Origin of the sequence: Pseudomonas sp. JAI111, assembly GCF_024809425.1 — a bacterium.
In the GTDB taxonomy this organism is placed as follows: domain Bacteria; phylum Pseudomonadota; class Gammaproteobacteria; order Pseudomonadales; family Pseudomonadaceae; genus Aquipseudomonas.
In genome coordinates, this window is sequence record NZ_JANUCB010000006.1 from 114,763 (window position 1) to 228,309 (window position 113,547).

The window sequence follows — 113,547 nt, forward strand, 5'->3', positions numbered from 1 at the left end:
TCTGATGGTTTCACGCAGGCCCGGACTTTAACCCCTGCGCATCGCCCAAGGAGTTTTCATGCACAGTTTCCGCCGCAGCGCCGCCCTTCTTGCCCTCAGTGCCGGCACCGTTGCCAGCCTCCCGGCCCTGGCCGCCGACGAACTTCATTACAACCAGATTTCCCTGCGCGCCGAAGTCAGTCAGGAAGTGCCCCGCGACCTGATGATCGTGACGCTCTACACCGAAGATCAAAACAGCGACCCGGCCAAACTCGCCGCCGACGTCAGCACCACCATGAACAAGGCGCTGGCCCAGGCCAAAGAGGTCAAGGAAATCACCCTGCGCCAGGGCAGCCGCAACAGCTACCCGATCTACGACACCAAGGGCCAGAAAATCACCGGCTGGCGTGAACGCGCCGAACTGCGCCTGGAAAGCTCGGACTTTGCCGCTCTGTCGAAGCTGACTGGCGAACTGCTGACCGACCTGAAAATGGGCGGCATGGACTTCGCCATCGCCACACCAACACGCAAAGCCAGCGAAGACGCGCTGCTCAAAGACGCCGTCACCGCCTTCAAGGCCCGCGCCCAACTAGCCACTGACGCGCTGGGTGGCAAGAGCTACAAAATCGTCAACCTGAACCTCAACAGCAACGGCTATCCACAGCCCTTCATGCGCGGCCCGATGATGATGAAAGCGGCGAGCATGGACAGCGCCCCGGTGACGCCAGAAGTTGAGGCGGGCACAAGCCAGGTCAGCATGACCGCGGATGGCGCGATTGAAGTGTTGATGCCTTGATTGGCTGATCCGTCTAGAAAAACGGCGATCATTGACGTGATCGCCGTTTTTTATTGCCCACCCAAAACTGCGCCCCTGTAGGAGCGGCCGAAGACTGCGATCCTGGCTTTCTAACTGGCACCGTAGTCATTGCGCGAAGGAAGATCAAAAGATCGCGGCCTTCGGCAGTTCCTACAGCTACCACGGCGGATCAACATTATCCAATGCATGGAATCTCAGGTCCGATCACTGAGTTATAGGAGAATAACTCTATCTGTACATCAACATTTCTGAAGGAAACAACTTACACTTTTTTAGGAAGCATCTCTCACCAAATTAAAGCATGTCGCTCAGGCACTGTAAGAAGGATCTGTTTTTACCACACACCATTTCCCAGCAACTTTAACCGAGCTAATATTCAGTTATAGATAGCTCTTGTCACACACCAACAGCTTAATCGACCCACTATATGCAACTGAATCCCTCCCATTAAAATCGAGCTCATGCCTCACCTAAAAGCACGAGATAACAGCCTTGACAATTGGCCCCACTCGCCAACAATGGAACTTTATGAAAAACATTGTACTGATCGGCGGACATGACGAAACCTTTATGCACTTTGAAGGTTTAGACTTTAACTTCATCGTGCTGCAACTTCCTGAGTCACAGGGTAAAAACCTCGCAGCACTTACCAACAAAATTCATCTCGTCAATGATTTCTCCGAAATCACCATCATCGAAGAAATAAATAAAATACTAAAAACGCAGTCTATCGATTACATTTTTTCATTCACGGAGGATGGGCTGCTTTCCGCCGCACGTGCCAGTCAACATTACGCCATCCCAGGCATCGATTACGAAACCTGCGAAATATGCATCTGCAAACCTTTGATGCGATCCAGGCTGGAACATACTGAATTCGCCGTTGCCAGCAAGATCTGTAAAACAAGAAGAGACGTCGAAGCGTTTTTCAACTGTTATCCAAATGGAATGGTATTAAAAGACCCAACGGGCTCCGGTAGCGAAAACGTCTTCATCATCAAAGACTCCGCATCCCTGCTCGATACGCTGGAGAGACTCGATCATGAAAATGTCGTCATGCTGGCGGAAGAGTTTTTAAACGGACGTGAAGTCAGTGTCGAAACACTGACTATTGACTCACAACACCGAGTCCTCGCCATAACCAATAAACAACTATACAAAACATCGCTCGCAGAAGAGCAGCACATCATCTCGCCGGACAATCTCGACAGCGACACATTCAGCGAATTGAGTCGTTATTGCGAGCGCCTGCTGACCGCAATCAATCACACACATGGGCCTTGCCATATTGAAGTAACAATAGCAGATGGAAAATTTCATCTGATAGAAGTCAACAACCGCGTCGGCGGTGATTACATCGGCTTATTGGTTGAGCTCACAACAGGCGTTGATCTTTTTAGAGAAACACTGCGCTTTCATAGTCACGAAGCCGAATCGGACACTACCAACACTCAACTGACACACTACAAATTTGCTGGCTCTCATCTTTTTTATGAACCACTGACCCCGGACCTGATCAGGGATTACATGCAGGAAGTGGACATCATCAGACTAGTAATGGGCGAAGCCAATCCCCCGCTGGGAAGACCGCACATAAACGATGACAAAATCGGCCTAGTGGTCATTGCCAGCAATGATCGCAAGAAGTTTTATACAGCTATTGACCACCTGAACAGACTAAGTTCCGCAAGTTAATTGCCAACAATAGGAATAGACGATATGGAAGTTATCTCTAGAAGTGACATCGCCCCCCTCAACAGCGTGGTGGTGAATGGCGCCTTACACGACTTGGGTGTTGTAAAAATATTTTCCCAACATCCCGCGCTGGCCCAGTTCATTCCGTCCAAAAGCGAGGTGGCCCTTAGCTGGGTCAGACTCGAAAAGGACCAGGAATTGTCGGTTCATCAACACCCCGAGGCGAGCCTGATCCTGATTTGTGACGGCTCGGGGAAAACCCTTGGCGATACAGAACGAAACATCGAGGCGGGCGATATGGTGCTGGTCCCGCCCCACTCGCGGCATGGTTTCAAAGGCACCAACGATGGTTTCTGGGCACTATCTATTCAGTTCAACGGCAAGGCCCTGTACGAGAACACCCTTCAACCGAATGTCGACTTCAAGGCTCAAGAAACAGTCAATGCCAAGCCCGCCGACGGGCTGTTAAAAGATAACGAGGGTTATCTGGAGAGCTTCAGGAACAGTCGGCTGCTTTCGCTGATCAATTCACCGTCGATCGATCAGCCCGAAGTACGTGAAAGGCTTCTCGATTGCCTGCAGACCTGGTCAGACATGTTTCAGAACCTGCTGCATATACGTGTGGCGATGACGCTTGATCCTGCACACAAGAAAATCGCGCTTGAACACCTAGTGGAAGAACTGGGACACAACAACAATCTGCGCAATCAGCGCCATGCCACTCACTCGCCCATAGGGGACGCGGCATTCCTGTCAACCATGGAATGGTTCAGGCATCAAATGCTCTACAAGAACGACATGGTCAAGACATTGCTGATGCACATCGTGCTGGAAGGCAGCGGCGAGATTTTCCATAGCGAGGCGGCCCGCGTGTTTACCAGCATGCCGCACTTCCAAGAGCACGGTGAAGATGATGGCAGCCACGTCAGTATGGGCATAGAACTGCTGAATCAGGCATCACCCAAGGAAATCGAAGAGCTGCGTGAAACCCTGAGCGAAGGCTGGAACATGATCACTCTGCTTTGCGACCGGTTTGCCGACATTGCCTGCGCTGACTACTCGCATCGTGCAATGGATACAACACCTCCAACCAAGCCGGCATACAACTGACCCCATGAAGATTGCAAAAATCCTGAACACAATTTTATGGTTTCAGATCCCTGAACCTGGACGCCATCGAGGCGCACGTTCCGTTCACGCGTCCCGCTGGCAGCGCTGGCGTGGCGCTGCGATACAGGATGCAGGGAAAGAAAACGGGAAGGACAGGCTTCACCTCAGGATTTTTGCAGCCCTCAGACAAGATATCGTGTTGGCGTTTGTGGCCATCGGTGTACATACCGCGGCGGCATTTGGCGCCGCCATTACCCTCAAATCGTTACTGGCGCAGCTCATACAAGACGACTCGGTGGTCATGTCGAACATCGCGCTCGGGGCCACCTGCATGGCGCTGACCTACTGCGCCTGGCTGGCGCTCAACCACTCGTTTTTTTTGGCTGAACTGGTGGGTGTCGGCGGTCGCTCTTATGTGGAACAACGCCTTCTGCTCAAAAAGAACAGTTCGCTGGGTGGCTCGTCTCCACTCAGCCTCACCACGCTGTTTGACCGCGAAGCGGCACGTGTCGAATCTTCATGGTCGGGACTTATAACAATCTCGCTGGCACTCGCCACGGTCATCTTTACCTCAATATTCTTCTTCTTTGCCCTAGGCGTCAGTGCCTTGGCCGCGTTGGCGGTCATTATCGTCAGTTCACTGGTCGTGTTCTGGGTGGCTCAACGACTGAGCATGACCTATGCACAACTATCACTGAACGCCACGCAACGCATTGAGATAGGCGTGTTCGCTACAAAAAACCGACGCCAGGCCTGGCTTAAGAACTGGAATGCCAAACTGATAAGCGACTACGCCGACAAACGAAACCCCGAAGCAGCGTCGCTGAAAAAAGCGGCCCGCCTGGTGGCGGCGATCAGTTTGATCTCGACGATGACGCCCATTGCGGCGCTGCTCAGTGCGGCACTGTTGCAGCTAGTCTATCTGGGTCACGTCGATGCACCTGGAGTGTTGGCGGCCATGGCATTGATTGGCGGCTTGAGATCCGTCGCCAATAACATTCCGGATATTGTGCAAAGCATCTCTCAAGGATTTGTCGGGCACAAAAACATCGAGTATTTCCTTCGTGCCAATCACGCTGATTCGTCCCACCTTGAACCGGTACAGCTACCGACCACCCAGGCTAAACATATTGCGATTATCGGGACCGCGAGCAGCGGCAAGACCTCGGTGCTACGAAACCGAGCGCAATGTCTTGACGACACTGACGGCCGAGCAATCTTCATTCCAGACGAGCCGTGGATGTTTGCAGGCGGGCTTCGCGAGAACCTGAGTCTTTACCGCAGAGACTTTTCAGACGACGAGGCCTGCCGCGCCTTCGCTCTGTCTCGCTTACCCGAGCACTTTTACGTTGATTACCTGAATGACCTCACCCATGGCGCAGAGGGCAACTGGGACGTTTCTAGAGGCCAGGGAAAGCGTCTTGAGTTGGCCAGAGCCTTGGTCGCACAGCCGCAGTGGATCTTCATTGACCAACCCACTTCGGGTCTGGACGAAAGCCTCGCGGCGGGCCTGCTTGTTTCACTTCTGCAAGGTCCATGGCGCGATACCAACGTCATTTTTGTCACGGACAAACAGGAAGAGAAAGCGGCCGCGCAAGAAGTCTGGACAGTGGCGGGCGGCAACATTGCGCACGTGCAAACCAATCAACTTGCAGCGCATTCACACCCTGTTGGCACCCGCTCCGAGAACCTCGCCCCGGTTGTTCCGGCAGACGAAGCAGAGCCTCTCTCTGTACCCGAGCGGTCAAAAACTGCAACGACACGCTCAAGGTCAATCACAAGAAGCCTGCTGGATTTCGGCCTGTGGAAAATCTCGTTGATAGCCTTCGCGCTATTCGCCCTTAAAGAAGTGTTTACCATTGCGGGCGATTACATTATTGCCAGCGGTTATCTCACGACACACTTGCAGCTGTCCTTGATCGGGCTGGTCAGTGTTTTAGTGGTGAGTGCGGTCCTGTCGATTTTCGGGGCGCTGATTACCGTCAGGAAAAGTATTGATGCAGCCTCAACCCAATGCATTCATTACTTCGCTAATTTGATGAATCCAGGCCTGGACCACACCCTGGCTCAAGAGGTTAATCGTGACAGTCAGAACAAGCTGACCTGGGATCAGCGTCGCGTCGATGAGGTTCTGCCGGTGTTGTTGCTGGAAACGGTTGGCGCCGTAACCTTGCTGTTGATAACAATCGGCTACGTCATGCTGAACAACCTCTATGTATTGCTGCCGTTCGTTGTTATCGGGCTTTGCTACTGGTATGGCGCAAGAAACTCCGGCGAGTTACTCCGGCGATTCAATACCGGGGAAATCGACGCCACGTCCACCTTGTTTGCACGTGTTCAGGCACTGAATTGGTCAGGTGGTCGATTTGATAATGCACACGACAATTCGATGATTCTGGATTGGTTGTCACCCAGCGTGACTACTCGGGCATTCGCCTCGCTGGACAATGCAGCAACGCGTCGCTGGTACAGCTACAAGCTGGATTTGATGGGCGTTTTTTTCCTGTCATGCATCGTTGCGTCAATGATTTACTTCCATGCAACGGGCACGGTCAGCATGGCGAACGTTTTGGCGATCAGTCTCTCCTACAGCCTGATTGCGATTTTTGCACGACTCGGCAGATGTCTCGTTGAACTCCGGCAAGTCCTGGACAGTGCTGATCGCCTGGTGGTTGCCAGCTTTCAGCCTCGACCTTCGCCGGTGCAGACAAAGGTCGGTTCGAATGCCCCGTTGGTGTCCTTTTCCGATGTCACGTTCATTAACCCGAACAGCGGCTCAACGGTGCTCGAACACTTCGACCAATCGTTCCATGAGAATGAAGTCGTTGTGATCATGGGTGCCAGTGGCGTCGGAAAATCAACGTTTGCCAACCTGGTAGTGGGCAGTTTGTTCCCAAGCCAAGGGCAGATATCCACGCTAGGCGGCACCGATGGGTACCTAGCACGCCAGCATGCGGAAGAAGTCCAGCTACTGACCTCCAACCCCGTGTTTAAACCGGGTTCGCTGGCGCAGCACTTTAACAACCCGTCACTGGAAGAACTCAATCAACGCGCGGCCTATCTCGGGCTCTCGGATGTTGTCGAGCAATTGCAGGATGGCTTTAACCAACACGTCCCCTGGAATGGTGAAATAAACCTGAGCAAGTCAGAACTACAACGACTGGCATTGCTTGATCTGACCCTCAATACCCCGGCGATCGTCATCCTCGATGAAGCGACTTCAGAGTTGAACAGAGCGGATGAGGTTCAGTTGATTCAAAAGCTCATTTCTGCGCTGCCCAATACGTTGTTTTTCATCATTACTCACAATCCCGGGCTTTCCGCACTCGGCAACAGAAACTTCAATTTCAATCACGAAAAACGGCTGGTTGAAAAAACGGCATAAAAAGCCCCGAATAAATCCTTACGAGTGGCTATACAAGGATCGTAAACATGGAATTGCACGCGCAACGAGATGCGTTTTGTATCAGCTATGGTGTCTCCCGCCCACAACTACCCCTGTGTGGAATAGCCCATTGGGAAGCAACACTCAAAGGAACGGTGGTTCAGCATAGCGCCCTGCATGAGGAACAGGCTTATGTAGCCCCGGGCTTTTTTTATCTACCCGTTTCCGAACGCCCCGATCCGCACTACCTGAACACGCTTGCACAAGAGGCACAGACAGCCGACTGGCTGTTAGTGCCCTCCATGGAGAAGTCGACAGATTCGATACGGCAGCAATATGAACTAGAAATCATCCCTGTGCCCTTCATGCAAGTCGCCTACCTACAGGTTGAGGGAACCCTGGATGAGTGCTTGCTCACTTCGATGGGTAGGAAACACTACAAAGAAATGATGCGCCTGACGCGCCGGGCTGAGGACCTCTGTCATACGCAGGTATACCGTCTTGGTGAATTGTCCGAGAACAGCGAGGTGTTGGTGGCGTTCTCACTTCTTCAATCCTTCAATGTGGATAAATACCAGCACGTCAAAAACCTCTATTCGCTCGAGGCAATGCAGGCACTAGCACGGTCGACGGAAGGTTCAAAGTACTACATCAAAATTAACTACGACAAAACGACCCATGCACCGGTCTATGGCTCGCTCAGTTACGCCGATGAACAACGCGGGGTTTTCTCGCAACTGGTTCAGGGTCAAGACCGAAGCCAGGTTCCGGCGGGGCTGAACCTGTACGTCAGCGATTATTACCAACTGTACAAAGTGGCAGAATCATTAGGCTTCAAGAACAACTGCCTAGGGCGGGGAGCAATCGATATAAAGATACGGATGGGCGCCAACCGGGTGGTGGACCTGGAGAGCTGGCTGATTCCGATCCGAACGAACAACCCGCATCAAATGCATGAGTTTTCAAGTACGAGAGACAGCTAACAAGGAGTTTAAAATGTCTTTTTTCGATATCAACAAACAGCTTTACAGTGTTCATAGGATAGAGAACGGCATCTCTATCATGGATTACCCAACGTCGGACTTTGACTTGGCAGGGACACTTCAAAAGACCTTAGCCAGTCGCTACAACCTGAAAACCGACTTTGCACTGAACAAAATACATGAATGCCTGAGCCAGGAAGAAATCAGCAATCATCTGGAAGACTCCGGCCATTGGCATGACCCTCTGCAAACACTCGGGGCGCCGATGATCGAGGCGTATTACAAGTTTGTTCATTGGCTTAGCGATCATCTGGATTTTGATTTCGTATTCGAACACAACCCATTGGTCCGCTATCACATCCCCGCCAAACTGGATGATCGATACAGGTTGCCGGATGGCGAACTTTTCACCCATCACTCGGACACGCTGCTGGGCGATTATTTTCAACAGATCAACATGTGGCTGCCATTTTGTGACGTGAAAAATACCGGCGCGCTCAGCGTTTGCTCCAGAACTGCCAGCATCAACACTCTTAAAGCCTTTGCGCAAGAGCAGGGTTATAACAATGACGAATACAAAGAAAGTCGGGGCGCCTTTTTTGACTATGCAAAGCAACGTCCCCAACTGATGGCCGATCTGCGCACCGACGCCATGCCGACCAACCTTCGTTACGGTCAATGCTTGATGTTTGACCCCCGGATTCTGCACGGGACCGCAGAGAACATGGAAAACATGACGCGAGTCAGTATGGACTTCAGGATCGTCCCCGTGGACGACTACGAATCCATCATCAAGGAACTCGAACGTCAAGGTGGACGCCCCAATAGCTATGAAGGTGAAGGGTTGATCAAGGGCGAGTTCTACAACGCACTGACCGCGCGAGAAATCATAAAGAATTAACGTCTCACTTCGCTGTAAACATCATAAGAACATCAATCAGGAAATAGATGATGACCACGGCTCTCGCCTGGCTGGACGGCGTATACCTCCAGCTTGATCAGATTAACTTGTCACCCGTCACACACTCGCTGTCCTATGCCTCCTCAGTCTACGAAGGCATACGCAGTTATGGCGGCAAGGTTTTCAAGTGCGAGGAGCACTTAGAACGGTTACAACAGTCAGCCCGCTTGTTCAAACATGCCCTGCATTACACCAACGCAACGCTGACTGAGGCGTGCAATGAACTACTCAAGCGCAACGAGCTGCAAGACGCGTACATTAAAATCATTGTGTTTTATGACGAAGCCGACGTCAGTTTCATGGGGCGAGGTTGCCGCAGCAAAGTGGCGATATTCGTACTGCCATTTGCTCCGAAGGCAGCGACCACACCTTACAGGCTCACGACCGCCAGTTGGAGACGCGCGCCCGCCGATTGCCATCCGTATCAAGCCAAAACCTCGTCCACCTATGCGATCAGTTTTTTGAGCTTCCATGATAAAGATGAGGCATTTGACGACGTGCTGTTTCTCTCGACCAACGATACGGTCTGCGAGTCCAGTGGTTCCAATATCTTTTTTGTGAAGGGCAGCCAACTCATTACACCGACGACCAAAATGGCACTGGCGGGCATCACTCGCCGCGTCATCATCGATGAGCTGTGCCCGGTGATGGATCTGCAAGTGATACAGAGGGACATTTCGAGTTCGGAATTGGGCCATTTTGATGGTGCCTTCTTATGTGGCACAGCAATGGAAATCACTGAAGTCAGCTGCATTGACGGTGTGCATTATGAAAGGAACCGGTGGGTCGACTTGTTGGCAACGCAATACCGAAAGAGCGTGATGCGCACATTCTCTTAACCGTCGGGGGAGTAAGTTCCCCCGACGGTTTACCGGGTGTTAGCGCCACAGAACCGGGGAACGAACGGTATCTGCCTACGCTTGCGGATCGACGTTATCCAGCGCCCGATTCACTGCCAACTCCGCCAGCATGATGATCTGCTGAATCGCCAACACCGTATTGCGCTGCGGGCCGATCAGGTTGGTGGCGAAATCACTGGCCATAACACTCGCGGAAGCCAGGGACTCGCAGGCTTGCGCCAACAGGCTTTCGGTATCCATATTCGGAGCGACCAAGAACATGGTGCTCGGACGCCGGGAGGTGGCCGTGTATTGATTCGGGGGATCGAGGTAGTAGTCGAGGGCGCGTTTTATGGCTTCGCGGTCTTTGAGTAAAGTCTCGGAGGGTAAATCTTGAGCTTCGGATGTGGTGGGTGGATCGGGGATTAACTTATCCATGGAAAAACTCCTACTTGAAATGGGAGCCATCCAATGTCGTTTCCACACGACAAATAGGTGGCGGCTGCACGCAGGGTGGAAATACCGGTTAGTAGGACCCGGCCAGACCGAAGCCTGCCCACGCACAGCCGCCAGGACGCAGTTTGCAGACGAACGAAGACGTCGGCAACGAATACGATGGTTCAGCTATGCGGCTACTAAGAGATCCAGGTTTCCACGCCTGGTCGCTGAAACTGCAGCGACAGCCAAAGGTTAGAAGGACTGCTTCCTACCCGGCAACCTGAAAAATGCGTGGGAAAGCTCTGTGTTTCTTACACATCGTTCAACACAAAAATGGAACGCAGAGCGTCCCTGGCTGCATTCCCACGCGGAGCGTAGGGAACGATCAAGGGTCGGCAGGAAGAGACTGGTCGCTGGCAGGCCGCCATCGCGGGCAAGCTCTCCCCCACAGAAAAAAACGGGATGCAGTCAAAGATCACACCCTTTGTCAGTTCCTACCCACCGCCAAAAACCCAAAAACCGGCCCACTATGCCCAGATAGAGGGGTTCCCCTCAAAAAAGGATATTTCCGCCCTCCCCGCCAACAACGCTACCCTCAGGAAAATATCGTTACTCAAATCCCGGGGACTCCATGGAAAGAACCACCGTCAAACCACTCCTGCTCGCTCTCGCCCTCGCAACAACCGCCCCATTGGCCCAAGCCGCCACCACTCTGGTCTACTGCTCCGAAGCCAGCCCTGCCGGTTTCGACCCCAGCCAATACACCAGCGGTACCGATTTCGATGCCTCGGCCGAAACCGTTTTCAACCGCCTCACCCAATTCAAACGTGGCGGCACCGAAGTCGAACCCGGTCTGGCAACAAAATGGGAGGTATCCACGGACGGCCTCACCTACACCTTTTTCCTGCGCGATGGAGTGAAGTTCCACACCACCGACTACTTCACCCCGACCCGGGACTTCAACGCTGACGACGTGCTTTTCACCTTCCAGCGCCTGCTCGATCCGGAAAACGTTTTCCGAAAAGCCTACCCCGCCGAGTCGCCATACTTCACCGACATGGACCTGAACAAAACGATCAAGAGCGTCGACAAAATCGACGACCACACCGTGCGTTTCACCCTGAACAACATCGACGCTGCTTTCATCCAAAACCTCGCCATGAGCTTCGCCTCAGTGCAATCCGCCGAGTACGGCGCGCAGCTGTTAAAAGAAGGCAAAGCGGCGGACATTAACCAGAAACCCGTCGGCACCGGCCCGTTCGTGTTCAAGCGCTATCAAAAGGACTCGCAGATCCGCTACGCCGCCAACAAGTCGTACTGGAAACCCGAGGACGTAAAAATAGACAATTTGGTGTTCTCGATAACCCCCGACGCCGCCGTACGCTTGCAGAAACTCAAGGCCGGCGAATGCCAGGTCAGCGGTTACCCACGTCCAGCAGACATCGAAGTCATGGAGAAAGACCCGAATCTCACCGTGCTCAAACAAGCCGGGTTCAACCTTGGTTTCCTGGCCTACAACGTGACCCACCCACCGCTGGACCAGCTCAAGGTCCGTCAGGCGCTGGACATGGCTATCGATAAACCCGCGATCATCAAGGCCGTCTACCAAAGTGCCGGCCAACTGGCGCAGAACGCCCTGCCTCCGGCCCAATGGTCGTATGACCCGAGCATCAAGGACGCGCCTTACGACCCGACGAAAGCGAAGGCGCTACTAAAAGAAGCAGGGGTTGCACCCGGTACGACTATTAATTTGTGGGCCATGACCGTGCAGCGCGCATCGAACCCGAACGCCCGGATGTCGGCGCAGATGATCCAGCAGGATTGGGAGAAAATCGGGATCAAAGCCAACATCGTCAGCTATGAATGGGGCGAGTACATCAAGCGCGCCAAGAGCGGCGAACACGACGCGATGATTTACGGTTGGACCGGCGACAACGGCGACCCCGACAACTGGCTCGGCGTGCTCTATAGCTGCGCCGCTGTGAAAGGTAGCAACTACGCCAAGTGGTGCGACCCGGCATACGACAAATTGATTCAGCAAGCCAAAGTGTCCACTGACAAACAGCAACGGGTCAATTTGTACCAACAGGCACAACAAATCCTTAAACAACAAGTACCTATCACACCCATTGCGAACTCAACGGTGTTCCAGCCGATACGCAAGGAAGTCACCGACTTCAAAATCAGTCCGTTCGGTCTCACACCCTTCTATGGTGTGGGTATAAATAAGTAACACCGAGCTCTAATCGGGTGCACCAGGCGCGCAGACTGCCCTTTGTCGGTGCGCCTGACGCACCGAAAAAACCCCGCGCAAACGGTCAAATGAACATGAATTTATACATATGCGACATTAAGGTACGTTCGTGCCACTGTTTAACACCTGTGGTCGCCCGAGATCTTGCAATGGGTATGGCCCCTGCATAAGTATCCGCAGGCACGACTCACGAGGTCGTCCTCTAATTCCAAAAATGACAACAAATCATGAGGCCAACATGCTTAAACACGCGGTCATTCCGTTTTTAGTCGGCGCAAGCTTGTTAGCTAGCGCACCATTCGCCCAAGCAGCGACTAACCTGGTGTTCTGCTCCGAAGGGAGCCCGGCCGGTTTCGATCCAGGTCAGTACACCACCGGAACCGACTTCGACGCCTCTGCAGAAACCATGTTCAACCGTTTGACCCAGTTCGAACGTGGCGGCACCGCTGTCATTCCAGGTCTGGCGACCAGCTGGGACATTTCCCCGGACGGCCTGACATACACCTTCCACCTGCGTGAAGGCGTCAAGTTCCACACCACCCCGTACTTCAAGCCCACTCGTGAGTTCAACGCCGACGACGTGCTGTTCACCTTTAATCGCATGATTAACAAGGATGACCCGTTCCGTAAGGCGTACCCGACCGAATTCCCGTACTTCACCGACATGGGGATGGATACCAACATCACCAAGATCGATAAAGTCGACGACAAAACCGTCAAGTTCACCCTGAAGGAAGTTGATGCTGCGTTCATCCAGAACATGGCCATGAGCTTCGCTTCCGTGCAATCCGCCGAGTACGCCGCCCAGCTGCTCAAGGAAGGCAAAGCCGCCGACATCAACCAGAAGCCGGTCGGCACTGGTCCGTTCGTGTTCAAGAGCTACCAGAAAGACTCCAACATCCGTTACTCCGGGAACAAGGACTACTGGAAGCCTGACGACGTCAAGATCGACAACCTGATCTTCGCCATCACCACCGACCCGTCGGTGCGCATCCAGAAGCTGAAGAAGAACGAGTGCCAGATCACTCTGTTCCCTCGTCCGGCCGACCTGAAGGCGCTGCAAGAAGACAAGACCCTGAAAGTACCTAACCAGGCTGGTTTCAACCTGGGTTACATCGCCTACAACGTGATGGACAAGGTCAAGGGCAGCAACGAGCCAAACCCGCTGGCCCAATTGAAAGTGCGTCAGGCACTGGACATGGCCGTCAACAAACAGCAAATCATCGACTCGGTTTACCAGGGCGCGGGCCAGTTGGCCGTCAACGCCATGCCGCCAACCCAATGGTCTTATGACACCACCATCAAGGACGCCAAGTACGATCCTGAGAAAGCCAAAGAGCTGCTCAAGGAAGCCGGCGTCAAGGAAGGTACCGAAATCGTTCTGTGGGCAATGCCGGTACAGCGTCCGTACAACCCGAACGCCAAGCTGATGGCTGAAATGCTGCAGTCCGACTGGGCCAAGATCGGTCTCAAGGTCAAGATCGTCAGCTACGAATGGGGCGAGTACATCAAGCGCTCCAAAGGCGGCGAGAACCAGGCAATGCTGATTGGCTGGAGCGGTGACAATGGGGACCCGGACAACTGGCTGAACGTGCTGTTCGGCTGTGATTCGCTGCAAGGCAACAACTTCTCCAAATGGTGCGACAAGAAGTTCGACGGCATCGTTAAAGAAGCCAAGCGTACAACCGACCAGGCCAAGCGCACCGAACTGTACAAACAGGCGCAACACGTCCTCAAAGATGCAGTTCCAATGACACCTATCGCTCACTCGACGGTGTTCCAACCCATGCGCGACAACGTGCAGGACTTCAAGATCAGCCCGTTTGGCTTGAACTCCTTCTACGGCGTCAGCGTCAGCAAGTAAGGTTTGGCCGCGGCGACGTCTTTGACGTCGCCGCTGCTTTATCTGCCGAGAAAGTAGGAAAAAACCTACATCCACTTCCGCTGTGTAGTACAGTAGTGGTGTCGGATGCGTCGCCTTTTCCCACGAGTCTTTAGGACTCTACGCATTTACTGCCGGACCCACGGTACATACCGTCGGGATCCGACCAGTTCATGTGTGGACTCTCGGTTCTTGCTGCACATGATGGTTTGAGATCAATGATGCCTCCACGTCCCAGGACGGGACGGCGGCTCATTGTCAAAACACTAAACAAGAGGGAGCGTCATGCGCCATACCTTGGTTTTATCCGCATTGCTGGGCACCGGCCTGTTGGCCGCCACTTCCATCAGCCAGGCCGCCAACAACAGCCTGGTGTTCTGCTCCGAAGGCAGCCCTGCTGGCTTCGATACCGCGCAGTACACGACCGCGACGGATAACGATGCCGCCGAGCCGCTGTACAACCGATTGGCAGAGTTTGAAAAAGGCGCCACTAACGTCGTACCAGGCCTGGCAACGAGCTGGGATATTTCCGAGGACGGCCTCAAGTACACTTTTCACCTGCGCGAAGGGGTGAAGTTCCACACCACCCAATACTTCACGCCAACCCGTGATTTCAACGCCGATGACGTGCTGTTCACGTTTAATCGCATGCTGGATCCACAGCAACCTTTCCGTAAGGCTTATCCGACCGAGTTCCCGTACTTCAACGGGATGAGCCTGAACAAAAACATCGCCAAGGTCGAAAAGACCGGGCCGCTGACCGTGGTCATGACGCTCAACAGCGTCGACGCCGCGTTCATCCAGAACATCGCCATGAGCTTCGCCGCCATTCTGTCCGCCGAATACGCCGACAAGCTGCTGGCCGAAGGCAAGCCCAGCGACATCAACCAGAAGCCGATCGGTACCGGACCGTTCGCCTTCAAGAGCTACCAGAAAGATTCCAACATTCGTTACACCGCCAACAAGCAGTACTGGGACCCGAGCCGGGTCAAGCTCGACAACCTGATTTTCGCGATCAACACCGACGCCTCGGTACGCGTGCAGAAGCTCAAGGCCAACGAGTGCCAGATCACCCTGAGCCCGCGCCCAGCCGACGTGGCCGCGCTGAAGAACGACCCGAAACTCAAACTCATCGAGAAGCCCGGCTTCAACCTCGGCTACATCGCCTATAACGTCCGCCACAAGCCTTTCGACCAGCTCGAAGTGCGCCAGGCGCTGGACATGGCCGTGAACAAACAAAGCATTCTCAACGCCGTGTATCAGGGCGCCGGCCAACTGGCGGTCAACGCCATGCCGCCAACCCAATGGTCTTACGACGACACGATCAAAGACGCTGCCTACAACCCGGAGAAAGCCAAGGAACTGCTCAGGGCTGCCGGCGTGAAGGAAGGCACCGAAATCACCCTGTGGGCGATGCCGGTTCAGCGTCCTTACAACCCCAACGCCAAGTTGATGGCCGAGATGCTCCAGGCTGACTGGGCAAAAATCGGCCTCAAGGTGAAGATCGTCAGCTACGAATGGGGCGAGTACATCAAGCGCACCAAGAATGGCGAACACGACATCAGCCTGATCGGCTGGACCGGCGACAATGGGGACCCGGACAACTGGTTGGGCACGCTTTACAGCTGCGACGCCATTGGCGGCAACAACTACTCGATGTGGTGTGACCCCACTTACGACAAGTTCATCAAGCAGGCCAAGGTCGTCACCGACCGTGACCAGCGCACCGAGCTCTACAAACAGGCGCAGCACTATCTCAAGCAACAAGTGCCGATCACGCCTATCGCCCATTCGACGGTCAACCAGCCGTTGAGCGCCAAAATCGAGGGATTCAAGGTGAGTCCTTTCGGTCGCAACGTGTTCTCGGGTGTCAGTATCGACCAATAACCGATTAGCCAGAAACGCTGGGGGCGCTGTGCGCCCTCAAGCAAGCGTATTGCCGTAATTCGCCAATCCGGCCTGCAGCAAACGTTTGCGATGCCTTGAATGAGTTCTAAAACCAAATAGCCGGATCACCCAAAAAGACCGGCATTAAAAAAAAGAAAGTAAGGAGCTTCACCCATGAAACTGAGCAGCACCGCGTTATTGGCCCTGGCCATCAGCAGCGTAACCGCCACGGCTTACGCAGAAACCCAAAGCCAGGAATTCACCCCGGTTACGGTCAACACCAAAAGTGCTCAAGCCGATGCAACCGGTTTTGTCGCAGGCAGCACGGTTACTGGCAGCACGCGTAACTGGTACGCCAACGAACAACTGAAACGTGGTGGCAAGTTCACGTATCGCAAAGACGGTGTAGCGACCCCGACTGATCGTCGGATCAACTGGGTCCAGGGGACCATCGTCAAATACAACTCCGGCTTCACCGAAGGCACCGTGGGTTTCAGCACTGAAGTGGCGGCCTACAACGCTGTCGCGCTGGAACGTGACCGCGAGAGCCTGGCGTCTAACAACGGCGGCGCACCGGGCTCTCGTCCAGGCGCGGGCAACAACCGCACCCTGACCAAAGAAGGCGGCGACGCCCAAGGTCAATGGAGCAAAATCGGCCTGGCCAACATCAAGGCCCGTGTCTCCAACACCACCCTGACCGCCGGCCGCATGAACTTCAGCAGCCCGCAGGTCGACGTCATCGGCAACCGTCCGCTGCCTTCGAGCTTCGAAGGTGTGGCGATCCACAGCGAAGAGCTGAACAACCTGGCTTTCGACATCGGGACCTTTGACCGCGTTTCGCCGCGTACCGAAGAAAGCCTGAGCAAGTTCCGCTCCGAATACCAAAACATTACTGCTGAAACCGATCACGTTAATACGGCAGGCCTCACCTATACCCCTTTCGCCAGCCTGACCACCAGCCTGTGGGCGACCCAGGCCGAAGACTACTGGAACCAGTACTACTTCGGCGCCAGCCACGTGTTGGGTGACAGTTCGGTACTGAGCCTGACCACCGGCCTGAACTACTACAAAACCGTCGACCAAGGTAAAAAGCTGCTGGGCGAAATCGACAACCAAGCCGGCTCCCTGTCGTTCGGCCTGACTCACCAGGCTCACAGCCTGACTTTCTCGTACCAGGAAATTAACGGTAACGAGTACTTCGACTACCTGCACGAAACCAACGGCATCTACCTGGCCAACTCCCTGCTGTCGGACTTCAACGGCCCGAACGAGAAATCCTTCCAGATCGCCTACGGCCTGAACATGGCTGAATACGGCGTTCCAGGCCTGAAGTTCAACATTTACCAGGCTCGCGGCTGGGGCATCGACGGTACTCACTACACCGGTACTGCGTACGACGTTAAGAACATGGACGGTGAAACCCACTACGAATATGGCATCGGTTCTACGTACGCCATTCAGAGCGGCCCACTCAAAGCCACCACTGTTCGCGCGACCTATACCGCACACCGTGCCAGCCAAAACCAGGGTGATGGCAGCATCAACGAGTTCCGTCTCGTGACCACCATCCCGTTCAACATTCTGTAATGCACCTGCCGAACGGCTGATTCAGTGATGAGTTGGCCGTTCGGCTTTTGTCCTTTAACCGATTGCAGAGGGTTCTTGATGAAAATGCTTCCCCTACGTGCGGCCATCGCCGCCGCGTTGCTGAGTGTCGCTGTTGGCGTCTCGGCCAAACCCCTGGTGGTCTGCACCGAAGCCAGCCCTGAAGGCTTCGATATGGTCCAGTACACGACTGCAGTCACCGCCGATGCGGTGGCCGAGACCATCTTCAATCGTCTGGCGGACTTCAAGCCCGGCACCACTGAAGTGATTCCGGCACTGGCCGACTCCTGGGACATCAGCGAGGACGGTCTGAGCTATACGTTCCACCTGCGCAAAGGCGTCAAGTTCCACACCACCGATTACTTCAAGCCGACCCGCGACATGAATGCCGACGATGTGGTCTGGAGCTTCCAGCGTCAGCTGGACCCGAATCACCCGTGGCACAAACTGTCGAGCGTGGGCTTCCCGTACTTTGAAAGCATGGGCTTCAAGGAACTGCTCAAAAGCGTCGAGAAAGTGGACGACAACACCGTCAAGTTCACGCTGACCCGTCGTGAAGCGCCATTCCTGGCCGACATCGCCATGGCCTTCTCCTCGATCTACTCCGCCGAGTACGCCGACCAGTTGCTCAAGGCCAACAAGACCGGCGACCTGAACAACAAGCCAGTCGGCACCGGCCCGTTCGTGTTCCAGCGCTACAACAAGGATGCCCAGGTTCGCTTCAAGGCCAACCCGGACTACTTCCGTGGCAAGCCGCCAGCCGAAGCGTTGATCCTGGCGATCGCCACCGACAACAACGTGCGCCTGCAAAAGCTCAAGGCCAACGAGTGCCAGGTCGCGCTGTATCCGAAACCGGATGACATCCCGAGCATCAAGAAAGACGAAAAACTGAAAGTCGATGAAATGAACGCGATGACCGTTTCCTACATCGCCATGAACACCTCGCACAAATACATGAGTGATGTGCGCGTGCGTAAAGCCATCGACATCGCCTTCGACAAGGCCGCTTATGTCAATGCGCTGTTCGGCAAAGGCAACGCCACGGTCGCGGTCAACCCGTACCCGGACACGTTGCTGGGCTACAACCACGACCTGAAGAACCCGCCTCGTGACCTGGACAAGGCTCGCGCCTTGCTCAAGGAAGCCGGCGTACCGGAAGGCACCACGTTCACCCTGTTCACCCGTAACGGTGGCGGCCCGACCAACCCTAACCCGATGCTCGGCGCGCAGATGATGCAGGCCGACCTGGCCAAGGTCGGGATCAAGATCGATATTCGCGTCATGGAATGGGGCGAAATGCTCAAGCGCGCCAAAAACGGCGAGCACGACATGGTTTCTGCAGGATGGGCGGGCGACAACGGCGACCCGGATAACTTCCTGACGCCTATGCTCAGTTGCGAAGCGGCCAAGAACGGCGAAAACTACGCACGCTGGTGCAATGACAAATTCCAGACGCTGATTGATCAGGCAAGGGCTAAAGTGAACCCGACGGAACGTGCAGCGCTCTACGAACAGGCCCAGGTGGTTTTCAACCAGGACCAGCCATGGATCAGCATGGCGCACACCCGCATGTTCACCGCAATGCGCAACAACGTAGAGGGCTATCACATTAGCCCCCTCACCACTAATAACTTCGCCACCACCCAGGTGAAGTAGATAAGAAACTACCGGCATTCCTGACCCAGGAATGCCGGGCACGCCTAACCGGCTGATGAGGTAGCACACAAGATGTTTAGTTTTATTGCCCGCCGATTGGGGTTATTGATCCCCACGTTCTTCGGCATCACCTTGCTGACTTTCGCGTTGATTCGCATGATTCCTGGCGACCCCGTGGAAGTAATGATGGGCGAACGTCGAGTCGACCCCGAAATGCATGCTCAGGCAATGGAACGCCTAGGTCTTAACAAACCGCTGTATGCCCAGTACATGGATTACATCGGCAAACTGGCCCACGGCGATCTCGGCGAGTCCCTGCGGACCCGTGAAAGCGTCTGGACCGAGTTCACCTCTCTCTTCCCCGCGACCCTGGAACTGTCCATGGCCGCCCTGTTGTTCGCCGGCGTCCTGGGCCTGTTGGCCGGGGTGATCGCGGCACTCAAGCGAGGATCCCTGTTCGACCATGGGGTGATGGGCATCTCCCTGGCGGGATATTCGATGCCGATCTTCTGGTGGGGCCTGATCCTGATCATGTTCTTCTCGGTGTCCCTGGGCTGGACCCCGGTGTCCGGGCGAATCGACCTGCTCTACGACATCGAGCCGCGTACCGGCTTCATGCTCATCGACACGTTGCTGGCCGATGACGTCGGTGCCTTCTTCGATGCCCTGCACCACCTGATCCTGCCGGCCATCGTGCTCGGCACCATCCCGCTGGCCGTTATCGCGCGGATGACCCGTTCTTCGATGCTCGAAGTGCTGCGCGAAGACTACATCCGTACTGCCCGCGCCAAAGGCCTGTCGCCGGCGCGCGTGGTGTTCGTGCATGGCCTGCGCAACGCGCTGATCCCGGTACTCACCGTGGTCGGCCTGCAAGTCGGCACATTGCTGGCCGGTGCGGTCCTGACCGAAACCATTTTCTCGTGGCCCGGCATCGGCAAATGGCTGATCGAAGCCATTGGCGCACGGGACTACCCAGTCGTGCAGAACGGCATCCTGTTAATCGCCTGCCTGGTGATTCTGGTCAACTTCGTGGTGGACATCCTCTACGGCTTTGCCAACCCACGCATTCGTCACCAGCGCTGAGATCATTATGACCATGACCACTTCAATTCCAGCGGTAGCAGTCGATCAAAGCCTGCTGTATCCGTCCCCGTACAAAGAATTCTGGCAAGCGTTTTCCAAGAACAAAGGCGCCGTCGCCGGCCTGCTGTTCATGCTGCTGGTGATTTTCTGCGCAATCTTCGCGCCTTGGGTTTCCCCGCATAACCCGAGCGAGCAGTACCGCGACTTCCTGCTGACCCCGCCGGCCTGGCTGGAAGGTGGGCAGATCCAGTTCCTGCTCGGCACCGATGAACTGGGTCGCGACCTGCTGTCGCGGCTGATCAACGGTTCGCGCCTGTCCCTGCTGATCGGCTTGTCGTCAGTGGTGATGTCGTTGATTCCGGGCATCCTGTTGGGTCTGTTCGCCGGGTTCTTCCCGCGCGTGCTCGGCCCGACCATCATGCGCCTCATGGACATCATGCTGGCCCTGCCGTCCCTGCTGCTGGCCGTGGCGATTGTCGCCATCCTCGGCCCTGGCCTGATCAACACCATCATTGCCATCGCCGTGGTTTCGTTGCCGTCCTACGTTCGTCTGACCCGCGCCGCGGTGATGGGCGAGTTGAACCGCGACTACGTGACCGCCGCGCGCCTGGCCGGTGCCGGTCTGCCACGCCTGATGTTCGTCACCGTGCTGCCCAACTGCATGGCGCCGCTGATCGTTCAGGCCACCTTGAGCTTTTCCTCGGCGATTCTCGACGCCGCCGCACTGGGCTTCCTCGGTCTTGGCGTACAACCGCCAACCCCTGAGTGGGGCACCATGCTGGCTTCGGCTCGCGACTACATCGAACGCGCCTGGTGGGTGGTAAGCCTGCCGGGTCTGACCATTTTGCTCAGCGTGCTGGCAATCAACTTGATGGGCGACGGTCTGCGCGATGCGCTGGACCCGAAACTCAAGAACGCCGCCTGAGGAGATTCAAATGTCACTGTTAGAAATCAAGAATCTCAACGTTCGCTTTGGCGACAAGAACGCCGTTCCGGTGGTCGACGGGCTCGACATTACCGTGGACAAGGGCGAAGTCCTGGCCATCGTGGGCGAGTCGGGTTCCGGTAAATCCGTGACCATGATGGCGCTGATGGGCCTGATCGAGCATCCGGGGATCGTCACCGCCGATGCGCTGAATTTCGACGGCAAGGACATGCTCAAGCTCAGCAACCGTCAGCGTCGGCAAATCGTCGGCAAAGACCTGGCCATGGTCTTCCAGGACCCGATGACCGCGCTGAACCCGAGCTACACCGTCGGTTTCCAGATCGAAGAAGTGCTGCGCCTGCACCTGAAAATGTCCGGCAAGCAAGCCCGCGCACGTGCCATCGAACTGCTGGAAAAAGTAGAAATCCCGGGCGCCGCCAGCCGTATGGATGCTTACCCGCATCAACTGTCCGGCGGCATGAGCCAGCGTGTTGCGATCGCCATGGCAATCGCCGGCGAGCCGAAGCTGCTGATCGCCGACGAACCGACCACGGCGCTCGACGTGACCATCCAGGCCCAAATCATGGACCTGCTGCTGGCATTGCAGAAAGAGCAGAACATGGGCTTGGTGCTGATCACTCACGACCTCGCGGTCGTGGCCGAAACCGCTCAGCGTGTGTGCGTGATGTACGCCGGCCAGGCAGTGGAAGTCGGTCAGGTGCCTCAGCTGTTCGACATTCCGGCTCACCCGTACAGCGAAGCGCTGCTCAAGGCGATTCCGGAACACAGCCTGGGCGCCACACGCCTGGCCACGCTGCCGGGCATCGTTCCCGGTCGTTATGACCGTCCGCAGGGTTGCCTGCTGTCGCCGCGTTGCCCGTACGTGCAGGAATCCTGCCGTCAGCAACGCCCAACCCTTGACCCGAAAAGCAACAGCCTTGCCCGCTGCTTCTACCCGCTGAATCAGGAGGTGGCGTAATGGCCGTCGTACTTACCGCCCGCGACCTGACCCGTCACTACGAAGTGTCCCGTGGCCTGTTCAAGGGCCATGCGACCGTGCGCGCCCTGAACGGTGTGTCGTTTGAACTCGAAGCCGGCAAGACCCTCGCTGTCGTTGGCGAATCGGGCTGCGGCAAATCCACCCTGGCCCGTGCCCTGACTCTGATCGAGGAGCCGTCCTCCGGCTCCCTGAAAATTGCCGGGCAAGAAGTCGCCGGTGCCGACAAGGCTCAACGCAAGCAACTGCGCAAAGACGTGCAGATGGTGTTCCAGAGCCCATACGCTTCGTTGAACCCGCGGCAGAAAGTCGGTGACCAGCTCGGCGAGCCGCTGCTGATCAACACCAACCTTTCCGCCGCCGAGCGTCGCGAGAAAGTGCAGGCGATGATGAAGCAGGTGGGCTTGCGACCTGAGCACTACCAGCGTTATCCGCACATGTTCTCCGGCGGTCAGCGTCAGCGGATCGCGCTGGCCCGGGCGATGATGTTGCAGCCAAAAGTGCTGGTGGCGGATGAGCCGACGTCGGCGCTGGACGTGTCGATCCAGGCCCAGGTGCTGAACCTGTTCATGGATTTGCAGCAAGAGTTCAACACCGCCTACGTGTTCATTTCGCACAACCTGGCGGTGGTGCAACACGTTGCCGATGACGTGATGGTGATGTACCTCGGTCGCCCGGTGGAAATGGGCCCGAAGAACGACATCTACGAGCGTCCTCTGCACCCGTACACCCAGGCGTTGCTGTCGGCCACCCCGACCATTCACCCGGACCCGAACAAGCCGAAAATCAAGATCGTCGGCGAGTTGCCCAACCCGTTGAACCCGCCGTCGGGCTGCGCTTTCCACAAGCGCTGCCCATACGCCACCGAGCGCTGCAGCACTGAAGAGCCGGCCCTGCGCCTGCTCGACAGCCGCCAGGTGGCGTGCCACTACGCCGAGCAATTCCTCGACGGCGCGGCATAACAAACTGTGGGAGTGAGCCTGCTCGCTCCCACAGGGAAAGATGACATGTTCAGTAACCCCTTCTGCTTTGATTGCGCATCAATCGGGGCAGAAGGGGTTTTCTTTTGCCCGCGATTTACTTGCTAGGTCTGACCGTCGTCCTCTTCGTCACTGTCAGGCTCGTCCGTGGTCGAATCGTCATCGCCTTTGCTTCCGCCTTGATCCTCATCGCCCGGTTCCGAGTCGGACTTGGCAATCATCTGGCCCGTGTGCATCGCCTGCCCGCTCGAAGCGTGTTCTCCCTGATCCGTGCACTGCGCCCAAGCTGCAGACATGCTCACGGACAGCATCACCAAAACCTTTAGCAACAACACAATGCGTCGAAAAATGCTCATAGCCGAATCCATCCTTTCTTGAGGTAAAGCATGGTTGCCTGTCGGAGCGCTGATTGAAATCTAGTCTTGATCGGCGCAGTTCTCCAGATAGGACGCTAATGAATAGACGGAATGCCGTTGGTGGGAAGACTGGTTTTGAATAAGGGTAATGCCGAAAAGATCAAAAGATCGCAGCCTCGTTTCACTCGACAGCTCCTACAGGAGGCGCATTTCAATGTAGGAGCTGTCGAGTGAAACGAGGCTGCGATCTTTTGACCCATAAAAAAAGGCGAAGCCCGAAAGCTTCGCCTTTGCTCTGACCGATCATCTAACGCTTAGTGATGCTCGCGCGTCGCACGGAATTTCACATCCGGCCAGCGCTCTTCCATCAGCGCCAGGTTGACCCGTGTCGGCGCCAGGTAGGTCAGGTGACCGCCGCCGTCGACCGCCAGGTTTTCCACGGCCTTGACCCTGAATTCCTCAAACTTCTTCTTGTCGTCGCAATCGATCCAGCGCGCGGAATACACGGTGATCGGCTCGTAGGAGCACTCGACCTTGTATTCCTCTTTCAAGCGGCTCGCGACCACATCGAACTGCAGCACACCCACGGCACCGAGGATGATGTCGTTGCTGCGCTCGGGGAAGAACACCTGGGTCGCGCCCTCTTCCGCCAATTGCTGCAAGCCTTGGCGCAGTTGCTTGGATTTGAGCGGGTCACGCAGACGCACACGACGGAACAGCTCCGGAGCGAAGTGCGGAATACCGGTAAAACCTAGCACTTCGCCTTCGGTGAAGGTGTCGCCGATCTGGATGGTGCCGTGGTTGTGCAAACCAATGATGTCGCCGGCAAACGCCTCTTCCAGTTGCTCACGCTCGGAGGAGAAGAAGGTCAGGGCGTCGCCGATCCGCACGTCCTTGCCGGTGCGCACGTGGCGCATCTTCATGCCCTTTTCGTACTTGCCGGAGCAGATACGCATGAAGGCGATACGGTCGCGGTGTTTAGGGTCCATGTTCGCCTGGATCTTGAACACGAAGCCGGCGAATTTCTCTTCAACCGGCTCCACGGTGCGCTCGTTGGCGACACGGGCCAGCGGTTTCGGCGCCCAGTTGACCACGGCGTCGAGCACGTGATCGACACCGAAGTTGCCCAAGGCCGTACCGAAGAACACCGGGGTCAGTTGGCCGTCGAGGAATTCCTGCTGGTTGAACTCGTGGCAGGCGCCCTGCACCAGTTCCAACTGATCGACAAAACGATCGTATTCGTCACCCAAATGCGCGCGAGCTTCATCGGAGTCGAGCTTTTCGATGATTTTCACATCGGTGCGCTCGTGGCCGTGACCGGCGGTGTACACGATGATGTAGTCGTCGGCGAGGTGATACACGCCCTTGAAGTCGCGGTAGCAACCGATCGGCCAGGTGATCGGCGCAGCCTTGATCTTCAGGACCGCTTCGATCTCGTCGAGCAGTTCGATCGGGTCGCGGATATCGCGGTCGAGTTTGTTGATGAAGCTGACGATCGGCGTGTCACGCAGACGGCAAACGTCCATCAGCGCGATGGTCCGTGGCTCTACACCCTTACCGCCGTCGAGAACCATCAAGGCCGAGTCCACCGCCGTCAGTGTGCGGTAGGTATCTTCGGAGAAGTCTTCGTGGCCCGGGGTGTCGAGCAGGTTGATCATGTGGTCGCGATACGGGAACTGCATGACCGACGTGGTAATGGAAATACCCCGTTGTTTTTCCATTTCCATCCAGTCGGAGGTGGCATGGCGGTCGGACTTGCGAGACTTCACCGTGCCCGCAATCGCAATCGCCTTGCCCATCAGCAAGAGCTTCTCGGTGATGGTGGTTTTACCGGCATCGGGGTGGGAAATAATGGCGAAAGTGCGGCGTTTCGCGACTTCGGCGGCCTGTTTGGTCATGGGAAATCGCCTGGCAGGTGATTCAAAAAAGGGCGGCGAGTATAGCGCAAACCGGCATCGACGGACCACCGTTCGCCCTGTCGCCAACGGCGATTGACGGCTCCCTGAAGGATCAACGGTGGCTAAATGCTGCTAAATATGGAACCTTTTAAAAGGTGGAGGCGTCCACTCCCCTGTTACAGCACTCGTAGCAGGGTTTGAAAAATCTGCAAGTTAGCCTGACGAGGCTGCGCTTATGGCTCGATTCATGTCCCTTTGCGGACATAGAACGCGCTGCTTTTCGCGAACGCTTATGACCGGCAGCCAGCAATGGCATTGCCATAAAGGACTGCGTTCGCCGACCAAGAAAAAAAGGAGTCCGCCTGTGGCTATTCGCTATGGCAAGGGGCTTATTGGAGGTGCGGTTGTCGTCGCACTCCTGGCCCTGCTGGTCCACTGGATTGGCATTAACACGATCGAACATTACCGCGACGATTTGTTGTTTTACCTGCAAGCTCATCTGATTCTCGTCCTTGTCTCCATGCTGGCCGCCCTTGTCGTGGGCATACCCGCCGGTATCTTCCTCAGCCGTCCGACCATGGTTGACCGTGCTGAACGTTTCATGCAGATCTTCAACATCGGCAACACTGTGCCGCCTCTCGCCGTACTCGCTATCGCCCTGGGGATTCTGGGCATCGGCAGCGGTCCCGCGATCTTCGCCCTGTTCCTCGCCTCGCTGCTGCCGATCGTGCGCAACACCTATGAAGGCCTGAAAAACGTCCAGGGTTCACTCAAAGAAGCGGCGGTCGGTATCGGCATGACACCGACTCAGGTGCTGTGGCAGGTCGAATTGCCCAACGCCGTGCCGATCATCATTGGTGGCGTACGCGTGGCCCTGGCGATCAACGTCGGGACGGCACCGCTGGCGTTCCTGATTGGCGCCAACAGCCTGGGCAGCCTGATTTTCCCTGGTATCGCCCTGAACAATCAGCCGCAACTGCTGCTCGGCGCGGCCTGCACCGCCTTGCTGGCCTTGCTGCTCGACGGTCTGGTGACACTCGCCAGCCGCCTCTGGCTCGAACGCGGCCTACGCCCGTCTTAAGCCTCGGCAAAGGAATTTTTATGAAAAGACTGACCTTAATAATGGGCTGCGTTCTGCTGTTCGCAGGATTCGCCCAAGCCGCTGAAAAACCGGTAATCCGCATCGGCGCCCGGGTGTTCACCGAACAGACCCTGCTGGCCGAAATCACCTCTCAATACCTGCGCACCAAGGGTTATGACACTCAAGTCACCGGCGGTCTGGGCAGTAACCTGGCCCGTAGCGCCCACGAAAGTGGTCAGCTGGATCTGATGTGGGAATACACCGGGGTCTCGCTGGTGGCGTACAACCACATCACGGACAAGCTAGACAGTGCCCAGTCCTACGCCAAGGTGAAAGAACTCGACGCGAAAAAAGGCCTGGTCTGGCTTACCCCGTCGAAGTTCAGCAACACCTACGCCCTGGCGCTGCCGGAAAAAACCGCAAAGGCTTATCCGCAGATCAACACCATCAGCGAGCTGAACACGGTGTTGCAGGCTGAGGCGAAGTCAGATCACCTGGTGGCGCTCGACACCGAGTTCGCCAACCGTTCCGACGGACTGGACGGCATGGTCGAGCTCTACGGCATGAACCTGACCCGCAAGAACATCCGCCAGATGGACGCCGGGCTGGTTTACACCGCGTTGCGCAACAGCCAAGTGTTTGCCGGCCTGGTCTACACCACCGACGGTCGTTTGAATGCCTTCAAGCTCAAGTTGCTCGAAGACGACAAGCACTATTTCCCGGATTACACCGCCGCTCCCGTGGTGCGTCAGGACTACCTCGACGCCCATCCGCAACTGGCGCAAGAGATCAAGCCGCTGGCTGAACTGTTCGACGACGCCACCATGCGCCAGCTCAACGCGCGGGTCGATGTCGATCACGAAAGCCCTTCATCCGTTGCCGCAGATTTCCTGCGCCAGCACCCTATCAACTGAGGAGGAAAAGCCATGGAATTTTTGAACGCCTTTTCCCATCTCGACTGGCCGCTGGTGCTGCACCTGACCTGGCAGCACATCACCCTGGTCGGCATTGCGGTGACGCTGGCGATTCTGGTTGGCGTGCCGCTGGGTGTGCTGATGACACGCTTCCCGACCCTCGCCGGACCGCTGCAAGCCAGCGCCACGGTGTTGCTGACAGTGCCGTCGATTGCCCTGTTCGGCCTGTTGCTGCCGTTCTATTCAAAGTTCGGCCAGGGCCTGGGCCCGATGCCGGCGATCACAGCGGTGTTTCTGTATTCGCTGCTGCCGATCATGCGTAACACCTACCTGGCGCTGACCGGCGTCGACCCTGGCATTCGCGAAGCCGCTCGCGGTATCGGCATGACCTTCGGCCAGCGTCTGCGCATGGTCGAACTGCCAATCGCGGTGCCGGTGATCCTCGCTGGCGTGCGCACCGCCGTGGTCATGAACATTGGTGTCATGACCATCGCTGCGACCATCGGCGCCGGTGGCCTCGGTGTACTCATTCTCGCTTCAATCAGCCGCAGCGACATGTCGATGCTGATCGTCGGCGCCGTGCTGGTCAGTCTCCTGGCCATCTTCGCCGACCTGCTTCTGCAATGGCTGCAACGCACGCTGACTCCAAAAGGACTGCTCAAATGATCGAACTTCAAAACCTCAGCAAGACCTTCCAAAGCAACGGCAAAGACGTAAAAGCCGTGGACTCGGTAAGCCTGACCGTCAATGAAGGCGAAATCTGTGTGTTCCTCGGGCCATCGGGCTGCGGCAAAAGCACCACGCTGAAGATGATCAACCGCCTGATCAAGCCGACCTCCGGCAAGATCCTGATCAACGGCGAAGACACCACCGATCTCGACGCGGTGACCCTGCGCCGCAACATCGGCTATGTGATCCAGCAGATCGGTCTGTTCCCGAACATGACCATTGAGGAAAACATCACCATCGTTCCTCGTCTTCTCGGCTGGGACAAACAGAAATGCCACGACCGCGCTCGCGAGTTGATGAGCATGATCAAGCTCGAGCCGAAGCAATACCTGAATCGCTACCCGCGTGAGTTGTCGGGTGGCCAGCAGCAGCGGATCGGCGTGATTCGTGCGCTGGCGGCCGACGCCCCGTTGTTGTTGATGGACGAACCGTTTGGCGCGGTCGACCCGATCAACCGCGAGATGATCCAGAACGAGTTCTTCGAGATGCAACGGGCCCTGAACAAGACCGTGATCATGGTCAGCCACGACATCGACGAAGCGATCAAGCTGGGCGACAAGATTGCGATCTTCCGCGCCGGCAAGCTGTTGCAGATCGATCACCCGGACACCCTGCTTGCGCACCCGGCGGATGACTTTGTCAGCAACTTCGTTGGCCAGGACAGCACCCTCAAGCGCCTGTTGCTGGTGAAAGCCGAAGACGCGGCGGACAACGCGCCGTCGGTCAGCCCGCAAACACCTGTGGCCGAAGCGCTGGAGTTGATGGACGAACTGGACCGTCGCTACGTGGTGGTCACCGACGGTGAGAACAAGGCGCTCGGTTATGTACGACGTCGCGACCTGCACCGTCAGACCGGGACGTGTGCGCAATATTTGCGCGAGTTCAATGCCACGGCGGCATTCGACGAACATTTGCGCATCCTGCTGTCGCGCATGTACGAGTTCAATCGCTCGTGGTTGCCGGTGATGGATGCCGAGCGCGTGTTCCTTGGTGAAGTGACGCAGGAATCGATTGCCGAGTATCTGAGCTCCGGCAAATCCCGAGGCGGCAAGACCAGCATTGTTTCGCCGGCCGAAGTTGCCGAACAGGCTGCAATGGTCTGACCTCCCGCACTGATCGTTCCCACGCTCCGCGTGGGAATGCCGCCCCGGACGCTCTGCGTCCCCCTCTTTGAGACGCAGAGCGTCTCTTGATGCATTCCCACGCAGAGCGTGGGAACGATCGTTTGAGGGAACATCACACTGTCATGCAGGTCGGTTACATCAGTAACTGTCGAGGACCGCACGACGGAAGCGTGCAAAAACGCGACATTTTTAGTTGATCTCAAGCCCCTCACGCCCTAAAGTTCGCGCCGAACGTCCATGCTGGAAACGATCCATCCGGCTCAAGTACTGACGACGAGACAGCAAGGCCAAGGGAAGCACCGCTCCCCATGGCCTTTTTGCTTTCGGCGACATGCCTTGGGAAGTAGGCGAACCAAAGTGGGGATACGGAGGACGTTCATTTGCACCCATTGATTACTAACGTTTGCCAGTAGGAGCTCCCAAGTATGTCGATCAACGTCGAAGACTATTTCGCGCGCGATACCTTCAACAAAATGAAGGCCTTCGCCGATAAACAAGAAACCCCGTTCGTGGTGATCGACACCGCGATGATCAGCCAGGCCTATGACGACCTGCGCGCCGGTTTCGAATTCGCCAAGGTCTATTACGCGGTCAAGGCCAACCCGGCCGTCGAAATCATCGACCTGCTCAAAGAGAAAGGCTCGAACTTCGACATCGCCTCGATCTACGAGCTCGACAAAGTGATGAACCAGGGCGTAGGCCCGGATCGCATCAGCTACGGCAACACCATCAAGAAATCCAAGGACATCCGCTACTTCTACGATAAGGGCGTGCGTCTGTATGCCACCGACTCCGAAGCCGACCTGCGCAACATCGCCAAGGCTGCGCCGGGTTCGAAAGTCTACGTGCGCATCCTCACCGAAGGCTCGACCACCGCTGACTGGCCTCTGTCGCGTAAATTCGGCTGCCAGACCGACATGGCCATGGACCTGCTGATCCTCGCTCGCGACCTGGGCCTGGTGCCTTACGGCATCTCGTTCCACGTCGGCTCGCAACAGCGCGACATCAGCGTCTGGGACGCAGCGATCGCCAAGGTCAAAGTGATCTTCGAGCGCCTGAAGGAAGAAGACGGCATCCACCTGAAGCTGATCAACATGGGCGGTGGCTTCCCGGCCAACTACATCACCCGCACCAACAGCCTGGAAACCTACGCTGAAGAAATCATCCGTTTCCTCAAGGAAGACTTCGGTGACGACTTGCCGGAAATCATTCTGGAACCAGGCCGTTCGCTGATCGCCAACGCTGGCATCCTGGTCAGTGAAGTGGTGCTGGTCGCCCGTAAATCCCGTACTGCTGTAGAGCGATGGGTGTACACGGATGTGGGCAAGTTCTCCGGCCTGATCGAAACCATGGACGAAGCCATCAAGTTCCCGATCTGGACCGAGAAGAAAGGCGAGATGGAAGAAGTGGTCATCGCCGGCCCGACCTGCGACAGCGCCGACATCATGTACGAAAACTACAAGTACGGTTTGCCGCTGAACCTGGCGATCGGTGATCGTTTGTACTGGTTGTCGACCGGTGCCTACACCACCAGCTACAGCGCGGTTGAATTCAATGGCTTCCCGCCGCTGAAGTCGTTTTACGTCTAACTCGTAAATAGCCACACAAAAACCCGTGACTTTTCACGGGTTTTTTTATTTCCGCTTTCCTGAAAAACACACTTCCAAGCACCATAAATAGTTACAGACCAAATAACAAACTTGCACCCATCTGAAGTTATGCTACGCGCTCACTTACTTGAAAGGGACTTCAACCATGCCACTTCATACATCGCCTGTATTAAACGCGACCTCGCCACCGATCATTACCAAAGGCGATATTATACGAATCAAAGAATACATTTCCGAAGCAAAGAAACTCCCTACCAACCTCGACGATGTTAAAGCACTGCTAAAAAGCGAAAATACCGGCATCGCCGGGCTGGAGCCTTATGACATTGCAAATACCTGCGCCAAAATCGTTACCAATGCCCATAGCTGGAACGACATAGAACTCTCGATGAAAAAAGTGGCTGGCAGCCTCAAGACATTCTCCGAAGACTTGCGCTATTTCGGAGACGACATTATCGCAGCCATCGAAACCATGCCGGGATATAAAAATTACATTGGCACAATTGAAGGGCTGACGGACGAAGAAATTTCCAAACTTCCCGAGTTGAAAATTGGCTCAGATGAGAAAAACAGATTTCCATCCATCAAGGACTCTATTCAGTTTATTGCAAGTTCCATTGATCAAAAGAAAACCAACAGCACTGACATCCAGCTCCGGCTGAAATACTTCAAGACCGAGCTGACCGATGTGGTCGCGGTATTGATTGGAGAAAAGCTGAAACTGGCCGGCAATCACGAGTTGAATGCCGAGATCACCCGACTCAACGTTGAAATTGATGATGCTCAACGCCTGGTTAATGAAAAAACCAAAGAGTACGAGCCTAACTTCTTTGAATCCTTCCTGTCGTTTATCGATCCGTTGGGCTACAAAGTTCTACAGCTCAAAGCCAACCTGCAGACTGCACATGTTGCGCCGCTGGTTAGTCGACGGGATGAACTCACTGAGCAAGTTCGTAAGAAAAACGTTCTGACGGGAACGTTGTTGACCCTTCATGCCCGCCTGTACAGCGTTGATTCTTATATCGTCGGTGCAACACAAAGCACTGCGTTGCTTGAAACCTTATGGATCACCATTTCGGAGTACATCAACTCGTCAAAAAACAAAATTGATGGCATTCACGAATTCCTCACGCTCAGGGCGTTTGTTTCGAGCCTGAAAGTCGTGCTCAGCAACTGGAAAAACATCGAATCCAATGCCAAGGCGTTGACCCAAGCATTCGACTGATACAAAACCACCCAACAACTATAAATAAGGATATTTATGACCACACTATCGTATACCGCACTGGACATGTCCGTTATTCGCAACAGTCGAATAACCATTCGCTACCAGGCCCTCACCGGCTCTGCTGACTTGTATATAGAGGCTTTGCGAAATGAACTGGTCAAGCTGAATGCAGCCATCACGGATACAGACTTGATTGCGCACAAGACCATTACTACCGCGATCATCAATCTGGATACCGCGACACTCAATGAGACACTGGAGGCGTTGACCGCGCTGTCTATGGGGGACATGAATCCGTCAACCAGAAACGCCATTGAGGTCTATACCAAAATAGCCAGGCAATTGATCTCGCAATGCACTGATAACCTGGGCACAGCTCAGACCGAACTCAGCCACGCGCTCTACAATGTCAGGTATTCCCCCATCAGTGACAATCAATTCAAAATTGCTGAACTGGCGCAGGCACGCGAGGTTCTGGCCACCGAACGGGACAAGGAAATCCCACCAGTGGAAAAGCTCTTGGATGATGAAAAGGTCTTGAATGAAGCGATCCGTCTATTTCAAAGCCTCAGTTTCATTGATCGCGTGAAACCTCTTCTCGAGCAATTGACCGGAATGATCGGCACTCAACCTGAAACACCCCAAACGGCGGCCCTGAAAGCCGGCGTATTGGTCGCGAACAAATTTCTTGATGAGGCAAACGAACTGATCAAATACCAGGGCCTGATCACGGCGCGCACCACGCTTCGGGTTCGTCTAGTAGAACGACAGGGTCGCCTGAGTTCTCTTGTCAGCCAAATCAGTGATAACGACAAGAAAGCCAAACAACTGAACGACACTAAGAAAGTGATTGAGCCGCGCGATTCGTATGTCAATGAAACGAGCAACATTGTCGAAGCGTTGTCGTTGTTTCTTGAGGCCATCAACGAGGATACCGGGGACGACCTTGTCAAAAAGGGCCGACATCTGATCTCGCAGGCCAAGCCGTTGGCGTCCTACCTGGCCAACCTCAAAGGTCAGTGGCTACGCGACTAATGTTGCTGTTGAGTGAGTTCGGACGCCCGTTGCCGGTATTCCTGAGCCATCGCACGGATCGCAGGGTGCGGGGCGTTGAGTAATGCATCTCCACTCACCCGAAGGAAGTTCTGGTTACCGCCGGTCAATGCCCGGCGTAACCAGGACATGGCTTCGTCAACCTGCCCGTCATCTGCCAACAGCGCCGCATAACTGAACTGACCGCGAAAATCCCCGCCTTCGGCAGATCGTTGGTACCAAAGTCGCGCCGTCAATGGATCTGCAGGGCAAACCCGTCCTTCTTCCAGATACCGCCCCAACAGGTTCATCGACTTCGCATGGCCCAGTTCGGCGGCGAGGCGATAAAGATGCAGCGCTTGTGCCTGATCCTCCATCACCCCACGCCCCGTCGCCAGCAGGTTGGCGTAGTTGTACATCGCCCAATCCAGCCCGGCGTCGGCGGCCATTCGATAATGCCCCGCGGCAACCGATGCATCAGCGGCACAACCCCAGCCATGTTCATGACAACGACCGAGCATGTTGCGCGCCATCAAGTGGCCGCGCTGGGCGGCAATCTCGAACCAGCGCAACGCCAGCGGTTGATCCTGCGCGATGCCCTGCCCGTCCAGCAGGATCTGTCCGAGCAGCGCCTGAGCTTCGAGTACGTTTTCACGGGCGGCGATCAGAATCGCCTGGGCTGCGCGTGCGGGGCTTTCCTCGAGCATGGCTTTGAGACGATCACCGTCGAGGACTTCCTCGCGGCGCAATTGGAAACTCATACGTCGACCCAGCGGCGCAACAAGTTGTGATAAGCGCCGGTGAGGCGAATCAGTGAAGGATGATCCGGCATGTCCTGCGTCAATTGCTGGATCGCGCCATCCATCTCGAACAACAAGGCGCGCTGGCTGTCTTCCCGCACCAGGCTTTGGGTCCAGAAGAAAGAGGCGTAGCGCGTGCCGCGCGTCACGGCGTTGACCTTGTGCAGGCTGGTGCCGGGATACAGGACCATGTCACCGGCCGGCAACTTCACCCGCTGGGTGCCGAAGGTGTCCTGGATTTCCAGTTCACCGCCGTCGTAATCCTCAGGCTCACTGAAGAACAACGTTGCCGAGAGATCGGTGCGCACGCGCTCGATGCTGTTTTTCGGCTGGCGCACGGCGTTGTCGATATGGAAGTCGAAACTGCCACCGGCCGTGTAACAGTTCAGCAATGGTGGGAAGACTTTGTGCGGTAACGCGGCGGACATGAACAGCGGATTCTTCCACAGCCGCTCAAGCAGCGCCGCGCCCACCTCCTTGGCCAGTGGATGACCTTCGGGCAACTGCAGATTGTGCTTGGCCTTGGCCGACTGGTAGCCGGCGGTGATTTTGCCGTCGGCCCAGTCCGCCTGCTCCAGAGCCTCGCGGATGCGCTGCACTTCTTCTTTCGCGAACACGCCGGGAATGTGCAGCAGCATGGGATGGCACCTGAGAACAAAGAGGCGTCAATGGTATTGATTCTTATTGCCCGTGTAAAACCCCATGACGAACGAGCCCGCCAAAACCGTAAGGTCAAAGTGTAAAGAATGTAAATTCGATGCAAATAGTAACGTTTCGCAATTGATACAAATACTTGTTTACCCTATATTCCGCGGCCTCAAATCCTTGGGAGGGGAATTCACATGTCACGCCAACAATCACAATTACCGGTCAGTTCACCGCGTTTGCTCGCGTCAGCAATTGGCGTGGCGATCACTGCCGGCTCTGCGGGCCACATGGTTTTCGCGGCTGAACAAACCAACGAAAAAGCACCGGGCAATTCGATTTCCCTTGGCGCCACCGCCATCACTGGCGAAGCCCAGGATGCGACTTCCTACAACGTCGAAAAAGCCTCCTCGCCCAAGTACACCGCACCGCTGGTGGACACGCCGCGTTCGGTCACCGTTATCCCGCAACAAGTCCTCAAGGACACCGGCGCACTCAATATGCAGGACGCGCTGCGCACCGTTCCGGGCATCACCTTCGGTGCCGGTGAAGGTGGCAACCCACAAGGCGACCGTCCGTTCATTCGCGGTTTCGACGCCCAGGGCGATACTTATCTCGATGGCGTGCGCGACACCGGCTCGCAAAGCCGCGAGATCTTCGCGGTCGAGTCGATCGAAGTCAGCAAAGGCCCGAACTCGGCCATTGGCGGCCGTGGAGCGGCGGGTGGCAGCATCAACCTGGTGAGCAAGAAGGCGCATCTGGGCGACTCGTTCGACGGCGGATTTACCTGGGGTTCGGACCAGACCCAGCGTTACACGATGGACGGCAACTACCAGTTCAGCGATAGCGCCGCTGGCCGTCTGAACCTGATGAGCCACGAAAGCAACGTCGCCGGCCGTGACAAAGTCGATTACGACCGCTGGGGCGTCGCGCCGTCGCTGGTGTTCGGCCTGGGCACCGACACCCGGGTCAACCTCGATTACTACCACCTGGAAAGCAACGACACGCCAGACTCGGGCATTCCTTACACCATTCCTGTCGCAGGTTCGGCCGCCCGTACCAAATCGAACCCGGACAAGCCTTTTGCCGGCGGTAACGACAGCAATTTCTATGGCCTGGATCGCGATTTCCGCAAGGGCCGCACCGACACGGCGACCTTCGCCATCGAGCACGACCTCAACGACGCGCTGACCGTCAAAAACACCTTGCGCCATGGCACCAGCATGCAGGATTACATCCTGACCCAGCCGGACGACAGCAAGGGCAACGTCAACAACGGCAGCGTCTGGCGTCGGGCCAACACCCGCGTCAGCAACACCGAGACCACTACCAACCAGACGGATCTGTTCGGTGACGTCTACATCGCCGGGTTCAAGAACAGCTTCGCCACCGGTATCGAGTTGAGCCACGAGGAAAGCCGCAAGTCCTCGTACAACGTCAACACCGACACCACGCCGGCAACGGCGGCTGTGACAACCAACTGCAGTCCGGCGCTCATCGGTGCACCGAGCGGCTACAACTGCACGTCGCTGTCCAACCCGACCCCGAACGATCCATGGAACGGTGCAATTTCACGCAACTACGCCGGTACCGACACCAAAGCCAACACTTATGCGTTGTATGTGTTCGACACCCTGGAATTGTCCGAGCAGTGGCTGGTGAACATGGGTCTGCGTTACGACCATTTCGACACCGACTACAAAACCTTCAACGGCTCCAGCGTGACCACGTCCAAGGGCGATGACACCAGCGAGTTCGTGACCGGTCAGTTCGGCGTGGTCTACAAGCCCGCAGAAAACGGCAGCATCTATGCGTCCTATGCCACCTCCGCCACGCCACCGGGCAACACCCTGGGCGAAGGTCAGGAAGGCAACCCGCTGGGCGGCACGCCGGACCGCAACGGCAACTTGCTGAAAAGCGACATGGAACCGGAAACCACCAAGAACTACGAAATCGGTACCAAGTGGGATCTGTTGAACGATCGTCTGTCGCTGACCGCCGATATCTTCCGCACCGAGAAAGACAACGCCCGCGTTCAAGTCGACACCACGTCCTATGAAAACGCCGGCAAAACCCGCGTCCAAGGGGTCGAACTGTCGGCCAGCGGCAAGATCACCGACAAATGGCAAGTCTTCGCCGGCTACGCCTACATGGACAGCGAGCAAGTCGATGGCGGCCCGCTGGGCGCAGTCAACGATGGCAACGAACTGCCTAACACGCCGAAAAACAGCGCCAGCCTGTGGACCACTTATCAGGTCACACCGAAGCTGACGATCGGCGGCGGTGCGTTCTACGTCGACGATGTATTCGGCAGCGTGGCCAACACCACCATGGTTGATTCCTATGTTCGTTACGACGCGATGGCCGCCTACAAGCTGAGCAAAAACATCGACCTGCAACTGAACGTGCAAAACCTGACCGACGAAACCTATTACGACAAAGCCTTCTCAACCCACTTCGCCAATCAGGCGGCGGGCCGTACGGCATTGCTGAGCACTAACTTCCACTTCTAAAAAATGTGGGAGCGAGCCTGCTCGCGATGAGGGCGCCACATTCAACATTTGTGTTGGCTGACCCACCGCATTCGCGAGCAGGCTCGCTCCCACAAGGAGTGGCTGGCAATTAAAGGTCAGGCCCCGTTCATCTATATGACCGGGGCTTTTGTACGTAAAAAAGAATGCTTCTCGACCACCCACGGCATAATGCGCGCCGTGATGACAATTATCGAACGAACAAGGCGAGCGAAGTGTTGAAGAAAACCCTGTTCCAGTTGCACTGGTTTTTCGGCATCAGTGCCGGGCTGGTCCTGGCCCTGATGGGCATCACCGGGGCGACGGTATCGTTTCAGGATGAAATCCTAAGCGTGCTGAACCCCTCTGTGTTGCAGGTCGAGAAGCAGGTTGCCGGCGTGCTGCCCCCAGTCGAACTGGTCGAGCGCATCGAAGCCGCTTCCGGTAAAAAAGTCGCCATGCTCAGTGTCGAGACCGACAGCGGCACCGCAGCCAAGGTGTTCTTCACCCCTCCGCCCGGCGAACGCCGTGGCGAGATGCGTTATTTCGACCCGTATACCGCCGAGTTCATGGGCGATGCCACCGGGCAAGGCTTCTTCGGCTTCATGCTGCAACTGCACCGCTTTCTCGCCATGGGCGATACCGGTCGGCAAATCACCGGCGCGTGCACGCTGATCCTGGTGTTCTTCTGCCTATCGGGCCTGTACCTGCGCTGGCCACGCCAGTGGAAAAACTGGCGTACCTGGCTAACCCTCGACTGGAAGAAAAAGGGCCGCAGCTTCAACTGGGACCTGCACTCGGTGGCCGGTACGTGGTGCATGGTGTTTTACCTGTTGGCGGCGCTGACCGGATTGTCTTGGTCCTATGAGTGGTACAACAAAGGCCTGACCCGACTGCTTTCCGACGCCCCGCAAAACGAGCGCATGCGCGGCGGGCGTGGTCCTGCGCCAAGCGGTCCGGCGCCGACCGCCGATTACGCGTTGATGTGGAGCAGCATCTACAGCGCTGCCGGTCCGGCACTCAGTGCCTATAACATCCGCATGCCGCCAGTGGCCGGGCAACCCGCCACCGTGTTCTACCTGTTGAAGACCTCGCCGCACAATCGCGCGTTGAACCAGATCACCCTTGATCCGGCCTCTGGCGTGGTCAAACGGATTGAGCGTTACAGCGACAAGAGCCTCAAGGCGCAACTGCTGACCAGCATTTACGCGCTGCATGTGGGCAGCTATTTCGGCATTGTCGGGCGGATCATCATGACAATCAGCGCGCTGACCATGCCGCTGTTTTTCATCACCGGCTGGTTGCTGTACCTCGACCGTCGGCGCAAGAAAAAACAAATCAACGATGCCCGCAAAGGCTTCGCGCAAACCGGCAGCAATACGCCGGCCTGGTTGATCGGCTTCGCCAGCCAAAGCGGGTTTGCCGAGCAGCTGGCGTGGCAAACCGCCGGGCAGTTGCAGGCGGCCGGCGTACCGGTGAAAGTCCAGCCGCTGGCGAATGTCAGCGAACAGGATTTGCGTGAGTCCAGCAATGCATTGTTCGTGGTCAGCACGTTCGGCGACGGCGAAGCACCGGACAGTGCCCGCGGTTTCGAACGCAAAGTGCTGGGCCGGGCGCCGAGCCTGGAGAGCCTGAACTACGCGGTACTGGGCCTGGGTGATCGCCAGTATCATCACTTCTGCGGCTTCGCCCGACGCCTGCATACCTGGCTGGGCGAACAGGGCGGCAAGACCTTGTTCGCGCCGGTGGAAGTCGACAGCGGCGATCCGTACGCCCTGCGTCACTGGCAACAACAGCTGGGTCTGCTGACCGGACAAACACCGGCCGACACCTGGCAGGCACCGAGCTACGACAACTGGACCCTGACCCGCCGCGAATTGATGAACCCGGACAGCAGCGGCTCGCCGGTGTACTTGCTGGGCCTTGCAGCCCCGACCACCAGCAGTTGGCTGGCCGGTGACCTGGTGGAAGTGCTGCCACGCAACAGTTCATGGGCGATCGAGCATTTCCTTGATGGCCTGGGCATCGAAGGCCGGGCCACGGTGACCTACGATGGCCTGACACAACCTCTGGAGCAGGCCCTGGCGAGTCGCCAATTGCCCGAGAACCGAGCGCATCTGGTCGGCCTGCACGCCCAGGCGCTGTTGGACGCCCTGGTGCCATTGGCCATGCGCGAATACTCCATCGCCTCGATAGCGGCGGACGGCGTGCTGGAACTGATCGTGCGTCAGGAAGTGCATCCCGACGGCAGCCTGGGCGTCGCTTCCGGCTGGCTGACCGAGCATGCGCCAGTGGGCAGTACCCTCAGTATGCGGGTGCGACGTAACAGCGGTTTCCATTTACCGACCGAGCCGGTGCCGATGATTTTGCTGGGCAACGGCACCGGTCTCGCCGGGCTGCGCAGCTTGTTGAAAGCGCGGATTGCCGATGGACAACAACGCCATTGGCTGTTGTTTGGCGAGCGCAACCGCGAACACGATTACCTGTGTCGCGATGAGCTCGAAGAGTGGCTGATCTCGGGGGACATCGAGCGACTGGACCTGGCGTTTTCGCGGGATCAGGCCGAAAAGATCTACGTGCAGGATCGGCTGCGCGAGTCCACCGAAACGTTGAAGCAATGGCTGGCTGAAGGTGCTGTGATCTACATCTGCGGCAGCCTGCAAGGCATGGCTTCAGGGGTGGATCACGTGCTCAACGAAGTGCTGGGGATTGAAGAAGTCGACCGACTGATAGAACAAGGCCGATATCGGCGTGACGTGTACTGACCCAACATTATCCCTGTGGGAGCGAGCTTGCTCGCGATGACGGCTTAACATTCAATAAATACAGCGGCTGTTACACCGCCATCGCGAGCAGGCTCACTCCCACAGGAGTCTGGGTCTGCTCGCGATTTTTTTTCAGACTGGCTGCAACTTCTGCTCAAACACCCCAACCCCATCCAGATCCCGCAACACCACACTCATCTCCCCCGTCTGCCCGTCGATATTCACCTCGCCAAAAAACTGAAATCCGGCAAACGGCGAAGTGTTCTGCGCGGGTGGGGCTTTCTCGAAGACCACCTCGGGGCCAAAGGTTTTATCCAGCGGATTGGGCCCGAAACTCCCCGCATTCAACGGTCCGGCAACAAACTCCCAGAACGGTTCGAAGTCCTGAAAAGCAGCGCGGTCCGGGTGGTAATGATGCGCGGCGCAGTAATGCACATCTGCGGTCAGGAACACAAAATTGCGCACCTGTTGCGCCCGCAAGAAACCCAACAACTCGGCGATTTCCAGTTCACGTCCCTGGGCCGGGCCGGGATCGCCGTTGGCCACCGCTTCCCAGCGCGTCACACCGGGGCTGACTTCGCCGTCCGGCACGCCTAGGCCGATCGGCATGTCGGCGGCAATCACTTTCCATTGCGCGGTGGAGCCTTTCAACGAAGCCTTCAACCAGCCCAGTTGCTCGCGACCGAGAAAGGGTTTTTCGCCGCCAAGGTTGGCGTCATTGGCCCCTCGATAACTGCGCATGTCCAGCACGAACACATCCAGCAACGGCCCATAGCTGAGCTTGCGATAAATTCGTCCGCCGCCGTCGGCGCTCTGCAGGCGCATCGGTGCATATTCCAGCCAGGCTTGCCGCGCACGGCCCACCAGGCTGTAGATATCCTTGCTTTGGTAGCGCCCGTCGAGTTGTTTGCCCGGCGACCAGTTATTCACCACTTCGTGATCGTCCCACTGCCAGATCTGCGGTACTTCGGCGTTGAAGCGACGGATGTTTTCGTCCATCAGGTTGTAGCGGTAATTGCCACGATATTCATCGAGGGTTTCGGCGACTTTGCTCTTGGCTTCGCTGGTGATATTGCGCCACACACGGCCGCTTTCCGTGGTCAGTTGCGCTGGCACCGGGCCGTCGGCGTAGATGGTGTCGCCGCTGTGGATAAAGAAGTCCGGCAGGCGCAAGCGCATGGCTTCGTAGATGCGCATGCCGCCAATGTCGGGGTTGATGCCAAAGCCTTGGCCGACGGTGTCACCGCTCCAGACAAAACGGATATCGCGACGGGCTTGCGGCACGCTGCGCAAGTGGCCGAACCAGGGTTCGCTGGCGGCGCCACTCTGGGCATCTTCGAAGGACACGCGATAGAAAATCGCCTGATCGGCGGGCAGGTCGGTGAGCTCCACGCGAGCGGTGAAATCGCTGCGCGCATCGGCCACTGGCGAGACGAGTCGGCGGGGGTTGCCGAACAGGCTGCGGGTGTCCCATTCCACCACCATCCGCGCCGCACGGTCGCAGCGACTCCAGATCATCGCCCGGTCGCCCAGCAAGTCGCCGGACTGCACGCCGTCGGTGAGTTGCGGACGATCCTGGACTGACGCGATCACTGCCGGCGCCAGACCAGGAAGCAACAGGCCGGCGCCGACGGCCTGGATGACGCGGCGGCGGCCAAGATCGAATTCGCTCATGGTGTTCTCCCTGAAAAGGAAAACTTAAACACGCGCGCGTGACGCTGATGTGAAAACGCAATCCCTGTGGGAGCGAGCCTTCTCGCGATTGCGGTGTAACAGTCACCATTTCTGCTGGATGTTAAATCGTCATCGCGAGTAGGCTCACTCCCACAGGGTTTTGTGTCAGGCCTTGGCTGGCTCCAGTGCCAACTCAACTGTTTCCGGCCGCTTGAGCAGCGCGTACGCCACCGCCGTCAGCAGACTGCCAGCCACAATCGCCAGCAAATACAGCAGCGCATGGTTGATCGCATTCGGGATCGCCAACACAAACAAGCCACCGTGCGGCGCCATCAGTTTGCAGCCGAAATACATCGACAACGCACCGGTCAGCGCACCACCGGCAATGCTCGCCGGAATCACCCGCAGCGGGTCCTTGGCGGCAAACGGAATTGCCCCTTCGGAAATAAAGCACAGCCCCAATACCAGCGCCGCTTTACCTGCCTCGCGCTCGGTTTGGGCAAACTTGCGACGCGCAATGAACGTGGCGATGCCCAGGCCAATCGGCGGCACCATGCCAGCGGCCATGGTCGCGGCCATTGGTGCATAACTCTGGGACGCCAGAAGCCCGACCGAGAACGCATAAGCCGCCTTGTTGATCGGCCCGCCAAGGTCGACGCACATCATGCCGCCCAGCAACACACCGAGCAGAATCGCGTTGGTGGTGCCCATGCTGTCGAGGAAGTGCGTGAGCGCTTCGAGCATGCCGGCTACCGGTTTGCCGACCACGTAGATCATCACCAGACCGGTGAACAGGCTCGCCAGCAACGGGATGATCAGGATCGGTTTCAGCGCCTCAAGACTTTGCGGCAAGCGCGCATAACGATTGATCGCCTGCGCCGCATAACCGGCGATGAAACCGGCAATGATCCCGCCGATGAAACCGGCACCGAGGGTGCTCGCCAGCAAACCGCCAATCATCCCCGGCGCCAGGCCCGGACGGTCGGCGATCGAGTAGGCGATGTAACCCGCCAGCAGCGGCACCATCAGCTTGAACGCGGTCTCGCCGCCGATCTGCATCAGCGCCGCCGCCAATGTGCCCGGTTCCTTGAACGCAGTGATGCCGAACACGAAGGACAAGGCGATCATCAAGCCGCCCGCCACCACCATCGGCAACATGAACGACACACCGGTCAGCAAGTGTTTGTAGACGCCGGACTTCTCTTGCTTGGCCGGGCCTTGGGCGCCGGTTGCAGCAGTTTCCTGTTTGCCTTCGGCCAAGGCTTTTTTCAGTGTCGCTTCAGCTTGCTTGAGAGCAATACCCGTGCCGCAGCGGTAAATCTTCTTGCCGGCGAAACGCTCGGTGGCGACTTCGATATCGCAGGCCAGCAACACCACATCGGCATCGGCAATCGCGGCGGCGCTTAATGGATTGCGCGCACCGACCGAGCCCTGGGTTTCGATTTGCAGCTCGTAGCCCAGGCGTTTGGCCGCTTGCTGCAAGGCTTCGGCGGCCATGAACGTGTGCGCGACGCCGGTCGGGCAGGCTGTGATCGCCACCAGTCGCGGCGCGTTTTGCACAACGGCAACCGGCTCTGCGACGGCTTCGGGAGCGACGTAAACCTGAGCCTCCTCGGCACCTCGGCGCAGCACCGCTTCGACATCCTGCAGCGCCTGGGCCGGCGTGCTCTGGAAGACGCGCTTGCCGACGAATCGGGACATGTCGACCGGGGCGCTGGTGACCAGCAATACCCACTCGGCGCCCTCGATCGTGGCCGCCGACAATTGGCGTTCCGGGTGCGCCGCGTCGTTGACTTCAACGCAGGTGCTCCAGCCCTGACGCTGGGCCGCCGCATCGAGCAAGCGGGCGCACAGCACACTGGTGACCATGCCGTTCGGACAGGCCGTAACAATGGCTAACTTCATGACAAACCCTCTTATTGTTCTGTCAGGGGGCGCACGCGCACACCCTGTTCGAGCTGCGCCAATTGCGCGGCGTCGTTGATGCCGAAACCGATCTGGGTGACCGCCATCGCGGCAATCGCTGTGGCCGTGCGCAGGGTCTGTTCAGGCGTATCGGCGCTGAGCAAACCGTGGAGCATGCCGGCCAACAACGAATCGCCCGCGCCCACCGTACTGGCGACGCTGACCTTGGGCGGCGTGGCGTGCATCGCCGAACCGACACTGAACCAGTTCACGCCATCGGCGCCGTGGGAGATCACCACATGCTCGATGCCTTGAGCGTGCAAACGGCTCGCCGCTTCGGCTTGGGCGGTGACCGAAACCACCTCGCAACCCAGCACCTCGGCCAGCTCTTCGGAGTTTGGCTTGATCAGCCAGGGACCGGCCTTGAGCGCGGCACGCAAGGCTTCGCCGCTGGTGTCGAGGGCGACTTTCAAGCCAAGGTTTTTCAACCGTGAAATCAACGCCTGCAGCCACGCGGGACTGATGCCTTGAGGCAGGCTGCCGGCGACGACAACGGCTTCATGGCCCGGCGCAATCTGCTCGAGTCGATCGAGCAAAGCTTGTTGCGCGGCCTCATCCACCATCGGCCCGGGACCGTTGATATCAGTGATGCGCCCATCGCTTTCTGCCAGTTTGATGTTGCTGCGTGTCTCGCCGGGAACACGGATAAACGCGTCGACAAAACCACGTTTGGCGAACAGGGTTTCGAACGCTTGCAGGTTCTCTTCACCAAGGAAACCGCTGACGGTGAGCTGATGCCCAAGGTCCGCCAGCACCTGCGCCACGTTCACGCCTTTGCCGGCGGCGTGGGTGTGCATCTCGTCGCTGCGATTGACCTGACCTGGAGCGAGCAGCGGCAACTGGACGGTGAGGTCCAGCGCCGGATTGAGGGTCAGGGTTAGAATCTTGGCCATTACAGGGCCTCCACTAATGCGCGAACTTCATTCGCGCTGCCCACGGCCAAGGCCTGCTGGGCGAGAATTCGGGTCTGGGCCAGGCTGAGCTCGCGCACCCGCGCCTTGACCTCGGCGATGCTGCGGCCCGACACGCTGAGTTCATCCACACCCAGACCGACCAGCACCGGCACCGCCAGCGGATCAGCCGCCAACTCGCCGCACACGCCAACCCATTTGCCGTGGGCATGGGCGGCGCGCACGGTGATGTCGATCAGTTGCAGCACCGCCGGGTGCAACCCGTCAGCCTGGGCCGACAAGGTTGGATGACCACGGTCGATGGCCAGGGTGTATTGGGTCAGGTCATTGGTGCCGACGCTGAAAAAGTCGACCTCTTTGGCCAGCACCGGCGCCAGCAATGCCGCTGACGGTACTTCAATCATGATCCCCAATTGCAAGTCTGCAACCGGGATTTCCAGACGCAGGCGTTCGGTCATGTCCCGAGCCTGGCGCCACTCATCAACGCTGCCGACCATCGGGAACATGATCCGCAGCGGACGGTTGTCGGCGGCACGCAACAAGGCGCGCAATTGCGCTTCCATGATCTGCGGGCGCTGCAGGGTCAGGCGAATGCCGCGCACGCCGAGGAACGGGTTTTCTTCTTTGGCGATCGGCCAATACGGCAGCGGTTTGTCGCCACCGACATCAAGGGTGCGCACCACCAGCGGACGACCGGCCAGGCCATCGAGGACGCGACGGTATTCGACTTCCTGAGTGGCTTCGTCCGGCGCTTGCGAATGGGCCATGAAAATCAGTTCGGTGCGCAGCAAGCCGATGCCTTCGGCGCCCTGCTCCACCGCGCTGGTGACGCCGGCGCTCTCGCCGATGTTGGCGAACACTTCGACCGCGTGGCCATCGGTAGTCAACGCCGGTTGATGGCGTTGCTCGGCGGCGGCCTTGAGACGTTGTTCGCGGGTATCGCGTTCCTGCGTGGCGCGCTGCAAGGTGGCGGCGTCGGCATCGACGTGCAAGCGACCGCGCTGGCCATCGATCAGCAACGGCGTGCCCGGCGCCAGCAGCAGCACCGCCGCACCAGCGCCGACCAGCGCCGGAATACCCAGCGCCCGGGCAACGATCGCACTGTGCGCGGTGGCGCCGCCACGGGCGGTAAGAATGCCGGCGACCCGCGTCGGATCGAGACGCGCCACGTCGGACGGACCGACTTCATCCATCACCAGAATGTACGGTTGGTCGGGCTCGCTCGGGGTTTCGATGCCACTGAGTTGCGCCAGCACACGACGGCCGATGTCGCGCAAGTCCGCGGCGCGTTCGGCGAGCAGCGCGTCCTGCAACGATTCCTGTTGTTTGGCCGCCGCTTCAATCACCGCCATCCACGCCGCTTCGGCGCTTTCGCCTTGCTTGAGACGGGTGTCGACTTCATCGGTCAGTTCCGGATCGTCGAGCATTTCCTGGTGGGTAATAAAAATCTCGCGAATGGCCTTCGATTTGCTGCGTTCGATCAACCCTTCGATGTCGCGACGCACGTCGGCCAGCGCCTGTTTGAGACGCTCGCGCTCGATGGCGGCAGACTCACCGCGCAGCGGGTATTCGATGGTTTGCAGCACTTGGATATGTGCCGGACCGATGGCAATTCCCGGCGCAGCGGCGATGGCCTGAATCAGACTGCCGGATTTCGGTGCAAGCAGCACTTCGGCGACATCGGCAAATATTTCACGCTGCTGACTGACTGGCGGCAACGGCTCGACTTCTTCCCCGAGACCTTCCTCGATGGCCGCCAACAGGGCTGGCAACGCGTCGGCGGCGATGCTCGGTTCGGCGACGAATTCAAGCACCTGACCACGGCGAGCGCCAAGGCTGAGCAGCTTGCTCAAGCTCTTCACCGACACGGCGCTGTCCTGCCCTTCGACGATGCGTACGCGGATTTCACCTTCGAAACTTTTCGCCAGTTGCGCAAGGATCTTCGCCGGGCGTGCATGCAAGCCATGGGCGTTGGCCAGGGCGATACGAGCGCTTGGCCAATCCGCCGGCAACTCACCGCCCAGCACTTCAAGCACCGCGCGGCTGCTGGTGGCGCGACCCAATTCGTGGCCGCGACCTTCGATCAGCAACGCACACAGGCGTTCGAGCAGGGCTTGATGCGCCTCGCCGAGGCTGGCCAGGCAAAACAGGCCGCTGAGCGGCTGGCCGAGGTAACGCATCGGTTTGTCCGGGGTGACGAAGGCCAGGCCGGGGCGCTTCACGGTCTGTTCGCTGTGCAACCACCACAAACCATCGCCCAGGGGCAGCGCTTCGACTTGCTGCAAGACGCCGGCGAACCCGTTGCTCACACAATCCGCCTGGCGCAGCAAACGCGCACCGCGCCAGACCAGCTCTTCGAAATCATCGGCGGAAACACCAAGGCCGATCATCTGTGCATCCAACGCCAGCTCCTGCGGCGCGCCTTGCAACAGTTTCAGCAAGGCTTCGGCGGTGCTGGCGCGACGCAGGGCCTGACCCAGATCGGTCTCGCCGAGGGCGCGTGTCAGCAGTTGCAGTAAACGCAGGTGTTCGTCGGACTTGGCGGCAATACCAATCGCCAGGTAAACAATCTGACCATCGCCCCAGTCCACGCCTTCGGGGAACTGCATCAGGCGCACGCCGGTGGAAAACACCTGATCGCGGGTATCCGGGGTACCGTGGGGGATGGCAATACCTTGACCGAGAAAGGTCGAGCCCTGGGCTTCGCGCGCCTGCAAACCGGCGAGATAACCCTCGGCAACCAATCCATCGGCAACCAGATGTTGGGCCAGCAAGTGCAACGCTGCGGACTTATCCACAGCCGATTGGCCCATGGAAATCTGCTCTATGGTGAGCTCGAGCATGCTTTCTCCTTTTTGGCGCCTGTGGGCGCCAGGTATTGTTTTGAATGATTCAGCTTAGGCGCTTGGTCATGACTTTTGGCGGTTTCGCGGCAGAACCGTCCAAATGCACCTATAACGTAGAAAATACGCTTGCTGAATCGTTTAATCTAGAATGATTGGCACGTTACTCGATAATGTCCCATCCTTGAAGTCCAACTTGTCGGATACGTTGCGACAATGGTCACCTGTCCGAATCGGGTAGGATTGTCAAAAATGTCGGGCGAAAAACAAGGAAACCCCCGAGTTGAAACTCAGTGATATCGCACAATTGGCCGGTGTGTCCGTTACCACCGCCAGTTACGTCATCAATGGCAAGGCCGAACAGCAACGCATCAGCAGCGCCACCGTCGAGCGTGTGCGTGCCGTCGTTGAACAACATGGTTTTACACCTAATCCCCAGGCGGCCGGGCTGCGCAGTCGGCACACACGCACTTTGGGCTTCATTCTGCCGGATCTGGAAAACCCCAGTTACGCACGAATTGCCAAATTGCTCGAGCAAGGCGCCCGGGCTCGCGGCTATCAATTGCTGATCGCCAGCTCGGACGATGCGCCGGACAGCGAGCGTCAATTGCTCAAACTGTTCCGCGCGCGGCGCTGCGATGCGCTGATCGTTGCCAGCTGCCTGCCGGCCGGAGACGACAGTTACCGTCAGCTGCAAGCCAAAGGCATTCCGATCATTGCCATCGACCGGGTGATGGAACCCGAACATTTCTGTTCGGTGATCAGCGATGACCGCGAGGCCAGCCTGCAATTGACCCGCAGCCTGCTCGATCCGCTGCCCAAGCAAATTGCGTTGATTGGCGCGCGTCCAGAGCTGAGCATCAGTCAGGAACGGGCTGCTGGATTCAAAGAGGCGTTGGCCGGGTTCAAGGGCGAAGTGCTGATTGAGCACGGAGAGTCGTTCAGCCGCGAATGCGGCAAACAGTTGATGGAAGAATTGCTGCAGCGCCTGGGCCATTTGCCGGATGCGCTGGTGACCACCTCCTACGTGCTGCTTCAAGGCGTGTTCGATGCCTTGCACGATTTCCCGCTCAAGACCCGCCCGCTGCGCCTGGGCACCTTCGGCGATACGCAGCTGCTGGACTTCCTGCCACTGCCGGTCAATGCCATGGCCCAGCAGCACCAACTGATCGCCGACAAAGCCCTGGCGCTCGCGCTGGCCGCCATCGAGCAGTCCGATTACCAACCCGGCGTGCAGGCCATTGCGCGGACCTTCAAGCAACGTATTCGCCAGGATTGAACCGTGGAGCTGATCGACAGCCACACTCATCTGGACTTTCCGGACTTCGACGAAGACCGTGCGGCGCTGCTCTCCGAAAGCCGCGCCCTCGGGGTGCGGCGGATGGTGGTGCTGGGGGTGTTCCAGGGTAACTGGCAACGGGTTTGGGATCTGGTGCAAAGCGATCCTGACCTGCATGCGGCGTTCGGCTTGCACCCGGTGTATCTGGACGATCATCGCCCTGAAGATTTAGCTGCGCTCGGTGATTGGCTGACCCGGCTTGCCGGTCATCGGCAATTGTGCGCTGTGGGCGAAATCGGCCTGGATTACTTCATCGAAACCCTGGATCGCGAGCGCCAGCAGGCGTTGTTCGAAGCACAGTTGCAACTGGCGGCGGACTTCAATCTTCCGGCGCTGATTCATGTGCGACGTAGCCATGCGGCAGTAGTTGCCACGCTCAAGCGGTTCAAGCTCAAACGCGCAGGGATCATTCACGCGTTCGCCGGTAGCAAGGAAGAAGCCCGCGAATACATCAAGCTGGGGTTCAAACTCGGCCTCGGTGGTGCCGCCACCTGGCCTCAAGCGTTGCGCATGCACCGTGTGCTCGCCGAGTTGCCGCTGGATTCAGTGGTTCTGGAGACCGATTCCCCGGACATGGCGCCAGTCATGTTTCCCGGTCAACGCAACACCCCCGCGCACCTGCCGGCAATCTGCTCGGCACTGGCGCACATCATGGCGATCAGTCCCGAACAATTGGCTGAGACGAGCACGGCCAATGCCTGTGCGCTGTTCAACTGGTAATCAGTCGGCGTGAGCCTTGGCGGCTTCCAGAATCAGCGTCATGTGTTGCTTGTGCCGAGCGTATTGCACGACACCGAAATAGATCAGAATCGCAATCAGTGAAAAATTCAGCTGTTCGACCACGCTGATCAACCTGATCCACTCCATCACCAATGCCACCAGCAACGCGGTGCACACGGTCACCAACGTGCTTGCCCGCAACATGGCCAGGGAGTCGATGGATTTCAAGCGCTTGATCTGATGCGGGTCGCTCAATTTCAACGCTTTATGGCAGTGGGCACAGGCGAACGACTCGTTGATCGCAATAGCGTTGAGCTGCCAGGGTTCGAGCACAAGCGTGGTTTCACAGTGGGCGCAGCGCCCCTGGATTCCAATTGTTGCAGATGACATCACCGAGCCTCCTCAGGGCGGGTCAGAGTGGTTGATCTTCCTTCATTGAAGACTAAAAAAAGAGAACTCGCAGGAAATCAGGAAGTTGCCGACCTGATTTGGGAAAAAATACGACAGACGCCACTCAAAAAAGGTGGGACAAGGCTGCTCCCACCGTTGATGTTCGGCACGGCATCACACCCGGAACGCGCTGATCAATTGCTTGAGTTCCACCACCTGAGCCGACAACGCGCGACTGGCATCCTCCGTCTGGTGCGCGCCTTCAGCGGTGCGCTCACCGGCCCGGTTGATCTCGACGATGTTCTGGTCAATATCATGGGCAACGGCTGTCTGCTGCTCTACCGCCGCGGCGATCTGCTGGTTCTGGTCGACGATCATGCCGACGGCACCAAGAATGTTTTCCAGCGCCTGCTGGACTTTTTCCGACTGCCCGACCGTGCCATCGGCCATTTGGTGGCTGATGCCCATCGCTTTCACCGCAGCGCCGACACCGCTGTGCAGCTTGGCGATCATCTGCTCGATTTCCTCGGTCGATTGCTGGGTTCGCTTGGCCAGGGTTCGCACCTCATCGGCCACCACCGCAAAGCCACGGCCCTGCTCGCCGGCCCGTGCCGCTTCGATAGCGGCGTTGAGGGCCAGAAGGTTGGTCTGTTCGGCAATGCTCTTGATCACCTCCAGCACGCGGCTGATGGACTGGCTGTCGCTGGCCAGTTGATTGACCACCTGCACCGACTGGTCGATCTCGCTGGCCAGCTGCGCGATGCTGCCCTGTTGGGACTCCACCAGCCCGCGACCGCTGATGGTCTCGTCATTGACGCTGTGGGCACTGCTGACCGCCGCGGCGGCACTGCGCGCCACCTCAAGCGAGGTCGCCGACATCTGGTTCATGGCGGTGGCGACCTGCTCGATCTGCGAGCGCTGCCCTGCCACGGCCTGGTTGCTTCGGGCAGAGACACTTTCGACCTGCCCGGCCTGGCGCTCGACCTCATTGACGGTTTGTCCTACGCGCTCGATCAGGTCGTGGATTTTTTTCACCGTGCCGTTGAACACCTCGCCCAATTCGCCGAGTTCATCGCGGCTTTCTGCGCGGAACGTGACGGTCATATCGCCCGCCGCCACTTTGTCCAATGTCGCCCCAAGCCGTTTGAGGGTGGTGCGGGTCGAGGCGTAGAAGCCGCCGTACAGGTAAAAAATCAGCACAAACACCACCGTCAACGCCACGGCCTGCATCACCATGTGGGTGCGGTTCTGCTCCAGTCGCTGCTGCAACTGAGCGCCGAGAAACTTCAGCGTGGCTTCATTGAGTTGGTAGGTCTTGTCCATCAGGCCTGTGACCTGATCGTAAAAGCCCTGCCATGGCGCATCGAGCGTATCGGCCATCACCACCTGCTCTTCGAACAGTTCACTGGCCTTTTTCAGCGACGCCTTGCTGCTATCGGCCAAGGCCGCCAGGCTTTCGCGCGCGGCCTTGCTGGAGCCCATGGCGTCCTGCAACTTCAAACCGTATTCGCCCTGGAGCTTTTCGATCTGCGCCAGCAACTCATCGAATCGTGTGCTCGACGACGAATTGAGAAAGCCCTGCCCCAGCGAATAGGAACCCATCGCACGGCCATCGCCCAAGATCTGGGTAACCGGTGGGGTGACGTTGGTAATGAGTTCGCTCAGTTGCCGCATGTCGCTCTGAGTGTCACGGCCCAGTCCGGCCTGGCTGGCAATGATCTGACTGAAAATCTGCGCGCTGCCCAGCAACTTTCCGATCATTCCGCTTTTGCTTTGCAGGGAGCTTTCCGCTTGCTGGGCCTTGAACGCAGCAATCATTTCGTCGCGCTTGGCATCGAAAATCGCGATCTGCTCCGCATCGGTGGTCATCGCCGTCATGCCCTGCAAACGGGTCAGCACGCTTTGTCCCAGGGTGCTGATCTGCGATTCGACGTTGCCGGCTTTGCCGGACTGGCCGAGGGTGACGTTGATCTGCACCAGGTTATTCAGGGTTTCCAGGTCCCGTCGCAGGGTCAGGCTGCTGCCCAGCAGATCGAGGCTCTGCAGTTCCACCTGTGTGCCCTGGAACTCACGATAGGAATCGCGCACCAGATAAAAGTTTGTCACCAGCATCGGCACGAGGAATAACACACTGATCAGGCTGAACTTCATACCGAAGCTCAGGCGATTCATCAGCGCGACGGCGGGATAGAGCAAGCTCTTCACTGGAAGTCTCCCTTTGAATTCTTATTTTTATTGGCAGGCGCAGTGCTACGGCAGATAGCCACTATTGAGCGCTATGCCTGTATAGCTCAAATCGGAGAGAGGTTTTGTAACTTAAGGTTAACGGGGGGCGGGCGTCCCCGTAGTCGCTGACGCGGTTTGCGCCAACGAATACGGGTATCGGTGTGTTAAGGAAGGACAGTCCACAGCGCAAAACCTGCGTACCAGAGCACCGCCGCTCGCAGCAGCAATTCCCAGATCCGGTCCAGGCTGTTGATGCCGTCCGGTCCGACGACTGGCGCAGGGATTTCACCGGCGACCAGTCCGACTTTTTCAATCAACTGGGCAGCGCTGATGTTCCAGTTCAGCAGTTCGTGCAACATCACCCGGCTTACGGCGACAAAGTTGCCGACCAGCGCGAAACTGGCAGCCAGCAGGCGCACAGGCACCCAGTCAAAGGCGTGACGCAACTGGCCCGCGCGCTCGACCACGGCCGGGTTCTGTCCGTGCTCTTCGGCCAGCGCCAGTAGTCGATAGCTGAGAGCGGCAACCGGACCCAGCAGGAAATACCAAAAAATCACGGCGAAAAAGCTTTGATAAGCCTCCCACAGCAAATGGCCCTGGACCTGTTCAAGCAATTGCTCGCCACTGTCGGCGCAAATATCCAGGTCGCGTTTCGCCACATGGGCGGCCGCTTGCAGGTCTTCCCGGCGCCAGGCATCGCGAAACGGCCCGAGGCCGGCCAGCAAATCGCCACGCCCCAGACTGTAAATCACCACCAGCAGATGCACCGGCAAGGCCAGCAACCCGTAAGCCACCGGATCCAGCACCACCAACAACAAACCCAGCAGCGCCACGGGCAGCAGCACCAGCACCACCAGGATCAGCCATGGCCGATCAATCAGTCGCGGGTTGACTTCAAGCTTGTTCAGTTCATGTATCCAGCCGCCATCACGTTGAACCCGATGGCGCAGGGCCGAGAACTTCTCGATCCAGACGGCCAGCAGCAGCACCAGAAAACTCATTGTTGTTCCTCTTTTGCCAGGGCGGCGCGATAGCGTGCCCAGTCGAACGCAGGTCCCGGATCCGTTTTGCGGCCCGGGGCGATGTCACTATGGCCACAGATGCGCTGTGCGGTGATGGCCGGGAAAGCGCTTTGCAGCTGGCGGGTCAGCGCCATCAACGCTTGATACTGAGCATCGGTGAACGGCAGATCATCCGTGCCTTCCAGCTCAATCCCCAGGGAAAAATCATTACAGGTTTCCCGTCCCTCGAAAATCGACACACCGGCGTGCCAGGCGCGCTCAAGACAGGAGACAAACTGAGTGACAGTGCCGTCACGTTCAATCAGAAAGTGCGCGGACACCCGCAGGTCGGCAATCCCTTCAAAGTATGGGTGCTCCGTGACATCCAGGCGATTCTGGAAAAATTCCTGCACCTTGCCAGTCAGAAACTGCGCAGGCGGCAGGCTGATGTTGTGGATCACCAGCAGGGAAATTTCGCCCGTGGGGCGCGCATTGAAATTGGGCGAGGGGCACAAACGTACGCCCTGACACCAACCGCTCGCGGGGTCCAACTGCATACAGGTTCCTTCAACGACGACTGTGTGGCCCCCAGTATGCCGCGATAGACCCTTGGGGCGCGATCACTTGCCGCGATTGAGGCGCCGCAGGTTGCCAAGCACCGACTCCAGGGCCCGGTCGAACAGCAAGGTGTCGTCCAGCGCCCGGACCGCGCCGCGACGAAATTCCAGGGCCAGGCCGATGCGACTGCGCTCCAGCACTTTCATCCCGGTGCGATCGACGAAAATATATTTTGCGGTGGCTTCGATAATTGCTGCCAGCTTGCAACGCAGGGTGTTTTCCTCGTCCTCCTGAAATTCGACCCAGGCGCCCAGACGCAATTGATCGACCTGAAGCAAGCCAGGATCGTCCGCCGGCAAGCGCACCGACACGCTATCGACCGGTCCTTCGTCAGCGCTGCGCAGTACGATTTCTTCCAGCACCTGGACCATCACCGGCGCCTCGACAGGCTGTTCGACGGCGTGCCCCGGAATTTCAAACAACTGAAGATGCAAGGTTTCCAGCTCACTGAAAAACTCACTGGTGGCGAACGGATCGAATGCCGAGGCGCTCAGCCCGTCGCGCAGGGACTTCAGCAACCCGGGCACCAGTGCCAACAACCGCATACCCGCATCTGGGTCGTCATGACGCTGCACGCTCCAGATCAATTGCTCCATGGTCTGCACATCGGCGTGCCACTCCGGGGAGTGTTCGCCGTGTTTGAGGCAGGTCAACAACAGCACTTTGCTCCAGGCTTGATGGACGAAGGCCACCACCGCCTGGGGCAGCACTTTGCCCAATAACGCCTGATTAAGCGCCTGCTCGACATGCTGGCGCGCCAATTCAGTCTTGGCGCGGCCTTCTTCGGCGTCACGGGTGCGCTGCTCCAGCAGCTCACTGCGTCGGCGCTCGTCGCTGGTAAAGGCGAGAAAATCCGCCAGCAGTTCGGAAAAAATGGCCGGGTCGTCGACAAAATCGTTCAACAGGCGCTGCACGACCTGCTCGATGCGCAGGTACAGGCTGTCTCGCTCATGGTCATCGCACTCACCCCAGCCCATGGCGGCTGCAGCGATTTCGTTGAGCAGACGCCGGGCCGGATGACTGGTGCGGCTGAAGAAGCTCTTGTCGAGCACCGCGACTTTGAGCATCGGGATTTGCAGACGGCCAATCAACGCCTTGAGGGTATCCGGCAGGTTGCGGTCATCGAGGATGCATTCAAAGAGCATGGCGATCAGGTTGATCACGTCTTCGTCGGCACCGTCGACCACGCGCGACTTGCCACTCTTGACGCTGACCCGGGTCAGCAGTTGTTCGAGCTGGTTACGCAAATCGAAATCGTCCTGCATCGTCAGCGCCGGCACGTATTGCTGCAAGTGCGAGAGCAGGCGCATCAGGTCGCGGGTAGAAATGGGTTGTGTCTGGGCACTGACTTCCAGGGTCGGCGCCACGCTGCCGCGCACGTGCAGCAGTAACTCCTGCAGCGCAGCGAAGACTTCCTGCACGCCCTCATCGAGCAGCGTGCTGCCTGGATGTTCGCTGGCCTGCACCGGCTCGGCATAGGCACTGGCCGTCGCAAGATCGGTGAAACGACGCATGGGGGCGGGCTTGAGGTCAGGCAAAACACCGGTCGCGATGAGCAACTGATTCGCTTCGGCATACAGCTGATCAGCGCTGCTGAGCACATAGCGATCGAACAGCTTGAGGATGATCAGCTTGACCTTGATTTCCACCCCGAGGTCGCGCCCGGCCTGCAAGAAATACTCACAGAGCATCGCCGGCCCCAACGGGTTGCGCTGATCGTCCAGGTCGTTGCCCAGCAACGCGCTGAGCCGGGCCGTCAGTTGGTCGAGGGCGAAACCGTCGCGGTTCAGCACTTTGCCGACCATGGCCTCCACCGCGATGCTGCGCTCAAGCTCGTCACTGGGTAATGCATCGGTGTCGAGCGCCAATGCCTGAGGCAAGGCCGGCCGGCTGCTGTCGTACTGAGAGAGGCTGACGAATGCCGCAAAGAATTGCTCGAGAAAACCGCGCTCAATGCTTTTTCGCTTGAGACGCAAGTCACGCATGGCTTCGAAAAAGAGGTTCTGTTCAACATCGCTGCGCGCCCGATCGGCCATTTCGAATAGCGTATCGTCGGCGTTATCGAACAGTTCCTGTAAACCATGCCGTAACTGTTGAGTGGCCTTGTCGCGAACCTGAAGCAGAATCACAGGCAGGCGGGCGAGTGGCGATTGTGTCGCCTGATCGGTAGCCGCCTTGCGCAAAGGCACTACATTCCCGTCGTTGTGCATCCAAGCCTCCAGAAACGGTGATTCTTCGAATAGTCGTAAACCCAACAGCACGTCAAAGCCATGACGTCAAAAGCAAGGCGGATTATCGGCAAAAGATGTCCGGTGTACCAGCAGACTCTATGCTTGCCATTGAATTAGACGCTTCTGGAAGACGCCGCCGTTGTGCCAATGACTCAAATGAATCGACCAAATGCAGGTTTGCAAGCGACGAGACGCCTCTGATGCCTTGGGTTGCTTCGCGCCATAGCCCTATAATCGGGCCACTTTGTTTGTGGAGCCCGTTATGCCGAATCTACGTCTCGCCGACTTGACCGCCGAAATCGAAGCCAACGTGCGCCGTGCGTTGCTCGAAGACATCGGCAGCGGCGACATCACCGCGCAGCTGATCCCCGCCGAGCGCCTGGCCAAAGCGACCATCATCACCCGCGACGCCGCTGTCATCGCCGGCACGGCCTGGGTCGATGCGGTTTTCCGGCAACTGGACCCTCGGGTTGCGGTGCACTGGCAGGTGCGCGACGGCGAGCGGGTCAAGCCCAATCAAGCGCTGTTTCATCTGGAAGGCCCGGCACGCTCGCTGTTGACCGGAGAACGCTGTGCGTTGAACTTCCTGCAATTGCTTTCGGGTGTGGCCACGCGCGCGCAGTACCTGGCGGATTTTGTTGCCAATACTCAGGTGAAGTTGCTCGACACTCGCAAAACACTGCCTGGCCTGCGCCTGGCCCAAAAGTACGCCGTAACCTGCGGCGGTTGCCACAATCACCGCATCGGCCTCTACGACGCCTTCCTGATCAAGGAAAACCATATCGCGGCCAGTGGTGGCATCCTCGAGGCCATCAACGCCGCCCACAAGATTGCCCCCGGCAAGCCGGTCGAGATTGAAGTGGAAAGCCTGGAAGAATTGAAAGAAGCCCTGGCAGCAGGTGCTGACATCATCATGCTTGACGAGCTGAGCCTGGACGACATGCGCGAGGCGGTGCGCCTGAACGGCGGCAAGGCGAAACTGGAGGCCAGCGGCGGTATCAACGAAAGCACGTTGCTGCCGATTGCCGAAACCGGGGTGGATTACATTTCGATCGGTGCGATGACCAAGGATGTGAAGGCTGTCGATCTGTCGATGCGGCTCAGCCTCTGAGCAGCTACGAGCGACAAGCTTCAAGCTTCAAGCTTCAAGCAGTTCTGCTTTGACTTGAAGCTTGCCGCTTGAAACTTGGAGCGGCCTTTAAACCACCAGATTGTTCATCTCGCAGTACTCTTCCCATTCGACGCCCAGGACCTCGGCCGCCTCTTTGTGCAGTACAAGGCGCGCGGCCTCGAACTCTTCCGGGGTCGACGTGTACTTGAGCGTCAGTTCCCACGGCTGCAAGCCCTGGGATTCCGCCTCATCCTCGAACGCCCACTGGATCTGGTCTTTCTGATCGTCGGCTGGCAGGTCCTTGATCTCTTCGGCTAGCTGGGGCGATTCCAGCAAGTACTTTTTCAGTGCTTCTTCGTGTCTGGCTTCTTGGGTCAATTCTTTAACGGTCATGTCGTTCTCGCTGATCTGGGGAATGGAAGATGGATCTGGATCATCAAGGATCTCTCTGACGCAAAAAACCGTTTGAAGCCCGGTTTGTCTGGCCTTCAGAACCATTCGGGGATCATCTGAAAACTGCAAGGTGGTACGTGTACAGAGTCCGAATATAGGACGTTTGTTCGACGATTTATACGGACTTTTACATCAAATCAACAAAAAAACCGTCGAGCAGACTTTCTGTAAATTTTCCCGAGCTACCCAGGAACAAGATTCAAAAGGTAAAGTCATAGCGATGTGCCATCTAGGCACTTCACAAGGAACCCGGTGATGCGTAATTTTCCAAAGCTTCCGTCCACCCTGTTTGCAACCGGCATGGCCACCCTGCTTCTTGGCAGCCTGGCACTGCCCAATACAGCTCAGGCCGGTCTGGAATACAAATCCGACAGCGCTTCTTCTTCCGACAAATTCCTCGCCTATCACTACAATTACGGCACATACGTGATGGTCAAATCCGATGTCAGTACGGATGACGTGGTAGGCCTGCAACGCGTCGTCAAAACCAATACAGCTGATATGGAAGCGCTGAAAAAAACCGTCAGTGAACAGGCGCGACTCATTGAAGAACTCAAGCGCAACAACGGATCGAGTTCCAACACCAACGCCAGCGAAATGGACAAACTCAAGCGTACGATCAGCGAGCAGAACACCGGACTGGTGAACCTCGCCAAAGCCGTGGACGAACTCAAACGCAACAGCAACGCGAACTCCAGCAGCTCCAGCTCCCATTCCAGCGAAGTCAGCGACCTCAAGCGCACGGTCAGCGAACAGGAGAACAGCCTGAAGAAGCTTGCCAGTCAGATGGATGATCTCAAACGCAGCAGCGGATCGAACGCCAGCTCAAGCTCCAGTTCAAGCTCCAGCGAAGTCAGCGACCTCAAGCGCACGGTCGGCGAACAGGAGAACAGCCTGAAGAAGCTTGCCAGTCAGATGGATGATCTCAAACGCAGCAGCGGATCGAATGCCAGTTCAAGCTCCAGTTCCGGCGAAGTGAACGACCTTAAGCGCTCGGTCAACGAACAGCAAAACGACTTGAAAAGGCTTGCCAGCCAGGTGGAAGACCTCAAGCGCAGCGCCGGATCGAGTTCCAGTTCAAGCTCCAGTGACCTGTCCAGTCTGAAGCGAGACGTCAGCTCCCAGAACAGTCAGATGGATCAGCTCAAACGGGCCGTGGATGATCTGAGCAGAAAGGTGAAATAAAAGGGGATGGTGCCCGAGACAGGAACCGCAATCAGGCATTTAAACCTAGCGATTACAGGGAAAATCCAGAGCAGGCCGTCGACGATGTACTAAACAATGTACTTTTTTCGATCTGCTGGACGAGCTTCCCTGTCATTTCCCAAGTCCATCGAAGGCCTGCTCACAGGTTACTCCACGGGCATGGCTTTGATCAGCAAATTTTGCCAGGTCACCCGCTCGCTCGTCAGCGCGCTTGAGCACGTCGGCAAGCACCAGGACGGCGCGGGCAGCTGCCTTGCTTGCGGCGGCAGTGCAGGAATTGCCGCTCGCCTCACTGGCTGCGAGTCGAGAGGCAAGGTTGTCGGCTGCCCCGCGCAGGCTGTCAGCAGAAGTGCGAGCGGCAACAGCATCAGCCGTCGCTTGATCGATGATGCGTTGGCCATCTTGAACCACCTTGTTGATTGATTGTTGGTAGGCCTGCTCTTTTGTGCGTTCGGCGGCCTCGTTGGTGGCCTTCGCCGCTTCGTCACGGGTATCGCGGGCATTCCACTCGGCCTGCCATTTGGCATCCATGACGTTCACGCCGTGGTGGTAGGCGCCGAACAGCGCTGCGGCCACCAGTGCCAGCGCAGCTATATAAGGAAGGATTCGCAGCAAGATGGAAGTCATGCCAGCACCGCCGTTGCCTTGGTCCAAAGACTCAAGCGGTCAGCCTGACCATTGAGGCCGCCATTGATGCGGCGGGTGATCCTGTCGAAATCTCCGGCATCAGCGAGCGTATTCAGCCCCTTCGTCGACCAGAACCAACCCGCGGACAAACAGGCGTACTGCGGCTGCTCGAGCAGCTCCGGTTGGCTGATCAGATCCAACCCCAGCGCTTCGCCGCACGCCGCGTAGTTCGCCCGGCCGGTGATCTGGATCAGCCCCCTACCCCGGTACTTGAAGCCGTCGCCCGCAACGGTATTGCCGAGGTCCGCCCGCCCCTCGTATTTGGACTGAGCCGGAGTTGGCCCCCAAATTTCTCGGACGTAGACCAACTGACCGGACTCATGTCCGATCTGGGCAATGAACGCAGCCACGCGCTTGAGGCCGACGATCTGGAACCGTTGCATGGCCGTGTTGAGTACAGGTGCAAAAACGCCGGCTCGTTGGCCGGCGTTCGGGAGGATCTGCAGCAACTGCTGCGTGGTAATTGGCATGGAGTTCTCCTTTGTTACACTGCGCGCCAAATCGGCATAAGAACGAGGGAAGACGCATGTTGTGGGAAAAGCTGGGGATCGTTTATGCGCCAACAGGCGAATTGGAATGGGCAAGGACGCACGCAATGGTCCCGACGCCCTTTCTATTAGATGAAAATACGATTCGAGTCTTTGTGACGCTCTGCGATGGTGGAATGATCGGGCGCCCAGGGTTCGTCGATGTTGACGCCAGGAACCCTTTGCGCGTCCTCCGCGTTTCAGAATCGCCTTTGCTCGACGTCGGCGCCCCTGGGAATTTCGACGACCATGGATTGGTTACCTGCAGCGTTACTCGCGGGCCAGATGGTCGGCTATTCCTTTACTACGCCGGGTTTGAACTTTGCCAGACTATTCGCTATCGGTTGTTGACCGGCGTAGCTGTCAGCGATGACAACGGTGAGACTTTTCGTCGCGCAAGTGAAACAGCCGTATTGGAGCGTAGCGCGGACGAGCTCTTCTTTCGTGGTGGTCCTTTTGTCATCTTTGATGGCGGCATATTCAAAATGTGGTACGTCGCCGGTTCAGAGTGGGAAGACATAGACGGCAAGCAGATGCCCGTCTATGAACTTCGATACTTAGAATCCCCCAATGGGATCGACTGGGGCCCCAAAGGCGAAACGGTCTTGCCAATAACCGGGCCTGATGAGCATGGGTTCGGACGTCCCTGGGTCACAAAAAACGCAGATGGCAGCTCTTCACTTTTCTATTCGGTGAGACGTCGCTCCTTGCGTGCGTACAGAATGGGATACGCCACGTCAGCCGACGGCAGACAATGGGACAGGAAAGATGAAGAGCTTGGCCTCGATGTGACTCCAGGGTCTTTCGACTCAGACGCCATTATGTATGCCGCCACAATCTCTGTTCACGGCAATACATGGTGCTTCTACAACGGCAACGGTTTCGGCGAGAACGGGTTCGCTGTGGCGCAACTGATTCAAGAATGATGTCGTGAAGGTTAGGTTCCTGGCGCATACGCAGGCCGTACAGGAAGCGTTTGCGTCGGATAACCCGCTGGTGCGCTCAGGATCACCAGTATTGCCTTTCGGTATGCCGCCCAGTCGGAAGATATAGCAACAGCACTCTCACCGAATCTGCTGCAGGGTGATGGTCATACTTTTCTCCAGGCCTAAATAAGCCCGCAAAAGCGGGCTAGTGAAGTAAAGGTTTATATACAGCTATGCGAGGCGGCTCTGAATAACTGTAGATCGCTCTTTCAAGCGCAAGAACGGGCGCTCAAGTAATCGATACGAGACGTCAGCCAAGCCAATGGTTATCAGGATGCCGAGAGCTAGTTTTCCAAGCGCGGAGTCCAGGCCAGTGCGCCGCATGATTTCTTCCGACGCCCACAGCGCAAATATATGGAATACGTAAATCCCATAGGAGATTTTACCAAGATGCCGCATCGGCTTTAGCGAAAGTAGTTTTGCTGGAATGGTTGACTTGTCGATTGCAAAGATCAAAAGACAGCACAATACGCCGGTCATTGGGTACCCAACAACTTCCGACATACCCGATAGCCCTGGAGGACCAAGGTGCAAGGCTATACCTATAATCAAGAAGGCGCAGGCGAAGCCAGATAATGCGAGCCAGAAGCTCTTGGTCGCATTGCTGCCAACACCAGTGCACAGTCCCAAATAAATACCGAACAGAAAAGTGTCCGCCCGCAATGGCGAAACCCAGATATACGGGTGTTCGCGTCCTAACAGGACGACAGAAATCCTGATGACCATAAAGACTATAGATGACAGCACCAGTATCTTTGCCAGTCGTCTCGAATCCATCTCACGAAAATACGCTGCGATGAAAATCGGCATGACCAGATAAGCCTGCTCCTCAAGCGCGATAGTCCATAGATGCGCTGCGAAAGGGAAAGGCGAATACGAATGCACCGAAGCGGCGAGGTTTTGTGTAAAGGTCAAGTGTGCTAAGTACCAGCCACTCAACTCCTGAACACTCAAGACATTATTGGATATCCCGTAAATGAGTGAGGCGGTAATGAAAAACAAATATAGCGGCCAGATGCGAAGCATCCTTCTAACGAAGAACTTCTTTATATCGACAGCACCAGTCGCCACATACTCCAATTGAAGGAGACGAGACAAAAGGAACGCACTAAGTACCAAGAACAGATCTACGCCAAACCAGCCGAGAAAGTTCTTAAATCCCACGAAAGGCTCTTCCATGAGCGTAGGGCCGTGGTGGACTACGACTGCTAATGCAGCAATTGCGCGCAGTCCATCTACCCACGGCAAATAGAAGGGTTTGCTGTTGACGACCATCCCTAGCACCTATCAGAATTTTTGCGAATCGTTTAGGGCCGGGATGCTACCTGATATTCACTCGATCCGCCTCGTCTCTATCCTGGGTTCAGCTTGTCAGATCTATCGGTCATGCGATGGCGGCCCACCAAGCCGCCTCCTGGCTGCTTTTGTCTTGATCGAAGAGCTTACGTCCCGGCAGGATAAGCTGGCTTTATCGGAAGCTCCTGAGTTGCATCCCCTGACTCGGCGCCGACTATTGCGCGCAGCGCCTTCCGGTATGAAACCCAATCGGAAGGTACGGAAACGGCATTCTCAGCGCAGCGGGTAATGGTTACATCCGAACCATCAAGTGCTGCCTGAGCCTGTAGTTTTAAGTCGCTCCACGAAGGCTTGGCCGGATCGTGAGCTGCGTACACCGCTTCAACTCCAGATATTACCGATGCAAGAGTATCCGAGAAGAACTCAATGGTTCCGTCAGGGCTCCATGTAAAGTGCTGCCCTACAAGCCCGCCATGCGCTGTCAATTCTTCAATGAAGGAAGGGCCGATTAATTGTTTCGTCATTTTCGATCACCCGAATAAATTGACAGAGTTTTGGATGTTATTAATAGCTAGGGTGCCGCCGTTGACGCCTACAGAAGTAAAGCTCGTAGCGTAGTGATACCCCTCGGAAATACCGCCCAGCGCGCCATGTGTTGACATGGTCATGTTCCAAGTTGGTTGCACAACGCACGCTACCCCTGGTCCATATTGAACTGTGCCATCAATATAAATCTGATAATTCAGCTGCGTAATTGATGGCGTGCCGCTGGATTGAGTGAAACTTCCGGAAAGCTGCGCAATTGGGATATCGTCTGCCCATGTCAAAAACTGAGCTCGGAGTGTGGATGAAGTCTCCGCAGCACTCGTATTCGTAAAACTGAACGGCCCGGCTTGAGCGGCATCAGAAACGATCTTTCTCCGGTTGAACCAGTTCAGGCACGTGCGAATGGCCGCAGAGTCAATAAACTGTGTGGACGCATTCGTGTACACCATCCCGACGAGCGTCAGGGTCGTGTCTCCTGTTTTTGTCTCCACGCCGTTTGGCGCTTGGCTATGGCCGGTGGTGGACAGCGAGAGCGTCGGTGCTGCGGTGGTGCCCCCGAGGTAGACGTAATAGAGCGTTGAGGCGGTCAGGCCGCTGGCTGTGTAAGTGACTCCGGCCGACGGGAGCTGCAGCGGCACGCCGTTGACGATGACGTTGTTGCCGTTGTAAGGCTTCAATAAAAGCGTTGTAGTGCTGCCTACAGAAAGCCGGCATTGCCCATGCCCAACCTGGCCCAGCTGCACCGCATGTTGGCTTTTCGCGGCGGGTGCGACTTGGGATGCCCCACCCAGCGACTCGATGACGATCCAGGCGCCGTTACCACTATTCACGCCAGCCTGCACCAGGTACATCAGAACAGCCACGCCCACCGGAAGCTCTCCGCCCTGAAGCGGTTGAAGGCCAAGCCCGTAAATGGGTTTTGCAGCGAGACCATCAGGGGCGTAGGTGGATGCTCCGGTGTTGGCGTTGGCGATATTTACGCGTTGTGAGTAGCCAGTAGCAGGTAATGCAGTCAGTGCGGGAGCATTGGCTGCCGCGTAAGTATTTGCAGTTCCTGTGTCGGTCAGGATTGTAGATTGGCGAGTTGCCGCACGGATTGCCGTCAACAGGTTAGCTACAAGAGTGGCCGTTGTTCCGTCATCAACAGCGTTCTGTCCGGACTGATCAGCGATGAACTGGCCCAAAACAGCAGCCATGATTGCCGATTGGCGCCACGCCTTGTTGAGCTGTGCTGATACCGCGGTGCCGGCTGAAAATCCAGTAGATCGAGCGGCAAGAGCCAGGTAGTCAGCCTGAGTCATTACGTTCGCGCCCACGGCGTTGCCGAACGGCAAAAAGTCATTCGTTGGCATAAAAACCCCGAGTTATGAGTAGATTTTTCCCCAGCTTCCTTGGTCGAAGCCAGCGATATATTGGTTAGAGACGTCGAACCCGAAGAGTGGGCCGTCGGCAGTTGGGGCTATGTAATATTTGACGCCCACACTCTGCGGCTTGAGTGGGATGTAACCACCAGTGAGGAGTGCCAACTCGATCGCGCTTGGCGACTTGCCGGCAACACCGATAGTGATCGTCATGTCCTGGTTGTCTTGGATGAACACCAGCGAATTACCACTGAAAACCAGATCAAAAATTTCCTTCGCGTGAGGCAGCGTGCCATCCCAGTGGTTTGCCCCGATCTTTGCCCTGAGCAGTGTTCGATAAGTCTCATTGTCGAGAGTGGTGATACCGCTATCGGGATCAAACGGCCCCTTCCATGCACCTTGATCAAACCCGAGACCGGGCGTGTCCAGCGCGAAATAGACATTGGTCAGCGGTGTAGCGATGTTCCTTGATACCCCAACCCACAAGCCAACGTCATCGAGCTGGGCATCAAGGGCGCCATCCAGATCGAACGCTGCAGGCAGTCCAGCTGAAGCCAAGTTGGCGTCCAGGAAGCACTGCGCAACCATCTGGACCATCGCCATGAATTTCGGCTTGTCGGAGTGTTGGCTGGTTATTTTTCCTGTGTAATCCGTGATGTCGGCCATATCAGGTCACCGTCAGGACAATGCTCGCAGGCGTACAAGTTGCCGCCTGATTGAATGCGAGAGGCACATCAGGAGTTCCTGCACCGCCAGGTCCTGAAAGCGTAAGGGCAGTCAATTTGAACGTGTTGCTGCCTGGAATGCTGTTGGCGACAGTAAGCGCGTCTGCCCATTCAACGGTGCCGCTTGGTCCGCCGCCAATGGCAACCTGGTTCACGTAATCGGAAATAGCTTGCTGACAGGCCGCGCCGGCTGCGGATGTGTATCCGGGCAAAGCCTTGATGGACACCGTTCCCGTGATGGCAGCATAGGTGGGCCTAAAAAAGTTGATGGTGATTGGAATGCCGTAGGCATCGGGCACGGTCACAGAGGTCGTCCCGTATGTCCCTCCGCCAGGGCCTTTCTTGGAGGCGATTGCCATCGCTATAGCTGTTGCATCGCCGCCCTCAACAATCATGGCCAAGTGATTACCAGGGATGCCGTTTGCATCGGTAACTTTGGTGTCGTTGTCATAGGGGGCATACCTCGTAACCCCGGCGACTCCAGCCACCGCACCGACTGTACCCTCAAGCACCGTGCGCGATGGAAGGGCCGTAGATGTTTTCTGCCGGCTGCGCAGCGCTGCATCAGTCTCGACCGGGGCACCAGCCGTCGCATTACCTACGTTGTTCACGCTTTGCCAGCCCCTGGTGGAGGTCACAATCTTGTTGATCTGGCCAGCGCCGGCAGTGATCGCGCCAACAGATGTGCAGATGGCCGTGACGATAATCATCCCTGACAGTGGAATGATTACGGTCGCTGGCAGAGCCCATTTGTAACCTGCCAGATCCTGAGCAATGCCGTTGGTGATGACAGTCCCGGCCTGACCGATGATCGTGAGATCGGCTTGCGAATTCGTGGGTATCGCGCGTGCAATGCCGTTGATCTTCACGTTGCTCGATAGCGCGGCTTTCTGAGCTGTCGAGGGCGAGAACGACAAATAAGAGCCAATGGTTGCGGCGTTGGCATCACTGGCGGCCAGGGCAATCACGGCGAGAAATTGACCGTCCTGCGAATCCGCCTCAAGGTAAGTGTCAGCGCCGTAAATCGATCGGTATTTCGACTGTAGATAGGCCAGAATTTCGGCATACGTTGGCGCTGTGATGCCTGTCGCGGTGATCGTCGCTGCAGTTGGAGAGGCCATTTAGAGTGTCTCGCTGATGGTCGTCTGCCCGTAGTCCGTGGTGACTTCCACCGTCGGTGTGAATTTCCGGGTATCGGGGTCGACATTGCTGTCGTAACTGTCGATCTGGGTCAGGCCTTGAGTGCCAAGAATTCGCTTTTGAATAGCGCCGTCACGAGTAGCTGCTGTTCGCTCACCCAGAACTTTCGACTTCCATGGCATACCCTCTGTTTTGTCGAGGAACCACTCGCCTTGATCAAGCTTCAACCTGGTGCTGACCGCCTGCGCCACTGTCTCCGGGGAATCGCGGTGGAAGTCGGCTTGCTGGTTGCCGAATGAATAGTCGCCATTGGCGTCGAGCTTTCGGTAGCGCATATCAGCCGCCCTTCACCGTCGTGGTCATATGGGTGTTGTCCATTTGCTGGTTGGGAGCCCCAGCGCCCGCTGATGCGTGGGTGTGAGTATTGAAAAGAGCCTGGAATGCCTCAGTAACAAACTTCAGCAAGGTCTGGCCAGCCGCGGCCAGATGGATAATTGGCGCGGTCACAATTGCGGAGGTCGACGACGTGACATTGACTGGGGCAGTGGTTGTGATGTTGATCGTGTGCGTGGCTGAGTCGACCTCAACAAACGCTGCACCGTCGTCGGTGCGCAACTGGGCTGCCGTGGTGCTGATGCTTGGAATCACCCTGGGTAATGATCGAAAGCCCAGCAGCGCGAAGCCGTCCGAAAGGTCGTGCATGCGTAATTCGGGCTGCACCTGTACGCCACCTGACTGCCACCAGGCGTCAATGCAGCGAGACGAGAACACAACCAGGCATTCGTCCTCTTCCTTCACAGGAAAGGTCAGGATGCATCCGCCACCTGCTGGAAACTGAACCGGGCAATCAACCAACAACGGCAGCTCTATACCAGTTACCGCTCCTGTCTCGTCCCGGATCTGTCCGATGATTGCCGGCTGAACCGTGCAAGTCATAGACTCCGGATCGAAGGACTGGATAATTCCCGGGATGGCTGTCTGCAATTTCGACTGCCACCCACCAAGAGCGACCGTCAGTGCGACAACGGGGTCGTTCATACGCTCGCGTGAATCCATGGAGAGTCACCATGAGAAAGTTGATTTTGATTGGCATGCTGATAGCGCCGGCGATGGCCAGCGCTGAAATCGTGTACGTGCAAACCGCTAAGGGGCATCAGTGCATCGGGGATAAATTCCTTATCGCCGCACCACAGGAGGTGCTCTACCAGGACCGTCAGTGCGACCTGCCGCTGGCCCACGCAAAGGACATGCGCGCCTACACGTTTGCGAGCGGCGCGGGGCCGGCCTTAGCCCTCAAGGGATGCTGGGGCAAGCATTTGGACGGCTCGTATCTGGTCGTAAGGCAGGATGGTAGCGAGAGCTTTGCGCCCCCCAACGCCTACGTCACCGCAGTCCTGGCTAAAAGTGGAACCGCGACGGTAACAGCGTCACCGAACCAAGGCTCTCGCTATGCCCAGGCCGTTGGGATGTGCCCTTAACCGTACGGCTTGACCGATCCGACTGGGCCGACGCCGCCCGTTTGAGGCAGCAATCCGAGAGGTACCGTTGAATCGATCGCAAGGCAAATGGTGTCGGTGTACCAATCGTTTCCACGGGTGTCTCCGTAGTGGTCGACAACAAATGCTTTATAGAACCCGTCGTCCGCAATCTTCGCCTGTTGCGCAACAAAGTTGTTTGATGTGCCTGCATTGACACTCAGGCCAAATCGGTACTGCTGAATGCTTGAATTGTCGATGTGTAGCTGCTTGCCGATCCGTATCCCCGGGTTGAGTAGCGTTCGAACGTTGATGCCGTTCTGCGTTTGCTCCGGCAGACCAATCATGCCGGTGGCTGAAGTGATGACGACCGCTTCACCTGGTAGATAGGCATTGTTCGGTATCAGCGTCAGCTTCCCGTCTTGAATGCTCCAGCTCACGTCCTGCGTTTTGCCAAGGATGTCGAGAAAATCTCGAGTCATCCCATAGAAGACTTTCCCGCGCGGAAGCTTGTTGGTCGACAAGGCCGGTGACTCGCCCATCGTAATGCCGCGGGATGCCATCGACTGTAGAACCTGCTCAAGGTGATCCTTCGCCGTCGAGCCTGCCGCAAGCGTCACATTCATCACAGCGAAGTTGTAGGCGCTATCGCCATCCGCCGCCGTGAGGTCGAGGTAGGTGTCGGTAGGGCTCTCCCGCCCGCGCCTGGCCTGTTTGATCGTTCCGTCAAAAATGATCCCGTAGCTGCCTGCGTACCCAGCTTGAAGAACAACCCGGGTGAACTCCCGCTGAACCCACTTCACAGTGTTTTCGCTCAGGTTATAGATCCGGATGTCGGCTGAGTTGGGGGTTCTGAAGTCACCCCGACGGACCGCAAACCGAATGCGCATATCAGAAAGATCGAGCGCCTTTTCATCGTTGCCGATCTTCAGGCTGATTTTTCTCAGGTACTGGGGAACGCTCATTGTTACTCCGTGAACCAGTAGAGGTGCGATCCGACGCCCAGGTTATCGAACGTCGGCACAGCATCAGGATCGTCTGTGGTTTGCACCCAAAGCACACCGTTGAACCCCAGATAGGCGTATTGCTCAAGCAGGTTGACGCCAGTTACCAGAGGTATTCCCTGAATAATCGGGTTGCCGCTGATATCGGAAATATCCACCACCCAGCCCAGACCCTCGGCGTTCCGCCACTGCACGGTGAACCTGTATTCAGTGCCGGATAACGAAACGGTGAAGGTTTGAGAGTTCGGCGTCAGCGGGATTTCAAAGTTGGCCATGGGCTTATCCGTTGGGTGGCTGCCATCCGCCAGGCGCTGGGACACCGACTACTACCTGCTTTGTGCCGGTGTCCGATGTTTCAGCGGTCGATTCCGGCTGCGCCTGGTCATCCTTGGGCGGCAGCGTTGTCGCCTGGGTTTCAGTAATGAGGATCTGCTTGAACACCGCCGTCACCATCAGCGTGTATTCACTGGTTTGATCAGTGGTTACGCCAAGGCTGCGCATCAGCATGTTCGTGTAGAGGCGCTTCCCCGTTGCGACATCGAACGGTACGCGTGACTCCTGCAGCGCCAGTAGTTGGTTGTAAATCCCGGAAACATAGTCGGAGCCGAACGCATCGCCGCCCTGAAGTGCCGTGATCAGGCCCTTCACACCACCGAGCACACCGGCAAGGCTGGCATTGCTCCAGCCGCATCGGATCAGTAGATCCGGCGGCTTCTTGAAGGCGTGGTCGGTGATGTTTGCCCCAAGCTCGACAGGGTGCTCGGTGATGTGCAGCTCGTCGTTGCCAATTTCCTCCAGGGTTACGTGCGCAACGATGGTGTCGATCGAGCGCTTTGGATCGATGGTGATGAAGCCTGCAAAGTTCGGCATGTCATTGCACCGCCGTATTCATGTTGCGGACGATTTGTTGGTTGACTTGGTTCTGAGCCCCACTCACCGCTGTCGCAGTGCTGGCAGGGTCGGAGGCACCGTTGACGGTGATGTTGGTCGTCTGGTTGAGCTGAGCAGCCAGGGCCCCGCGCGCCGATGCTTCGCGCTCCGTATCCTTCGGCCGCTCGTAGTGGCGCGATACAACAGCGCCAGCGTCCTCGGCGTTTCGAGTAGCTTTCAGCAGGTTACCGGCCTTCTTTTCCGCCCCTTGGGTAAGTTCGTAATGGACAAACTCAAGTTGCTTCACCAGGTCAGCACGGTCGTCCTTGATATCGAAACCAGCCCACTTCTCAAACTCGCGCTGGCGGTCGTCATGCCACTGAGCAACACCACGGGCGCGGCCCCAATCACCTCGGGCTTTCGGATCGAAGTTGCTTTCGGCGGCCAGGTTGGCCGTGATTCCGGCGGATTGTTCCTTCGTCCACCCCATCGACTCGAAGAAGTCAGATACGAAGTTCGACTTGTCCTTGTCGACGTCCTGACTTTTGCGCCAGGCATCAACCATGGTGCGCTCGCGCTCGGCCTGCTCTGGTGTTTGCTGCTCTTCAGGCGGGAGCCCCTGACTTGCCCTGATCTTCTTGACGATGTCGTCCTCACCGACATTGAGCGAAGGCGAATAAAGCATTGCAGCAGCGCCGGTCAGTGGCGTAAGGATGGCAGCAGCACCGGAAAGGCCCCCAATTGCGCCCCCCAAACTTAGAAACGATCCGGCCAGCCGTGCAATGCCGCTGACAAGCGATAGCGCACCAAGCGCATTTAGCAGCCCGAGCAAAACGATAATGCGAGTGCTCCAGCCGTCTGTAGCCTCATCAAGTTTGACGAAGAAATCCCAAATCTTCTGGAGGTACGGGCCCGACTTCTCGGCGAAATCAATCAGCTTGACCGCGATATCAGCAATCCGGTCCGCGATCATCGGGCCGTTCTGCTGGAACAACACCGAAAAGCGCTGCAGGTCTGGTCCCAGCTTGCCCATCAAGGCCGCCTGGACCTGAATCGAGAACGTTTCGAACTGCAGCCCAATGCCTCGCAGCACCTCCATGAACGAGTGCGCGTCCTTGGTGGCCTGGTCTAGGCCGCTGTCCTTGAGCTTCTTCCGATTCTGTTCAAGCTTGGCGCCAAACTTATCGTCCATGGCGGCACGCAACGTGCGCTCATCGATGCCGAGCACGCCAGCATATTGATTCGCCTGGTACCACGGCATCGCCTTGAGCTTCTGGCCGATGCTGACCAGCATGTCGGCGGTGTCTTTCAGGTTGCCGTTGGCATCACGCGTCTGAACCCCGATCCCTTTTAGAAAGTCTTCGCCGCCCGGGTTGTCGCGAAGAAATTTGGCGATGCCCTCGATCGAGCCGCGGGCCTCATCCGCTGACGCGCCGAGGTCGCGCGCGGCATACTCGGCTGATTTCAGGCTTTCAGCTGATGACCCAACCCTTTGGGATGCGAAATACAGCCCCTCAAGGTTGGACGCGAAAGCCGATACACCCGCCGCTACCGTGAGCGATGCACCAGCGATTACCGTCACCAGCGTGATAACGCTTTTGGTTGCGGTGTCGATACCGTTTACAAATTCCCTCGAGCCCTTCGGATCAACCTTGAACCCCAGGCTGACCAAGAACTCTTTTATGACGTCTTGATCGGCCATTTAATTCTCCAAAGCCCTGCGCATCCGCTCCTTGTTTTCGGCGCGGACCAGTATCGAATCATTCATTTTTGCGATGTCGGAAAGGTCTAGAGTCCCGTCAAGCAGGGACTCATAGCGGCACATGCCTTCATGGATCGGCATCAGCAGAAAGTCTTCACCGTTGGGCATCTTCGCGAGTTCGACCGTCAGCCCTTGGGAGTGCTCCGGCCGGTAAGCATCCCTTGTAAGAAAGGGCCCAGTGACTCGGTGATCACGCGCACCGCCAGCTTCATCATTACGCCCAGGTCTATATCGTCGAACATGCAGACGTTTTGGCTGGCATTCCACACGGGGAACCAGCTTGTACCCTGTTTGCGCTGGACGACGCCCAGGCAGGTCGAAAGGATGAACTCTGCAGCCTCATCAGGCATACCCGCGATGCCGTCGGCAAATGGCTGAAGCATCTCAGCCAGAGCGCCTAAGTCACCGCTGAGAGGTGCCAGATCACTGGAACCAGCCCCATCGGCTGACTCGCTCGCGCTCTTCGCGTCCCTCGCCGCAGACTGCAACTTCAGGAACACAGGGATCAAGGTGGGGATCATCGGCGCCACTTTCCGAGACAGGTGGAACTGCTGAAAGGCGTTCAGCTTGCCGATTCGAAAGGAATCGGCGCCCAGTTCAAATTCGCTCATCAGTAAGTACCAAGGATTGTGTCGATTTTGATGGAGTCAAAAACCCACTCGACGATATCGCCGTCTTTCTTGTAGCTCAGGTCCGGTGCTTTCTTGAATGCGCAGCTGCGGCAGCCCGTCGCATCACCGCTGGCGCTGTTCGTGACTGTGATGACGTTCTGGCCCCACAGCGAAGAACTGAGGCCCTGTGCGTCATACAGGGCCATCAACTTGGCGTTCGTTGGGGAGGTCTTGAGATAGCGCAAGGTTACGGTCCCAGACTTTGCGGCGTGCAGCGAGTGCATGCCTTCGCCATCGGCCCCGGTGAGCATGGTGTTCTTGTCGTCCACCCGGGAAATCGTAATACCCTCTTCGGCGTTCGCCGAGCCAGCGCCCAGGTCGATTACAGCACCAGCACCGACCAGGGTCGCGTTTACATCGAGAAAGCTATAAGTGGCCATAAGTGATCAGCTCCGATCAGCGGTTGACGTTGACGATGACGTCGACGAAGTGGACGGCACCGGCCAGTTTGATGGCGATCTGAATTACCGGAGCCTTGCGCGCTTCGCGGTCTGCCTGGGATTGCGTATCGACCGGCGCGGCATAGACGTAGTAGCCCTTCGTGAGGTACTGGCCTGTGGTGATCGCACCAAACGCTGGCCCGCCCCATTGACCTGGTGCAACGAGACCGTTGGTCACCGCCTGATCCAGGCGGGCTTCCAGAGTGGTGACGATCTGGTTAATGCCGGAGTTCGTCTGCGGAACTTTGTTCTGACTGGTGTAAAGCAGGTTGTAGACGGCGGTTTGCAGATCGTTCTGCAGCCAATCAAGGCCATGCACTTCGTCGAAGAAGTACCCGTTGCACATCACGCCTTCCTGGATGATGGCCGTGTCGTTGTTGTAGTTGACGAAAACGTTGCAGTTTTTGTCCTTCAACGCGGAGGCTTGGCCTTCCGTCAAACTCTCGGCGGCAATGCCGGGTTCCTGCTTGAACTTCAGGGTGATGGTCGTTTTATTGCCTTGGAAGTTCACGGTGAATGCCCGACCGAACATCGATGCGGCGGCATACGGCGTAGCGCTTGAGAACTGAGTAAACGTGCGCTTGTAGTTCGCTGCTTTGAGCTTGCTGGCGATGTCCGTGGTGCTGACCGGATCGAGAGCCAGTGAATTCTGCGTGGTGTAGCCGAAAATTCGGCTTTGACCGGCCCCCTCAACGTAGGCGGCGGAAGCCAAGACATCAGCCTCGGCCAATGCCGAATCAGCTACAAGCAAGCCATACCAGTCGTTCGACATGCCAGCGAGGCGCGAAATGGCACTGACTAGAGATTCTGCGATTACACCATTCACTGGGGCCGAAGCCTGACCCGATTGCAGACCAAGCAATGCCGACACGTCCACGCCGCTGGCAGGAACATCTGCATAGCTGATCGTCGAGGTAGCACCGGTAGTAGCACTGGTGGTCTCGAACCGGCTTTGCGTGGCGTTCCACACGCATGTGGCTGCGGATGCCAGCTTCGTGGTAATTGCAGACGCCACGCCATTCAGGTTGGTGACACCCGACAGATCGATTGCCGTCAGGGTCTTCAGCGTGCCGTCGACGGTAATTTTCATGCCACCGGCGGTGACCGCAGTGAAGTTGGCCAGGGCTTGCTGAGCTGTCGACAGCACCGCACCTTTGAGAATCGCAGCCGTAGCAGTCTTCGCCCAACGCCCGACGTAAACGATAGAAGGCTGCGGCGATTGACTGAAGAAGTAGTTGCAAGCCAGATATTCAGGGGCAGAGGTGCCGAAATCGCTTTCAACGCCACCAGGCGCATAGGGCCGCAAGCCCTCACTTACATCGATAACAGGGGACGAACCGAGGACCAGCAGCGCGCCAAAATTGCGCGTAGCAGCTGCCTTCGGAGACATGACGATCTGGACGTTCACGACGTCCGAAATGGCAAGAGTCTGCATTGCTTTCTCCGGGATTGAATCAGACGACGATCAACGGATCTGCCGACAGGATGTTGAGGACTGGATAGACGCGAACCACTTGGCGGCGCATCTGGATAAAGAGGTCGTAGCGGCGCACCCACTGCTGATTGACCAGCTCGGGCACAGGGCGAATATCGGAAGCACCGACGAACGCCATGCGAAGTGCTTTGATCGCTTCGCTGTTTTGGGGAATGAAGATGCCGTCGCGCAAGATCGAGGCGTAAGCCTGGGCCTGCGGGCCATAGAAAGTGCACAGCACGTTCAGTTCTTCGTGCATCTGGTAGGTGTCATGCCCGTCATCGGTGCCGTCATGAACGACGACCGGGTTGGCGACGGTTTTTGTTTCGTGGACGCCGATCGCGCACCAGTTGATTTGGGGCTCGGGCTGCTTGGGGGGCTTCGGCTGCCAGCGCGGCCGGACAAATTGGCCGGCCAGACCGCTGATACCCACCACCATCGCCTGCAAAACATCTTCGAGCTGGTCGTCTTCTGGTGGCGCAGGCGACCCCGCCGGTGCGAGGTAGCCACCGGTTGCTGAGGTATTCGCCATGGGTTATCCCGCCAGAGGAAGAAGATCACAGGTCGCGCTGACGAAGCCACGGCCGAAGTGCTGGTAATCGTTGATGTTCGAGACGGTGTATTTCTTGCCGCGCCAGGTGACGATATCGGCAGTGATATCGCCCTCACCGGCGGTCAGCGGGAAGATGGTGTGGATGGTGATAGAGCCCTTCTTGCGCTCCAGCCCAGCCAGACGTTCAAGGAAGTCGCCTTTGTCGCTGGTAACGACACCGGCGAACGTGGTGTTGACGTCGCTGGTGGTGGTCCTGCCATTTTCCCCGACCGTCTGAACCGACCTGGTGCAAACCAGTCCGGTATCCATAAAGTCAGGGTCAAGCAGGATGTCTGACACATCGAGATTGGCCATGGTCAGTCCTTCTTACGGATCACGTAGGTGATGGAGTTTCGCAGCTGACCTGTGTCGATCAGCGGCTTGACACCAGTCCGACCGCGCTTGCGGCGAGCCGCCAACGTGGATTTCTTCAGCTCTTCGAAGATGCCATTGTTGATTTCGAACTTGGCCCCGGCCTGGGCTACCAGACCGGTTGCGTTGAGTTCGACGTCAACCTTTTCGGCGTTGCCGTCCATGGCAGCTTTCGCAGCCTTCTGAAGGTGGTTGTTGATTTTGTCCTGCGCGTGCGCGACACCAGGAATCAAGAAAGGACGCGGCGGAATATTCGAAGCCGGCGCGCCGTATTCATGAATGTATCCAAGCTGGGCGTTATTGATGGGCTCATCATCACCCTCTTCACGCTCAGCTTTTGTTGCAGGAATGCCCACCATCACCTGTTTGCTGGCGAGCTCCTGAATGGATGCCAGCACCTGTGCCACATTGTCGGTGGTGATCTTCATGCTCACAGCTGGATCCCCCCAGTCCCGACCATGCGGGCAAATTGCAGGTACTGGATGCCGTAGGTGGTCAGGTTGAAGAACCCGCCGTCCTGAAGCGCTACAGCACCTGTGTCATAGCCCGCACTGACCTTGTCCACCGACTTCGACGTCAGTGGGCCTTTCACTTGCCCGCCAGCACCACCGACAGCCGCCGCAAGCTGGTTGCCGGCGGCAATGGTGAGGTTATGGGCAACGAACAACTCAAGGCCGATGTCCAGGTAATCGCACCACCGATCAGGGTTGAGCGTTTTCTGCCCCAGATTCAGCCACAGATTAACGGCTGAATCCGGGTACTTCGTGGTGTCGGCAAACTCCGGGAAGTCCGTGCGGAACTGGGTGGCATCCATGATTTACCCCAGATTGACGGGCTTCGCCGGCGCTGCATCAGAAGAGGCATTTGCCGAAGAGTCTGCGGCAGTATCACCTTCCGCAGAATCAGACGCTTGGGCCTCAGTGGATGCCGCCTGAATAGCCTTGGCCTGCTTGGCCGTCACCACTTCGGTGTTGGCCTTCACATACCAGTGCTCCGCGATATCGTCCTCAACCTCTTGCAGGCCGGCTTCGAACTCGCGGATACCGTCAGCCAAATTCAGCTTGAAGGATTGGAGCACATTGAGAAATTTCATGGCGCTCTCCAGTTAGATGCCGTCACGGTAGCCGACAGTTTCCGGGTAAACCACTTCGGTGACGCCCAGGCGGCCGTAGTAAGTGGTGATCTGACGAATCCCGCGATATTCCAGCGGGGTGCGTTGCAGCGGTACCAGAGGGAAGCGAACGCGATCCTTCTCGTTGGTGTACGCCATCATGCGGTCAGTACCCGATGCGCCACGACCGGTCAGCCATTTCAGCGGCTGGATGTTCAGCGGACGGCCGGTCAGGGCGTTGGTCAGGCTGTTGATACGCAGGTACTCGATAATCGAGATATTGCCCGCGCTGGAAACCTTCCGGCTTACCAACTGGCTGAACTTGAGCGGCGGCAGGCGCAGCTCGGCAGGACATACAGCAAAGGCCGATGCCGACCAGGTGCTGTTCAGCAGATCGTTCACGTCGGCCAGGATCTGGTCTTCGGTCGCGGTTGCCCAGTTGCCGGTGACGGCGTTGCTGACGTTGGTCACTACCGAAGAGTTGACCAGGCCGGTTTCACCCAACTCGGTATCACCGATGTAAACCTGCTCGTCGGTGTCCATGTTGTGCTTGAGCTGCAGGCCGGAGAACTTCTGGCTATCGACCGGGCGGCCAAGCTGCATGGCAGATGCCAGCTCAGGCAGCGTCCAAGAAAGCTCCATACCCCAGAGGGTCAGAGGTTTCGGGGTCTTGCCGATGTCCAGTGCCAGGCTGGCGATCGAGGTGGAATCCTTGCCGATCCACGCCTTACCGGTGGTGCTGGTGCCGCCGACAGATGCGAAGGTGCTGTTGGTGAAGCTGGAGACTTCGTCGGCGATGCTGACGTCTTCACGCAGCTGAATATCGCGGCTCCAGGTTACGGTGGCCAGCGGGCCATGCAGCGTCTGGTCGAGGCGCTCCAGCTCGCCGACCAGGAACACGCCGGTGGAATCGATGGTCTGGGCGTCAAACGTCATGAGACCGTCGCGAGTGTGGACGCGCTTGTAGCGCGGCAAAATCAAGTTGCTCATCGAGCGTTCCCCTTAGATGTTGTAAGCGATTTCGACGTTGCCAGAGGCATCGGCGGCGCCCATGAAAGACGCGGTGGTGATCGCGACGGTGTTGGTGCTGTCGGCGGCGGCTTCGATACCACCAATTGGCTTGCCGGCAGCAGCAGCCGCGACACGCACATAGACCTGGCTGTCTTTCGACGCAGTGCCGGCGTTCAGCTTCACGGTCATGTAGCCGCGGCGCAGGACATCAGCAACGCCCTTGGTCTGTGGTGTTGCAGTGCCCAGCGGATCAGAGCCGGAACCACCAGTGATCGGATAAGGCCGGGCAAACAGGCCGTATTCAGCACCAGCGGCATCGCCCGCACCGAATGGAACGAACTGGCCGCTGGCGATCTTGCCGAACAGGCCGTAGCCCGCAAACGGCAACGAAGGATTCAGGAACACAGGCTCAATCGTGGCCTGGCTGGCGCGAGTTACGTCGCCGGGAATGCCCGCAGGCATCCGATACAAAAATGCGTTGCTCATCGGGTCTTTCCTCAGTTACGGCTCTGGTTCGGAGACCAGAACTCTCGGTTGCGCTTATTGATCTCTTCCACGCTCAGCGGAGCGCGGCCAAAATCCTTGGTGTTGATCGAGGTGCGGTTGCCGGCGCTGTTGTTCCTGGCCTTGGCCAGTTCGGACGCACCGACGAACACCGCCGAGACCTGATCCGCGGTGAGCTTCGAGATGTCACGGCCAATCAGGAACGGTTCAACGATGGTCTTGCCGTCAGCGGTTTGCAGAGCGGTGGTCAGTGCCGCGCGCTGGCAACTGCAAATGTGATCAGAAGTTTTAACCTTGGCGTCGCGGGTGGCCAGGGTGAAGCCCGGCACGAGTACTTCAGCGCGGGAGCGAAGGTCGGTCATCACCTCTGCGTCACCGGTGTAGGCCATGCCCATCGCTTCGGGTGTCTTGTTGACGGGTTCAGGCTCGAGCAAGTTGTCTTTGGTCTTGCCGTCCTGGTCATCATCGTCGCCGTCCTCGGTGATTTTCTTCACCTCGGCTTCCATGTCGGCCATGCGCTTGTCCATGGACTTCATCGTTTTTAGGATGGTGGCGAGCGCGGCGGAATCGCCGGTTTTGGCTTTGCCGCCTTCATCCTTGTCGTCATCTTCTTCCTCGTCGCCGGTTTTGGCCCCTTCCAAGGCTTCTTCCAGCGCCGCTTCATCCTTCGCACGGAAGGCAGTCAGCACCCGGTCTTTCCAAGTGCGTTTCGTTTTTGCATCAGTCGTCTTGGCCACTTCGGAATCTCCAATTGCACATCGCGGGCCACAGCGGCCACGCTCTACCAGGGCTACGTGGTTTCCCACGATGTTCATCTGGCGGCCGCGACCGACCGCCAGTTGTTCGTAATCAGCGTCGTATCCGCAGGACACTTCGCGCAGTGGCTTCACTGGGGTTCCGGTGACAGGGTCATTGATGATCCTGACCAGCCCGATGGCCTCGGCGTCGGTGATCAGCAGGTCGGCGATCATCAAATCGTTTTCGATGCCATCGCCTTGCCGAACGTTTTGGGTGATCCCGACACTCAGCTCACGCCAGTTTTTCGGGGTCACGAAGTCATCCGGGTGGCTCAAGGTCACCGGTTTGCCTTCAAAGCTGGCAATCGTCTCGGGGCGGAACACCTCATCGGGGTTGCGCTCGATGGTCACAATGCCGCCGGCACCGCCTTGGACGATGGGGCCGTCGTCGTTGACCAGTTCGCTTTCGTCGTAAACGAGCGTCCCGGTTCGGGCGATGGGCACCGCTTCACACAGCAGGAAGCCCTCAGGCGTCATCCGCTGCCGAGCGCTCAACCGCTCAGGCGCAAACCAGCGCCCAGCTTCGTCTTGGGTTCTAACGTGCATAGGGGGTCACTCAGGGATAACGGGGTCGGGGTAGCAGCGGCAGTTCGGGAAGCAACCGGCGTGGCCGGTCATCTTGTCCAGGGTGGGGGGTGAGTCCCAACGAACGAACTTGCCATTCATTTCGGCGTGCGAGTGGCGCACGTCGCTGTCACCGGAGGTTCGCCAGATGTAACCCTCACTACCTACGGCCTTGGCGCGGGCCTCAGTCAGGGTTGCAGCCGTTCGGGAAACCTCAGTGCGCGCAATCAGCTTGGCCTTGCTCTCTGATACCTCGCCTGAGCGCTGTATCTCCTTAGCAATCTCGCTGGCCCTGGTGCCGTCCTCAATGCCCTGCAGGGTGAGTTCGTGCACCCGCTTGGCAGCGTCGAGCGGGATGCTCTTGATCAGCGTGACCTGCTCGGCCAGCAATCCCTGCATCACCATGCCTGTCGGGGCGGTGCGGATCTCCGTGCGCAAAGCCTGCGACATCTGCTCTGTCAGAGTTGCCCAAGCCTTGCGGTCCTGCTGGTTGACCTCGACGAGCATTTTGCTTGCCGTCGAGATTGCCCAGTCGTTCAACAGTTCGGAATACCGGTTGAGCATGTGCGAGATGGTCGGCTCAACCGACGGATCACCAGGCGGGAAGCCGTTGATGATGCTTCCCACCTGGCGCGCAACCTGCGACAGCGAGGACTGGTATTGCCGTTCGGCTCTACTCGTCCTGACCGGGTTCCGGCTTCGCCTCTTGTCCCGGGTTTTCAGGCGCATCGATCAGATCCTTTTCGCCGGGGACGGGTGGCGGCTCATCTTCAGCCGCCTTGATTTCATCGTCGGTGATGTTCGACCAGAGGCCCGTCGTGTTGCTGGACTGGCGCAGCTCTTTCAGGGCTGTGCCACGGTCAACAATTCCCGCATCGAACGCTTCAACAACAGAGTTCGTGTCCTTGGCGCCAATCTCGGCTTTCTCGGTGTCACTGAGTTGCCAGAGCGGCACGAAGTCGAACGCGAAGCCATCAGGCAATGGCTTTCCAAGCTCGGAGCGGGCAATGACGTCGCACAGCGTTGTAACGCCCGGGCGCAGGCACGAGTCCTGGTCAGCCTTCACGCTGTCGTAGTAGATACGCACGGAAGTGTCATCGCCGTTGCTGATCCCACCAGGCGATTGCCCGAAGAGAATGATGTCCGGTGTTTCAACAGCACCGCACACCTGCTCACTGAATTTGTCGATCAGGTCTGATAGACCGGCAAAGTTGTACTGATGGGACTCGAACTTGTCCTTTGCATCCATGAGGGTCAGCCCCTCGTTGGATTGCATCAGACGAATCATTTCAATCTGCTTTAGCAGCGCCTCAAAGGTGCGCCCGCCAGTTGCGATCAGTTCACGAAGCCCCTCAACCGAATAGGTGCGCAAGTGGGCCTTGTAGACCAGTTGCGCAGTGCCGGATGTGACGCTATCGAATGCCACAAGGCGATCCCACAGGCGTTCCAGCACAGATTGCCCCCAGCCGTTCTCAGCAATTCGCTGCCAGTAGGGAAGCTCAACCCCTTCGCGCCGAATAACCCGACTGTGGTGGATCTTCTGATTGACCAGCGCCTGGGCATCGGCAACCACGGTGTAATACTTCGGTTTTCCGAGGTCTGGGCCGTATTCAGTTACCAGATTTTCCAGCGATGGCTGCACAAGCCAGCGGTCGAGCACCAGCAGGCCTTTGAACTGGCCTCTACCGATCGATTCAAGGCGCAGTGGGGTTTCAGGCTTCTGGCCATCGATCAGCATCACGGCGATGGAGCCACCGTAGAGGCGCGACCACTTTTCGTTGTCGCCGAGGCTTTTCCAGATTTGCAGCCGCTCAAACGCCCGGGACAACTTGTCCTTTTCCTCTGGCGGCATGATCGAGTTGAACTCGATACCCTCGCGGGTCATGTCCTTGGCCCGGCAATCAACAGAGCGCCCAGCCAGCCAGCTCGACCGGTAAACCGCTTCCATCTGGATGCGGTTACGGCTGACGAAGTTGAACCCGTAGCTGCTGTCGCTGTGCTGGTTGTTGGTACCCAGCCCTACACGCGCGGTGAAGTTTTGGAAGCTGTCGCCCGTCATGAACGCCTTGCGCGCAGCGTCGGTCTGCTGGTTTACCTTCGCAGCCCGAGCGCTCAACTGATGCTTTTTGCTCATTCTGCGAGTCTCTTCCAGATGTCGATGGACCTGGCCGCCGGCTGATAACAAATCATCACGGAGTCAGCGAGGTTTGGTGATTTCGTGCCCTCGGGTGCCTTGTCGATGACAACCTTGCCCACGGCATTGATCGTGTACGTGGGCTGAGAGAGCTCCATGGTCAAAAGCGATAGCTCGGCCAGATCAGGCGATATCGAAATCAGTTCGTCCGGATCGAATGGCATCCCCTCGACAACGGCACGATATGTCGCCTGAAATCTCATCCTCAGCGACCACCAGGACTGAGCCTTGGCGTTGGCGAAGAAGTCCTTGTTTAAGCGTTCCTTGACCATCTGGCCTTCGGGGTCGTGGACCCCACCAGAGCCGCGAAACGGCTGGTCGTTGATCTGCTGAACACCCTGTTCACGGCGCAACTCGTTGATCACCCGGGCATCACCGCGAACCCCGGCGCCAAGTCCATCGGCGTCGTAGTCGAACATTTCGTATTGGCGTTCATCGCAGATCGAAAAAGCCTTGACCACTGTGGCGTAGATATCGCCACCCTTACCGGACCAGGACTCAAGGAAGTCGAGCAGGAAACCGTGCCGCCCGGCAAAGGCGTTCTTGTCGATACCTTCATCCGCGACGTCGAGACCACCACGGCGCATGCCGGTTGGTTCGATTCCAAGCTTCAGATGTGCGCCGATGGCCGCTTGTACCCAAGCTGACGGGATCACCACGCCCTCAACCGAGGCTGCGTAGTTGATGTCGATCTCTTGAGCGACAGTGACGGGGTCCAGGTCGTTTACCTGTTTCTCGTACCAGGCGTCATCCTTTCGCGGATCATCCCGCCAGTGGAACGTGAAGACTTTTATTTTTCCGCTGTGCCGGCGCTGGGCGAACGAGTTGCCCATGCCGTTCGGTGTCGACACGTCTTGCCGGCAGTTAGTGGTGGCTGACAACGAAGCGTCGACCAGTTGAGGACGCTCAAGGAACGCCGACTCGTCCACGATGTAGAAGCTGGTCCGGTCGCCCCGGCCAATGCCGTCACCAGACTCACCGGTGATCACCGATCCGGAATCAGGGAACAGGATTCGCATGTGTGGCGCGTGCTTACGGTCGTTCCAAGTGCCCCGGAACTCTGTCGGCAGTAGGCGCATGAACGTTCGCGCCTTGTCGAACAGCGACTTTGGAGAGCCGATCTTGTCGACGTACTCCTCTTTGCGGGAGCCGAAGCCCACAACGAATCCAGAGTTGAACATGCACACCGTCGAAGCCAGGCCGATGGTCAGCCAGGACATTCCCATGTCCCGGGTCTTCTCGGTGATCCCGGGCTCTTGGTTGCGCCAGCGGTCCATGAACCATTCAATCCATTCCTCCTGTCTTGGGAACAGCAGGAACGGGATGGATGCAGGCAGGCCGCGCTCAACGTTGCGAGGGTCGGCGGTCATGCCCCAGTCGATGATGAACTGGGCGGGGTTGTCGCGGTAGAACGTGCGCAGCGCTGGGAGCACCGTTGGATCTTCACGGATGCGCGAAAGCCGCTCAATCCGCCATTCGAACACCTGAAGGTAATCCGGCTTTTTGAAGTCGAACGGAAATGGGATGGGCATGCTATCCGCCTGACATCAGTTTCTGATAAATGCGGGCCGCTTCTACCGGATCCGTGGTTGTAGTTGTGATCGACTTGAGGGGGCCGCCACTCGGGTCGCCGATGCCAAGCTGCTCGCGGAAAGCGTTCACGTTGACGTGCTTGCCGAGCAACTCCAGGTTCTTGACCTTGTCCGGCCATTTGATTTTTTTCAGTATCCCGACCATGTCCCGGTCCTTGCCGGAGCCTTCGAACATTTCCGCCAGGTCGAAGCCCGACAGGTACTGGCGCCAAACCTTGGGCCATTGGCGAACCGGCTTGAAGGACATGTCGTCCTCAAGGATGTCGATGAAGTCCATCTGGTCAATTTCGGTGAGTCGCTGCAGCACATAGTCGGCGTCGACCTGGGTCCGCGTGCGGCGCTCGGCCTTGGCCAGCTCAATCGCCCCGACGATCTCGGGGCGCTGCATGAGCTGCCATGCCTGATCCTTGGCGCCTCGGGTGCTGTACCCGGCCCGGATGGCCGCCTGCGTAGCGTTCAGGTCAATCAAGTACTCGACTACGAATTGACGCTGCTTAGCTGTCAGCGCCATGGGAACTCCTTAGGGATTGCGCGGCGGGGCTTTGATTTGGCCGCTTCCCCCTATTGGTTGATATCCGCTTCTGCGCTCATAGCCGGGAAACTCGAAATCCTGCATGAAGATGTATTGCCGGCGCGCCCAGGCATACAGCACGACACCGGCATGCAGCGTCATGGAGAACAGTGAGGCGCCACCACCACGGAGCATGTCCAGCACCAAGCCGAACGCACCGATGGCCACCAGGTAGAACGCGGCAGCAAGCACCGGATGCTTGAAAACGTTGACCGCTCGCAGGTATTCCAACGCGGCCAGCACCACAAGGATGCAGAGCAGCGCGTCAATGCTTGTGACTATGGTGTTCATGTCAGGCACCTCGCGTTGAAGGGAACGCCCCTATTACCGCTTTGATGGCCGGAATGATGTTCATCGCGGTCAGGCCCAGGACAAAGGCCACTCCGCACAATAGGTAATCGTCCATTGCCATATCCAACTTGCGGGCGAGGAATGAAGTTACCGGCTGGGTGAGAAATATCGAGAAGAAGAAGCCCGTTAGGACAGCCGTAGCGGCTTGGCCTCGGGTCAGGTCCTTCAGGAAGCCTAGGGACAGAATTGCACCGATGAAGGACCCGGTGACAATGCCGTACTTCGCCAGCAGAACACCTGCGGCTGTGCTTGCTGGTTCAGCCATTTGGAACTCCGGAGGAATAAAAAAGGCCTCAGTGTGAGAGGCCAAAGCGCACCATGAAGAGGGGGAACGGCGCTGTGAAATGGTTGCGAGGGCTGGATTTGAACCAGCGACCTCCGGGTTATGAGCCCGGCGAGCTACCAAGCTGCTCTACCACGCATCTGAAATGAAAAAGCCCCGCACGATGGCGAGGCTGAATTGGTGGAGATGGCGACCCTGTCAGGTCGCTGTCGTGGCGTTTCCCTCCAGTCCCCACGCTGACTGTTACCCCTGCACGTTTCCGCCGGGCTTTGATCATCTCCGTAAAGCAAAAAACCCGACTCAATGGCCGGGTTTTTGGGGTGAATTCGCTCTAGGCGAACCTTTGCAACTTGCGAAAAAGGTATCAGAACACTCGCCAAATGGTCAAGCCACTCGTTTCGTGACGTCACCGATGCGCTGGCGCTGGCTCCAGTACTCGTTGACGCGGTCCAGGTAGAGCTGGTGCCGGTGCGCATTCTCTATGACGTCATGGCCCCATTCGTCGCGGTATGCAGCAGCGTAGGCCCGCATGCGGAGAAACCAACGGCTCAACTGCCGATCAGTCATAGCACTGAGGCGGTTCTGCAGCGCGATGACGGCACCCGTGCGACGAGCTGAGTAGCTGGCGGCCCGAGCATCAGCCACGGCCTCGCGGTCATGCCGATCCCAGCGGCACCAGCCATCATGCCGGCGCCCATCCATGCGAACGATCACCGCTGCAACCGGCTGCAAGGCTTTGGCGTCGAGCTTGTCCACAGCCTGGCAGATGGCGTTCCAGATCGGCGCCCAGTCCCGGGCCCAGTGGCTGACGTCGAGTTTCGCGCCATACCATTCGACGACGAACTCACAGACGCGGCCAGGGCCCCAGCCTTCGCGCCCGTAAACAAACGCCTGGTGGCTCTTGATCGCGGCCATGGCCATCCAGTAGGCGATTTCACGGCGGCGCTCGGAACACTCGGGCAGTTCGGTAGTGAACCAAACCAATCCGTGGGCAATGCCGATGTCCTGGCCGGTGGCGACCGGTGAGTAAAGTGCGTGCCCGAAATGCTGGAGAGGTTTGGGCAGCGTACCGATGGCGGACTGCACCAACCCCGAGGCGAACATGTGGGCGCACCGACCGTTGCTGTCGAGCATCGAAGGCATCGTCTCGCCAATGACGCGCCCCTTCTTACCCAGTGCCGCCCGGTCGGCCGCTGCCGCCAGTACGGAGTCGCGGCCTTCGTGCAGTGCGTCCCGCCAAGCCTGTCTCGCGCTGATAAGTTTCATAATTCTCCCCTTCCCCTCGAAGCGTAGTTCTGCGTAGTTCGGTGTTTCACTGGCAAACGGCTGGTAAACCGAGCCAGTAGAGCCTCAGGCCCATGTAGCAAAGGGCGCAAAAGGCGGTGAAGCCGGCGAGCAAAATTGTGTTCACGATGGTTTCCCCTCAAGCGGTACGACACGCACGGAAACGCCCGGGGTTTCCCCGAAGCGCTTGTTCATCGAAACGTTGGTGATCTGGACGTCGTCCTTGAAAACGATGCCGTTGATGCCGTCGCAGATCGCTTTCAGGATGTTGTCGATGTCAGGTTTTTTGGTTGGCTTGATCACGCCGGCCAGTGCCTCGGCGGTTTTCTTCTTCGACCAGGACGCGGCGACGGACACGCGAATGGCTAGCTCCATCAGCACGGGGCCGGCAATCAGCTCACGGCCCTGCATGGCCTGCTGTGCCGCCATGGAAATCAGGGTTTCGTAGTTGGCGGTCTTCTTCGGCGTGAACATGCGTGCATGCCCGCCGATGGTGCTGACGCGTGGCCTGCCCTTCCCCACTGGCTCTGTGGGCACGAAGAACGAAACGGGCTTGAAGTTATCCACGGGAACCTCCGCTCATGTGATCAGCCAAAGCGCCCATGAAACCTCCGGACTCATCGCGAGCCTGGGAGCAACCGGGACAGTGGCAGCCGAGGCACCAACTGCCCTTACCTCGGTACTCGTGAACAGGATCGGTTTCTTGCTGGCCCTTGCAGTCGCGCTGACCGCATACCGGACATGGTTTCGGCTCGTTACGCATGTTTGTCTCTCCGGATGTTGAGTTTGGCCAGCAGCATGGCGCGGGCGGATTGGGGGTTGGCTGGGATGCCCTGGGCGATGACCAGTGCTTCGGCTTCCTTGCGGGAGTGCTCGAGCTGGACCTGTTCACGCGGCCGGGTGCTGTCGTGGCCAAGGCCCTTGGCAATTCGGCCTTCGAGTGGCTGGCCGGTCTGGGCGCGGCGCACGACGATGGCGTAATTGCGTTCGAAGCGTTGGCGCAGTGCTTTGTCGCCCTGTCTGGCCGAACGTAGGTCGAACGTGCTGGTGGCTTCTGCGGCGATTCGCACAGCTGGGTGGCTGTAAACACCGATCAGGGCTTCGTCCCATGCTTGCGATTCAGTTGGCAGCCCTGGCACTTGCAGACACATGGCACGAAAGACGTTCGCCGGCGGTGGCCAGTCGAACTCGGCGCCTTTGTCGACTAGAGCGTTCAAGCCGTTGGCGATTTGCCTTCCATTCAGCCCCTTGAGGACCGAAGCCCACGCGTGGTTGGGATCAGCTGATACGCCGAAATTCGCCGTCCAGCGGTGCCCGTACATGTCCACCATCTTGATCCACAGGCTGTCCATCAGGCTCTGCGACAACTTCTCGGGCTTCTCGGTCGGCAATGGCGTCTCTGACCTGGTCACCAGCTGACCTTGAGCCTTGTCGACCATTGCGTTGATTTGATTTGGAATCACGGCCGGCTTGGTCTTGGGCAGTGTTTTCAGGTCGAGCGTGTCCATGGGTGGTTCTCCCAGAGGCTTGTGTGTTGCGAAGATCGCGCTTCATGGCCATGGCGAGCGCGTGCTCCCACTTGGCGTGGGTGCGGTGTTCGTCGGGGGAAGCGATCCAAAATGATTTGAATTCGAGCAGTAGGTCGGCGTTGAGCGTCTGGCCTGCCATTGCGTTCATCGTCAGCACGGCGCTGAAGGACTTTTCACAAGGCAGCCAGTCTTGGGTCATGCTGAATTTGTTTCGCGAATCGAAAACTTCGCTCGCGTAAATAGGTGGTGGAGGAGGTGTATCTAATCTCCTCTCCTCTTCTCTGTCGTGACTTTGCGTGACAGTGCGTGACTCATCGTGACATCCGGGATTTTGAGCCTCAGCTTTTTCCCTTTCCCGTTGTTCGCGTTTCCGCTGTGCCGCCGATTTGGCCCCGGATTCATTGGCTCCCGAGTCCTCGCGCTTCGGTTGACGACCATCCCACCCGGACATTTTCGAACCGGACAAAACGCGCCCTTGCATTGCGGAAAGAATGACTTCTACGTGCTCAATTTCTATGTCGAGAGCTGTCGAAATCCCCTCAACAAGATTGATTTCGTGACATGTCACAAATGTCACGTTTGTCACGTTTTCGCGTGACATGTCGTGACAGGTGATGCCATCAACGTGACCGCGATCAGGATTTGAGGACGCCATAACGAGCAAATGGCAGTAAACCGCCATGACTTCGGATATTGATCTGCGTGATACGCGGGCAATGGTCCGCCACTTCGGGTCATTGGGCATGTCGTGCCAGAGCCTGAGCCAATCCATGGTCAGTCCTCCTCAAGCTGGTCGACGTTCTGGACGTGTTCCATCCAGCGCTTGGCCTGATGAAAGATTGCCTCGATATCGCGCTGGTTAAAGCAGCGCATGTCATTCGGAACGACCTTCAACCCCAGCACCGCCAGGATCTGGCAGAACTGCTCAAACTTCTCGGGCTTCATGCGGCTGATGGTTGCTTCGTCGCAACCCACTGCAAGTGCGACAGGGGCATTGCCGACCGATGCAAGGCTCTGCATGAGAACGGAATAGTTCTTGCGGGCCCTTACGGTCTGCTCTTGGTTCAATGGGCTCGTCGACATGATCAGGCCGCCTGTTCACCGGAGTCGGGAAAGCGCTCCGGATAGAGGATGTGGATTTCGGTGATTTCGCCGTCGAACACCTTGCTCAGGTTTTCCGCAAGACCTGCGGAGGCACGCTGAACCCCGCGTTCAACGCGGGAGAGGTTGCCGGAGTCGATGGCGTCACCGATCTGAGCAAGACGTGCCGAAACATCGGCGAGCGTCCATTTCTTTTCGAGACGTGCACGTTTTAAGGGAGTCATGGCGGGGCCCTGAGTTGATTTCAGGGTGATTCTGCGATTAGCGCAGATTTAATACAAGCAAATTCTGCGCTGATCGCTTTGCGCATAACGCAGCAGAACCGGAAAATCAGCAGCCATGGATATCGGACAAATCATCAGAGCAGCGCGGAAAGCCAAAAAGCTTTCGCTCGAAGAACTTGCGCACCAGGTCGATTCAGACTCTGGCAACCTTTCACGCCTAGAGCGTGGGTTGCAAAGCACCACCCCGGATAAGCTCAAACAGATCATGAGCATTTTGGGGATCAAGCTAAGCCCGCAAGATGCGGGTATGTCCAATGTGCAGATGGCCCTGCAACCAAGCCGGGAGCCTAAGGAATATCCGTTGATCAGTTGGGTTATTGCGGGTGAATGGGCCGAGTCCTGCGACAATTTACACCCAGGTGATGCCGATCAATGGATCGCGTCTACCGAGAATGCCGGCAACAACGGCTTCTGGCTGGAGGTGAAAGGCGACTCAATGACCTGCAATGGAAATCCGAGTTTCCCCGAGGGTTCGCGCATCTTGGTGCAGCCTGAAGCCGATCTGATCAGCGGAAAGTATTACGTGGCGAAGCTTCTCGACAGTGGCGAAAGCACGTTCAAGCAATACATCGAGGATGCGGGCCTAAAATACCTTCGCCCGCTCAATCCTAGCTATCGAACGATCCAGATAAACGGAAACTGCCAGTTCATTGGCCGAGTGATCGACACCAAAATGACAGGCCTATAGGCCAAGGAAAAAGCATGGCCCATAAAGCTATTTATGCACTAATGGTCGCCGGGCTGGCGACTTCAGGTAACGCCAACGCCTTCTCAGGAAACGATCTGATCAAATGGCTTCCTGAATATGAACAAGGCACCAGCCTCAACAGTGGCATGTACCTCGGATACGTGTCCGGGGTGGCAGACATTGGGAATAACATTCTGTTTTGCGCGAAATCAACAGTTACACGCGGCCAGCTGGCAGCCATCGTCGGCAAATACCTCAGGAACAACCCCGAGTCTTGGCAAGAAGAAGCCAGCACCCTAGTCACAGCGGCACTGGAAAAAGCTTTCCCTTGCCCTGAGGCCCCCGCGAAAAACAAATAGCGCCTACTGATCAAACCCCTCCCGCCATTGAGCGGGATTTTTTTTGCCTGAAAAAAGTTTTCTGCGCTTGACGCAGAAATAAATCTGCGCATAATGCAATCCACGTTCTGCGATTAGCGCAGATTTGAAACCCGGCGAAAGCCACCGCTCTTTAACATCGATAGACCGCCGAGCCTTCAGGCATAGAAGGCCAGCCGACGCCACATGCGTTCCGGCTGCGATCAGGTGTGATGGCTCAGAAGCCGTCATCCAAGTGGCACGCAGGCCCCAAGTGATGCGGGAAGCGTGATCCGGTGTAAGCGAACCGGTCCTGAGAGAAACGGAAATTTTCACTGATGCACCTGGCGACGGGTGCATTGGGAAAACAACCGGAGCAATAGCCATGAATGAAACGACCACGACAACAACGAAGTGCACCTACTGCGGTAAGCCAGCGGATCCGGTGGTTAAGCGAGAAATCATCGACCGGGCAAGTCACCCAACCAGTGGCAAAAAATATGTCCGCACGAGGGAGCTGCCGTTCTGCAGCAAGGAACACGGCAGCAACTACCAGATGGGCTGTGAAGGGTAGCGATCACATCTGTCCATTCAGCGAGTGGGCAGACGGATGCAACCACCCCGCCACCACGGAGGCGACCATGACTTACGAAGTGATTGTTGAAGGGTTTGTCCTCCAGGTGGAGGTGACCCGCTGCGAGAACATCCCGCCGGTGTTCAACACCTGGAACAGCGACTGGGACTTCTACGGAAGCCGGGAGCTGGAGTTCAACGTGCTGTCGGCCATCTGCTACGACGAAGACGGCAAACGGATGGATGTCGGTGCGCACCAGCTACCAGTTGTGGTCCACCAGTACCGCAGCCAGATCGAGGTGGCGCTTTGGGTTGAGATTGACGCCCTTCAGCGTAGGAAAAACAGTCGGTGGGCAGCATGAACAACCATGACATTGCGGTGCGCATGATCGAAACAGAGATTGCAAACATCCCGACCACAGAATTTCCGGTTGAAGCCGGCTCTGTTTCGCGGATGGCCGTGTTCATGGCTTCGAGTCTCGACGTGATTACCAGTGCCGAGCGTGATGCATATCTCAAAGAGATTCGGTCGCTGGAAATGACCCGGTATGTGGAACTTCTTCAAGGAGCTGCAGCATGAACGGTAACTGCGTGGCGATCCTCGCCCCCAATCACAAAGCCTTGTACGAAGCCCTGAAAAATCAGGGCTTTTTTTTGGTTGCTGATCTGACCAAACCTGTCCGGGTCGAGGTAACAGCTCGCGGGATGCTGATTGCGAGGCCTTCGCGATGACCACCGCGCAGCGCTCCCGGCGCCGCGCGATCCGCCGGGCCTCAGCCATCGTCGGCGCCCTGTTCATCACCATCATCCTCTTGGCCCCTGCAATCGGCGGCCTGATCACTCAATAGGTAACCCCATGTCCGTCACAACTATTCGGGCCTCATCGTGGGGCTCGCTCTTCGACTGTGCCTACAAATGGGAGTGGATACACATCCTCGGGCACCGGTCACCGAGCGGGCCGCGTACTCAGCTCGGTACCGCGATTCACGCCAGCACCGCGGCGTTCGACTCCTCCCGCATCAACGGCAGCAACCTGTCGGCCTACGACACCGCCGAAATGCTGGTGCACACGCTGCGCAATCCAGATTACGAAGTGGACTGGCGCGGCTCTGACATCACCCTGGCGCAGGCCGAGTCGATCGGCTTGAAGCTGCACACCATGTACTGCAACGAAGTGAGCCCGCGCTATGACTTCGTGGCGGTCGAGCTGACTACCAAGCCGCTGGAGATTGATTGCGGTGGCGGCGTGATCGTTCGCCTGACCGGCCAGCTCGACCGGGGCCGGATCTGCAAGACCAGTCAGGGGCTGGGCATCGGCGACGTGAAAAGCGGCGGCGCCTCAGTCGTGAAGGGGGTAGCCAAGACGAAGGGCCACGCCCCACAGGTCGGCACCTACGAAATTCTCTACGAGCACACCACCGGCGAGGCCATCACCGCCCCGGCCCACATTATCGGGCTGAAGACGAAAGGCACGCCGGAAACGGGTATCGGCGAGATACGCGGCGCCAAGCAAATGATGGTCGGTACCGAAGAATTCCCCGGCCTGATCCAGATCGGCGCCGACATGCTGCGAACCGGCCTGTTCCCCCCAAACCCACAGAGTTTCCTGTGCAGCGCGAAGTATTGCCCGCGCTGGTCCTCCTGCCCTTACCACGAGTAATTGCCCATGAAAGCGCAAGACATGTTCATTCGCCTGGTGGACCCCACCGGCAAGCACGCCCCGATGATCAGCGCCCATCGCGTCTGGGATCGTGAGTTGTTTTACAGCGCCCAGGTGAAGCAACACGAAGACCCGAAAAAGAAGATCGAGGATCGCCGTTTGGTCTCGGTCGCCACTGAAGCCGAATACAACGAATATCGGAAGGTGAGGAAATGAGCCAAACAACTCTGGCGGCAATGCAGACCAGCGCTGTCGCCGCGCCAAAATCAGATGCTCCCATGTCGCTGCTCACCGGTTCCGGTTTCGACCAGATCCAGCGCGTAGCCAAAGCGCTGAGCGCATCCACCCTGGTTCCGGTTCAATACCGGGCGTTCACCGAGAAGAAAGAATACGGGCGCGTTATCGGCCACGAAGCAAACGGCGCAGGCCTGCCCAACTGCATCGTCGCGCTGAACATGGCGCAGCGCATGGGCGCTGACCCGCTGATGGTGATGCAGAACCTGTACGTCATCGAAGGGCGCCCGAGCTGGTCCAGCCAGTTCATCATCGCAATGCTCAACAGCTGCGGTCGTTTCAGCCCGTTGCGCTTCGACCTAAGCGAGCCCGGCAAATCTGAAGAGCTGACCTACAGCGCCACATTCTGGAAGGAAGGCAAGAAGGTCACCGAGCCGCGCAAGGCGAAGATCAAACACCAGACCTGCACGGCCTGGGTGATCGAGAAGGAAACCGGCGACCGGCTCAATGGCCCGACTATCTCCATGCAGATGGCCATCGACGAAGGCTGGCTGACCAAAAACGGCAGCAAGTGGCTGACGATGCCGGAAGTCATGCTGCGCTACAGGGCTGCCAGCATGCTGGGCCGGTTGTACGCACCTGAACTGCTGATGGGGTTGCAGTCCCGCGAAGAGGTCGAGGACTTCATCGACGCAACGCCAGACGGAGAAGGCAACTACACGGTGGACGTCAACGACCTGCGCAACCGAGAGCCTGAACCGCCGTCAGTCATCGATGAAGACGATGACCAGGATGATGGTGGTGCAACAGATTCGCCGGAATCTGCATCAGAAACAGCCGAAACCGCAACGGATTCGCCGAAAACCGCGACAAAAACGGCCAAAACCGAAACTAATCAGGCCGAAACCGTTACAGAAAACACTGAAACGGTTGACGAATCCCCCGCCGAAACCTCCGGTCTTCAACTCGAGTAACCGTCATGGCCGCTCAATCCGTCGCTGAGATTTACGACCGCATTGAGGAATTCACAGCCCTGCTAGCCGTCGCTGAGCTTCACGCCAGCGGCGCATGGGAGTTGGAATTCGTCGAGAACATGCGGGCCAGCTTCAAGCGCTACGGCGCCCACACCCACCTGAGCCCGGCGCAAAAGTCGAAGCTCGAACGCATCGCAAAAGCCTGAGGACACCACATGAAACCTGAGCACAAGGCAATCATTGAGCGCGCCAAGCTGGCGGACGTTCCGGCGTCTTACATCGCGCATGAACTGCTGGTACACGACCTGGTTGAATCCGGTCTGTTTGAGCTGAAGAACCTGCACTCGCCCTACAGCAAGCTGAACGAGGGCCAGCAGCAAGAAGTCATCGAGCGGTTGACCGAAGCCGCCGAGAAAGCGGTTCACAACGCGATCGCAATCATCAGCTCGCGCAACGTCTCGACCATCGAAGTCACGATGAAAGAGGTCAAGTTCAACTCCAAGCAACTGACCTTGACCTCGATCGTCGACGCCAAAGATCCGAACCGGCATGACCTGATCGACAGCGCCGGCCGCCTGTGTCTGCTGGTGATGGCGCCCGACGATTACAGCGAGGGCCTCGACTTCATTCGGCCTGACCGCGATCAGCCTGACTTGCCGCTGCACGTAAGTGACCTGACCGGCAGCCTGTTCAACCAACGCAGCACTGGGCCAGATGAACCGGACGGCGAAGAACTTCCCGATCATGCCGGTGAAGGCCAGGACCCGCTGTACGCCGAAGCCGTCCAGTTCGTCATCGAGACCCGCCGCCCCAGCATCAGCGCCGTTCAGCGCAAATTGAAGATCGGCTACAACCGCGCTGCCCGTTTCATCGAAGCCATGGAGCAAGAAGGCCTTGTGACACCGATGAATACCAACGGCAGCCGTGAGGTGGTTGGTGGAAGCGCCCCGCCTGAGTTCGCTGAGGTCGACGACGTTGTTGATGCAACGTTCATCCCCGAAGGCAAAGAGTTCGGCGATTTCAGCTACGAAGACGCCGCGCAGCTGGTCGTGCTGCACGCCAAGACCGTCGATGTCGCCTATCTGCAACGCCGCCTCGCCATCGACAGCGACCAGGCCACCAGCCTGCTGCTACGCCTCGTCGACAACGCCGTGATCGAACTCGAAACCGAGGGCGACCTTTCCATAGACAACACCTACAAGGTCATCGCCGAACTGGCGAATCTGGACCTGGAGTAAGCCACCATGCGCGCCAACCACCTTTTCGTTGAGAACTTCCAGGGCTTGCAAGCGTGCAACCTGGACCTGACCGCACCTATCACCCTGGTCAGCGGCCCGAACGGCGCTGGCAAGTCCAGTCTTCAGGAAGCAATCAATCTCGCGCTGGGCGGTTCGGCGCGCGTGTCCTTGAAGAAGGATTACAAACAACTGGTTACCGAGGGCCATAAAAAGTCCCAAATCATTTTCAGTCACGACGACGTGGCCAGCAGCTACACGCTGCCGGATGGCAAGGGCGACCACACGCTGGCTGTCGGTGATGAATACCTGCCGTACGTGCTGACACCTCAGTTGTTCGCCAGCCTGAAGGACGTCGAGCGCCGCAAAATGTTGTTCGCGCTGACTAAGTCCAGCAGCAAACCGCAAGTGGTCGTCGACAAGCTGCTGGACAAGGGCGCTGATGCGGCCAAGGTCGAGAAGGTCAAGCCGCTGCTGTTGAGCGGTTTTGCCGCTGCGCAGGAACAGGCCAAGACCTACACCAGCGAAAGCCGCGGTGCCTGGAAGGCTCTGACTGGCGAGGCTTACGGTAGCGAGAAGGCCGAAGGCTGGACCGTCACCATTCAGCCACTGCCGGATGATGCACCCGAAGTCACGCTGGAGGATTTGACCGCCGCACAGACCGAACTGGCCGATGCTGCCAAGGAAATCGAGAAGGGTACCCAGCACCTGGGCGGTTTGAACGCCAAGCGTGAAGCCACCGACAGTGCAGCGGTGCGCAAGGTTGAGCTCGAAAAGGTCTATCTCGAACTGAACCGCCGCAAAAACAAGCTCGAAGCCACCAACAAAGAGCTTGAGCAGTGGAAGGCCAAGGTCAGCGAAGGCGAGCAACAGGTGTTGGCTTTCTCGGGTGAAAGCCCGTGCGAGTGCCCAGCCTGCGGCGTAAAAGTGAAAATCGTCGGTAAGGTGCTGGAGCTGTTCAAAGGCAAGACCGCCGACGCGGCCAAACTGGTGACGGCTCAGGCTGATCTGAAGAAGGCGAACGACGCTTACAACCTGATGGCCCGGACGCAGGTTAACGACCAGAAGGCCGTCACCGACTCGGAACAGGCCGGTCGAGACCTCGAAGCCCTGGTCAAATCCGCCGGCGAAGAAGTCACAGACGCCATGATCGAGCGTGTACAGGCCGCCATTCAGGTGCAACGCAACCTGCGTGACACCGCCAAGGCCAAGGCCGAAGCAATCAGCGACCGTCTCGACTTGATCGCCAGCGCCGAACAGAAGGCCGAAGACGCCGCCGCGCACCACAACGACGTCAAGGCATGGACGCAAATTGCCGAGCTGCTGGCTCCGGACGGCATCCCGAGCGAAATCCTGAAGGGTGCACTGAAGCCTTTCAACGACAGCCTGGCCAAGTCCTCGACGTTGTCGGGCTGGAAGAAAGTTCAGATCGGTTCCGACATGAACATCACCGCCGGCGGCCGCTTGTACACGCTTCTGTCCGAGTCGGAGCGGTGGCGTGTCGACGCTCAGTTGGCCCTGGCCATCGCCGAGCATTCCGGGTTGCGGTTCGTGATCCTCGATCGCTTCGATGTGCTGGACCTGCCAGGGCGTGGCCAGTTGCTCGGCATGCTGGTGGCCATGTCTAAGTCCGGAACCATCGACAGCGCCATTGTCTGCGGCACCCTCAAGGCCAAGCCGGCCAAGCTGCCGCCTGAAATCAACGCGGTGTGGATCGAGGGCGGTGTTGCCGCCGGCGACGAACAACTGCAGCAAGCCAGTTAACCCAACCAATCGCAGTACCACAGGCGCCTACGGGCGCCTTCTTTTTGCCCAAAGGAAAGTGCCATGTCCGAATTGATCTGCTTTTTCGACACCGAAACCACCGGCCTCCCGCTATTCAAAGATCCCAGCGATGACCCACGCCAGCCGCACATCGTCGACATCTGCGCCCTGCTCTACACGCCCGACGGCGTCCTGGTCGATTCTTTCGAAGCGATGATCCGGCCTGACGGCTGGGAAATCCCGAACGAAGTCGCCGAAATCCACGGCATCACCACCGAAATCGCACTTGAACACGGCATTGACGAAGGTCTGGCGCTGGAAGGGTTCATGGACATCTGGCGCCGCGCCGGCCTTCGGGTTGCCCACAACGTTGGCTTCGACGACCGCATCTTGCGTATCGGCCTGAAGCGCTTCTTTGGCGAAGAAGCCGCCGACGAGTTCAAGGCCGGGCCGAAGTACTGCACCTGCCAGTCCAGCAAAAATATCGTCAAGTGCCCACCCACCGAAAAGATGATCGCCGCCGGCTTCGGCCGCCCTGGCCAATACAAGGTCCCGACGGTTGCCGAAGCGCTTCTGCACTTCACCGGTGAGGAACTGGTCGGCGGTCACCGCGCCCGGCCCGATACCGAGGCCTGCGCCCGCATCTACTTCGCCATGAACCCGCCAGCCACTCAGGTGGCTTGATCCTGCCCCACCGCGCGCCGGCAATCGCTGGCGCTGCCTCTCTATCAAGGACACCGCCGCATGATGCTCAAGCGAACACTCAAACATTTTCATATGTGCTGCGGCCTCGGCGGCGGCGCCAAGGGTTTCAACCGGGCCAAGCCCATCGTTGGCAACATCCAAGCTGAATGGCGCTGCATTGGCGGCGTTGACGTTGATCCGGCAGGGCTACGTGACTTTGAGCGCCTGTCAGGTGTTCCCGGCACGCTGATGGACTTGTTCAACCGTGATCAGTACATCCGCTTCCACGGCAACGAGCCGCCAGCAGGCTGGGCCGAAGCGACCGCCGATGACCTGCGCCGCGCTGCCAACAACGAACGGCCAGACGCGGTGTTCATTTCCAGCCCGTGCAAGGGTGCGTCGGGCTTGCTGTCCGAAAAGATGAGCCTCACCCCGAAGTACCAGGCCCTGAATGAACTGACGCTGCGCTGCATCTGGCTGATGTGCGAAGCCTGGAAGGACGACCCGGTGTCGCTGATCGTGTTCGAGAACGTCCCGCGCCTGGCCACTCGCGGCCGGCATCTGCTGGACCAGATCAACAAGCTGCTGGGGCACTACGGCTACGCGGTCGCCGAAACCACCCACGACTGTGGCGTTATCGGCGGTCTGGCACAGAGCCGCAAGCGCTTCTTGCTGGTGGCACGCCATATCGAGAAGGTGCCGCCGTTCCTGTACGAACCGGAAAAGAAGACCCTCAAGTCGGTCGGCTCAATCCTCGGCCGCATGCCACTCGCCGGCGACGTCGAGGCCGCGGGCCCGATGCACCGGGTACCGGCGCTGCAATGGAAAACATGGGTTCGGCTCGCCCTGGTCACCGCCGGCAAGGACTGGCGCAGCCTGAATGACTTGGCGATCGAGGACGGTTATCTGCGCGATCTGGTGATCGTGCCGGAATACCGCGCCGGCTATCTCGGCGTGCACGATTGGACGGACACCGCCGGTACCGTCGCCGGTCGCAGCAGCCCAACCAATGGTGCTTTCTCGGTGGCGGATCCCCGCGCCAAGGCCGGCGCCCTGCAATACCAGCAGTACGGCGTGCGCCGGTGGGACGAAACCAGTGGTGCAGTGATCGGCGTGAAATCGCCGGGACAAGGGACGTTCAGCGTCGCTGACCCGCGCCGCCCGGGAGAAGGCTTCGGCAAGTACTTGGTAACCCCGTGGGATCAGTCAGCCGGCACCGTGATTGCCGGCAGCACAACAGGGCAAGGCGCCTTTGCTGTGCAGGACCCAACGCCGGGCATGAAGCGCGTGAAAGGTGACGCCTACCTAACTGGCGGCCATTACGGCGTTGTCGGCTGGAATGACCAGTGCGGCGCTGTCTCGGCAAGTGCCCGGCAGGACAACGGCCGGTGGTCAGTCGCTGATCCACGCATGCCGGAAGCCAACGAGCGGCTGACCTGCGTTATCGAAAGCCTCGACGGCACCTGGCACCGCCCCTTCACCACCCTTGAACTGGCCGCGCTGCAAAGCTTGGTTGAACCCGAGGAAATGTTTGAGCTCGACGGCCTGAGTGATCAGGCCTGGCGCGAACGGATCGGCAACGCGGTACCGCCGGCAGCCGCCGAAGCAATAGCCCACGTGATGGGCACCACCCTACTGCTGGCTGAAGCCGGCGAAACCTTCATGCTCAGCAGCATGCCGATCTGGGTTCAGCCCGTGGCTGTAGGCCTGAGCGTTTCTCAGCAGGTAATTCCATGATCCATTACCACGGCACTCCGATTGGCGGGAGCCGGCAGGATGCTGCGCGCTTTCTCTCTGGTCGGCATGCCCTGGTGCCGTTCCCGCGTCAGGACGATATGGGCATCGTTGCCGATGTCTGCCAGTCGTTCGTGTTCGATAACGGCGCGTTTTCGGTCTGGAAAAAAGGCGGAACGTTGGATGTCGACGGATATATCCGCTGGGTTGAGCAGTGGCACCGACACCCAGGCTTCGACTGGGCGTTGATCCCCGACGTGATTGATGGTGATGAAGCGGCAAATGATGAGCTGCTGTCAGCTTGGCCCATGGAATTGCGCGGCGTACCGGTGTGGCACTTGCACGAGTCCATAGAAAGATTGGAGCGCCTGGCCAACGAATGGCCCACTGTCGCCTTTGGCAGTTCTGGGCAGTGGGCTAGCCCGGGCACGGCGGCGTGGTGGAAACGCATGGGCGCCGCGATGGCCGCCGTATGTGATGACCAAGGCCGGCCAGTCTGCCGGCTTCACGGTTTGCGGATGCTTGACCCCACGATCTTTCAACACCTGCCATTCGCTTCGGCTGACTCAACGAACGCTGCTGTGAATGGTGGAAGCATCAGTCGTTTCGGTATGTACGCCCCCCCCACCGCTGGCCAGCGCGCCAACGTCATCGCTGACCGCATCGAAGCACACAACAGTTCGCCTATCTGGCTACCCCCTCAACTTGAACTGATCATCTGAGGCAACCCAATGAACTCACTTGCACAGCAGGCGCTTGACCGTGCCCGCCACCCAGCACCCGCGCAAAAGCTGTTCCCGCCAATCGTGGCCAACGAGCCGCTGCCCGACCTGGTCATCACCGGCCCAATCAATCGGGTTATGGAACTGGAGGGCAAGCGCTACGCCTTGGAACACGTTCGCGGCCTGGGCGCTTCCATCCGCCGGGAACCTGTCCGGACCAAAGCCATTGCCGACCTGACCCGGTACGCCGCCGCACAGCCTTCCAGCTATGCCAGCGGCGTCAAGATCGTCATTGATGTGTTGAAGGGGGCGGCATGAAGACAGATGCCGAGCGGCTTGAGGACATGGCCATTGCATATGCCCAGCACCGCAAGAATCTTCGCGACAACAAGGTGGCGATCAAAAAGGTTATCGATGACGCCGACGGCTTCTACTTCGACCTCGCCAAGATCCGCGACCAATATTACTCGGGCGAATGCCATGACCTGATGATGGGTGAGGTGATTGTGTGGCGCGGATGGCTGCACGCCGTGGAGACGTGCAAGGAATACAACGACATCGATGATTACGACAGTTGCGGCTACAGGGCGACGGCGATCCTGCTGGACCAACGCCGCGACATCAAACGCGAAGGTGCGCGTATTCGTGCAGCCTTCACCAAGATCGGCGACAAGCTGCTCAAGGAAGTGACGCCATGACAGCCCCAGCCGAGTCGCTGTGCCCTTTCGTCATTGCATGGCGCGGCCGATGCAACGCCAAGGCAGACGAGACGGGTTTGTGTGAGCACCACCGCGCGATGAAGTGCTCGTCATGCGGAGCACAGGCTACCCACGATTGCGATCACACCGGCCAGTTCGTGTGCGGCGTCCCGCTTTGTGATGGCTGCCATGGTGTGAACGACGCCAACAAATCTCCAGGCACATGGGGATTCATGAACCACAGCCACCAGCGCAAGAAGGTGACGCCATGAAAGAACGCCCAATTCTATTCAGCGCACCGATGGTGCGCGCCATCCTGGAAGGCCGAAAGACGGTTACACGGCGGCCGGTGAAAGGGCTGAAGACCGATAACCCTGTGACCACCGGCGCGGACGAAACTCCGATGACTTGCTGCTGGGATTACGGTGGCCCAGTGATGCGTTGCCCCTATGGCAAGCCAGGCGACCGTCTGTGGGTGCGCGAGACCTGGACCCGCGCTGGCAATGGTGACCCGGGCTACCTGACTTACCGGGCAACCTACCCGGATTGCCTACCACCGGGGCTGGAAAACATACCTACTGCTCACAAGATCCGCTGGAAGCCAAGCATCCATATGTTCCGCGCCGACAGCCGAATCCTGCTGGAGATCACCGACGTCCGCCTCGAGCGGTTGCAGGACATCAGCGACGAGCAGGCGCAGGCAGAGGGAATAATCCCGGTACCTAAAACCACGGAAGACTCACATCAGTTCTGGCGTAACTACCACCTTAGCGGCGACGGCACGTTCTGCGTGGGCACTCCCAAGGAGTCGTTCAAGTCGCTCTGGTGTCACGTCGCTGGCGGGTCTTTCCCAAAGGGCGAGGCTGCGTACAAAGCATCACCGCATAGCTGGGACGCAAACCCGTGGGTCTGGGTCGTCGAGTTCAAACAGGTGACGCCATGATCATTCCAATCTGCGCCGCGCTCTTCCTGTTTCAGCACATCTACCGAGGGCCTTGGAAATGACCGCCCTACGCCGCAAGACCACCATTCGCGGGCGGCCGATGAAGCCTCTCGACCTCAACGTCATGTGCGACAAGTGCAACCACTCACGCGCCCATGGCAACCACGAAGAATGCAGCAAGCAGCGCCAGGCCGAAGCGGCCGAGCGGTGCGCTCGGGAGAATCAGTCATGAGTGAATTCAACAGAGAAGATCGTTACATCGTCATCAAGCATAGCGACATGGAAAAGGCTCCGGCGGATTTGCGAAAAAGCTTTTCCGTTCAATGTCGGAAGCTGTACGAAGCCATGCTGACCAATGGGGCGCCAGCTAGGTCATTCGTTGTGGTGGAAGCCGACTGGCCCGAATACGAACCGGTGTGGCAGATGATTGAGCGACGCGTGTCCGGGCAGCCTCTGGTCACGGCGGCGGAACTGGAGGCCGTGCTGCACTGGCGCGGCAAGCATGCCCAGGCGATCCTCGAGCGTGACGCCCTGCAGCTGCGTCTGAACGCAGTGGATCAGCGGTGCGATGACCTGACCGAGCTGCTGAACAAGTCGCTGATCGCCATCAAGCGAACGCTTCAAGCAGGCCGTGACCGGATTATCGACATGGGCGGCGATTGCGACAGCGTCGAATACATGATGAACAGCGACCTGACGGTTCAGGAAATTCGAACCGCGCTTAAGGCCGCCGATGAAGCCTGCCAGTTCCCGCAGTCGTGCACCACTCGCTGCGACTGCGATATACCCGACTTCAGCCCTGGCAACGGCAACAAAGCACGGCGCCGGGCTGAAGCATTGACGAAGTCATGCCAACAACCACAAGCGCACCCCGCGCGATGCGGATGTGAGCAAAAACCATGAAACGCTTCATCCGCCGAAAGTTAGAAGCTTGGCTGATCCTGCTGGCAGCGAAAATCCTAATTGACCGCAACGTCCATCGCGCCGCCGTCGTCTCCCGTCGGGATAACAACGACATGTGGGGAATGGCTGAGAAGCTCGAAGCCATCGCCAAGCGCATCAGCAAGGGCTACCCGTAAATAAATTTCTGAGGTGAATCAATGAACAACGAACGCGACGACCAGCACGAAGAGCCGGTCGAATTCATCCGACTGCCAGAGGTCAAGAAGCTGGTAGGTCTCGGCACCACGAAGATTTACACCATGGCCAGCGATGGCCTTTTCCCGAAACAGGTCAAGCTGGGCGGTCGGGCCGTTGCCTGGGTCAAGTCAGAAGTTCTGCAATGGAACAATGACCAGGTCATCGCCGCCCGGGGTCAACGCGATCAGGCTTCGGCCTCGAGCGCATCCAAGTAATCGGCCCAGTCCTGCATCATCCCCCTTCTCTGCTCTACAAACTCCGCGTGGTTATAGGTCCTGCGTACCTTGCTCCCGCTTGCGTGCGAAAGCTGCGCCTCGATCCAGTCCTCGTTGTAACCCATCTCGTTTAAGGCCGTTGAAATCGTTGCGCGGATCCCGTGCCCGGTCAGCTTGCCTTCATACCCCATGCGCTTTAATGCAGAGTTGACCGTGCCGTCACTGATTGGCTTGCTCGGGTCGTTGCGGCCGGCGATCAGCAATTTGTAGCCGCCGGTCAACTGATGCACCTTGCGCACTTCTTCAACCGCCTGCCGCGACAGTGGCACCAAGTACGGCGGAATCTCACCCCCTTCCTTTGTCCGAATCATCTTCCTCAACTGTTTCACGCCTTCGGGCGGTATCGTCCACAGCGCGGCGTCCAGATCAAACTGGGCTGCCGTCGCGTGGCGAATTTCGCCTGTGCGAACGCCAGTCAACAGCAGTATCCGTATGGCGCTCTTCGTGTACCCCGCGCAGTCAAAGCCCCTGAGCGTGTGCAGGAACGCTTTGAGGTCGCGCTGCCTCAGCATTGGGTTGTGCTTCACCGGAGGCTCTTTGGCGGCGACGATGTCCAGGTCGGCGGCCGGGTTCATATCCAGATAGCCCGAGGCCATGCCGAAGCGGAATATCTCGTTGAGCCAGGCGCGGCACTTGCGCGCGGAATTCATGGCGCCGCGCTTCTCTACCCGGCGCATTGCCTCCAGCACGTCAGACCGCTTCACATCGGCAACCGGGATCTTGCCCATCGCCGGGATCAGATCCTTGTCCAGGTAGAACCGCGATTGATAGGCGGCCCCCTTCTTGGCCACCACCAGCCGCGGGGTTTTGAACTTATGCCACTCGTTGGCCACGACTTCGAAGGTTTTGACGGCTTCCGACGCAGCGGCGCGCTTCTCTTCGCGGCGTTGCGATCGAGGATCGACGCCCTTGGCGACGAGCGACCGCGCTTGATCGCGCTTTTCACGGGCTTCTTTGAGGGTGATTTCGGGATAGGTGCCCAGCGACATGCGCGGCTGTTTGCCGTGCCAGGAGAACCTGAAGTGCCAGGACTTGGTGCCGTTGGGCGCAACGTACAGCGATAGGCCGCTGCCGTCAGTGAGGGTGAATTCCTTGTCGGCCGGTTTGGCCTGGCGCACAGCGGTATCAGTGAGGGGCATTAGTACATCACCAAGTCACTCGAATTAAGAAGTGCTGAATGATGTACTAAAAATGCGTGGGACGCAGCGAAAGACTGCGAAAGATGGCGAAAAGAAAAACCGCCAAGGCTTTGGGCTCTTGGCGGTTTCGTGAAGCTCTGCGAAACAGGGTGAAAATGGATGTGGTGCCCGAGACAGGAATCGAACCTGCGACCTTCGCGTTACGAGTGCGCTGCTCTACCGGCTGAGCTACACGGGCGGTGGGCTAAACCTAGCACCGGGTTTAAGCCTCAGCAACTTCATGCGCTGTTTCGCAGACAAAAAAATGCCCCGCAGCTTTCACTGCGGGGCATTTTATAACGTTGAAGCGGTCAAGCCTGGGAGTTGATTAAACGCCCGATGCCTTGGCTGCTGCTACGTCTTTGATGGACAGCTTGATACGGCCGCGGTTGTCCACGTCCAGTACCAGTACTTCCACTTCCTGGCCTTCTTTCAGGATGTCGGTCACTTTCTCTACGCGAGCATCGCTCAGCATCGAGATGTGAACCAGACCGTCCTTGCCTGGCAGGATGTTGACGAATGCGCCGAAGTCGACGATGCGCTCAACCTTACCCACGTAGATCTTGCCGATTTCAGCTTCTGCGGTGATGCCCAGAACGCGCTGGCGTGCAGCTTCAGCCGCTTCCTTGGTTTCGCCGAAGATCTTGATCGAGCCGTCGTCTTCGATGTCGATCGAAGCCTTGGTCTCTTCACAGATCGCACGAATGGTCGCGCCGCCTTTACCGATAACATCACGGATTTTGTCGGTGTCGATTTTCATCGCGATCATGGTCGGAGCGTTTTCCGACAGTTCGGTACGCGACTGGCCAATGATCTGGTTCATCTGACCGAGGATGTTCAGGCGCGCTTCCAGGGCTTGGCCCAGAGCGATCTCCATGATTTCTTCGGTGATGCCTTTGATCTTGATGTCCATCTGCAGCGCGGTCACACCTTTGGCGGTACCGGCTACTTTGAAGTCCATGTCGCCCAGGTGGTCTTCGTCACCCAGGATGTCGGTCAGGACAGCGAATTTCTCGCCTTCCTTAACCAGACCCATGGCGATACCGGCAACCGGTGCCTTCATCGGAACGCCAGCGTCCATCAGGGCCAGAGAAGCGCCGCAGACCGAAGCCATGGAGCTCGAACCGTTGGACTCGGTGATTTCCGACACAACACGGATGGTGTACGGGAACACGTCGGCAGCAGGCAGCATGGCTGCAATCGAACGACGGGCCAGACGGCCGTGACCGATTTCGCGACGACCAGCGCCACCCATGCGACCACACTCACCTACCGAGAACGGAGGGAAGTTGTAGTGCAGCATGAACGGGTCTTTTTTCTCGCCTTCCAGGGTGTCCAGCAGTTGTGCGTCACGGGCGGTACCCAGTGTTGCAACAACCAGAGCCTGGGTTTCGCCACGGGTGAACAGTGCCGAACCGTGGGTCTTTGGCAGAACACCGACTTCGATGTTCAGCGGACGTACGGTCTTGGTGTCGCGGCCGTCGATACGTGGCTTGCCGTTTACGATGTTTTCGCGAACGGTGCGGTATTCGATTTCGCCGAAAGCCGCTTTGACTTCGCTGGAAGAAGGCTGGCCTTCTTCACCGGACAGCTTGGCAACAACCTGGTCTTTCAGCTCACCCAGGCGAGCGTAACGGTCGGCCTTGATAGTGATGGTGTAAGCCTGGGAAATCGCGTCGCCGAACTCGGCACGGATGGCGCCCAGCAGAGCGGTGGCTTCTGGCTGTGGAGTCCAGGTCCAGGTTGGCTTGGCCGCTTCGGCAGCCAGTTCTTTAACGGCGTTGATCACAACCTGGAACTCGTCGTGAGCAAACAGTACCGCGCCCAGCATCTGGTCTTCGGTCAGCTCTTTGGCTTCCGATTCAACCATCAACACGGCTTCCGACGTACCGGCAACGACCATGTCCAGGCTCGAAGCTTTCTGTTGTTCGTAAGTCGGGTTCAGCAGATAGCCGGTGCTTTCGTGGAACGCAACGCGTGCACAGCCGATAGGGCCATCGAAAGGAATGCCGGAGATGGCCAAGGCAGCCGAGGTACCGATCATCGCAGCGATGTCCGGATCGGTTTTCTTGCTGGTGGAAACGACGGTGCAGACAACCTGCACTTCGTTCATGAAGCCTTCTGGGAACAGCGGACGGATCGGACGGTCGATCAGTCGGGAAGTCAGGGTTTCTTTCTCGGAAGGGCGGCCTTCGCGCTTGAAGAAACCGCCAGGGATCTTACCGGCAGCGTAAGTCTTTTCCTGGTAGTGGACGGACAGAGGGAAAAAGCCCTTGCCTGGATCGGCTTGCTTGGCGCCGACCACAGTCACCAATACGCTGACGTCGTCGTCAACGGTGACCAATACTGCGCCGGAGGCCTGACGGGCGATACGGCCAGTCTCGAGGGTAACGGTCGACTGACCGAACTGGAATTTTTTGATTACCGGGTTCACGGTGTCCTACCTTCTTTTGTGGCTCTTGGGGAACTTGTCTTCTTGCGAAATTCTTGGGCAATGTCGGGAATCGGCCCAACGCCTGTCCAGGGTAAAACGACTATCCAGATAAAACTTGAGGCTGGGAGCCTGCCATGCGCCAGCGGGAAACCCGCTGACGCACGACAGACAACCAACCTCTAGCGCAATCGCTTATTAGCGACGCAGACCCAGGCGACCGATCAGAGCCTGATAACGACCCAGATCCTTGCCTTTCAGGTAGTCCAGCAGCTTACGACGCTGGTTAACCATGCGGATCAGACCACGACGGGAGTGGTGATCTTTACCGTTTGCCTTGAAGTGACCTTGCAGCTTGTTGATGTTGTGGGTCAGCAGTGCAACTTGCACTTCTGGCGAACCAGTGTCACCAACAGCTTGCTGGTAGTCAGCTACGATTTGAGCTTTTTCTTGAACGTCGAGAGCCATGAGGCAATCCTTTTATCAGGAAACTGTTTCAAAGAAACAGCTTCAACAGGCCAGGGACAAATCCCTGTATCTATAAATGAGTAGTGACCGTGCCTGTTAACAGCCACACTCGTCCGGTCATTCTGACCGAATCAGTCGACGTGGCGCGATGCGCCCGTCTTCGCTCACTTCACCGATACCGATGAAGCGACCATTGTGATCCTGTACCCGTACCATGCCGAACTTCGGTGCATCCGGGGCACGTACCGGTTGGCCGTTGAGCCAGTAGAACGTGCTGTGCTCCGAGAACTGCAATAGCGGCCAATCCAGCAGGCCACTGTCCGATGGCATCAGGAAGCGGTCGACCGCTTCGTTGCCGCCTTCGGCGTGTACGGCTTCCAACTCTTCAAGCGTGACCGTCTGCGCCAGCGTGAAAGGCCCGGCCTGGGTACGTCGCAATTCAGCTACGTAAGCGCCACAACCGAGTTGCTCACCGATATCCTCCACCAGGGTGCGAATATAGGTGCCTTTGCTGCAATCCACCGCGAGCCGCGCAGTATCACCCTCAAAGGCCAGCAATTCCAAGCGCGCAATAGTAACAGAACGCGGTTCGCGCTCCACTACTTCGCCTGCACGGGCCAACTTGTAGAGCGGCTGGCCATCACGCTTGAGTGCCGAGTACATCGGCGGTATCTGACTGATTTGCCCACGAAATTTCGGCAGTACGGCTTCGACATCGGCGCGACCAACGGTCACCGGACGCTCCTGCAAAACTTCACCCTCGGCATCCGCCGTGGTGGTGGTCTTGCCCAGTTGCGCCAGGGTTTCGTAACCCTTGTCCGAATCGAGCAGGTATTGCGAAAACTTGGTGGCCTCTCCGAAGCACAGCGGCAACACGCCGGTGGCCAGCGGATCGAGACTGCCGGTATGCCCGGCCTTCTCGGCGTTCAGCAACCAGCGGACCTTCTGCAACGCGGCGTTGGAGGTAAACCCCAGCGGCTTGTCGAGCAGAATGATGCCGCTGACATTACGACGGATACGTTTGACCTGAGCCACCGATTACTCCTTGGTGTCTTCGGCTTCAGCCGCAACCGGGTGCTGGTTGTCTTCAGCCACCGCACGCTCGATCAGGGCCGACAGGTGCGCACCACGCACGACGCTTTCGTCGTAGTGGAAGTGCAACTGAGGAACGCTGCGCAACTTCATTTCGCGGGCCAACTGCATACGCAGGAAACCAGCGGCGGAGTTGAGCACCTTGATGCTTTGCGCGATGTCTTCGGCGTTGTCCTGCCCCATTACAGTGATGAAGATCTTGGCGTGACCGACGTCACGGCTGACTTCAACAGCGGTAATGGTGACCAGGCCGACGCGCGGGTCTTTGACTTCACGACGGATCAGCTGTGCCAGCTCACGCTGCATCTGATCGCCGATACGTTGGGTACGGCTGTATTCTTTTGCCATGTCTTGTTACCTGTTACTGCCCCACGGCGAAACCCGAAGGGTCTGAAAGCGGCAAACGCCCGGCCTGACAAAAGCCAGACCGGGCGTTGCGTTTAGAGTCCTGACGCTGTGCCGCGCATCTGCATGCAGCGGCTCATCGTGGCCCTTGAAGTGCGCGAGTTAGAGGCTGCGAGCAACCTGAACCTTCTCGAAGACTTCGATCTTGTCACCGACTTTGACGTCGTTGTAGCTCTTAACGCCGATACCGCATTCCATGCCGGCACGTACTTCGGAAGCGTCATCCTTGAAGCGGCGCAGGGATTCCAGCTCGCCTTCGAAGATAACGATGTCTTCACGCAGTACACGGATTGGACGGTTACGGTGAACAACACCTTCGATAACCATGCAACCGGCGATCGCGCCAAACTTCGGCGAACGGAACACGTCACGCACTTCAGCGATACCCAGGATGTTCTCGCGAACATCGCTGCCCAGCATACCGGTGAGGGCTTTCTTGACGTCTTCGATGATGTCGTAGATCACGTTGTAGTAACGCATATCCAGACCTTCCTGCTCGACGATCTTGCGAGCGCCAGCATCGGCACGCACGTTGAAGCCAAACAGTACAGCGTTGGAGGCCAGTGCCAGGTTGGCGTCGGATTCGGTGATACCACCGACACCGCCACCGACAACACGCACTTGCACTTCGTCGTTACCAAGGCCGTTCAAGGCACCGTTCAACGCTTCCAGCGAACCACGGACGTCGGATTTGAGGACGATGTTGAGCGTCTTCTTCTCTGCCTGACCCATGTTCTCGAAGATGTTTTCCAGCTTGCCGGCGTGAGCGCGAGCCAGTTTGACTTCGCGGAACTTGCCTTGACGGAACAGAGCCACTTCACGGGCTTTCTTCTCGTCCGACAGCACGCTCATCTCGTCGCCAGCGTCCGGGGTACCGTCCAGGCCGAGGATCTCGACAGGGATGGAAGGACCGGCTTCCTTGATTGGCTTGCCGTTCTCGTCGAGCATGGCACGTACACGGCCATAGTTCGAACCGACCAGCACCATGTCGCCTTGACGCAGGGTACCGTCTTGAACCAGAACGGTTGCAACCGGGCCACGACCTTTGTCGAGACGCGATTCAACCACGACGCCACGGCCAGGTGCCGAAGGTGTCGCTTTCAGTTCCAGAACTTCAGCCTGCAGCAGGACAGCTTCGAGCAACTCGTCCACGCCGGTACCGACTTTCGCCGAAACCGATACGAACGGAGTGTCGCCGCCCCACTCTTCCGAGGTCACACCGTGAACCGACAGTTCGCTACGGATGCGATCGAGATCGGCGCCCGGCTTGTCGATTTTGTTCACAGCGACTACCAGCGGAACACCTGCAGCCTTGGCGTGCTGAACAGCTTCAATGGTCTGCGGCATCACGCCGTCGTCCGCTGCAACTACCAGGATCACGATGTCGGTCGCCTTGGCACCACGGGCACGCATTGCGGTAAACGCGGCGTGACCAGGGGTGTCGAGGAAGGTGACCATGCCGCGTTCGGTTTCAACGTGGTACGCACCGATGTGCTGGGTGATACCGCCGGCTTCGCCAGCAGCTACCTTGGCACGACGGATATAGTCGAGCAGCGACGTCTTACCGTGGTCAACGTGGCCCATTACGGTCACGACTGGTGCACGGGAGAACGTCTCACCTTCAAACTTCAGGGACTCGGCCAGGGAATCTTCCAGGGCGGTGTCGCTGACCAGGGTCACTTTGTGGCCCAGTTCTTCGGCTACCAGTTGAGCAGTTTCCTGATCAAGCACCTGGTTGATGGTCGCTGGAGTACCCAGTTTGAACATGAACTTGATGATTTCAGCAGCCTTGACCGACATCTGCTGAGCGAGATCGCCAACAGTGATGGTCTCGCCGATCTGCACATCACGCACGACAGGGCCGGTTGGGCTCTGGAAACCGTGAGCGTTGCGTTTCTTCAGCTTGGCCTTGCCGCGACCACCACGACGGAAGCCATCGCTTTCTTCGTCGGTGGTACGTGGAGCAACACGCGGAGCAGGCGCTTTTTCCTTGACCGAAGCACGATGCGGAGCGTTTTTGCGCTCACCATCGCCACTGCCACGACGATTGTTATCGTCGGCACGTGGTTTGTCCGGACGGCGCTGTTCGTTCTGCTTGTTGCGAACGTCGGCAGACGGCGCTGGAGCAGCAGCCACAACCGGTGCGCTTTCACGTACTGGTTCGGCGACTGCAGCAGGTGCTGCAACAGCGTCATTAGTAGCGGATTGCGCAGCAGCTGGCTGGCGACGTGCTTCTTCTTCGGCGCGACGCTTGGCTTCTTCTTCAGCCTTCTGACGTGCAGCATTTTCTACTGCGCGACGTTCTTCCAGTTCGCGTTTGCGCTCGGCTTCGATTTCTTCCGGGCTGCGCTGTACGAAAACTTTCTTTTTACGCACTTCAACACTGATGCTTTTGCTGCCAGCAACACGCAGGGTGCTGGTGGTTTTACGCTGCAGTGTAATCTTGCGTGGTTCTTCCACTTTCGCCTTGTGGCTGCTTTTCAAGTGAGTCAGCAAAGATTGCTTCTCACTGTCAGTCACATGTTCTTCGGCGGCGGTGTGCGGCAGACCTGCCTCACGCATCTGCTGCAACAGGCGCTCTACCGGTGTTTTGACCTCATCGGCCAGTTGTTTCACCGTGACTTGCGTCATGCACTTCTCTCCTCAGGCCGCGCCTAATTACTCGAACCAGTGGGCTCGGGCGGCCATGATCAACTTGCCGGCACGATCTTCGTCAATGCCGTCGATGTCGAGCAGATCGTCAATAGACTGCTCGGCCAGGTCTTCGCGGGTAATTACGCCGCGCACCGCCAGTTCCATCGCCAAATCCTTGTCCATACCCTCAAGCGAGAGCAGGTCTTCGGCCGGATGGGCGTCTGCCAGCTTTTCCTCAGTAGCGATGGCTTTGGTCAACAAACGATCCTTGGCGCGAGCGCGAAGCTCGTTGACGGTTTCTTCGTCAAAGCCGTCGATGTTGAGCATTTCTTCCAACGGTACGTAGGCAATCTCTTCCAGGCTGGTGAAGCCTTCATCTACCAGCACCTGTGCCAGGTCTTCATCGACTTCCAGCTCGTCAATGAAATTGCGCAGGATGTCGCCGGTTTCTGCTTGCTGCTTAGCCTGGATGTCCGATTCGGTCATCACGTTCAGGGTCCAGCCAGTCAGCTGGCTAGCCAGACGCACGTTCTGACCACCACGACCGATGGCCTGAGCCAGATTGTCTGCGCCAACGGCGATGTCCATTGCATGGGCATCTTCGTCAACGATAATTGCCGCCACTTCAGCCGGCGACATTGCATTGATCACAAACTGAGCCGGGTTGTCATCCCACAGGACGATGTCCACACGCTCACCGCCCAACTCACCCGACACTGCCTGGACGCGCGAACCGCGCATACCGATGCAAGCGCCTTGCGGGTCAATGCGTTTGTCCTTGGAGCGGACCGCGATCTTGGCGCGCGAACCCGGATCACGGGACGCAGCCATTACTTCGATCAGGCCTTCAGCAATTTCCGGCACTTCGATGCGGAACAACTCGATCAGCATTTCCGGCGCGGTACGCGACAGGATCAGCTGCGGGCCGCGGTTCTCGGTGCGGATTTCCTTGAGCAGCGCACGCAAACGCACGCCAACCCGGAAAGTTTCGCGAGAGATGATGTCTTCACGAGCCAGCAACGCTTCAGCGTTGTTGCCCAGGTCGACGATCACGTTGTCGCGGGTGACTTTTTTCACGGTGCCGGAGATGATTTCCCCCAGGCGCTCGCGATAGGCATCAACGACTTGAGCGCGCTCGGCTTCGCGCACTTTCTGCACGATGACTTGCTTGGCAGTCTGTGCAGCGATGCGGCCGAACTCGATGGATTCGATTTTTTCTTCGACTACATCACCAACCTTGGCGCCAGGATGCGTTTCGGCAACCTTGCTCGGCCAGGTTTCGATGGCCGGATCGTCCAGGTCGGCTTCTTCGACGACCGTCCAGCGACGGAAAGTCTCGTAAGCGCCGGTGTGGCGATTGATTTCCACACGCAGATCGACTTCGTCCTCAAAACGCTTTTTGGTAGCAGTGGCCAGAGCCAGCTCCAGCGCTTCAAAAATTACGTTTGCCGGTACGCCCTTTTCATTGGATACCGACTCAACAACCAGCAGTACTTCTTTGCTCATCGTACGCCTCGCCTTTCGCAAGCCATTGGATCCGCGGGATCCGCGTCTCAGTCAAAACTGGGAATAATGTTGGCCTTGTCGATCATATCGATCGGCAACAGGAACTCATGGTCTTCTACCTGCACCACGACGTCCTGCTCTTCTACACCGCGCAGAAGGCCCTGAAAGTTGCGTCGTCCTTCAAAGGGCGAGCGCAGCTTGATCTTCACTTGTTCACCGGCAAATTTTGCAAACTGCTCAATAGTGAACAGCGGGCGTTCCATGCCAGGCGAGGAAACTTCAAGGGTGTATTCAACGGCGATTGGATCTTCAACATCCAGGACACCGCTGATCTGACGGCTGACGATGGCACAATCGTCCACCAGCACGCCGCCTTCCTTATCAATATAAACGCGCAACATTGAGTGGCGACCTTGAGCCGAAAACTCAATACCCCAGCATTCATAGCCTAGGGCCACGACCACCGGGGCCAGCAAGGCCTGCAACTCTTCTAGCTTGCTCGACACCTGAACCCCCTCGTGCATGTATGTGCATGCTATGCAAAATAAAAAAATGGGCGAAACGCCCATCCTTGAAACGCCGTCGAACAGCGGCGTAGAAAGTGTCCAGCTAACAAAAAGCCCCTTAAAAGGGGCTCCTTAAACTGGTTGCGGGGGCCGGATTTGAACCGACGACCTTCGGGTTATGAGCCCGACGAGCTACCAGACTGCTCCACCCCGCGACAAAGCTGGGGCGGAAGTATACGACCGATCCCTGACAGGGTCAATGTAACCTTCCACCTACAAGAAAGCCCGCAACAGCGGGCTCTCCTGATAATTGGTACCGAGAAGGGGACTCGAACCCCTACACCCTATGGGCACAACCACCTCAAGGTTGCGTGTCTACCAATTCCACCACCTCGGCAATACTACGTTTGAAACCCTTCTTACTTCTGCTCTTGAGCTGGAGGTACGTCAGTCGCTGGAGTAGCCGACTTTTGCTCTTGAAGCACCGGGACATCATCAGAAGCCGGTTGTTGCTGCTTAGGAACTTCCAACACTGCTGGGTTTGGCAAACCTACTTGAGTCAGCTGGTGAGCTTTCTCTTTAGCAAAGTAACCTAACCCTAAGCTGGTTATGAAGAAACCGGCGGCAAGTATAGCAGTAAATTTACTAAGAAAGGTAGAGGAACCTTGGCTTCCGAACACAGTATTTGAAGCACCTGCTCCGAAAGACGCGCCAGCATCCGCACCTTTACCCTGCTGCAGCAATACCAGAGCAACTACGCCCAATGCACCCAGCAGATGAAAAACGACTACGACTGTTTCCAGCATTTTTTCAGTTTCCCGCGGCGCGACAAATCGCACCGAACTCATCTGCATTCAGGGAAGCTCCACCAATGAGCCCCCCATCGATATCCGGCATGCCGAACAGTTCGACCGCATTGGCCGCCTTCACGCTGCCGCCGTATAGAAGCCGCACACCTTGTGCGATTTCAGAATTCTCTGCCGCCAACTGAGCGCGAATGGCTGCATGCACATCCTGCGCCTGTTGCGGCGAAGCAGTCAGCCCGGTGCCAATGGCCCAGACCGGCTCGTAAGCAATTACTGCATTGGCAAAGGCACCGACACCCAGCTCCTCTATGATACTGCCAAGCTGACGCCCGACAACCTCAAGAGTTTTCCCGGCTTCACGCTGCTCAAGGGTTTCCCCTATGCACAACACCGGAATCAAGCCACATGCCTGTGCCGCTGCGAACTTGCGATTCAGCATGCCGTCCTGCTCGCCCATAATCTGGCGGCGCTCGGAATGCCCGACAAGTACCAGGGAACACCCTGCATCTACCAACTGACTCGGCGCAATTTCACCGGTCAACGCACCTTGCATGGATTCCACCGCAGAGTTCTGCGCGCCGACCAAAATCGACTGTCCCTTCAAACCATCAATCACTTGATTGATATGCAAGCAAGGCGGGAATACCGCTACATCAACACCGCTCGGCAAGGCCAGATGACGAAGGCCATTGATCAGCTCAGCGACGCTGGCGCGGGTACCGTGCATCTTCCAGTTACCAGCTACCATAGGGCGACGCATGCTGTACCTCGTCGGTCAAAGTGGGCGCAGATGTTACCCAACACAATCATGGCTGGCAAGCCGAATTCAGGCAGAAACTTCAGTAACCAGTTTTGCCAGCTCTTCGGCGTAACCACGAACC

Annotated in this window: 113 protein-coding genes, 4 tRNA genes and 3 pseudogenes (1 of these 120 only partly in view); 52 read left to right on the forward strand and 68 right to left on the reverse strand. The window is 57.8% G+C overall.

Annotated features, from left to right (window positions below):
• Positions 1-58: 58 nt before the first annotated feature.
• The 7 genes from HNR03_RS19605 (at position 59) to HNR03_RS19635 (ending at position 9,769) form a co-directional block, all read left to right on the forward strand.
• Positions 59-775: an SIMPL domain-containing protein gene (locus HNR03_RS19605; RefSeq protein WP_259155317.1), complete on the forward strand. Its 717-nt coding sequence runs from the start codon at positions 59-61 to the stop codon at positions 773-775.
• A gap of 549 nt (positions 776-1,324) precedes the next feature.
• Positions 1,325-2,491, forward strand: a complete 1,167-nt coding sequence (locus HNR03_RS19610; RefSeq protein WP_259155318.1) for an acetyl-CoA carboxylase biotin carboxylase subunit family protein — start codon at positions 1,325-1,327, stop codon at positions 2,489-2,491.
• Between the two features lie 24 nt (positions 2,492-2,515).
• Positions 2,516-3,601, forward strand: coding sequence for an AraC family ligand binding domain-containing protein (locus tag HNR03_RS19615; RefSeq protein WP_259155319.1), 1,086 nt, complete (start codon positions 2,516-2,518; stop codon positions 3,599-3,601).
• Positions 3,602-3,605: 4 nt separating this feature from the next.
• Positions 3,606-6,986 (forward strand): ATP-binding cassette domain-containing protein, encoded by a 3,381-nt coding sequence (locus HNR03_RS19620; RefSeq protein WP_259155320.1) that lies wholly within the window; start codon positions 3,606-3,608, stop codon positions 6,984-6,986.
• 47 nt (positions 6,987-7,033) lie between these two features.
• A complete protein-coding gene (locus HNR03_RS19625) occupies positions 7,034-7,969 on the forward strand; it encodes a hypothetical protein (protein WP_259155321.1) in 936 nt (311 codons plus the stop codon).
• Between the two features lie 13 nt (positions 7,970-7,982).
• A complete protein-coding gene (locus HNR03_RS19630; RefSeq protein ID WP_259155322.1) occupies positions 7,983-8,870 on the forward strand; it encodes a phytanoyl-CoA dioxygenase family protein in 888 nt (295 codons plus the stop codon).
• Between the two features lie 50 nt (positions 8,871-8,920).
• Positions 8,921-9,769 carry an aminotransferase class IV gene (locus HNR03_RS19635; protein WP_259155323.1) on the forward strand — a complete coding sequence of 283 codons (849 nt, stop codon included), beginning with the start codon at positions 8,921-8,923 and terminating at the stop codon, positions 9,767-9,769.
• Between the two features lie 75 nt (positions 9,770-9,844).
• Here the strand turns inward: HNR03_RS19635 and HNR03_RS19640 are convergent, their stop codons facing one another.
• Positions 9,845-10,207 (reverse strand): DUF6124 family protein, encoded by a 363-nt coding sequence (locus HNR03_RS19640; protein ID WP_259155324.1) that lies wholly within the window; start codon positions 10,205-10,207, stop codon positions 9,845-9,847.
• Between the two features lie 631 nt (positions 10,208-10,838).
• Here HNR03_RS19640 and HNR03_RS19645 point away from each other — a divergent pair.
• The 9 genes from HNR03_RS19645 to HNR03_RS19685 all read left to right on the forward strand — a co-directional run bounded on the left by HNR03_RS19645 (position 10,839) and on the right by HNR03_RS19685 (position 23,458).
• Positions 10,839-12,440, forward strand: coding sequence for an ABC transporter substrate-binding protein (locus tag HNR03_RS19645; RefSeq protein ID WP_259155325.1), 1,602 nt, complete (start codon positions 10,839-10,841; stop codon positions 12,438-12,440).
• A 259-nt stretch (positions 12,441-12,699) separates the two neighbouring features.
• A complete protein-coding gene (locus HNR03_RS19650; RefSeq protein ID WP_259155326.1) occupies positions 12,700-14,325 on the forward strand; it encodes an ABC transporter substrate-binding protein in 1,626 nt (541 codons plus the stop codon).
• A gap of 303 nt (positions 14,326-14,628) precedes the next feature.
• The gene (locus tag HNR03_RS19655; protein WP_259155327.1) at positions 14,629-16,230 is read left to right on the forward strand and encodes an ABC transporter substrate-binding protein; all 1,602 of its coding nucleotides are present in this window, start codon (positions 14,629-14,631) and stop codon (positions 16,228-16,230) included.
• A 174-nt stretch (positions 16,231-16,404) separates the two neighbouring features.
• The gene (locus tag HNR03_RS19660; RefSeq protein ID WP_259155328.1) at positions 16,405-17,817 is read left to right on the forward strand and encodes an OprD family porin; all 1,413 of its coding nucleotides are present in this window, start codon (positions 16,405-16,407) and stop codon (positions 17,815-17,817) included.
• 78 nt (positions 17,818-17,895) lie between these two features.
• Entirely contained in the window at positions 17,896-19,491 is a 1,596-nt protein-coding gene (locus HNR03_RS19665) for an ABC transporter substrate-binding protein (protein WP_222589762.1), read from the forward strand.
• A gap of 72 nt (positions 19,492-19,563) precedes the next feature.
• Entirely contained in the window at positions 19,564-20,574 is a 1,011-nt protein-coding gene (locus HNR03_RS19670; protein ID WP_259155329.1) for an ABC transporter permease subunit, read from the forward strand.
• 13 nt (positions 20,575-20,587) lie between these two features.
• Positions 20,588-21,499 carry an ABC transporter permease subunit gene (locus HNR03_RS19675; protein WP_090188310.1) on the forward strand — a complete coding sequence of 304 codons (912 nt, stop codon included), beginning with the start codon at positions 20,588-20,590 and terminating at the stop codon, positions 21,497-21,499.
• Positions 21,500-21,509: 10 nt separating this feature from the next.
• The gene (locus tag HNR03_RS19680) at positions 21,510-22,478 is read left to right on the forward strand and encodes an ABC transporter ATP-binding protein (RefSeq protein ID WP_090175571.1); all 969 of its coding nucleotides are present in this window, start codon (positions 21,510-21,512) and stop codon (positions 22,476-22,478) included.
• Positions 22,478-23,458 carry a peptide ABC transporter ATP-binding protein gene (locus HNR03_RS19685; RefSeq protein ID WP_222589761.1) on the forward strand — a complete coding sequence of 327 codons (981 nt, stop codon included), beginning with the start codon at positions 22,478-22,480 and terminating at the stop codon, positions 23,456-23,458. Before HNR03_RS19680 ends, HNR03_RS19685 begins: the two co-directional genes overlap by 1 nt.
• Positions 23,459-23,580: 122 nt before the next feature.
• Here HNR03_RS19685 and HNR03_RS19690 read toward each other — a convergent pair whose 3' ends face one another.
• Together HNR03_RS19690 and HNR03_RS19695 are read right to left on the reverse strand one after the other, a co-directional pair.
• Positions 23,581-23,832, reverse strand: coding sequence for a hypothetical protein (locus tag HNR03_RS19690; protein WP_259155331.1), 252 nt, complete (start codon positions 23,830-23,832; stop codon positions 23,581-23,583).
• A 314-nt stretch (positions 23,833-24,146) separates the two neighbouring features.
• Positions 24,147-25,730 carry a peptide chain release factor 3 gene (locus HNR03_RS19695; protein WP_007900384.1) on the reverse strand — a complete coding sequence of 528 codons (1,584 nt, stop codon included), beginning with the start codon at positions 25,728-25,730 and terminating at the stop codon, positions 24,147-24,149.
• Between the two features lie 364 nt (positions 25,731-26,094).
• Between HNR03_RS19695 and HNR03_RS19700 the strand changes: the two genes are divergently transcribed.
• From HNR03_RS19700 to HNR03_RS19730, 7 genes are all read left to right on the forward strand, one after another.
• Positions 26,095-26,811, forward strand: coding sequence for an ABC transporter permease (locus HNR03_RS19700; protein WP_259155332.1), 717 nt, complete (start codon positions 26,095-26,097; stop codon positions 26,809-26,811).
• A gap of 20 nt (positions 26,812-26,831) precedes the next feature.
• Positions 26,832-27,725, forward strand: a complete 894-nt coding sequence (locus tag HNR03_RS19705; RefSeq protein WP_259155333.1) for a glycine betaine ABC transporter substrate-binding protein — start codon at positions 26,832-26,834, stop codon at positions 27,723-27,725.
• A gap of 12 nt (positions 27,726-27,737) precedes the next feature.
• On the forward strand, positions 27,738-28,391 hold the full coding sequence (locus tag HNR03_RS19710) for an ABC transporter permease (RefSeq protein WP_090175586.1): 654 nt from the start codon (positions 27,738-27,740) through the stop codon (positions 28,389-28,391).
• Positions 28,388-29,557: a betaine/proline/choline family ABC transporter ATP-binding protein gene (locus HNR03_RS19715; RefSeq protein ID WP_208670009.1), complete on the forward strand. Its 1,170-nt coding sequence runs from the start codon at positions 28,388-28,390 to the stop codon at positions 29,555-29,557. The genes HNR03_RS19710 and HNR03_RS19715 overlap by 4 nt, the downstream gene beginning before the upstream one ends.
• Positions 29,558-30,003: 446 nt before the next feature.
• Positions 30,004-31,167 (forward strand): type III PLP-dependent enzyme, encoded by a 1,164-nt coding sequence (locus tag HNR03_RS19720; protein ID WP_007942814.1) that lies wholly within the window; start codon positions 30,004-30,006, stop codon positions 31,165-31,167.
• Between the two features lie 166 nt (positions 31,168-31,333).
• Complete coding sequence (locus HNR03_RS19725; RefSeq protein WP_259155335.1) at positions 31,334-32,413, forward strand: alpha-xenorhabdolysin family binary toxin subunit A; 1,080 nt, start codon at positions 31,334-31,336, stop codon at positions 32,411-32,413.
• A gap of 36 nt (positions 32,414-32,449) precedes the next feature.
• Complete coding sequence (locus HNR03_RS19730) at positions 32,450-33,451, forward strand: alpha-xenorhabdolysin family binary toxin subunit B (protein ID WP_259155336.1); 1,002 nt, start codon at positions 32,450-32,452, stop codon at positions 33,449-33,451.
• Here the strand turns inward: HNR03_RS19730 and HNR03_RS19735 are convergent.
• Complete coding sequence (locus HNR03_RS19735) at positions 33,448-34,209, reverse strand: tetratricopeptide repeat protein (protein ID WP_259155337.1); 762 nt, start codon at positions 34,207-34,209, stop codon at positions 33,448-33,450. The genes HNR03_RS19730 and HNR03_RS19735 overlap by 4 nt on opposite strands.
• The gene (locus tag HNR03_RS19740) at positions 34,206-34,886 is read right to left on the reverse strand and encodes a Fe2+-dependent dioxygenase (protein WP_259155338.1); all 681 of its coding nucleotides are present in this window, start codon (positions 34,884-34,886) and stop codon (positions 34,206-34,208) included. The genes HNR03_RS19735 and HNR03_RS19740 overlap by 4 nt, the downstream gene beginning before the upstream one ends.
• A gap of 204 nt (positions 34,887-35,090) precedes the next feature.
• Between HNR03_RS19740 and HNR03_RS19745 the strand changes: the two genes are divergently transcribed.
• Both HNR03_RS19745 and HNR03_RS19750 read left to right on the forward strand, forming a co-directional pair.
• On the forward strand, positions 35,091-37,406 hold the full coding sequence (locus HNR03_RS19745; RefSeq protein ID WP_222589756.1) for a TonB-dependent siderophore receptor: 2,316 nt from the start codon (positions 35,091-35,093) through the stop codon (positions 37,404-37,406).
• Positions 37,407-37,639: 233 nt separating this feature from the next.
• The gene (locus tag HNR03_RS19750) at positions 37,640-40,168 is read left to right on the forward strand and encodes a sulfite reductase flavoprotein subunit alpha (RefSeq protein WP_259155339.1); all 2,529 of its coding nucleotides are present in this window, start codon (positions 37,640-37,642) and stop codon (positions 40,166-40,168) included.
• A 132-nt stretch (positions 40,169-40,300) separates the two neighbouring features.
• Here HNR03_RS19750 and HNR03_RS19755 read toward each other — a convergent pair whose 3' ends face one another.
• The 4 genes from HNR03_RS19755 to ptsP all read right to left on the reverse strand — a co-directional run bounded on the left by HNR03_RS19755 (position 40,301) and on the right by ptsP (position 47,561).
• Positions 40,301-41,842: an alkaline phosphatase gene (locus tag HNR03_RS19755; RefSeq protein ID WP_259155340.1), complete on the reverse strand. Its 1,542-nt coding sequence runs from the start codon at positions 41,840-41,842 to the stop codon at positions 40,301-40,303.
• A gap of 165 nt (positions 41,843-42,007) precedes the next feature.
• The gene (locus HNR03_RS19760) at positions 42,008-43,747 is read right to left on the reverse strand and encodes a PTS fructose-like transporter subunit IIB (RefSeq protein WP_259155341.1); all 1,740 of its coding nucleotides are present in this window, start codon (positions 43,745-43,747) and stop codon (positions 42,008-42,010) included.
• An 11-nt stretch (positions 43,748-43,758) separates the two neighbouring features.
• The gene (pfkB, locus tag HNR03_RS19765) at positions 43,759-44,700 is read right to left on the reverse strand and encodes a 1-phosphofructokinase (protein ID WP_259155342.1); all 942 of its coding nucleotides are present in this window, start codon (positions 44,698-44,700) and stop codon (positions 43,759-43,761) included.
• Positions 44,700-47,561 carry a phosphoenolpyruvate--protein phosphotransferase gene (gene ptsP / locus HNR03_RS19770; RefSeq protein WP_259155344.1) on the reverse strand — a complete coding sequence of 954 codons (2,862 nt, stop codon included), beginning with the start codon at positions 47,559-47,561 and terminating at the stop codon, positions 44,700-44,702. Before ptsP ends, pfkB begins: the two co-directional genes overlap by 1 nt.
• 283 nt (positions 47,562-47,844) lie before the next feature.
• Between ptsP and cra the strand changes: the two genes are divergently transcribed.
• Complete coding sequence (cra, locus tag HNR03_RS19775) at positions 47,845-48,840, forward strand: catabolite repressor/activator (protein ID WP_222589750.1); 996 nt, start codon at positions 47,845-47,847, stop codon at positions 48,838-48,840.
• Between the two features lie 3 nt (positions 48,841-48,843).
• Positions 48,844-49,620 carry a TatD family hydrolase gene (locus tag HNR03_RS19780; protein ID WP_259155345.1) on the forward strand — a complete coding sequence of 259 codons (777 nt, stop codon included), beginning with the start codon at positions 48,844-48,846 and terminating at the stop codon, positions 49,618-49,620.
• Here HNR03_RS19780 and HNR03_RS19785 read toward each other — a convergent pair whose 3' ends face one another.
• The 6 genes and pseudogenes from HNR03_RS19785 to HNR03_RS19805 form a co-directional block, all read right to left on the reverse strand.
• Positions 49,621-50,010 carry a hypothetical protein gene (locus HNR03_RS19785; protein ID WP_222589748.1) on the reverse strand — a complete coding sequence of 130 codons (390 nt, stop codon included), beginning with the start codon at positions 50,008-50,010 and terminating at the stop codon, positions 49,621-49,623.
• 174 nt (positions 50,011-50,184) lie between these two features.
• Entirely contained in the window at positions 50,185-51,114 is a 930-nt protein-coding gene (locus tag HNR03_RS31940; RefSeq protein WP_405046067.1) for a methyl-accepting chemotaxis protein, read from the reverse strand.
• A pseudogene (locus HNR03_RS31945) lies at positions 51,091-52,182 on the reverse strand (methyl-accepting chemotaxis protein); the annotation flags it as partial. The gene HNR03_RS31940 and the pseudogene HNR03_RS31945, both read right to left, overlap by 24 nt.
• Before the next feature lie 218 nt (positions 52,183-52,400).
• Positions 52,401-53,237, reverse strand: coding sequence for a regulatory signaling modulator protein AmpE (gene ampE, locus HNR03_RS19795; RefSeq protein WP_259155347.1), 837 nt, complete (start codon positions 53,235-53,237; stop codon positions 52,401-52,403).
• Positions 53,234-53,794 (reverse strand): 1,6-anhydro-N-acetylmuramyl-L-alanine amidase AmpD, encoded by a 561-nt coding sequence (ampD, locus tag HNR03_RS19800; RefSeq protein WP_259155348.1) that lies wholly within the window; start codon positions 53,792-53,794, stop codon positions 53,234-53,236. Before ampD ends, ampE begins: the two co-directional genes overlap by 4 nt.
• A gap of 63 nt (positions 53,795-53,857) precedes the next feature.
• A complete protein-coding gene (locus HNR03_RS19805; RefSeq protein ID WP_259155349.1) occupies positions 53,858-56,065 on the reverse strand; it encodes a DUF1631 domain-containing protein in 2,208 nt (735 codons plus the stop codon).
• Positions 56,066-56,348: 283 nt separating this feature from the next.
• Here HNR03_RS19805 and nadC point away from each other — a divergent pair, with 283 nt between their 5' ends.
• Positions 56,349-57,197 (forward strand): carboxylating nicotinate-nucleotide diphosphorylase, encoded by an 849-nt coding sequence (nadC, locus tag HNR03_RS19810; protein ID WP_222589744.1) that lies wholly within the window; start codon positions 56,349-56,351, stop codon positions 57,195-57,197.
• Between the two features lie 87 nt (positions 57,198-57,284).
• On the opposite strand, the gene HNR03_RS19815 is transcribed toward nadC, so the two are convergent.
• Positions 57,285-57,590: a DUF6388 family protein gene (locus tag HNR03_RS19815; protein WP_077747454.1), complete on the reverse strand. Its 306-nt coding sequence runs from the start codon at positions 57,588-57,590 to the stop codon at positions 57,285-57,287.
• Positions 57,591-57,905: 315 nt separating this feature from the next.
• Between HNR03_RS19815 and HNR03_RS19820 the strand changes: the two genes are divergently transcribed.
• On the forward strand, positions 57,906-58,835 hold the full coding sequence (locus HNR03_RS19820; RefSeq protein ID WP_222589743.1) for a hypothetical protein: 930 nt from the start codon (positions 57,906-57,908) through the stop codon (positions 58,833-58,835).
• A 132-nt stretch (positions 58,836-58,967) separates the two neighbouring features.
• On the opposite strand, the gene HNR03_RS19825 is transcribed toward HNR03_RS19820, so the two are convergent.
• A complete protein-coding gene (locus HNR03_RS19825; protein WP_259155351.1) occupies positions 58,968-59,483 on the reverse strand; it encodes a DUF2514 domain-containing protein in 516 nt (171 codons plus the stop codon).
• Positions 59,480-60,013 (reverse strand): glycoside hydrolase family 19 protein, encoded by a 534-nt coding sequence (locus HNR03_RS19830; RefSeq protein WP_259155352.1) that lies wholly within the window; start codon positions 60,011-60,013, stop codon positions 59,480-59,482. Before HNR03_RS19830 ends, HNR03_RS19825 begins: the two co-directional genes overlap by 4 nt.
• Before the next feature lie 56 nt (positions 60,014-60,069).
• On the opposite strand from HNR03_RS19830, the gene HNR03_RS19835 reads away from it, so the two are divergent.
• Positions 60,070-60,996 (forward strand): hypothetical protein, encoded by a 927-nt coding sequence (locus tag HNR03_RS19835; protein ID WP_259155354.1) that lies wholly within the window; start codon positions 60,070-60,072, stop codon positions 60,994-60,996.
• 231 nt (positions 60,997-61,227) lie between these two features.
• Here HNR03_RS19835 and HNR03_RS19840 read toward each other — a convergent pair whose 3' ends face one another.
• The 7 genes from HNR03_RS19840 to HNR03_RS19870 all read right to left on the reverse strand — a co-directional run bounded on the left by HNR03_RS19840 (position 61,228) and on the right by HNR03_RS19870 (position 67,180).
• On the reverse strand, positions 61,228-62,331 hold the full coding sequence (locus HNR03_RS19840) for an acyltransferase (RefSeq protein ID WP_259155355.1): 1,104 nt from the start codon (positions 62,329-62,331) through the stop codon (positions 61,228-61,230).
• A 167-nt stretch (positions 62,332-62,498) separates the two neighbouring features.
• On the reverse strand, positions 62,499-62,876 hold the full coding sequence (locus tag HNR03_RS19845; protein WP_259155356.1) for a hypothetical protein: 378 nt from the start codon (positions 62,874-62,876) through the stop codon (positions 62,499-62,501).
• Positions 62,877-62,882: 6 nt separating this feature from the next.
• Complete coding sequence (locus tag HNR03_RS19850) at positions 62,883-64,250, reverse strand: hypothetical protein (RefSeq protein WP_259155357.1); 1,368 nt, start codon at positions 64,248-64,250, stop codon at positions 62,883-62,885.
• Positions 64,251-64,262: 12 nt separating this feature from the next.
• A complete protein-coding gene (locus tag HNR03_RS19855; protein WP_259155358.1) occupies positions 64,263-64,925 on the reverse strand; it encodes a DUF2612 domain-containing protein in 663 nt (220 codons plus the stop codon).
• Position 64,926: 1 nt separating this feature from the next.
• The gene (locus HNR03_RS19860; protein WP_259155359.1) at positions 64,927-66,105 is read right to left on the reverse strand and encodes a baseplate J/gp47 family protein; all 1,179 of its coding nucleotides are present in this window, start codon (positions 66,103-66,105) and stop codon (positions 64,927-64,929) included.
• Complete coding sequence (locus HNR03_RS19865) at positions 66,106-66,459, reverse strand: hypothetical protein (RefSeq protein WP_259155360.1); 354 nt, start codon at positions 66,457-66,459, stop codon at positions 66,106-66,108.
• Position 66,460: 1 nt separating this feature from the next.
• Complete coding sequence (locus HNR03_RS19870) at positions 66,461-67,180, reverse strand: Gp138 family membrane-puncturing spike protein (RefSeq protein WP_259155361.1); 720 nt, start codon at positions 67,178-67,180, stop codon at positions 66,461-66,463.
• 11 nt (positions 67,181-67,191) lie between these two features.
• Here HNR03_RS19870 and HNR03_RS19875 point away from each other — a divergent pair, with 11 nt between their 5' ends.
• Complete coding sequence (locus tag HNR03_RS19875) at positions 67,192-67,602, forward strand: hypothetical protein (protein WP_259155362.1); 411 nt, start codon at positions 67,192-67,194, stop codon at positions 67,600-67,602.
• Here the strand turns inward: HNR03_RS19875 and HNR03_RS19880 are convergent.
• The 29 genes and pseudogenes from HNR03_RS19880 to HNR03_RS20015 form a co-directional block, all read right to left on the reverse strand.
• The gene (locus HNR03_RS19880; RefSeq protein ID WP_259155364.1) at positions 67,599-68,564 is read right to left on the reverse strand and encodes a phage protein; all 966 of its coding nucleotides are present in this window, start codon (positions 68,562-68,564) and stop codon (positions 67,599-67,601) included. The two genes, HNR03_RS19875 and HNR03_RS19880, sit on opposite strands and share 4 nt — an antisense overlap.
• Positions 68,565-68,566: 2 nt before the next feature.
• The gene (locus HNR03_RS19885) at positions 68,567-68,878 is read right to left on the reverse strand and encodes a phage baseplate plug protein (protein WP_259155366.1); all 312 of its coding nucleotides are present in this window, start codon (positions 68,876-68,878) and stop codon (positions 68,567-68,569) included.
• A gap of 4 nt (positions 68,879-68,882) precedes the next feature.
• Positions 68,883-69,473, reverse strand: a complete 591-nt coding sequence (locus HNR03_RS19890; RefSeq protein WP_259155368.1) for a phage baseplate protein — start codon at positions 69,471-69,473, stop codon at positions 68,883-68,885.
• Between the two features lies 1 nt (position 69,474).
• A complete protein-coding gene (locus HNR03_RS19895) occupies positions 69,475-71,175 on the reverse strand; it encodes a phage tail tip lysozyme (RefSeq protein ID WP_259155369.1) in 1,701 nt (566 codons plus the stop codon).
• Positions 71,176-71,343: a DUF6889 family protein gene (locus tag HNR03_RS19900; RefSeq protein WP_259155371.1), complete on the reverse strand. Its 168-nt coding sequence runs from the start codon at positions 71,341-71,343 to the stop codon at positions 71,176-71,178.
• Positions 71,344-71,360: 17 nt separating this feature from the next.
• On the reverse strand, positions 71,361-71,846 hold the full coding sequence (locus HNR03_RS19905; RefSeq protein ID WP_259155372.1) for a phage tail assembly chaperone: 486 nt from the start codon (positions 71,844-71,846) through the stop codon (positions 71,361-71,363).
• Positions 71,846-72,286 (reverse strand): DUF3277 family protein, encoded by a 441-nt coding sequence (locus tag HNR03_RS19910; RefSeq protein WP_259155373.1) that lies wholly within the window; start codon positions 72,284-72,286, stop codon positions 71,846-71,848. Before HNR03_RS19910 ends, HNR03_RS19905 begins: the two co-directional genes overlap by 1 nt.
• A gap of 16 nt (positions 72,287-72,302) precedes the next feature.
• A complete protein-coding gene (locus tag HNR03_RS19915; protein ID WP_259155374.1) occupies positions 72,303-73,781 on the reverse strand; it encodes a DUF3383 domain-containing protein in 1,479 nt (492 codons plus the stop codon).
• A 19-nt stretch (positions 73,782-73,800) separates the two neighbouring features.
• Complete coding sequence (locus tag HNR03_RS19920; protein WP_259155375.1) at positions 73,801-74,352, reverse strand: LIC_12616 family protein; 552 nt, start codon at positions 74,350-74,352, stop codon at positions 73,801-73,803.
• A 3-nt stretch (positions 74,353-74,355) separates the two neighbouring features.
• The gene (locus HNR03_RS19925) at positions 74,356-74,727 is read right to left on the reverse strand and encodes a hypothetical protein (RefSeq protein ID WP_259155376.1); all 372 of its coding nucleotides are present in this window, start codon (positions 74,725-74,727) and stop codon (positions 74,356-74,358) included.
• 2 nt (positions 74,728-74,729) lie between these two features.
• Positions 74,730-75,212, reverse strand: a complete 483-nt coding sequence (locus HNR03_RS19930) for a hypothetical protein (RefSeq protein ID WP_259155377.1) — start codon at positions 75,210-75,212, stop codon at positions 74,730-74,732.
• Between the two features lie 2 nt (positions 75,213-75,214).
• Entirely contained in the window at positions 75,215-75,598 is a 384-nt protein-coding gene (locus tag HNR03_RS19935) for a DUF4054 domain-containing protein (RefSeq protein WP_259155378.1), read from the reverse strand.
• Between the two features lie 3 nt (positions 75,599-75,601).
• The gene (locus HNR03_RS19940; RefSeq protein ID WP_259155379.1) at positions 75,602-75,877 is read right to left on the reverse strand and encodes a hypothetical protein; all 276 of its coding nucleotides are present in this window, start codon (positions 75,875-75,877) and stop codon (positions 75,602-75,604) included.
• Between the two features lie 12 nt (positions 75,878-75,889).
• Positions 75,890-76,885 (reverse strand): DUF2184 domain-containing protein, encoded by a 996-nt coding sequence (locus HNR03_RS19945; RefSeq protein WP_259155380.1) that lies wholly within the window; start codon positions 76,883-76,885, stop codon positions 75,890-75,892.
• A gap of 12 nt (positions 76,886-76,897) precedes the next feature.
• Entirely contained in the window at positions 76,898-77,392 is a 495-nt protein-coding gene (locus HNR03_RS19950; RefSeq protein WP_259155382.1) for a hypothetical protein, read from the reverse strand.
• An 11-nt stretch (positions 77,393-77,403) separates the two neighbouring features.
• Positions 77,404-78,753 (reverse strand): DUF2213 domain-containing protein, encoded by a 1,350-nt coding sequence (locus tag HNR03_RS19955; protein WP_259155383.1) that lies wholly within the window; start codon positions 78,751-78,753, stop codon positions 77,404-77,406.
• Between the two features lie 6 nt (positions 78,754-78,759).
• Positions 78,760-79,500, reverse strand: coding sequence for a phage minor head protein (locus tag HNR03_RS19960; RefSeq protein ID WP_259155384.1), 741 nt, complete (start codon positions 79,498-79,500; stop codon positions 78,760-78,762).
• Entirely contained in the window at positions 79,445-80,905 is a 1,461-nt protein-coding gene (locus HNR03_RS19965) for a DUF1073 domain-containing protein (RefSeq protein ID WP_259155385.1), read from the reverse strand. The genes HNR03_RS19960 and HNR03_RS19965 overlap by 56 nt, the downstream gene beginning before the upstream one ends.
• Complete coding sequence (locus tag HNR03_RS19970) at positions 80,902-82,497, reverse strand: hypothetical protein (protein WP_259155386.1); 1,596 nt, start codon at positions 82,495-82,497, stop codon at positions 80,902-80,904. The genes HNR03_RS19965 and HNR03_RS19970 overlap by 4 nt, the downstream gene beginning before the upstream one ends.
• A 1-nt stretch (position 82,498) precedes the next feature.
• Positions 82,499-83,068: a terminase small subunit gene (locus HNR03_RS19975; RefSeq protein ID WP_259155387.1), complete on the reverse strand. Its 570-nt coding sequence runs from the start codon at positions 83,066-83,068 to the stop codon at positions 82,499-82,501.
• Between the two features lie 9 nt (positions 83,069-83,077).
• Positions 83,078-83,419: a hypothetical protein gene (locus HNR03_RS19980; protein WP_259155388.1), complete on the reverse strand. Its 342-nt coding sequence runs from the start codon at positions 83,417-83,419 to the stop codon at positions 83,078-83,080.
• 1 nt (position 83,420) lies between these two features.
• Positions 83,421-83,744: a peptidase M48, Ste24p gene (locus tag HNR03_RS19985; protein ID WP_259155389.1), complete on the reverse strand. Its 324-nt coding sequence runs from the start codon at positions 83,742-83,744 to the stop codon at positions 83,421-83,423.
• Between the two features lie 80 nt (positions 83,745-83,824).
• Positions 83,825-83,901 (reverse strand) — tRNA-Met (locus HNR03_RS19990).
• Positions 83,902-84,146: 245 nt separating this feature from the next.
• Entirely contained in the window at positions 84,147-85,028 is an 882-nt protein-coding gene (locus tag HNR03_RS19995; RefSeq protein ID WP_259155390.1) for a hypothetical protein, read from the reverse strand.
• A 141-nt stretch (positions 85,029-85,169) separates the two neighbouring features.
• Positions 85,170-85,613, reverse strand: coding sequence for a RusA family crossover junction endodeoxyribonuclease (locus tag HNR03_RS20000; protein WP_259155392.1), 444 nt, complete (start codon positions 85,611-85,613; stop codon positions 85,170-85,172).
• A 188-nt stretch (positions 85,614-85,801) separates the two neighbouring features.
• Positions 85,802-86,554, reverse strand: coding sequence for a hypothetical protein (locus tag HNR03_RS20005; protein ID WP_259155393.1), 753 nt, complete (start codon positions 86,552-86,554; stop codon positions 85,802-85,804).
• Positions 86,555-86,627: 73 nt separating this feature from the next.
• Positions 86,628-87,347: pseudogene (locus tag HNR03_RS31950) on the reverse strand (hypothetical protein); the annotation flags it as partial.
• Between the two features lie 2 nt (positions 87,348-87,349).
• Positions 87,350-87,658: a lambda phage CII family protein gene (locus HNR03_RS20010; protein ID WP_259155394.1), complete on the reverse strand. Its 309-nt coding sequence runs from the start codon at positions 87,656-87,658 to the stop codon at positions 87,350-87,352.
• A gap of 2 nt (positions 87,659-87,660) precedes the next feature.
• Complete coding sequence (locus HNR03_RS20015; protein ID WP_169856428.1) at positions 87,661-87,900, reverse strand: helix-turn-helix transcriptional regulator; 240 nt, start codon at positions 87,898-87,900, stop codon at positions 87,661-87,663.
• Positions 87,901-88,015: 115 nt separating this feature from the next.
• Here HNR03_RS20015 and HNR03_RS20020 point away from each other — a divergent pair, with 115 nt between their 5' ends.
• The 21 genes and pseudogenes from HNR03_RS20020 to HNR03_RS20120 all read left to right on the forward strand — a co-directional run bounded on the left by HNR03_RS20020 (position 88,016) and on the right by HNR03_RS20120 (position 101,580).
• Complete coding sequence (locus HNR03_RS20020; RefSeq protein ID WP_259155395.1) at positions 88,016-88,648, forward strand: LexA family transcriptional regulator; 633 nt, start codon at positions 88,016-88,018, stop codon at positions 88,646-88,648.
• A gap of 14 nt (positions 88,649-88,662) precedes the next feature.
• Positions 88,663-89,007 carry a Rap1a/Tai family immunity protein gene (locus HNR03_RS20025; RefSeq protein WP_259155396.1) on the forward strand — a complete coding sequence of 115 codons (345 nt, stop codon included), beginning with the start codon at positions 88,663-88,665 and terminating at the stop codon, positions 89,005-89,007.
• 382 nt (positions 89,008-89,389) lie between these two features.
• The gene (locus HNR03_RS20030; protein WP_259155397.1) at positions 89,390-89,578 is read left to right on the forward strand and encodes a hypothetical protein; all 189 of its coding nucleotides are present in this window, start codon (positions 89,390-89,392) and stop codon (positions 89,576-89,578) included.
• A 67-nt stretch (positions 89,579-89,645) separates the two neighbouring features.
• Positions 89,646-89,939 carry a hypothetical protein gene (locus HNR03_RS20035; RefSeq protein WP_259155398.1) on the forward strand — a complete coding sequence of 98 codons (294 nt, stop codon included), beginning with the start codon at positions 89,646-89,648 and terminating at the stop codon, positions 89,937-89,939.
• Positions 89,936-90,157, forward strand: coding sequence for a hypothetical protein (locus HNR03_RS20040; RefSeq protein ID WP_259155400.1), 222 nt, complete (start codon positions 89,936-89,938; stop codon positions 90,155-90,157). The genes HNR03_RS20035 and HNR03_RS20040 overlap by 4 nt, the downstream gene beginning before the upstream one ends.
• A gap of 276 nt (positions 90,158-90,433) precedes the next feature.
• Complete coding sequence (locus tag HNR03_RS20045) at positions 90,434-91,237, forward strand: PD-(D/E)XK nuclease family protein (protein WP_259155401.1); 804 nt, start codon at positions 90,434-90,436, stop codon at positions 91,235-91,237.
• A 6-nt stretch (positions 91,238-91,243) separates the two neighbouring features.
• A complete protein-coding gene (locus HNR03_RS20050) occupies positions 91,244-91,453 on the forward strand; it encodes a hypothetical protein (protein WP_259155403.1) in 210 nt (69 codons plus the stop codon).
• On the forward strand, positions 91,450-92,445 hold the full coding sequence (locus tag HNR03_RS20055; RefSeq protein WP_259155404.1) for a recombinase RecT: 996 nt from the start codon (positions 91,450-91,452) through the stop codon (positions 92,443-92,445). The genes HNR03_RS20050 and HNR03_RS20055 overlap by 4 nt, the downstream gene beginning before the upstream one ends.
• Before the next feature lie 5 nt (positions 92,446-92,450).
• Positions 92,451-92,651, forward strand: a complete 201-nt coding sequence (locus HNR03_RS20060; protein ID WP_259155405.1) for a hypothetical protein — start codon at positions 92,451-92,453, stop codon at positions 92,649-92,651.
• Between the two features lie 534 nt (positions 92,652-93,185).
• Positions 93,186-93,380 (forward strand): annotated as a pseudogene (locus HNR03_RS20065) (DNA translocase FtsK); the annotation flags it as partial.
• Between the two features lie 309 nt (positions 93,381-93,689).
• On the forward strand, positions 93,690-95,444 hold the full coding sequence (locus HNR03_RS20070) for an AAA family ATPase (RefSeq protein WP_259155406.1): 1,755 nt from the start codon (positions 93,690-93,692) through the stop codon (positions 95,442-95,444).
• A 63-nt stretch (positions 95,445-95,507) separates the two neighbouring features.
• On the forward strand, positions 95,508-96,128 hold the full coding sequence (locus HNR03_RS20075; RefSeq protein ID WP_259155407.1) for a 3'-5' exonuclease: 621 nt from the start codon (positions 95,508-95,510) through the stop codon (positions 96,126-96,128).
• A gap of 60 nt (positions 96,129-96,188) precedes the next feature.
• A complete protein-coding gene (locus HNR03_RS20080; protein WP_259155408.1) occupies positions 96,189-97,865 on the forward strand; it encodes a DNA cytosine methyltransferase in 1,677 nt (558 codons plus the stop codon).
• Positions 97,862-98,584 carry a hypothetical protein gene (locus HNR03_RS20085; protein ID WP_259155409.1) on the forward strand — a complete coding sequence of 241 codons (723 nt, stop codon included), beginning with the start codon at positions 97,862-97,864 and terminating at the stop codon, positions 98,582-98,584. The genes HNR03_RS20080 and HNR03_RS20085 overlap by 4 nt, the downstream gene beginning before the upstream one ends.
• Before the next feature lie 9 nt (positions 98,585-98,593).
• Entirely contained in the window at positions 98,594-98,902 is a 309-nt protein-coding gene (locus HNR03_RS20090) for a hypothetical protein (RefSeq protein ID WP_259155410.1), read from the forward strand.
• Positions 98,899-99,282, forward strand: coding sequence for a hypothetical protein (locus HNR03_RS20095; RefSeq protein ID WP_259155411.1), 384 nt, complete (start codon positions 98,899-98,901; stop codon positions 99,280-99,282). The genes HNR03_RS20090 and HNR03_RS20095 overlap by 4 nt, the downstream gene beginning before the upstream one ends.
• Positions 99,283-99,550: 268 nt before the next feature.
• Positions 99,551-100,225, forward strand: a complete 675-nt coding sequence (locus HNR03_RS20100) for a hypothetical protein (protein WP_259155413.1) — start codon at positions 99,551-99,553, stop codon at positions 100,223-100,225.
• A gap of 58 nt (positions 100,226-100,283) precedes the next feature.
• On the forward strand, positions 100,284-100,457 hold the full coding sequence (locus HNR03_RS20105; RefSeq protein ID WP_259155414.1) for a hypothetical protein: 174 nt from the start codon (positions 100,284-100,286) through the stop codon (positions 100,455-100,457).
• Positions 100,454-101,128, forward strand: a complete 675-nt coding sequence (locus HNR03_RS20110; protein ID WP_259155415.1) for a hypothetical protein — start codon at positions 100,454-100,456, stop codon at positions 101,126-101,128. The genes HNR03_RS20105 and HNR03_RS20110 overlap by 4 nt, the downstream gene beginning before the upstream one ends.
• The gene (locus HNR03_RS20115; protein ID WP_259155416.1) at positions 101,125-101,304 is read left to right on the forward strand and encodes a hypothetical protein; all 180 of its coding nucleotides are present in this window, start codon (positions 101,125-101,127) and stop codon (positions 101,302-101,304) included. Before HNR03_RS20110 ends, HNR03_RS20115 begins: the two co-directional genes overlap by 4 nt.
• 21 nt (positions 101,305-101,325) lie before the next feature.
• Positions 101,326-101,580, forward strand: a complete 255-nt coding sequence (locus tag HNR03_RS20120) for an AlpA family transcriptional regulator (RefSeq protein WP_259155417.1) — start codon at positions 101,326-101,328, stop codon at positions 101,578-101,580.
• On the opposite strand, the gene HNR03_RS20125 is transcribed toward HNR03_RS20120, so the two are convergent.
• From HNR03_RS20125 to glmM, 14 genes are all read right to left on the reverse strand, one after another.
• Complete coding sequence (locus HNR03_RS20125) at positions 101,550-102,779, reverse strand: integrase arm-type DNA-binding domain-containing protein (RefSeq protein ID WP_259155418.1); 1,230 nt, start codon at positions 102,777-102,779, stop codon at positions 101,550-101,552. The genes HNR03_RS20120 and HNR03_RS20125 overlap by 31 nt on opposite strands.
• 162 nt (positions 102,780-102,941) lie before the next feature.
• Positions 102,942-103,017: transfer RNA gene (locus HNR03_RS20130), tRNA-Thr, on the reverse strand.
• Positions 103,018-103,146: 129 nt separating this feature from the next.
• Positions 103,147-105,252: a polyribonucleotide nucleotidyltransferase gene (gene pnp / locus HNR03_RS20135; RefSeq protein WP_259155419.1), complete on the reverse strand. Its 2,106-nt coding sequence runs from the start codon at positions 105,250-105,252 to the stop codon at positions 103,147-103,149.
• A gap of 195 nt (positions 105,253-105,447) precedes the next feature.
• A complete protein-coding gene (gene rpsO / locus HNR03_RS20140; protein WP_003176135.1) occupies positions 105,448-105,717 on the reverse strand; it encodes a 30S ribosomal protein S15 in 270 nt (89 codons plus the stop codon).
• A 117-nt stretch (positions 105,718-105,834) separates the two neighbouring features.
• A complete protein-coding gene (gene truB / locus HNR03_RS20145) occupies positions 105,835-106,752 on the reverse strand; it encodes a tRNA pseudouridine(55) synthase TruB (RefSeq protein WP_208670029.1) in 918 nt (305 codons plus the stop codon).
• 3 nt (positions 106,753-106,755) lie between these two features.
• Complete coding sequence (rbfA, locus tag HNR03_RS20150) at positions 106,756-107,157, reverse strand: 30S ribosome-binding factor RbfA (protein ID WP_008149016.1); 402 nt, start codon at positions 107,155-107,157, stop codon at positions 106,756-106,758.
• Positions 107,158-107,316: 159 nt separating this feature from the next.
• On the reverse strand, positions 107,317-109,845 hold the full coding sequence (gene infB, locus HNR03_RS20155; RefSeq protein ID WP_222589741.1) for a translation initiation factor IF-2: 2,529 nt from the start codon (positions 109,843-109,845) through the stop codon (positions 107,317-107,319).
• A 27-nt stretch (positions 109,846-109,872) separates the two neighbouring features.
• Positions 109,873-111,354, reverse strand: a complete 1,482-nt coding sequence (gene nusA, locus HNR03_RS20160; protein WP_222589740.1) for a transcription termination factor NusA — start codon at positions 111,352-111,354, stop codon at positions 109,873-109,875.
• A gap of 47 nt (positions 111,355-111,401) precedes the next feature.
• Positions 111,402-111,860 carry a ribosome maturation factor RimP gene (gene rimP, locus HNR03_RS20165; protein ID WP_010463487.1) on the reverse strand — a complete coding sequence of 153 codons (459 nt, stop codon included), beginning with the start codon at positions 111,858-111,860 and terminating at the stop codon, positions 111,402-111,404.
• A 138-nt stretch (positions 111,861-111,998) separates the two neighbouring features.
• Positions 111,999-112,075: transfer RNA gene (locus HNR03_RS20170), tRNA-Met, on the reverse strand.
• 96 nt (positions 112,076-112,171) lie between these two features.
• Positions 112,172-112,257 (reverse strand) — tRNA-Leu (locus tag HNR03_RS20175).
• Positions 112,258-112,279: 22 nt separating this feature from the next.
• A complete protein-coding gene (gene secG / locus HNR03_RS20180; RefSeq protein WP_090175639.1) occupies positions 112,280-112,666 on the reverse strand; it encodes a preprotein translocase subunit SecG in 387 nt (128 codons plus the stop codon).
• 4 nt (positions 112,667-112,670) lie between these two features.
• On the reverse strand, positions 112,671-113,426 hold the full coding sequence (gene tpiA / locus HNR03_RS20185; protein WP_222589739.1) for a triose-phosphate isomerase: 756 nt from the start codon (positions 113,424-113,426) through the stop codon (positions 112,671-112,673).
• 66 nt (positions 113,427-113,492) lie between these two features.
• Positions 113,493-113,547 carry the 3' portion of a phosphoglucosamine mutase gene (glmM, locus tag HNR03_RS20190; protein WP_222589738.1) on the reverse strand. 1,283 nt of this gene lie beyond the right edge of the window, so only the last 55 of its 1,338 coding nucleotides appear in the window; its start codon lies beyond the right edge, outside the window; the stop codon is at positions 113,493-113,495.

Bases quoted from the DNA above. Each gene is read 5' to 3' on its own strand.
- HNR03_RS19605 (WP_259155317.1), top strand. From the start codon at position 59: ATGCACAGTTTCCGCCGCAGCGCCGCCCTTCTTGCCCTCAGTGCCGGC.
- HNR03_RS19610 (WP_259155318.1), top strand. From the start codon at position 1,325: ATGAAAAACATTGTACTGATCGGCGGACATGACGAAACCTTTATGCAC.
- HNR03_RS19615 (WP_259155319.1), top strand. From the start codon at position 2,516: ATGGAAGTTATCTCTAGAAGTGACATCGCCCCCCTCAACAGCGTGGTG.
- HNR03_RS19620 (WP_259155320.1), top strand. From the start codon at position 3,606: ATGAAGATTGCAAAAATCCTGAACACAATTTTATGGTTTCAGATCCCT.
- HNR03_RS19625 (WP_259155321.1), top strand. From the start codon at position 7,034: ATGGAATTGCACGCGCAACGAGATGCGTTTTGTATCAGCTATGGTGTC.
- HNR03_RS19630 (WP_259155322.1), top strand. From the start codon at position 7,983: ATGTCTTTTTTCGATATCAACAAACAGCTTTACAGTGTTCATAGGATA.
- HNR03_RS19635 (WP_259155323.1), top strand. From the start codon at position 8,921: ATGACCACGGCTCTCGCCTGGCTGGACGGCGTATACCTCCAGCTTGAT.
- HNR03_RS19640 (WP_259155324.1), bottom strand. From the start codon at position 10,207: ATGGATAAGTTAATCCCCGATCCACCCACCACATCCGAAGCTCAAGAT.
- HNR03_RS19645 (WP_259155325.1), top strand. From the start codon at position 10,839: ATGGAAAGAACCACCGTCAAACCACTCCTGCTCGCTCTCGCCCTCGCA.
- HNR03_RS19650 (WP_259155326.1), top strand. From the start codon at position 12,700: ATGCTTAAACACGCGGTCATTCCGTTTTTAGTCGGCGCAAGCTTGTTA.
- HNR03_RS19655 (WP_259155327.1), top strand. From the start codon at position 14,629: ATGCGCCATACCTTGGTTTTATCCGCATTGCTGGGCACCGGCCTGTTG.
- HNR03_RS19660 (WP_259155328.1), top strand. From the start codon at position 16,405: ATGAAACTGAGCAGCACCGCGTTATTGGCCCTGGCCATCAGCAGCGTA.
- HNR03_RS19665 (WP_222589762.1), top strand. From the start codon at position 17,896: ATGAAAATGCTTCCCCTACGTGCGGCCATCGCCGCCGCGTTGCTGAGT.
- HNR03_RS19670 (WP_259155329.1), top strand. From the start codon at position 19,564: ATGTTTAGTTTTATTGCCCGCCGATTGGGGTTATTGATCCCCACGTTC.
- HNR03_RS19675 (WP_090188310.1), top strand. From the start codon at position 20,588: ATGACCACTTCAATTCCAGCGGTAGCAGTCGATCAAAGCCTGCTGTAT.
- HNR03_RS19680 (WP_090175571.1), top strand. From the start codon at position 21,510: ATGTCACTGTTAGAAATCAAGAATCTCAACGTTCGCTTTGGCGACAAG.
- HNR03_RS19685 (WP_222589761.1), top strand. From the start codon at position 22,478: ATGGCCGTCGTACTTACCGCCCGCGACCTGACCCGTCACTACGAAGTG.
- HNR03_RS19690 (WP_259155331.1), bottom strand. From the start codon at position 23,832: ATGAGCATTTTTCGACGCATTGTGTTGTTGCTAAAGGTTTTGGTGATG.
- HNR03_RS19695 (WP_007900384.1), bottom strand. From the start codon at position 25,730: ATGACCAAACAGGCCGCCGAAGTCGCGAAACGCCGCACTTTCGCCATT.
- HNR03_RS19705 (WP_259155333.1), top strand. From the start codon at position 26,832: ATGAAAAGACTGACCTTAATAATGGGCTGCGTTCTGCTGTTCGCAGGA.
- HNR03_RS19710 (WP_090175586.1), top strand. From the start codon at position 27,738: ATGGAATTTTTGAACGCCTTTTCCCATCTCGACTGGCCGCTGGTGCTG.
- HNR03_RS19715 (WP_208670009.1), top strand. From the start codon at position 28,388: ATGATCGAACTTCAAAACCTCAGCAAGACCTTCCAAAGCAACGGCAAA.
- HNR03_RS19720 (WP_007942814.1), top strand. From the start codon at position 30,004: ATGTCGATCAACGTCGAAGACTATTTCGCGCGCGATACCTTCAACAAA.
- HNR03_RS19725 (WP_259155335.1), top strand. From the start codon at position 31,334: ATGCCACTTCATACATCGCCTGTATTAAACGCGACCTCGCCACCGATC.
- HNR03_RS19730 (WP_259155336.1), top strand. From the start codon at position 32,450: ATGACCACACTATCGTATACCGCACTGGACATGTCCGTTATTCGCAAC.
- HNR03_RS19735 (WP_259155337.1), bottom strand. From the start codon at position 34,209: ATGAGTTTCCAATTGCGCCGCGAGGAAGTCCTCGACGGTGATCGTCTC.
- HNR03_RS19740 (WP_259155338.1), bottom strand. From the start codon at position 34,886: ATGCTGCTGCACATTCCCGGCGTGTTCGCGAAAGAAGAAGTGCAGCGC.
- HNR03_RS19745 (WP_222589756.1), top strand. From the start codon at position 35,091: ATGTCACGCCAACAATCACAATTACCGGTCAGTTCACCGCGTTTGCTC.
- HNR03_RS19755 (WP_259155340.1), bottom strand. From the start codon at position 41,842: ATGAGCGAATTCGATCTTGGCCGCCGCCGCGTCATCCAGGCCGTCGGC.
- HNR03_RS19760 (WP_259155341.1), bottom strand. From the start codon at position 43,747: ATGAAGTTAGCCATTGTTACGGCCTGTCCGAACGGCATGGTCACCAGT.
- pfkB (WP_259155342.1), bottom strand. From the start codon at position 44,700: ATGGCCAAGATTCTAACCCTGACCCTCAATCCGGCGCTGGACCTCACC.
- ptsP (WP_259155344.1), bottom strand. From the start codon at position 47,561: ATGCTCGAGCTCACCATAGAGCAGATTTCCATGGGCCAATCGGCTGTG.
- HNR03_RS19785 (WP_222589748.1), bottom strand. From the start codon at position 50,010: ATGTCATCTGCAACAATTGGAATCCAGGGGCGCTGCGCCCACTGTGAA.
- HNR03_RS31940 (WP_405046067.1), bottom strand. From the start codon at position 51,114: ATGACCGTCACGTTCCGCGCAGAAAGCCGCGATGAACTCGGCGAATTG.
- ampE (WP_259155347.1), bottom strand. From the start codon at position 53,237: ATGAGTTTTCTGGTGCTGCTGCTGGCCGTCTGGATCGAGAAGTTCTCG.
- ampD (WP_259155348.1), bottom strand. From the start codon at position 53,794: ATGCAGTTGGACCCCGCGAGCGGTTGGTGTCAGGGCGTACGTTTGTGC.
- HNR03_RS19805 (WP_259155349.1), bottom strand. From the start codon at position 56,065: ATGCACAACGACGGGAATGTAGTGCCTTTGCGCAAGGCGGCTACCGAT.
- nadC (WP_222589744.1), top strand. From the start codon at position 56,349: ATGCCGAATCTACGTCTCGCCGACTTGACCGCCGAAATCGAAGCCAAC.
- HNR03_RS19815 (WP_077747454.1), bottom strand. From the start codon at position 57,590: ATGACCGTTAAAGAATTGACCCAAGAAGCCAGACACGAAGAAGCACTG.
- HNR03_RS19820 (WP_222589743.1), top strand. From the start codon at position 57,906: ATGCGTAATTTTCCAAAGCTTCCGTCCACCCTGTTTGCAACCGGCATG.
- HNR03_RS19825 (WP_259155351.1), bottom strand. From the start codon at position 59,483: ATGACTTCCATCTTGCTGCGAATCCTTCCTTATATAGCTGCGCTGGCA.
- HNR03_RS19830 (WP_259155352.1), bottom strand. From the start codon at position 60,013: ATGCCAATTACCACGCAGCAGTTGCTGCAGATCCTCCCGAACGCCGGC.
- HNR03_RS19835 (WP_259155354.1), top strand. From the start codon at position 60,070: ATGTTGTGGGAAAAGCTGGGGATCGTTTATGCGCCAACAGGCGAATTG.
- HNR03_RS19840 (WP_259155355.1), bottom strand. From the start codon at position 62,331: ATGGTCGTCAACAGCAAACCCTTCTATTTGCCGTGGGTAGATGGACTG.
- HNR03_RS19845 (WP_259155356.1), bottom strand. From the start codon at position 62,876: ATGACGAAACAATTAATCGGCCCTTCCTTCATTGAAGAATTGACAGCG.
- HNR03_RS19850 (WP_259155357.1), bottom strand. From the start codon at position 64,250: ATGCCAACGAATGACTTTTTGCCGTTCGGCAACGCCGTGGGCGCGAAC.
- HNR03_RS19855 (WP_259155358.1), bottom strand. From the start codon at position 64,925: ATGGCCGACATCACGGATTACACAGGAAAAATAACCAGCCAACACTCC.
- HNR03_RS19860 (WP_259155359.1), bottom strand. From the start codon at position 66,105: ATGGCCTCTCCAACTGCAGCGACGATCACCGCGACAGGCATCACAGCG.
- HNR03_RS19865 (WP_259155360.1), bottom strand. From the start codon at position 66,459: ATGCGCTACCGAAAGCTCGACGCCAATGGCGACTATTCATTCGGCAAC.
- HNR03_RS19870 (WP_259155361.1), bottom strand. From the start codon at position 67,180: ATGGATTCACGCGAGCGTATGAACGACCCCGTTGTCGCACTGACGGTC.
- HNR03_RS19875 (WP_259155362.1), top strand. From the start codon at position 67,192: ATGAGAAAGTTGATTTTGATTGGCATGCTGATAGCGCCGGCGATGGCC.
- HNR03_RS19880 (WP_259155364.1), bottom strand. From the start codon at position 68,564: ATGAGCGTTCCCCAGTACCTGAGAAAAATCAGCCTGAAGATCGGCAAC.
- HNR03_RS19885 (WP_259155366.1), bottom strand. From the start codon at position 68,878: ATGGCCAACTTTGAAATCCCGCTGACGCCGAACTCTCAAACCTTCACC.
- HNR03_RS19890 (WP_259155368.1), bottom strand. From the start codon at position 69,473: ATGCCGAACTTTGCAGGCTTCATCACCATCGATCCAAAGCGCTCGATC.
- HNR03_RS19895 (WP_259155369.1), bottom strand. From the start codon at position 71,175: ATGGCCGATCAAGACGTCATAAAAGAGTTCTTGGTCAGCCTGGGGTTC.
- HNR03_RS19900 (WP_259155371.1), bottom strand. From the start codon at position 71,343: ATGCCCAACGGTGAAGACTTTCTGCTGATGCCGATCCATGAAGGCATG.
- HNR03_RS19905 (WP_259155372.1), bottom strand. From the start codon at position 71,846: ATGAGCGAATTTGAACTGGGCGCCGATTCCTTTCGAATCGGCAAGCTG.
- HNR03_RS19910 (WP_259155373.1), bottom strand. From the start codon at position 72,286: ATGGCCACTTATAGCTTTCTCGATGTAAACGCGACCCTGGTCGGTGCT.
- HNR03_RS19915 (WP_259155374.1), bottom strand. From the start codon at position 73,781: ATGCAGACTCTTGCCATTTCGGACGTCGTGAACGTCCAGATCGTCATG.
- HNR03_RS19920 (WP_259155375.1), bottom strand. From the start codon at position 74,352: ATGGCGAATACCTCAGCAACCGGTGGCTACCTCGCACCGGCGGGGTCG.
- HNR03_RS19925 (WP_259155376.1), bottom strand. From the start codon at position 74,727: ATGGCCAATCTCGATGTGTCAGACATCCTGCTTGACCCTGACTTTATG.
- HNR03_RS19930 (WP_259155377.1), bottom strand. From the start codon at position 75,212: ATGAAGATCACCACCGACAATGTGGCACAGGTGCTGGCATCCATTCAG.
- HNR03_RS19935 (WP_259155378.1), bottom strand. From the start codon at position 75,598: ATGGATGCCACCCAGTTCCGCACGGACTTCCCGGAGTTTGCCGACACC.
- HNR03_RS19940 (WP_259155379.1), bottom strand. From the start codon at position 75,877: ATGAAATTTCTCAATGTGCTCCAATCCTTCAAGCTGAATTTGGCTGAC.
- HNR03_RS19945 (WP_259155380.1), bottom strand. From the start codon at position 76,885: ATGAGCAACTTGATTTTGCCGCGCTACAAGCGCGTCCACACTCGCGAC.
- HNR03_RS19950 (WP_259155382.1), bottom strand. From the start codon at position 77,392: ATGAGCAACGCATTTTTGTATCGGATGCCTGCGGGCATTCCCGGCGAC.
- HNR03_RS19955 (WP_259155383.1), bottom strand. From the start codon at position 78,753: ATGCACGTTAGAACCCAAGACGAAGCTGGGCGCTGGTTTGCGCCTGAG.
- HNR03_RS19960 (WP_259155384.1), bottom strand. From the start codon at position 79,500: ATGCGCCTGAAAACCCGGGACAAGAGGCGAAGCCGGAACCCGGTCAGG.
- HNR03_RS19965 (WP_259155385.1), bottom strand. From the start codon at position 80,905: ATGAGCAAAAAGCATCAGTTGAGCGCTCGGGCTGCGAAGGTAAACCAG.
- HNR03_RS19970 (WP_259155386.1), bottom strand. From the start codon at position 82,497: ATGCCCATCCCATTTCCGTTCGACTTCAAAAAGCCGGATTACCTTCAG.
- HNR03_RS19975 (WP_259155387.1), bottom strand. From the start codon at position 83,068: ATGGCGCTGACAGCTAAGCAGCGTCAATTCGTAGTCGAGTACTTGATT.
- HNR03_RS19980 (WP_259155388.1), bottom strand. From the start codon at position 83,419: ATGAACACCATAGTCACAAGCATTGACGCGCTGCTCTGCATCCTTGTG.
- HNR03_RS19985 (WP_259155389.1), bottom strand. From the start codon at position 83,744: ATGGCTGAACCAGCAAGCACAGCCGCAGGTGTTCTGCTGGCGAAGTAC.
- HNR03_RS19995 (WP_259155390.1), bottom strand. From the start codon at position 85,028: ATGAAACTTATCAGCGCGAGACAGGCTTGGCGGGACGCACTGCACGAA.
- HNR03_RS20005 (WP_259155393.1), bottom strand. From the start codon at position 86,554: ATGGACACGCTCGACCTGAAAACACTGCCCAAGACCAAGCCGGCCGTG.
- HNR03_RS20010 (WP_259155394.1), bottom strand. From the start codon at position 87,658: ATGTCGACGAGCCCATTGAACCAAGAGCAGACCGTAAGGGCCCGCAAG.
- HNR03_RS20015 (WP_169856428.1), bottom strand. From the start codon at position 87,900: ATGACTCCCTTAAAACGTGCACGTCTCGAAAAGAAATGGACGCTCGCC.
- HNR03_RS20020 (WP_259155395.1), top strand. From the start codon at position 88,016: ATGGATATCGGACAAATCATCAGAGCAGCGCGGAAAGCCAAAAAGCTT.
- HNR03_RS20025 (WP_259155396.1), top strand. From the start codon at position 88,663: ATGGCCCATAAAGCTATTTATGCACTAATGGTCGCCGGGCTGGCGACT.
- HNR03_RS20030 (WP_259155397.1), top strand. From the start codon at position 89,390: ATGAATGAAACGACCACGACAACAACGAAGTGCACCTACTGCGGTAAG.
- HNR03_RS20035 (WP_259155398.1), top strand. From the start codon at position 89,646: ATGACTTACGAAGTGATTGTTGAAGGGTTTGTCCTCCAGGTGGAGGTG.
- HNR03_RS20040 (WP_259155400.1), top strand. From the start codon at position 89,936: ATGAACAACCATGACATTGCGGTGCGCATGATCGAAACAGAGATTGCA.
- HNR03_RS20045 (WP_259155401.1), top strand. From the start codon at position 90,434: ATGTCCGTCACAACTATTCGGGCCTCATCGTGGGGCTCGCTCTTCGAC.
- HNR03_RS20050 (WP_259155403.1), top strand. From the start codon at position 91,244: ATGAAAGCGCAAGACATGTTCATTCGCCTGGTGGACCCCACCGGCAAG.
- HNR03_RS20055 (WP_259155404.1), top strand. From the start codon at position 91,450: ATGAGCCAAACAACTCTGGCGGCAATGCAGACCAGCGCTGTCGCCGCG.
- HNR03_RS20060 (WP_259155405.1), top strand. From the start codon at position 92,451: ATGGCCGCTCAATCCGTCGCTGAGATTTACGACCGCATTGAGGAATTC.
- HNR03_RS20070 (WP_259155406.1), top strand. From the start codon at position 93,690: ATGCGCGCCAACCACCTTTTCGTTGAGAACTTCCAGGGCTTGCAAGCG.
- HNR03_RS20075 (WP_259155407.1), top strand. From the start codon at position 95,508: ATGTCCGAATTGATCTGCTTTTTCGACACCGAAACCACCGGCCTCCCG.
- HNR03_RS20080 (WP_259155408.1), top strand. From the start codon at position 96,189: ATGATGCTCAAGCGAACACTCAAACATTTTCATATGTGCTGCGGCCTC.
- HNR03_RS20085 (WP_259155409.1), top strand. From the start codon at position 97,862: ATGATCCATTACCACGGCACTCCGATTGGCGGGAGCCGGCAGGATGCT.
- HNR03_RS20090 (WP_259155410.1), top strand. From the start codon at position 98,594: ATGAACTCACTTGCACAGCAGGCGCTTGACCGTGCCCGCCACCCAGCA.
- HNR03_RS20095 (WP_259155411.1), top strand. From the start codon at position 98,899: ATGAAGACAGATGCCGAGCGGCTTGAGGACATGGCCATTGCATATGCC.
- HNR03_RS20100 (WP_259155413.1), top strand. From the start codon at position 99,551: ATGAAAGAACGCCCAATTCTATTCAGCGCACCGATGGTGCGCGCCATC.
- HNR03_RS20105 (WP_259155414.1), top strand. From the start codon at position 100,284: ATGACCGCCCTACGCCGCAAGACCACCATTCGCGGGCGGCCGATGAAG.
- HNR03_RS20110 (WP_259155415.1), top strand. From the start codon at position 100,454: ATGAGTGAATTCAACAGAGAAGATCGTTACATCGTCATCAAGCATAGC.
- HNR03_RS20115 (WP_259155416.1), top strand. From the start codon at position 101,125: ATGAAACGCTTCATCCGCCGAAAGTTAGAAGCTTGGCTGATCCTGCTG.
- HNR03_RS20120 (WP_259155417.1), top strand. From the start codon at position 101,326: ATGAACAACGAACGCGACGACCAGCACGAAGAGCCGGTCGAATTCATC.
- HNR03_RS20125 (WP_259155418.1), bottom strand. From the start codon at position 102,779: ATGCCCCTCACTGATACCGCTGTGCGCCAGGCCAAACCGGCCGACAAG.
- rpsO (WP_003176135.1), bottom strand. From the start codon at position 105,717: ATGGCTCTCGACGTTCAAGAAAAAGCTCAAATCGTAGCTGACTACCAG.
- rbfA (WP_008149016.1), bottom strand. From the start codon at position 107,157: ATGGCAAAAGAATACAGCCGTACCCAACGTATCGGCGATCAGATGCAG.
- infB (WP_222589741.1), bottom strand. From the start codon at position 109,845: ATGACGCAAGTCACGGTGAAACAACTGGCCGATGAGGTCAAAACACCG.
- nusA (WP_222589740.1), bottom strand. From the start codon at position 111,354: ATGAGCAAAGAAGTACTGCTGGTTGTTGAGTCGGTATCCAATGAAAAG.
- secG (WP_090175639.1), bottom strand. From the start codon at position 112,666: ATGCTGGAAACAGTCGTAGTCGTTTTTCATCTGCTGGGTGCATTGGGC.
- tpiA (WP_222589739.1), bottom strand. From the start codon at position 113,426: ATGCGTCGCCCTATGGTAGCTGGTAACTGGAAGATGCACGGTACCCGC.